Origin of the sequence: Paenibacillus sp. BSR1-1, assembly GCF_030403775.1 — a bacterium.
Taxonomy (GTDB): Bacteria; Bacillota; Bacilli; order Bacillales; family Cytobacillaceae; genus Neobacillus.
On sequence record NZ_JAQMWQ010000003.1, the window covers coordinates 173,014 to 288,356 of the forward strand.

Sequence of the window (115,343 nt, forward strand, 5' to 3'; positions counted from 1 at the left end):
AGAGAAATGAACATTTGCCTTTATAAGCATTTCCTCAAAGGTTTGAATTTGTTTCTTCGCAAGTTCCATCCCTTTTACACAATATTGTTTTACTTCTCTGTCCAGGGCACATTGGGCAAAACCAGTCATCAACTGCAATCCAACATTATTAGATTCAATTCCGTGGTGCAAGATGCCCAATTCAATATCGTTGAAGGACCGTTTTTGGCTAAATGGGTTTAATCCCTCTAAATATTCTTTGCTTTTTATAAACTCCGTTGTTTTTGGCATCGTTACTTTTGGAGGAAGGGTAAGAATCCCTTTTCTTAGCAAATAAAGAGTAGCTAGTTTATAAATTTTGAGAGTAACCACATTCAGCCCTTCAAATATTGTCATGACATCGACATGGTAAGCCATATTCATACTGATGGTGTATAAGCCCATGCTCATTTCTTTAAAAACGCGAAGGAGCATAATGTCAAACCCATTGTCGTATAATTTTGGAGCGTCTAAGTTAACATCTTGTTTTGTAAATCCAATCGGAACGGCAATTCCTTGCTGTTCGAAAAGATTTTTCATCAACTCTGTATAAAAACTGACTTCTTGCCAGCATATCCCTAAAAGGTTTCTTGCTTCCTTGTCATCTGCTTTTTCCAAGAAGTATTCCGTAATTCTTAGAATCATTGTTTTTTCCATGTATGTAAGCCAAAGCATTCCAATCTCCGATGCACTTAAAGGACTTTTATCATCTAACATGTGTATCCTCCGCTGTCTTTTTTTTATTTTTTACAATATATTGAAATCGATTCATAAATTTCAATTAAAGGTCAGTTGCTTCCTTGTTTCATTACACGATTGTCTTTTACAAAATATTGATGGTATTGCTCGGTGATGAAAGCATACGCAAGGTAAAGTAGTAATGCTAATGTACCGTTATTACCTTATTATGGGGATTCTTCAGATAAGATTTACTTCCACCAAAGAGTTTGTGAAGGTTTACACTTAAACTAAAGGGTAGCTTTAACTCAATAACGAGTTATTTAATAAGTCGAGAATATGTGAGTTTTTATTCATTACTTGTTTACTTTCGGCTTATTTGCTAGAAAGTGACATAAATTCACATAATGGATTGTAATCTTGCAAACACATTCAAAAAATGGTATTCTAAGGAAGAATTATTTTTGTTCGGTGTAAAGGATAGTATTAGTTGAACTATTCATCTAAATGATCACTGGGAGCAAGGATAGTAATATATGTGTGCAAAAGCACACAGCAGGAGGAAACACACTTGGAACAAGGTAAAGTAAAATGGTTTAACGCAGAAAAAGGTTTTGGATTTATCGAACGCGAAGCTGGAGACGATGTATTCGTTCACTTCTCAGCAATCCAAAGCGAAGGTTTCAAATCTTTAGACGAAGGTCAAGCAGTTACTTTTGAAGTAGAGCAAGGTCAACGTGGACCCCAAGCTACTAACGTTCGTAAAGCTTAATAATAAATAATAATGTTGGATATAGACAGGCTCTATTTTAGAGTCTGTTTTTTATTTACCTTAAAAACAAGGAACCCCACTCACGAATGAGTGGGGAACATGTAAACAGTAAATCAAATGGTAAATAAAGTGTATCACATAAACACGAAATCTCCTAATTATCATAGGTCATATAGATTTCTGAACTGATTTAGTTAAGAGTGACTTAAATGGTCATTCATTTTTTGTATGCAACACTAAAGATCATTATTTATTACTTTTCAGCTACTGCATCTTTAAGAGCTTTACCAGCCTTAAAAGCGGGAACTTTTCCAGCTGCTATCTGAATTTCTTCCCCAGTTTGTGGATTTCGACCTGTACGTGCAGCACGTTCATGAACCTCAAAATTACCGAAGCCAATCAATTGAACTTTATCACCATTTTTTAATGCTTCCAAAATAGTATCAAAAACTGCATCTACTGCTTTAGCTGCTTCTTTCTGTGAAAGTTCTGCGGTTTTGCTACTTGATTAATGAAATCTGTTTTATTCATTTTATAATCACTCCTTTAAAGACTTTACAATCCACAGGAGACGTACCTTAGTTGTAACATAGCGTACATTAGTTCGCAACTCTAACCTTATTTTTCTTGAGCAACCAAAGAAGCAGTTTAGTTCAATCCATTTTGGAGTGTATAAACCCTATATTTAAGTATGATTTAAATGATTAGTTAATCTGAAGTGAATTAAGATTGTGAAGAATTATACTTAAAGTAACGGGTTCGATAGTTAAAGAGGGCGACCATTATATAGATGGTCAGTTTTTATTTCTATCCATATCCGTATAAAGGGAAATTCCATAAATGACAATAAACCACCAATGATAGTTTTTAGCTTTCACTTACAATTATCATGAGGTGGTTTATGTGTTTATTTCACCAATGTTATTACAAAGAGTAGACCAGCCGTTTGATGATAATGCGTATATAACAGAGTTAAAGTTGGGTGGCATTCGGATCATACTTTCAAAGATTAATAATTAAGTACGGCTTTATACTCGTCATAATAATGAGGTTACTGCCAATTTCCCGGAACTATTAACTATAGATTTACCAGACGGAACCGTGTTGGATGGTGAAAATATTGTTTCAGGGGTTGACGGTAAACCGGATTTTGAAGCAATGATGAGCCGGTTCCAATCAAACAGGAACCTATTAGTAAGTGGAACATTAAGTTACGTTGTGTTTGACGTAATCAAATATAAAGGGAAGTGTGTTACCATGCCAAGGCTTAGAGGGTACAGTCCTAAAGCGTAAGGATTCCCGATATGAGGTCTGTAAACGCAGTCAGGCATAGCTCATGGTGATTATTACCAATAAGATGATGTGATGATTACCGGACTTAGAAAAAGTGAATTTGGGCTTCTGTTGAGCTTTCTAGACGGTAAACCAGCTGAAGCAATGGAATTTATGCCAACGGCAGAAAAGATGAAAACTATATTGGTTGCAATGAACTTAAACTAATAGCAGTGTACTGAAAGCATACTATTAAAGAAATTTTGTAATAATATGCTTTACTACATGATTATTCAAAAACGAGTAGGAAACAGATGAACCTATTCTTTGAAGTAATCTGCTTATTTCTTTATATTACAAATCATACAAAATTATTTAGGGGGTACATTTACTTGAAAAAGCGGAAAATGGGTATAGCAATATCGCTTCTACTTGCAGCTGGAACACTCTTAGGTGCTTGCGGAAAAGCCAATGACAACAAAGGGAATGAAGCAACTAAAGGTGGAGAAAAAGGAAAAGCTTTCTCTGTAGGGATGGTTACCGATATAGGAGGTGTTGATGACAAATCATTTAACCAATCTTCCTGGGAAGGTCTTCAAAAATTCGGTAAAGAAAACGGACTGAAAAAAGGAAAGGGCGGATATGATTATCTTCAATCTACTTCTGATGCTGATTATGTGACAAATTTAAATACACTATCTCGTCAAGGTTACGATTTAGTATTTGGTATTGGTTTTTTAATGCAAGGTGCAGTTGATGAGGTTGCCAAACAACAAAAGGATACTAAATTTGCCATCATTGATTCTGAAGTAAAAGAACCAAATGTTGCAAGTGTTCTTTTCAAAGAGCAAGAAGCAGGATTTCTTGCTGGGGTTGCAGCAGCACTTACCACGAAGTCTGATCATATTGGTTTTATCGGAGGTATGGAAAATGCTGTAATTGAACGTTTCCAAGCTGGTTACTTAGCTGGAGTAAAAGCTACAAAACCCTCAGTAAAAGTCGATGTTCAATATGCTGGTGCTTTTGACAAATCTGAGGCTGGTCAATCTATCGCTTCAAAAATGTACTCTACTGGTGCAGATGTAATTTTCCACGCAGCTGGAGGTACAGGCAATGGATTATTCAAAGAAGCAACTGATCGTAAAGCAAAAGAACCTAGCAAAGGAATTTGGGCAATAGGTGTTGACCGTGATCAAAGCGATATGGGTCCGGATGTAGTTCTTACTTCTGCTCTTAAGCGTGTTGATGTGGCCGTACAAGATACTGCGAAAAAAGCACAAAATGGTGATTTTCCTGGTGGACAGAATATTCTTTACGGATTAGCTGAGGATGGTGTAGGTTTATCTCCTATAAATGCTAAGGCAGCCAACAAAGATGCTATAGATAAAGCTGTTAGTGATTGGACAGATAAAATTAAGTCTGGATCTTTAAAAGTTCCTGGAACTCTTGATGAATTAAAAACATTTAGCCCTAAATAGTAATGGCTGTAAAATTGTGAGTGTAATACACAAGCTTATTCATTCATGGTAAAATCTAATTGAGTCCGATTGATTTAGATAATTATGTAATTTTTAAAAGGGGACCTTTTTGTAGTAGCCCCCTTTTTTGTTCACTAAAACGGTACGATGCTTCAATATTTCATAGGAAGAATAGTGGAACAAAATAGAAAAAACACCCGTGAACAGCTACTCTTCAAAAATAAATTAATATTTCTATGTTGAAAAATCCATATTAAAAACATACCAAATACCCCTAAGAGTTTGGTATACGTGTCCCTCCTTATATAGATGGTAAGGAGGGATTTTTCATTTTAATAAAATTTAATTTAAAACTTAAAAAAGCCTGGAATCTTACTAAGTCTTCGATTTATAAGAGTGTATGTTCTTGTATAATATATTGGGGTGATTTCATGTCTTATTAAATTATGCTGACAAGAAAAATTACTGATATGAAGGGACAGTTGCAAACCCAGGTTCAAGTAATGGATTCAAAAGCTGGACGGATCATTTATTTCACTTTAGATGAGCCTTGAAAAGGAAGAGTTGCCGGAAGAACTAAAGTTATACATTCGGGGTATATTGCCGGATATTGAGAAAGGCAGATGGCATTATACAGGTAACTTTCATAAATGACAGTAACATGGATATTGTGAAGGATTTCACTTAAACTACCATAAAAATAAACCTCTGTGAGTTAGAAAAAATGGCAATACTTGAATAGACGCAGCTCAATCACTTTTTAAAAAGGGAGAGCGCCTGATCGAGATGTTTGTGGTTATAGGGAATGGATTAGGATGCTTCAGATATTGTTACTTTATAACCTAAGTTTTCTAATCTTCGAACGGAATGGCGGACAATGGAAGCTTGCCTTTGTCTATCAAAATAATCTTCTCCTAAATCTACATACATTTCTTTTCGAGTGAGAAGGTAATATGCGATTCGTAACATCGCATGTGCAACAACGATAGCTGCTTTTTTCCTTCCTTTCCGACCAGCTGTACGTCTATACAATGCGCCTAGATAGTTCTTTGACCCTCGAACTGATTGAGCTGATTCTGTAAGTGCAGATCTTAGATACTTATTACCCTTTTTCGATCTACTAGATTTCCTTTTACCAGCGCTCTCATTGTGTCTGGGGACTAAGGCTGCCCATGAACATAAATGCGCCGCAGTAGGGAACTGATTTTTAATATCTGTACCAATCTCGGCGAGGATTTGCTCGGCCATTCTTGTGGCAATACCAGGTATGGAATCGAGGCGCTCAATATCTTCTTGATAAGAACTAACTCTTTGGCTAATATCCTGATCTAGCATATCGATTTGATCTGTTAGAAAATCAATGTGCGTTAAAATTGTCTTTAACATTAACCGTTGATGTGGGTTAACATATCCTTGAAGAGCTAATTCAAGTTCTTCTTTTTTCCGTTTCATTGTACCTCGAGCGAAGTTTGCTAGTTTTTCAGGGTCATCCTCACCACTTGCCAATGCTTTAAGCATTTCCTTTGATGATACACCCATAATATCAGTTCAAGTGGATTGCTGCTGCGGTCTTTTTTTTGTTTTGCTAACGATTTGTTCAATTAGTATCTAAGACTTTTTCATATAAAAAGTCCAAAAGGAAGTAGCCTTTTGAACTTTTGGTTCGAATTCCTATATTGCTTATTACGATGTATTATCGCTGGAAGGGTAAAAAATCTATTTAGGGACTATGGACAGCAAATACAGAAATCTTTTTGAATATCAATCGTACCGCTGATTATTCCTATTGGATCAAGTGAACCATTTACTCTGACTTCCCATCTTATAGATACACTTTCTGCATCCTCGATTTGAGCGACAACCTGTCCTATTGTAACAGGCTCAGGTCCAATAGAGAATGGGAAAATAGGGATATCTATATTGATCTCTCTATGACCATGACGTGGTTGTACAACCAGCTGTAAGACACGTTCAGAGCCAATTGGCCCTGGGGTTATTCCCGAAATCCTAACATTAATTAATGCCTTATAGTGATTATCAGTATGATCCTCAAAATAGGTAACAGGATTAGGTGAATCTGAAGACGCACTTTGTTGGGCAAAAACGATCACTGCATTATGACTTCGTACCTCACAATTATTTTCTTTTTTTCCCAAAATACTTACCCCCTTTTTTATATTAAGGTATGAAGTAGTTTAGAAAGTGCTTGTACAAGATTAATAAAAACATTAAATTTATAATTTTTGGACTGAATTTAGATGACAATTCAAACAAAATACGCATTATATGAGAGGTGTGCTTGTTCAAGTAACGTGCAGATAAGTTGAAGAAGTGAAGGTTTTTCTTTAAGGCAAAATAGGAGGACTACTTTAAAGGAGGCTGTACGTTGTTCTAGTCTGATATTGATATTAAGTAGGATTTATGCCGTTTCACCACCTTTAAAAAAATCATAGATTGGTATAAAACAATTAAGGTGGTGAAAAGTATGAATACGATATTGACGGGGCGAATTGTGCTCCCCAATGACCCAGAGTATCCAAGAGCTCGGATAAATTATAATCTAAATCTCTCTAAGTTTCCTGGTGCAATAGTTTTTTGCCAAAATGTAAGGGATATCGTTAATGCATTAAAGTGGGTTAGAGAAAAAAACGTTCCTTTTCGGTTAAGAAGTGGCAGACATAGTTACGAAAACTTCTCCCTATTAAATCGTGGGCTAGTTATAGATACAAGCGACATGGATCAAATATCTGTAAATGTCAAAGAACGAACAGCTTCGATTCAAGCAGGCTCCAATTTAGGACATGTATACTCCACGTTATGGGATTACGGAATGGCCTTGCCAGGTGGTACAGAGTTTAGTGTTGGTCTTTCTGGATTAACATTAGGCGGGGGAATTGGGATGTTATCAAGAATTTTTGGACTCACATGTGATAACCTCATTAGTCTTCGAGTTGCTATTCCCAAAGGGGAAAGTGGTGCAGAAATTGTTGAAGCTAGTAAAGAAAAAAATTCTGACTTATTTTGGGCATGTTGTGGGGGAGGCGGTGGCAACTTTGGTATTGTGACCCAATTAAAATTTCGGTTACATCCAATTACCAATGTATCCATCTTCACGGTAGAGTGGGACTGGGAGCAATTAGAAGAAGCATTCCAGGCTTGGCAAGATTGGGCGCCATTTACGGATCCAAAATTAACCTCTCAAATAGAATTACATGCAAAAAGTAAAAATTTAATTATCGCAGAAGGGCAATATATAGGGCCATCGGACAAACTTAAAAAATTAATTAGACCACTCGTGAAACATACAAAACCTAGAAAAATAGAAATCTCCAACGTGCCATTTATTAAAGCTGTTGAACATTTTAATGATCCGGCCGGCAATATTCCTTCTTTATTTAATCGATCAGGTTCATTTATTTATGAACCCCTTCCTGCAAAAGCTATTTTTATTATGAAACAATTTCTAGAGAAAGCACCAAACGAAGAAGCCTCTATTTGGCAGCAGTCATTAGGTGGTGCTGTTAAACACATTTCTCCAAAAGAAACAGCGTATTATCATAGGAATGCGATAATTGCACAAGAATATTTAACAAAGTGGACCAATGAAACAGAAGCAAGAAAAAATATTAAGTGGACTGAAGAATTGAGAGTCGCATTAAAACCATATACAAAGGGTGATTATGTCAATTGGCCAGATCTTTTTATAAAAAATTGGCCAGAGTCTTATTATGGGGAGAATTTTAATAGGCTAAGAAAAGTTAAAACAGAAGTAGATCCTCATAATGTATTTCGTTTTAAGCAAAGCATTCCCCCATTTGATATTAGTGAGGACTATTTTTTATCTTAAAGCCTAAAAGATTATACATATTAATAATTAATTTCACAGTTTCAAAGTTTAGGTAAACCCAATCGTCAGCAAGATTATTAAATAAGACTTTCTTTAAGAATCGGGCATTTTCCTATAATAAGGAAAGTGCCCTAATTAAACTAAAGCCAAATTCACGTATTTGGATTGCTTATAGAGTTAAACCACCATCCACAAGTGCAATTGAACCAGTCATATAGCTTGCTTTATCTGATGCTAAGAAAACCACCATTTCAGCAAGCTCGTTCGGATCAGCATAACGACCCATTCTCATATTTGAAAATTCTTCTGGAACATAACCGCCTTTTTCAAACTGCTCAGCAACACTAGCGGTTAACGCTGTTTGAACACCGCCAGGGCAAAGCGCATTAATACGGATTCCTTTTTTAGCATATTCTAATGCAGCACCTTTCGTTAAACCGATAACTGCATGTTTGCTGGCAGAATATACAGCAACACTATGCTCAGGACGAATTCCTGCAGTAGAAGCCGTGTTAATAATCGATCCGCTTCCTTGCTCTTCCATCACTTTTAGGACATATTTCAATCCAAGGAATACTCCTTTTACATTGACAGACAAAATCCGGTCAAATTCGGATTCTTCAACTGAGGTGAAAGGTGCGAACTTTTGGATAATACCTGCATTATTGAAAAATATATCAATGCGGCCATATGTTTCGACTGCTTTATTTACATAGTTTTGCACATCTTCACTTTTTGATACATCAGCCTGAACGAAGATTCCTTCTCCACCTTGCTCTTTCACAAGTTTTAAAGTTTCTTCCCCTGTTTCTCTATTGAAATCAACTATGACAACGGTTGCTCCATTACTAGCAAGTTTCAAACTGCTTGCTCTGCCAATGCCACTTCCTGCACCAGTGATAACGGCAATTCTATTTGCTAATTCCATGTTCATTTCCCCTTTGTTTAAGATTTCTTACATCACCTATTTTATTGCTGATTAAGAATGAATTATTGTATTATTCTACGGATAATAGTATTTTCTTATTGTAAAAAATAATAATGTAAACGATTTAAAAAACGGATGGAGTAGATGAAATAGATGGAAATATCCATGGAGGATATGCAATATATATGCCAGCTTATTTGGGAAGTTCATGGAATACCAGTTTATTATGTCAATGGATTTGGTGAGTTCGAGTACGAATTTTCAAGCAGTGACCTACGGAGTAATCCCTATTATGTTCCATTTAAAGAGCAGATAAGTGTATACACGTATGAAGAGGATCCAAGTGAGTTCCCTATCTTTTTTTCAAATTCAAATTTGAATTTTTTCTTTGTGAATCTTAAAAAATCGAACTATTTTTTAGGTACTATTATTGTAGGACCTGTCCTTGAGACCGAAATATCGGATGAAAATATTACAAAAATCATAGATGCTTTTAAAGGAAACATCAATAAAAGAAATCTTATTGAATATTATCAAGCCGTCCCCATTATGGATCATCATCAGCTACTATCGATTAGTTTAATGGTTTATTATTTGCTTTACCGTAAAGCGTTAGATAAAACGCTGGTCCTAGAAAACAATAAAGCGATAGACCTTGGTGTCATACAATCAGAGAATTTAGATGTTGAACTTTCAAAAGGGAGAAGGAATTTCATTTTTCATTCCAATCTTTCTTATGAACGGGTATTGCTTGATTATGTCAAAAACGGGCGGATCGATAAATTAAAGGATATCTTCGATTACTCTATTGTGGGTGAGGCAGAATTAGGATTATTGTCGAGACGGAGTCGCTTACGAAGTGAAAAAAATTTAATGATAACGGGCATTGCCCTTGTTTGCAGAGCTGCCATTGAAGGGGGCTTAAATGAGGAAACAGCCTTTACTTTAAGTGATTATTATATTCAACAAATTGAGGAATTAGGAAACCTAAAGGCCATATTGAGATTAACGGAAGAAGCCATAAGTGATTTTACCAATCGTGTTCACTGTTTAAATGTAGAAAAATATTCTGCACCCATAACGGCTTGTCGACATTATATTTACAACCATCTTTATGGAGACATTACACTGGAACAACTTGCAGAAATGTGTCAATTAAGTCCCAATTACTTATCATCTCTTTTTAAAAAAGAAATGGGTATTCCTATAAGTGAATATATTCAACAACAACGAGTAGACGAAGCAAAAAAGCTGTTGGCTATATCAAGTTATTCGATTTCAGACATAAGCACCTGGTTAAATTTCAATGATCAAAGTTATTTTATAAAAGTATTTAAAAAATACACAGGTTTAACCCCTAGGCAGTTTAGAAATGATCATTCTTCACACCATCAATCGACATGATGGGATGAAAATGTATTGTATAATAACGGTGCTGTTTACTTGAAGAAGGATTTTTGGGGTGAACTTTTTAAAAGAGAGTAAATAGGAAGTGAATAAGTAAAGGAGAGATATTTTTTGAAAAACTTTATTTGTGAAACTTGTGGAGTTCAGTATGAGCGTTCAATTGAAGCACCAAAAAAATGTTTGATTTGTGAGGAAGAAAGACAATTTGTTAGTTCCAAAGGTCAGGTGTGGACCACATTAGAAAAGCTGATAGAGGTGGGGACATATAGTAATATCATTAAACTCCAGGAAGAAGGATTACATAGTATAAAGACTAATCCAAGTTTTGGAATCGGACAGACAGCTTATCTTGTACAAGATAAAAATTACAACTTATTGTGGGATTGTATTACATATATTGATCAATCAACCATTTCACATATTAATAAATTAGGCGGAATTGATGCTATTGCTTTATCACATCCCCATTATTACTCTAGTTTAGTAGAATGGGCTGAAACATTCGATGCTCCAATTTACATACACGAAGATGATAAAGAATGGGTGACTAGAACAAGCGAGAAAATCATTTTTTGGTCTGGAGAATCTCTAGAATTGCAGGAAGGTCTTATCCTTCAAAGAATTGGAGGACATTATAAAGGCGGTACTGTTTTAGAGTGGAAAAATGGAAGCAGTCAAAATGGAATTTTATTAAGTGGAGATATAGTACGCGTCGCAGCTGATCGTAAGTGGGTGAGTTTTATGTATAGTTATCCTAACTTCATTCCTCTGCCCAGTGTAACAGTTGAAAGAATTGCAGATAGGATAAATGATTTTACATTTAATCGATTATATGACGCATTTAATCTAATTATTGGAGATGATGCAGATTTGGTGGTTCAAAAGTCAGCAAAAAGGTATATTGAAGCACTAAATGGAAAATTATTTAATACTTAATTTACTAATTTAGCAGGAAAGCTTGAAGAACTTATGAATGAACTTTTTTCTCAAAAGCATGCGAGATTTACAAGGTTACGATAATTTTTAAAAGTGCTTTTAGACAGGATAGTAGTGGGATAACTGGAACGATATTCTGGTACCATTTACATAGTGCGTTAGTTCAATAAGAAGTACTAAAATAAAAGCCTGTATCAATGTTTACTTGGTAAACAATGATACAGGCTTTTATCTATCGGAATTTAATTGTCCTTATTATAACTTTTTCACAAATTCAGATTTTAATTTCATAGCTCCAAAACCATCAATCTTACAATCAATATCATGATCTCCGTCAACTAAACGGATATTTTTAACCTTTGTTCCTACTTTTAAGACTGAAGAACTCCCTTTTACTTTAAGGTCTTTGATTATTGTTACAGTATCACCATCGGTTAAGACATTTCCATTTGCATCCTTGAAAATCCTATTATCGTCATTATTTTCGGTTTTTGAATCTAAAGTCCACTCATAAGCACATTCTGGGCAAACGTAAATAGTTCCATCTTCATAAGTATATGTTGAATTACATTTTGGGCAATTTGGTAAATTTGACATTATTGCATTTCCTCCGTTCATCTAATCCTTTTTATTACTATTTATTATCTTTCTATCTCCACTTATATTTGGATTGTTTTCCACGGGATCTACCGTATGCTTGTAGGTATATGCTTTGGAAGTTGTTACAACACTTAAGAATAGCACAATTAAAACAATCAAAACCCCAACAATAATAAAACCCATTATCATTTTATTCACCTGACTTCATTCATTATTAGCATAACGATTATTATAGCTAGTTATGTTGCACAGAAACACTCCACCATATAAACTATATTTATATCTGAATATTTGAATATAATATAATATGAATCTACACCTGATTTTATATTAAGTCAAAGGTTTTTTAGATAAAGTGCTTTGAAAGTTTATTCATACGATTTATAAAATATTTTATAAATACAACATCAACCCTTTTTGAACTCTTAGATAAAAAGGATATAAAATTTATTGAAAATGTGGGGTAAAAATGAGTATTGAAATGACGAAAGATGAAATAATTAATTACGGTTTAAAAATATTTGAAGAAATTGGAGCAAATGAAATTTGTAGGGTCTGTATTAATAGTGGAAATTCCTGTTGCTTTGGATGCGAATTTATAGAAGACCAAGTTGGCTGTCAAAAAAGAAATACAGCATGTACTGCTTGGCTATGTGGTGTGCAACGCTATTATTTTAATGACATAGGACTATTAGAGGAGTGGAATGGATTTTGGAAAAAAGTTCCAGGTAGAATTTATAGGGCAGACCGAACTCCCGAAGTGATTACAGTGGACAGGTTACCAAAAAGTAATCATTTTAGTAAAGATAAAGGAAAAAATGTAGCAAAAGAATTAGAAATTTTTATAGCAGGTGGAGGTAGTATTGATAAATTAGAAAGAAAGTTAAGCCTTGATTTGGAATTTGGTAACCTATATTTAAAATAAGCTGCTACCTTTGAAATACACTTTAAAGAATTTAAAAATAACTTTTAGACTAGGTACAGTTAATGAGTTATTTATGGAAAGGATTCCTGTTATATATCAAGGAAAAGATTATTTAATAATTTTTCAATACGCATCTGGTTACTGTGAGATTATCCAAGAAGGGGAACCCAATTATAAAGTTAAACTGGCGCATTTTTCCGAATTGAAATTAAAAGGAGCGTGATCGTCTAATGGCGGTCATTTTTTGTTAGTGTTCTAAAAGGGCTGTTTAGTAACAAAGTATTGAGTTTAAAGTCAGGGTAAAACCCGAAAATTATTATGTGTAGAAATAAAAATAATATGTTCAATAGCTAAAATAATTATTTTTTATTAATAGTTGTACATAATTTGAATGAATTTGTTCATGATATTAGTATCGGGTACGTAACGGTTGAGCCCAGATTTATATATGCTCTTTTAGGGTGTATAAAGGTCAGCCAAAGATTATATACAGGTCATCTAATCATGGTTTGTGTATAGTCGGAGGGAAGATTCTATATGGTGGAGAAAGGTTTTATTGTAGTCGTACCTCTAGAAGGTATTATTACAATAGGGTCCCAATTTATCATATAGGGTCGAGCGAAGATCGTATCGAGTGCCGCAGACTAAGTTGAGTACATGACTCAATAAAGTTAACGTTCATATATAGCCGAGAGGTTATATATGGGTGTACAGGTATTTTGTACGGTCGAACGAACCATTATTATGGGTGGTAAACTGTTTATTTATGGTCGAAAGATTATAAATAGGTAATCAGCTATTCATAATAGTGCAAGGTAGATCGTTACGTGCTCGTACCTTCCAATCTAAATACATATAATTTTAAAGATGATATGTAACAATTAAGTCACCTTCAAAGGTGACTTTTTATTTATGTAACATAATACACGTTTTGTTACCAAACTGATAATGGTCATTATTGAACGATTGAAGATTTAGGGCTTTTATCTTTGTATTTCTTTTTTATAAGAGCCACAAACAAAAGAAAAAGCGGAAGTATGATTTGAATACTGGGAAAATAAAAAGAACCAGCCGTAGTAAAGAATTGCCCCATCTGTTGAAAATTTGGAGCTACCCATATACTGAATATAACTTGAAGAAATCCTATTGGAAGTACAAACGATTTGTAATCAGATACATTTAGCCACTGAGCTACTCCAAGTACAAGCGCGTAATAAATAAGCGAAAACTTAACAAACATACCAGTAATCCAAACTGCTATGACAATCGATTCAACATGCTCGAAAAAATCAGCAAGGCTGATATACCTAAAAACATTCATTACTGGATATAACAATTCCGTGGTAGACCCGCCAAATACAAAAATGGTAGTCAAATTTGTAATCACCATGGTCAGTGTGATAGCCATTACTGAAATCATCCCCCATTTTCCTCCTTTTTCATCCTTCAAAAAGGGCAGCAAAAAAGACATGTAAATAAAATCACCATACCACTCAATTGGAAAAAAAGCACCTTTTAAAGAGGGTTTAATCCCATTTCCCATGACAGGAAGCATGTTACGTGGTTCCATCTCAGGAAGAACCATCAACCCCATCAGCAGAAGAGGAAACATGAACAATGGAAGAAAAACCAATGCCGAGCGGGCAATCACTTCCACTCCTCCTTTTACAGCAAATGCACTAACTAGTGTCATACCAACAATCACCAATACGATTGGGGTTTTTGGAAGGACGGAGGTGATGATGAACTCGGCATACTCCCGTATAACGAAACCGCTGTTATGAAGGAAAAAAAACAAGTAGTAAATCCCCAGTGTTTTCCCAATTAAACGCCCCAAAATATTCTCACTGTACTGAATAATATTCTTTCCGGGAAAATGCTTGTGCAATTGAAGAAAAACAAGTACTATCAGTAAGCCAATAGGACAGGCCCATATCGGGGCTATCCAAAGATCCTGCTTTGCATATGTTGCTGTAATAGAAGGAACTGTAAGAATTGCTGTAGCTAGGATGCCAGGATACATCATAACGCCCATCTGAAAAGCAGAAATTTTCCCTTTTTCAATCATTTTCTTTTCTCCTTTTTATAGTGTTCTTTATAAAAGAAATCCAGATTTCACGCTGTGCAAACTTGCCCGTAATAGCTGGAACAACAAGTAGAGCGTTATGTAGAAAATCTTTTACATCGATAATATTCTTTATACGTTATGGATTAGTAGGAACAGGCTGTCTTTTATTCCTCATCTTTTTCTTTATGATTGCAATCAGAAGGAGCAACATCGGAATGAATGTCATTATAGATGGTATATAAAAAGGGGAGATTGTCCTTAAAAACCGGCCCAATTCTTGCCCATTGGCTGCTGCCCAAATACAAACCAGACATACAAGAAAACCAATAGGAAACACAATCGGCCGGTAGTCGGACAGATTTAACCATTGGGCTGTTCCCAGAACAAGTACATAATAAAACACTGAAATTTTGATGAACGCTCCCATCACCCAAATAATGACCACGACTGCTTCAAGATGTTCAAAAAAAGTCGCAACACTAATGTATCGGAAAGCAGTAAGCACTGGAAAGGCATAACTTGTTACTGATTCACCATACAAGAGAAGGCAAACGATATTGATAATAACTAAATGTAAGATAATAACAATCACTGAGATTATTCCCCATTTTCCCCCTTTTTCACGATCCTTTAAAAAGGGAAGAAACATTGAGATAAGGGAGACTTCGCTTAACCAACCTTGCGGTATTACAGCACCCAGGATTGAGGGCATCATACCATGTTCCATGATTGGAACGATATTCTCTAGTTTTAAGTCAGGAATCAGTAAAATAAACAGTAACGGAGTAGACATAAATATTGGAACAAACACTTGAGCAGCTCTTCCCAACACTTCCAAACCACTGAGTACTGTAAAAGCACAGACCAAAATCATCCCCCCCATGACTACGAACATCGGGGTTCTCGGCAAAAAAGCTGCAATAATGAAATCCGCATATTCCCTGGTTATAATGCCACTTGAATGCAATAAAAAGAACAGATAGATAAGCCCAATGATTTTTCCTGGAATCCGTCCGATAATATCCCCACTGTACTGAATAATCGATTTTTCTGGAAAGTGCTTGTGCAATTGATACACGATAAACAAACTAAAAAATCCAACGAGTGAACCGAAAATTGGCGAAATCCACATATCACGTCCCGCGACCTTGGCGGTAACGGATGGAACCACAAGAACAGCAGTTGCTACGACTGTTGGTTCTATCATAAGTGCCATCTGAAAGGCAGAAATTTTTCCTTTCTCAATCATGCTGTTTTCTCCTTTTTAACATCCCATGATCTTACTATTACTCAATCAACTTACCAAGCGGTTTAAAAAGTTTTTCAATCATCTGTGTAGGCCCTGGCATGTCTGGAAAGAACACAAGGAGAATGGCAAGCAGCCATCCCATCGCCGTTAAGGTTACAAAGGCCGCTTTTTCCTTTTTTTGATTTTGCTTCATTTTTGGCCATTCAAATAATATGAGGAGTACCACACCTACTGTTATTGCAAACACAGTCCATATCATTTCTTTTCTACCTCATTTTCTGGAACACCCGCTGGTGTAGTAGTCAATCCTGGTCGGCGTATACGCGTTTTAATTGCTATTTTTACGTCTACCTGCGGAAGGACCTTATCCCAATGATCTTTGACTTTCTCCCATTCTTTTGGGTATTTACGGTGAAACGCATCTGCAAAACCAAACGCATCTACATTCATCCCGTTCTTTACTTGTATAAGGGGTAGGTTCAATCGTTGTTTGATGTCTTTTTCTAACTCCTTTTCTATCCTCTTTGTAATGTCAGTGCTCATTATGTCTAAATGGCTCCCATTTTGCACAATCGTTCCTTCTGATGTGATCTTTGCTAAGATTTTCCACTTTCCATTTTTGATTGTAGGGATGAGCTTTGTCTTTTCACGTATGGGATCTAACGATATCGTTTCCCCTTTTTTGGGGTTTACCGTTACCGCAGTTACTTCGACTTCATTTCGTAACCACAGCAGTCCTCTAGTTACTTTGGTATCAATTTGACCGACCATTTTATCTTTCTTGAAAATAGCAGTCCCGATTATATTAGCAATCGTTTCTTGTTTGTTTCCAGTCAATGGCGGTAATGTTTTAATCAATGGCAGGAGAGCCGTACCCGTATCACCTTTTAACATCTGTTCAAAATCTTTCACGGTAACGCTCATACCAATATGCATCTCAGAAAGCTTTCGAAGCGCTTGTCCCACATATAGCTCTAAGGGTGGCTGTAATTCAAGAATATTGGCTGCTTTGCCTACACTAACAAACAAATCGGCCCGTTCTCGAGGTTCTGGGTGGCGAAGCCAAAAGTCAATTTGCTTATGTAAGCCTCCTGCTTTAGCAAGCTTTGTCCCAATAATATACACTTTACAATGCCCCCAAAAGATTTTACGCGGAAATTCTGTCTGGAGCTTTGACGTAGCATCAGCCATATTTTCTCCAATCGCAGATCTTACCAAGACGGTGGGGCCTTCTCCGCCACCGCCCGCTCCCTGCTGCCCACCGCTCACAGCCCGAGGAATCAAAACTTGAATGGTAAGCTTGATGTTTTCCCCTTTTTCTTTGTCAATGGCAGCCCCCAATACCAGTGCCGTGTCATTCACTTCCCGTCTGTCCCAGCAACCGGTAAGCAGGAAACTAGCCGAAAACAAGAGAAGAACGAGGAATAATTTTGTCATGCTTTGAGACAAAAAGTGGTTCATCTTTACACACATCCTTCTCGTTTTTTCTTCACACTACGATTCGTCTCCTTTTCCCGGATTCGGTTTTTGCCCGGGGGCTTGTCGATATGGATTGTATTCACCAGTTAAATGGGGGCGTTTATTCATCCCCCACCATGGAGCTCGAATCAAGGAATCTTTCAATTCATTCTTCTTCATAGGAGCGATTGGTGAAAGGTATGGTTCCCCAAACGAACGCAACCCGCATAAATGGACGACGATTAATATCACCCCAAGCATTATCCCAAGCAACCCGAGCGAACCGGCAAGCAACATAATCGGAAAGCGTAGCATTCGTAAAGCAATCCCTTGTGTATAGTGCGGCACCATAAAGGACGAAACGCCTGTAATCGCAACAAAGATAACCATCGGAGCGGATACTAATCCGGCTTGAACGGCAGCTTGACCGACGATTAAAGCGCCAACAATACTAACAGCAGCCCCGACCTGTTTCGGAAGCCGAACCCCTGCTTCACGCAGCGCTTCAAATGTTATCTCCATCATTAATGCTTCCACAAGTGCCGGAAAGGGGACAGTTTCCCGTGAAGAAAACATACTGATCAGCAAGGCTGTCGGCACCATCTCCTGATGGTAGGTTAGAACCGCAACATATAGAGATGGCAAAAGAAGAGACATCAACATAAACACAAAACGCAACAAGCGGATAGCTGAGCTGATCAGGAAACGCTGATAATAGTCTTCTGGCGACTGCAGTAAGGAAAAAAAGCTAATCGGAGCAATTAAGACAAAGGGAGTACCGTCTACTAAAATCACCACACGCCCCTCCAGGAGATTAGCAGCGGCTACATCCGGTCTCTCTGTATTGATAAGCTGAGGAAAAGGTGAATAGGGATTGTCTTCAATCAGTTCCTCGATATAACCACTTTCCAATACACTGTCTATGTCGATGCGCTGTAACCGGTTTTCGACTTCCTCAATGAGGGTTTGATCTGCAAGTCCTTTCATGTAAGCAATTACAACATGAGTATCCGTATAGCGCCCAATCTTCCTCGATTTCATTTTGAGGTCAGGGCTTTTGATTTTACGTCTAAGTAGGGAGGTATTGACGTGCAATGCTTCCACAAAACCTTCCCGCGGCCCACGTACGACACTCTCTGCCTGTGGTTCTTCAATCGATCGTTTTTCCCATTTGCACAACCCCAAGGCAAGTCCGACCATTTCTTGTTCTACTAAAAGAACGGGAAACCCGACAGAGATATACTCTATGCACTCTGTAACCGTTTTGACTTCTTTCATTTTTGAAATATGAATCTTTTTCTCTAACAATTCACGTGGACGAACCTTACCTTCTGTTTCTGACGCAAGGGGGGCGAGTACATTATCATCAACTTCTTCAAGATTAGATAAGCCCTCAATAAATATAAGAACGGCTCTTGTTTGTCCACCAATCAAAAATGTCCGAAAGACTACATCCATGCAATCCTGATAAATGGAGTGAAAAACGTGCAAGTTTTCATCCAGATCAGAAGAAAGCAAACCTTTTTGCCCGGTAATCTCTTGTTGTGTATTGAGTTGTATTTGCTCATGGAACCTTTTTCGGTTTTTTCGAAACAACATGGACGCGCCTTCCTTTTGTTCAAGGTTGTATGGAAAATCGTGGTGAATTTATTTTGTGATTTAACTAGTGAATCTATCCTGTTTAATTGGAAAATTATCCAACCATTTCAATATAACGTTTATTTTATGTTTGCTTTTGTAAATGTGGAAAACAATATGTATCTATAAACCACTCAGCCTCATTTATTTTGTCTAAAGGTAGAGGTCTAGCTATTTCAGGTAGGGTTTGTGATTGTATAAAAAACATTATTTAGTAAAAAATACAAACGTGAAAATTACCTATTTTAGACTATCTAAAGGGGAAATAATATGGAAGGCGAGAGTCTCTAGTTGAACAAGAGGGATATCAAGACAATAAATAATAAGGTCGTAAGGTTATTACAATTACACTGAAGAGGAAAAATAAACATAAGACAATTGGAGAATAAAGGGGATAAATAGATAATGATCGAAAAAGGGAAAATCTCAGCTCTTCAGATGGGTATGATATTATATATTATCGTATTGGCCACATCTATTTTGTCCCTTCCAGCAGTTGCAGGAAAAGATGCAAAACAAGATCTTTGGCTATCACCGATATGGGCGTCGATTATTGGTTTTTTAGTGGTGTTTATTCTCTTGAAACTGAATACTTATTATCCTAAGCAAAACATTGTTCAGTATAGCGAACATTTAATTGGAAAGCTTGCAAGCAAGATTCTTGGTTTTATTTTTTTGTTTTTCCATCTGTTTTTGAATGGAATTGTCTTACGTGAGTATGCTGAGTTTATTGCAAACTTCCTTCCCAAGACTCCACTACTAGTGGTAATAGTTAGTCTGGTTTTAGTCTGCGCGTCTGTAGCATACGGAGGACTAGAATTGTTAGCACGTGTGACACAAACTTTTTTCCCATTATTTATTTTTCCCCTCCTGATAATGGGGATTCTTCTTTTACCCGATATGAAAGTCCAAAATATACTTCCAATTATGGGAAATGGTATTTTACCATCTTTACAAGGTGCGATTCCAATTCAATCATGGCTGGGTGACTTTATATATATTAGTTTTTTTCTTCCATTTTTGAAAAATCCAGAAAAGGGACGGAAATGGGGCTTAATTTCTGTTGTAACAGTTGTGCTAACGATGGTGTTTACAAATTTAATTACGATTTTTATAATGGATGATACTATTAAAGAACAGATATATCCAGTAATGAATGTTGCTAGGTATATCAGCCTCTTTCAATTTTTTGAGCATCTTGAATCGATTGTAATGGCTATATGGGTTACTGGAATATTTATAAAAATTTCAGCCATTTATTATGTGCTCGTACTCGGGGCAGCTCAGTGCTTAGACGTAAAAGATTATAAGCCATTTGTCTTCCCATTTGGTTTTCTACAAATAATATTTGGTTTTTGGGTAGCAACTAGTTATCAGCAACTAGTTTCTTTTTTATCTAAAAGTGGAATTTTTTACTTTTTTTCTTTTGAAGTTGTACTCCCTCTGTTTCTTTTACTTATTGCATTTATAAAAAACATAAAAATAAAAAGAACGAATCCAGCCAATATCCAATAACATTCATTATGCTAAATTAGCAACTATACGAATGGTCAATTATGCAAATCTCAAACCTTATATATAATTCATAAAAAAGGGGGGAGGGGGCAGAGTTAATGGTTCAGCTTCCTTGTAGTTAAATCTTGATTTTCCGCAATCAGTCGCTTTTCTTGAATAAGAAGGCGACTTTTTGTATTTTACTGGATTCTGGAACAACACTTATTAGGGATTGGAGTTATATTAAGGTTTAGAAGAGATTATGAAGGATTACACTTAAACTATCGGGTGCTAGAGTTTAAGAAAGGATTGCTGCAGCGATCCTTTTTTTCTTGTGGTACGAACGGGTTTAGATAGTTACAATACGCGCTAAGGAGGATTTGGAATGAACAGAACGGAATCGTTACTTCAAAACTGGGACTTTTGCTACGATAAAGAAGATTGGTATCCGCCCCTCGCTGACGCAGTCAAATCGCTTACGGCGGAGCAAGCAGATTGGCGACCGGCTGGCGAGCATGCGAACACGATTTGGGAGACTGTTGAGCATTTGATTTTTTACAAGGAACGGTTGCTCAAAAGAATTACCGGTGAGGAATCGAAGTATCCGGAAGGTTTAACGAATGACGATACGTTCGCAGTCGCTTCGAAAACGGTGAGCGATTGGGAAGTCACGCAAAATAGGCTAAAAAGCGTCCATCTTGGCATCCGTGAGCGTATTACGAATTTAAACGTTGACCAATTGCAAGCTCTTGTTACTAATCGTCCATTAGACGAGTGGTTGAACAGCCTCATTCTCCATGACGCTTATCATACGGGGCAAATTATCCTGATCCGCAAGTTGCAAGGTTCTTGGCCATCGCGCCGCTCTTTTGAATAGGGCAAAAGAGTTTTTTTAATTTCGTTGTTTTTAACTAAATTTTTGTCTTACCTATTTTAATTTTTCTAAAGGCCGAAATATACAAGGTATATTTTCGGCCTAATTTCATTCACCAGCATATATTTATTTCCTATTAAGCTGATTGCTTTTTGTTTCGTTTTGTTTGTTCTTCTTCCTTTTCATTTGATTTTGGCACTCTAAATAATAATATCAAGCCGGCATTAAACATAAGAGCCCATACAAGTGCGAATTTATTACCACTAAAATATATCCCTATAACAGGTATTAAAAGTAACGTGATGTTTTTGAAATAATAATTTATTTTAGGATTGATGACCATTAAAACTGAAATAATAACAAGCACCGAAGCTATCATGTTATTCCCCAAAAAGGATTGAGTCAGATAATTTACATAGCCGTAGTACACAAATGATCCGACTATTGCAAATAAGGAAAGATAAAACCTTATCAATGAATTTTTATAAAACAGGATCCAAACGGCAAGTAAATTAATACCTGCACACACTCCAAATACAATTAAGGTATCTTTGAAATTACTAATCGGATTGTTCATATAGTTCAGAAGGTATTTGAAGTTGAAGTAAACGGCTCCTACTACCAAAATCTTAAAGACTAGTTTTAACCAGAACATCTCCATCTTCTTTTTCTTATTTGACGACGGGAACCTGAATTTCGGAATTACTCTTGCAAAGCCACCATTAATGGCTTTTTTCTTGTTCCTCCCCGTGGACAATTCTTTATCTTCTCTTTTTTCTCGTTCCCTTTTTACATCTTGCCTTGTGGGGTAATCTCTTTCTATATATTCTTCATCATAAGTATTTTCTAATTGTTGGTCTGATTCTGAATTAAAAGCCAATGCGTATTCACCTCAAGTATTTTAATTATGTAATAATATCATATTTATTTAAATTAAGTTATTCAAAGCTTTAGCCCCCATAATGGTGATTCTTGCTCAGATTAGTACTTTTTTCATAGCATATTTAACTAAAGTACTAACATAGTTTAAACAGGGAACTATTGAGATAATATTCCAATAGGTGTAAATATTTACATAAGCTAATCTCATCGTCCCATAGCTCAATATAAATCAATCAATTTACGTGAAACGAAGGGGGAATCAGTATGCCGACTTTAACAGGGTTTCGGCCCAGCTCAGCCGGTTTTAAATTTAGTAACAGCTTTCCACGTGTGCCACTAAAAACAATTACTGTTTTGGGTCAGCAGCTTTCGATAGGGGATGCATCTAACGGCCTTTGTGGCGGGATGGTTTTTGCTGCGAGGGATTACTTTGAAGCAAAAATGCCGATCCCGCCGAATCTAACAGCACCTTCTTCTGGTCCATTCTTTGATTATATTGCGAACCGGCTGATTGATAGTTTTAATTTGCCTGGAGGTCCACTTAAGTATATGGATTTGATGAATCCCACACTACCGGATCATGAAACAGCAGCGAGTAAAATAGGTCTTGCCCCACACGGCAGGGCGTGGAGAATGATCAAAGAGGAATGGCCAAGAATAAAAAGTGATCTTGATAGCGGAAAGCTTTCACCGCTTGGTTTAGTCAAAGTTAAATCCCTAGATCCTTTTCAGCTTGGAAAAAATCATCAAGTGCTAGCCTATGGGTATAATTTGAATCAAAACGATCTGTCAATCAACATCTATGACCCAAATTGTCCAAATGATGATAATGTAACGATTTCCTTAAATATTGGGAAGCCTGAATCCACAACCACCGTTGTTCATTCCAGGTCATCTACTCCGATTTATAGTTTCTTCCGAACAGATTACTCGTTTAAAAAGCCGGTGGATTATAATTGGATTTTAAGCGGTCCGTTTGCTGCAGGGGATGATATGCAGCCTGGAGAGAAACTCCAGATGGATCAGGCCATTCACTCAAGCAGTGGTACTTATGCGTTTGTTTTCCAAGGTGATGGAAATCTCGTACTCTATAAAAACATCCCTAATAGTCCAAGAAAAGCGATTTGGGCTTCCGGCACCAACGGCAAGGGGCAGGTGGGAATCTGTATCATGCAAGGTGATGGGAATCTCGTTATCTACGATGCATATCAAAAACCGATTTGGTCATCCGATACGTGGACACACCCGGGCAGCAGGCTTGTCGTTCAAAACGATGGGAACGTGGTCATATACCGGCCTGATGGAAGGGCAGTCTGGGCAACGAATACGGTTCAAAGATAAAAGTAAATTATATTTGTCACCAGCATTTGCTGGTGTTTTTTTTACGGCAACGTGTACTAACTTTTTAGTTAGGCACGTTTTTATGTTTCATTGTTCGTTTTTTTCAGCATTTCAAGTATAATGAACCATATTCAGATTATGCATATGATATTTCTTTGAGAGAAATCCTATAAATAAGCCGGATAATACAAAAAAACGAGGTCAATACATGAGTGAAACAAGTTTTGAAGGTTATCATTTAAGCGATGAAATAAGAAGATCATTAGAGGTATTAAAATATGAAGCTCCGACAGAGGTTCAGAGTAAAGTCATACCATTAGCATTGGCAAATCAAGATCTTGTCGTAAAATCTCAAACAGGCAGCGGCAAGACTGCGTCGTTTGGAATTCCTATTTGCGAATTGATTGAATGGGAAGAAAAATTACCACAGGCCTTAATCCTTACACCAACCAGAGAGCTGGCTGTTCAAGTTCGTGAAGACATGACGAATATTGGAAGGTTTAAGCGGATTAAAGCAATGGCCGTTTACGGAAAAGAACCTTTTACGAAACAAAAAGAAGAGTTGAAACAAAAAACTCATGTCGTTGTCGGTACCCCAGGGCGTGTGATGGATCATATTGAAAGAGAAACCCTGGTCTTAGATAAAATAAAGTATCTCATTATAGATGAAGCTGATGAAATGCTTAATATGGGTTTTATCGATGAAGTAGAAGCCATTATTAATCAACTCCCTTTAAACAGAGTAACCATGGTATTTTCTGCAACATTACCTGAAGATGTTGAAAATCTCTGTCATAAGTATATGAAAAATCCTGTTAATGTAGAGATTGAGGCTGACGGGATTACAACGAATACAATCGAACATCGTCTAATCGAAGTGAAGGAAGATGAAAAAATTACGCTCCTGAAAGACGTTACTGTCGTTGAAAATCCGGACAGCTGCCTTATTTTTTGCCGAACAAAAGAACATGTTGATACTGTCTATACCGAATTGGAGGAATCCAATTATTCTTGTGAAAGACTTCATGGCGGATTAGAACAACAGGATCGGTTTGCTGTAATGGATGGTTTCAAATTGGGGAATTTCCGTTATTTAGTTGCCACCGACGTAGCTGCACGAGGAATTGATATTGATAATGTGACACTTGTTATCAACTATGATGTTCCAATGGAAAAAGAGAGTTATGTCCACCGCACAGGCCGAACCGGCCGCGCGGGAAATGAAGGAAAAGCGATAACGTTTGCAACACCTTTTGAAGGAAAATTCGTTAAAACGATTGAACGGTATATTGGCTTTGAAATTCCAAAAATGGATGCACCAAAGCCACATGAAGTTGCTAGTCAGAGGGCTGCTTTCGAAGAAAAAATCAGCGGCCGACGAGTCGTAAGAAATAATAAAACCGCACGAATTAACCAAGATATCATGAAGCTATATTTTAGCGGTGGAAAAAAGAAGAAGCTTCGAGCGGTAGATTTTGTTGGAACGATTGCGAAAATTCCTGGAGTAACGGCAGATGATATTGGGATTATTACGATCCAGGATCAAATGTCCTATGTTGATATTCTGAATGGAAAAGGCTCGCTCGTTTTGCAAGCTATGGAGAATACAACCATAAAAGGGAAGAAGCTAAAAGTTAGTAAAGCACATAAATAATGAAACCCAGCAAGGACGATTATGCCACACATAATCGTCCTTTAAACTTGTGTCTCATATGCTCGAAAATCGAAATCGTTTCCATGGAAATTAATTGTTTACCCTTGAGCAAGGTTCAGGGTATAATAAACATTATTATTTAGGATACCGAAATAACACAACAGGTAAAAATCTTCTTTAATAGAAAGGCGATGGACATTGAATAAACCTAGTGGAAAAAAACGAATACAGCTTGCCATACTCCTTGGATCACTTGGACTGTTAGGACCTTTTACAATCGATACGTATTTACCGTCCTTTCCAACGATTGTAAAGGATTTTCATACGACTGCTTCACTCGTACAAATTAGTTTAACTTCCTGTTTATTAGGATTGGGATTAGGGCAATTGTTTATTGGTCCTTTTAGTGATGTGAAAGGCCGCCGAAAACCCTTGCTCATCTTTATCACATTGTACTTACTTGCTTCTATCACATGTGCGTTGGCGCCCAATATCTATTTTCTAATCGTTGCTCGATTAGTCCAGGGCTTTGCTGCTGCCGGCGGACTTGTGATCTCTAGAGCGATTGTCCGCGATCTTTTTAGTGGAAGGGAACTGACCAAGTTTTTTACCATGATGGTGTTAGTGGGTAACCTCGGGCCGATCGTGGCACCGATTGCCGGAGGGGGCATTCTTGCTTTTTCCAATTGGCATGGGGTTTTCTTAGCTTTGGCTATTATCGGTGCGGTGTTGCTCTTTATTGTTGCTTTAAAATTAGAAGAATCGCTTCCAGAACAAAACCGTGTCCCAAGCAATTTACCGCAAATCATGAAAAACTTTGGTTCATTATTCAAAGACCGAACGTTCATGGGCTACGCACTAACGCAAGGTTTTACTACGGCAGGAATCTTTGCCTATGTATCTGGGATTCCGTTTGTCTATCAGAATATTTACCATGTCACACCGCAGCAATTTAGTTTATTATTTGGGACAAATGGAATAGCCTTAATTATTGGAAGTCAGTTGGTTGGCCGCTTGGCAGACATTATCCCGGAGCGGAAATTCTTAAAGATTGGGTTAGCCATCTCTACCATATCAGGCTTATTGTTACTGATTGCACTGTTATTAAAAGCTCCGCTTTTCGCGGTCGCAATTCCGATTTTCTTTTTTGTAGGTTCGATCAGTATTATTGGAACCACATGTTTTGCCTTAGCGATTGAAACGCAAGGACATATTGCGGGAAGTGCCTCTGCATTACTTGGTTTATTGCCATTTGTCCTTGGCTCATTATCGGCTCCACTTGTGGGAATAGCAGGGGCGTATACAGGCGTTCCAATGGGCTTGGTCATCTTTTGCTCCAGTTTTCTAGCTTTCCTATCTTATTATGTGTTGGTAAGAAAAGCTTCACTGCGCATACAAATTTCTAATGAACAGTGCTCAGTAAAGAAACCTAGTATCTAAAAATATAAATGAAAAGGAGAACACATTTTCGTTAACCCGGAAATGTGTTCTCCTTTTTTTGCTTAATAGGGAATCCCCTCCGCCTCAGGCTTGAGGGAGAGGGGCACACCCTTGGAAAGAATTTTATTCGTCAACTATGTTTAGGCTGCTACATCTCTACGTGTAAATATAAGCCAGGAAATCAGATTAAACACTAGGAAATAGACAGCGAGCACAACGATGGAAAAGGACTTGAAAAGGATGTCCGGCCAGGTACTGGGTGAGATCGGTATTGGCGAACAACAGGTACTTGCTCCAATCGAACCGATGCAGTGCACCTAAAACAATCCTGCCTCCAAACAAGGCGCCAATGGAAAACCCAATTGCCATCGCGCTGCTTCGGAAGGAGGATGAGATCATAAAGGCCATGGTTATGTACATGACCGTGGATACCCCATTAAGCATATACGTTTTCCACAGATTGAGAACCATATTCTTTTCCACGATAAGCCCATCCTCATTCATGCTGACCAACGGCAGATCCATGTAACCAAAACCGTATAAGATTCCGTTAACTAGGACGGATATGACAAACAGAGTGAGTAATAACAGCATACCGAACAACAGAAAAGAGATATACTTGGAGACGAGGATCTTAACCCGGCTAGCCGGCCTGATGAGCAGCAGCTTGATAGTACCGAACGAAAATTCACCCGCCACACTGTCTCCCACAATGATGATGGTGAAAATGGTAATTAGGATCATCATATTAGCTGAACCGTTCACGCCATCCCACATCGTACCGTCCGTCGAGCGAATATTTTGCTTCAAGTGATAATCGTTAAGGACAATCTGCTCCTGATAGAACTTTCGGTCATCATCAATTTCCATTCAGTTTTTGTAAAAACAAAAAAAGCACTCCCATTGTAAGGAAATACTCTAGGATTTATCTTATAAAGGGCTTTTTTATTTAAAGGTATCATTTAACTGAGGTATTTAGTCGGAATTTAGAGTATAATCAATAGGATGCGCCTTAGATTAATGAATCGGAGAGAACCAAATGTTTTTTCGCTTAATGTATCATATCGTCTTGCCTATTTATGTCATTTTTGTTATTTTTTCCTCGATAACGTTGAATAGATCCCAAAACCATTTTTTAGTAATCTTACTGGGGATTCTTTTTATAACAAGTATTTATTTGGAAAGTATTTATCCGCGCTATAAGAAATATATATCAGCTATTGAATTAATTTTGTTACTATTATTCCATTTTACGAGTCAGCTGAATTGGTGTTTCTCCATTTACATCATTTTACTAAGTAAGTTCTTATTTCAAATCAGAGGAGCCCTTAAGGGGATTTTTCTTGGTTTTGTTATGATTGCATTTTACTCAGTTATTCGAATTTCGTATACTCCTCTTGATTCCTATAGCATCCTGGCGATTGGGTCAGATTTCTTAACTTCCTTAGCAGTGGTACTGATCATTCAATACATCATTGAAGTGGAAAGACAAAAAAATGTGCTTAAAGAAGAGAAGAAGCGGGAAGAATTGCGTTTAAAAGAGGAAAAAATGAATCTTTTAAGTGAAATGGCTGCTGGACTCGCTCATGAAATCAGAAACCCTTTAACAATCATTCAGGGGTTTCTTCAACACTCCAAACATAATCAATATAATATACAGCCTTGGTATGATTTATTCTTGAGTGAAGTCAAAAGGATGAATAAATTAACGACCGAGTTTCTTCAATTTTCAAAGCCAAATGTTTCTTTATATCAGTCTCATTCCATCCATGAGTGTCTTACGACAGTAATCTCCTTAACTGAATCTAGAGCCAACAGTTTAGGACATCAGATCGTATACAGGGAGTACAATTCGCATCTTTCTATACAGATGGATTTCGATAAAATGGTACAAGTGTTTGTCAATTTAATAAACAATTCCATTCAATCGATGGTTGATAGCGGCACGATTACGATCCGATTGTTAGAAATTAACAACAATGCGGTTGTTGAGGTTATGGACACGGGTATAGGTATTAATAAGGCAGATTTGGAAAAAATCTTTAATCCATTTTATACAACGAAACCTGATGGAACAGGGCTGGGGCTTTCTATTTGTCAAAAAATCATTCTGGATCACGGGGGAACCATTGAGGCTGCAAGCACTCTGAATCATGGAACTTCGTTTACCATTTGTTTTCCTATTAATAGTGCCGAATGAAAGTAAAATAATAATAGAAAAACTGCCAGGCTTCTTATTCCTGGCAGTTTTTCTTTTTAATCCCTTACAATTTTGTGAAACGTGATTAGATGTGTATTATTTCTTTCAGTTGCAGCCCCCTTTGAGGGAGCCAACTTACAAGAATTCCGTATGAAGATTGGCGACAGTTAAGCATTCTTCATAATAATTATTTCAAATGTATTAGCTACTGATTTGCAGCAGTTAACTATTTCTTCTAGCCCCTCATAAATTTGTTTGTATTTAATAATGCGGATAGGGTCTTTTTCTAAAGTAAATAAATTTTTAATGGATTCACGGAAAATGTGGTCACAATAGGGTTCTTTTTCTTTAATTTTGATTGCGTGTTCTCTAATATTTAGCAATTTCTTTTTTGATAGGAGTTCAATAGCTGCATCAATTTCGGATGTACAATTTTTGATGGCATTAACAAATTTAAGAATAAAATCGTCCATTTCCATCATGGAATACATTTCAAATAGGGCAGCTGTATGGTATAAACCGTCCAAAATATCATCCATGCATATTGAAAGAGCTAAAATATCTTCACGATCTATTGGAGTAATGAAAGTATTATTAAGTTCACTAATAAGATCATGTACCATGGTATCTCCGTTAGATTCAAATTCTTTCATCTTCTCAGAAAAAATTTTAAGATCATTACCATTATTTAATTTAAAGTCAGCAAAATAGTTAGCACTTTCTTTTAAGTTTAAAGAAATACTCTTTAAATAATTAAAAAACTTGTCATTCTTTTTTGCCATTAAATTACCCCCACATTGTCCAACAAGTGTAATTGCCAAAAAAGATTCTTATAAAAACTTTATCCATACTCTTTTACATGCAATTACTATAATAAATGCAACTATCAGTCAACTCGTAACGGCTTACGTCCAACCCGCTGGTCAATTGGATTGTCTACCGGACATTTAGGCTAATATGCTCTAAATAGTTGAAAGATAAGGGATCCGTATACAGTAAACTCGATGGGGGAGTTCCTGGGCAAACGAACTGGTTAGAACCTGTCAATGATAAATGGTATAATAAGTTATTATTTTATATAAAAAAGTCGATTTTCCATTTTTGTGGGAGTCGACTTTTTTATATAACCTGGGAAGAATTGTACTAAACTAAATTGACGGAGTTATTAAAATTCCTTGTAAAGAGAGGATCGTAAAATATGGGGATTGAAATAAAAGATACGTTAGCGAAGAAAATTCTCACTGAAGCAAAGGGGTATTTGGATGTAGGATTTACTCATTCATTAAATCCTTATAGCGGATGTGGGTATTCATGCAAATATTGCTATGTAAGAGAAATGCCAATTCAGAGATTCAAAGAAATCCCGTGGGGACAATGGTTGGACATAAAAACAAATGCAGCTGATAATTACCGAAAAGAAATCATCAAACTTCGTAACAAACATAATCCCGTGAACATTTTTATGTCCTCCGCAACAGACCCTTACCAACCCATTGAGCGTAAAGCAAACATTTCAAGAAAGATATTGGAAGAAATGATTCAAAACCCGCCAGATTTTCTTCAAATTCAAACTCGAGGACCACTTATTACAAGGGATATTGATTTGTTAATACAATTGAAAGAAAAATGCGAGGTCCTTGTATCCATGACGATTGAGACTGATAGAGATGATATAAGGAAGATTTTTGCACCATATGCACCTAGTATTAAATTGCGGGTAAAAGCATTAAAGAAACTTCACGATGCAGGAATATCCACCCAAGCTTCCATTTCTCCAGTTTTGCCGTTTACTCCTGAGTTTCCAAAAATATTGCATGGAATTGTGGACCATATTTGGATTGATACTTTATCCATTGGGGATGGGGCGATGGGGAAGCGATCAGAGAGATTAGGAATGCCAAATTTATTTCATGAACATGAATTATCAAAGTGGTACCAAAAAGATCTACACATTAAGGTGGAAAAACATTTTAATAAATATTTTTTAAAGGGAATAGTGCGAGTTTCTAAACAGGAAGCATTCCCAAAATAAACCTAAAAAAGCAGGAGGGGCTATAGTCAGCTATTATGGTGTTAGCGAAATCGAAGTTTATAAGGAAGGAACAAAAGAGAAGTGCCAATCATGACACTTCTCTACCTTTTATGAAATAACAAAAACTGACATTAAAATGGGTGATTCTTACTTTATGATTGAATAGCATGCTTTTTGGACTCCGTTGGCCAGAAATAGCCGATAATTGCACCAACTACTGCTGGTAATATCCATCCAAGACCAATACTGTAAAGCGGTAAATATTCAATATACGCAGCTTTAATAGATTCGAAAAAAGAAATGGCCGCCCCCGGCATGCTTCCAACTAACGTGCTGTAACCATCAAAGAAACTTACACAAAAAGTAAGGAGCATAGACGCTGCATATACACTTTGCTTATGATTAAAAAATGATGAACAGAGCGTCAACAAAATTAGAACAATCGCCAAAGGATATAATAACATTAATACCGGAACAGCATATTGAATTATATTGTTTAAGCCAAAATTAGCAATGATAAATGACATAAGGCTTAAGATAAGCACGAACATTTTATAGCTTACTTTTGGGAAAATACTATTGAAAAATTCACTACAAGAGGTAATGAGTCCAATGCTCGTTTTTAAACATGCCAGTACAATTATAATGGCAAGAAGGATCGCACCAAATTCTCCAAAGTAATGCTGGGCGACTTTAGCAAAGATTAAACCGCCATTATCGAATGTACCGATGATAGATACGCTTGATGCCCCCATATAAGTAATGAGGCCATAGATCAACATCATTAGTGCCATAGCAAAAATGCCTGATTGCCATGTTGCTTTTGCAATGGTCCTCTTATCCGTAATCCCTTGTCCCTTAATAGCATTGATGACAACAATACCAAATGCTAATGAAGCAAGGGCATCCATCGTGTTATACCCCTCTTTAAAACCAGTTATAAATGCCAAATGGCTGTAATCACCCGTTGGCGTTCCGAAGGATCCCATAGGTTTGACAATCGCGATAATAATTAAAAAGAATAAAAATATTAAAAATGCAGGTGTTAGATATTTTCCGATATAGTCAATAATTTTCGCAGGATTTAATGAGAAATAGTAGACGATGGCGAAAAATACAAAGCTAAAGAGCCCAAGATATAAACTGGCGTGATCAGGATTAATAAATGGTTCAAAACCGACTACGAAAGGTACTGTTGCTGTACGTGGAATCGCGAAAAACGGGCCAATTGTTAAGTAAAGGGCCATGGCGAAGACGACTCCAAATTTCGGATGGACCCGTTCTCCTAATTCACGAAGTCCATTACTTGCAGATAGTCCGAATGCTAAGATCCCCATAAATGGCAAACCAATTGCTGTTACTAGGAAACCAATTAAAGCTGGCCAAAAGTGAGTACCGGCGACTTGTCCCATCTGAATAGGGAAAATCAAATTTCCAGCCCCAAAGAACATACCAAACAACATCGTACCGATGACTGCATATGTTCTGAATGATATTTTTTGATGCATACATGTAGCTCCTTCTAGATGAATTTCATTTATTTTAACACCATTTAGAATTGTTGGCTATCCTATAATGACTGCTTAATGGGAGATTGGAAGTAAGTCATGAATATTTTGGGTCGTTTAAATGTTATGCCATTGAAGTTGAAAACGCTTTAAACTCTGATCCGGCGGTTCAGTAATTGGTAGTGGCAGGTGCTTCTTATTAATAATGGGTTGAGGTCGTCCATTGCGAAGTGACTCTGAAACCAGTGATGCAAGTGAGTGAGGAAGAATTGATTCTTTTTTATAAGGGGAAGGTCGGATATCTTATATTTTTCATTAAAATCACAACAATGTTGTTAATAATTTATTAATAATTATGTGTTAGAATTCAGATCAATATGGGTATTTACTCTAATAAAGTCTTCATTGAGATTCTTGATTATTTATTTTAGAAAGGTGACCTTCCTCAGATGACGGTGTTTTTTTTCTTAAAAACAGTAGGAATTGTCCTTATATTGAAAGGAATTAGAGATTCATTTTTAATACTTAAGGAGCATTTTAAAAAGAAGATTCAATTTAAATTTCGTCTAATTTCCATTCTAAAAAGTGGCTATTACTTTTTAACAGGCTGCTTTTTATTTTATTTTCAAATCCTTGATATGCAATTACATCAACTGTATTTCATGGGAGCATTCTATTTTGGAATGTCCACCATTTTTTGGCTTATCCTTAATCAACTAGAAAGAGAGGAATAATCGAGTATTTTTTACTACAAAAACCATAACGTTGACTGTACGGTTTCGTTTGTGATATATTTAACATATTTAGAAAGGGGTGAGTAAGTTGGGAAGTTGTATCGGATTGGTGAAATAGCCAGTTTAATGAGCATTTCAAAAAGAACGATTGATTATTACACCCAAATAGGCTTACTGAACCCTGTAAGGTCGGATTCTAATTATCGGATGTACGGAGAAGAGTCTATTCAAATTTTAAAATTGGTTGAACATTATAAGACTCTTAATATGCCGCTTGACGAAATTAAATCTTCGATAAAAATGATCAATTTTGATACTGTCATTGATAAAGACAAAATGGAAAAACATTGTGAACAGATTGCTGTTCTCATGGAGCATCTTAAAGAGGAAATAAAGGTAATGGAGCCTATTCTTCAAAAATTAAACGATGATGAAAAAGAAATGCTCGTTAATAAACTTTCCTTACAGGGAGTTACATTGGCTCAAACATTGTTATTATTATTTGGTTAAAGAGGTAAATGTTTAGATGTTGTTCCATCCAATGGATGGCTGCAGCATTGATTTCTGTTCTTGAATTATTAAAATTTGTCATGATTTTCTTTCAATGAAACAATGAAGAACAGGAAGATTAATATCTTTGGATTATCTTAGACTAACTTTGTTTTACTAAAATAGGAGGTGTATTCCTTACTTAACTATTAAGTGAGGAGATTATTGATAATAATTAATTTGATTACCATAGCAATTTTAATTGCTTTTACGGCTTTTTTCGTATCATATGAATTTGCCATTGTTAAAATACGAGGTTCACGAATTGATCAACTGGTTGCAGAAGGAAATAAAAACGCCATTGCAGCTAAAAAAATTATTACTAACCTAGACGAATATTTATCAGCATGTCAGTTAGGTATTACAGTCACAGCATTAGGTTTAGGTTGGCTGGGTGAACCAACGGTAGAGCATATCCTTCACCCATTGTTGGTCAGCCTTAACCTGCCAGAATCTGTTTCAAGTATTGTATCATTTGTTATCGCCTTTGCTTCTGTAACATTTATCCACGTTGTGGTAGGAGAACTAGCTCCCAAAACGGTTGCGATTCAAAAAGCGGAAGCTGTCACTTTATTATTCGCGAGACCAATGATTCTGTTTTATAAAATTATGTATCCTTTTATCAAATTATTAAATGGATCTGCACGTTTGATTATCGGCATCTTTGGCTTAAAACCTGCTTCAGAACACGAAGTTGCTCACTCGGAAGAAGAACTTCAATTAATCATTTCCGAAAGCTATAAAAGCGGGGAAATTAATCAATCTGAGTATAAATATGTGAACAACATATTTGAATTCGATGATCGAATTGCAAAAGAAATTATGGTGCCACGTACAGAAATTGTAGCGCTGGATAAATCACAAACTTTAGCAGAATGCCTGGAAATCGTTAAAAGCGAAAACTATACAAGGTACCCAGTCATCGATGGGGAAAAAGATAACATCGTAGGTATGCTAAACATGAAGGAAGTTTTAACGGACTATATCATTAACAATAATTTAAATACTCCAATCGACCAATATGTACGTCCTGTGATCCAGGTTATTGAATCGATTGCAATCCATGATTTGTTATTAAAGATGCAAAAAGATCGCATTCATATGGCAATATTAGTGGATGAATATGGTGGTACGGCAGGTTTAGTAACGGTCGAGGATATTCTAGAGGAAATTGTCGGTGAAATTCGAGATGAATTTGATGCTGATGAAGTTCCAGAGATAAATAAAATTAATGACAATAAAACAATTGTAGACGGAAAAGTGCTTATTGAAGAAATAAATGATTTATTTGGATTAGATTTAGAAGACGAGGATATTGATACCATTGGTGGATGGATATTATCCAAAAAGATGGATGTTGTCGAAGGCGATATTATTAATCATGGTGAATTTGACATTAAAGTCCTTGAAGTTGATGGGTATCATATCAAGTCTTTAGAAATAGTAAAAAAGCAAGAATCTCTTGCTTAAATAGATGAATCCCTCTTAATTAGAGGGATTATTTTATTTCATTTCTATCCCGTATAAATAATACATGTGTTGACATTTAAATTCTTTATGAAAAAATCATTTCGAAAATGGATCGATAGAGGAAATTTAAGATTATAAAATAAAAAGTCGGCTTCTGAGATTGGAAGCCGGCTTTTTCGATTTCATTTTCCTTTAAATACCCGAATATCATGAAAAGGTTATTTGTGAATGAAAGGAAAAAGAGGTTCCTTATAAAAATCTTTAATGTTGTAGTGTTGATTCTAATTAACATAATTCAAACGATTTGAATATATAAATACACATAAGAATTTTTCCTGAAAACAACTGGACGAACGCACACACATTGGAGGAAAGTATGCATTATTTGTCTATATTGTTAATTGGTATTGCGTCGAATCTAGATAATTTAGGCATTAGTGTTTCGTATGGATTAAGGTCAACACGAATTCCATTTGTTTCAAATTTAATTATTGCAATAGTTTCCATGTTTTGTGCTTATCTTTCAATCAATGCAGGGGAATTTATCTCAAAGTTTATTTCTATCGGATTGGCCAATTTTGCAGGTGGTTTGATTATTATTTTTATCGGGGTTAAATGCATTGTAGATTCCTCCTCTGCACATTCATCTCCAATGGAAGTGAAAGTTGATTCTAATTTTTCTAATGTTATTACTCATCCAGATTCAGCAGATATAAATGATGATAAAGTGATTTCTATTAAAGAGTCGATTTTCTTAGGATTTGCGTTAGCAATCAATTGTTTAGCAATGGGATTGGGAGCAGGTATTACAGGTGTTTCGCCTGTTTTAACCACCGTATCTATTGGAGTATTTTCCTTCTTATCAATTTGGAGTGGAATAAAACTTGGCAGTAAGATTTGCGATATGAACATTGGCAGATACTCTAATATTGTTGCAGGTATCCTGTTAATTTTGATTGGTGTTTATGAAATGATTGTATAAAGAATCGATAAAAAAAGAGAGTTGGTTTTTCCCAACTCTCTTTCGTTATAATCTTAATTCAATCAATGGCCGTGTGTATTTTTGAATCAAATAATTTCCTAATAATATGCATAGCCCAAGAGAAAAAATTATGAGCATCAAGTAATGATCTGAAACTTCATCTAGTACATCATCTGAGACGATGGTTTGAATCGTTTTTATGATAAATCCGTGCAGGAGATATATATACAAGGTCCTTTGGCCAATCTCCGTCATTTTAAATTCATTAGTTGGAACAATGGCCAAAAAGCCATAAATAACGATTAAAGTTACTAAATATTGTGAAGAACGTAACAAACCACTACCTAGTCCCTTCAAGCCCATATTCGCATATGAAGTATCACCTAGCAGCCACGGTATACCATCCTTTGGAAAGAAAAATCCCACAAACAGCATCGTACATAAAAGAATAACAAATCCAATGAAAGTTGAATTTTTAACTTTTTTAACAATTTTTAAATGCTTCGGTTCCAATAAAAAACCTAGAAGAAAATAAGGAAAAAACACAAAAGTTCTTGATAATGATAGATAACTGCCAACATTATCAATATAACCAATGCCTATACCGATTGCTATTGCTATAACAAACCCAATCCATTTCAATCTTGCAAAAACATAAAGGAGTAGATTCCAACTGAATAAACTTAGTAAAAACCACAATGTCCAATGCGGCTTGAGGAGATCGAAATTAAGCGTGGATTCATGCCCATTCATATAATAAAAAATAGAATAAATCACTTGGAAAATTAAATAGGGTAATAAGATCTTCTTTACCGTTTTTAAGAAATAACCTTTCTTATTGAATCCTTTAGAAAAATATCCAGAAATAAGGATGAACGCTGGCATATGAAAAAGAAATATGACCGAGTATAAAGAAAATAGAAAATCGTCATTACCTTTTAATGGGCTAATCACATGACCGAATACCACTAAAAAAATTAAGATAAATTTTGCGTTGTCGAAGTAAAGACTTCTCCTATAAGAGGAAGCCATTTTAATGAACACCCCCTAGTTCTTATCCAAATCCATTAAATTTTGTGAAAATCCTCTAATATTATACCTCCGGTAATTCCCTTTTCAAGAGTGCATTAAACTAGTAAATATGTACTCTTCTGTTAAATAATGGGTTAATAGCTTACAATTTAAAACGGTAAGTCGAATTTGGGAGTTTTATCATTTATACAAGTGGAATGTTTTATTTTTATACATGTATTTTTACTTTTTCAACTCTTAAAAAGTTTACAAAAAATTGATCCTATCAATATTTTCCATATTTATTGGGACAATATAAAAAACAAGAGTGGGGGAGGTAAGCATATGAAAATTAGGCAGTTTATTGAGTCAGTAAAAAAAGGGAACAAATCTTCAGCATTTGCCATGACCGGTAATACGCTTATTGCTGTAACTGAATTTATAGCAGGAAGCATTAGTGGGAGCGGAGCTATGTTTGCCGCAGCTATGCACTCATTAGGAGATGCAGTTAACCAATGTTTCATTTTTATAGGAAGTGTTTTATCTCAAAAAAAACCGTCAAAACGGTTTCCAAATGGTTTCGAACATTTGAACCATATTTTTGGCATGATTGCCGCATTGATAGTCTTCGCAATGGCAGTTGAAACCATCTCTGAGGGATGTCATTTCATTTATCATCCTGTTGAACCAGGTAAAGGTCTTTTGATGAACATATTTATTTTAATTCTAAACCTGGTTATTGATGGAGCAGTTTTAATTAAGGCAATGAAAGAAATAAATCATGGTTCTGGGATAACGGTAAAAGGGCTCAGAATTGTCCTTGAATCATTTAAAAATGTCGGCAGAGCCACTCCTCCAACAAGATTTGTCTTCTATGAAGATCTTGTGTCCGTCACAAGTGCCTTATTGGCCTTATTTGCAGTAGTAGTAACCTCGATTACAAATTTACATCTTTTAGATGGAGTATTCACCGTCATCATTGGATTGTTAATGATAGGTGTTTCAATTCGTTTGGCCTACGATAATATTGTAGAACTAATTGGAGGCTCAACAATTGTGAGATTAAAGAACGAATGGGAAAAATAACATGAATAGGACGTATAAATTTATGTTAAAAAAGGCGTAAGTTGAGAGTCAAATGTTTTGCCAAACAGGAGCTTCGGTTCCTGTTAAACCGTTTGACTCAATATGTTGTTCTTTAAGTTTATAAATTGGTTATTGACAAAAAAAAATATAAGTATTATTATTATCTCAGATTCAAGATAATTTAATTCAAGATTTTTTGAGGGGGTGTAATGAATGGAGAGGAAATGCAATAATCTTCCCTTTCTGATATTAATGCAAACATCTAAAGCAATTCATGAACGAATAAAAGAAGAAATGGCCAAAAATAAGTTAAGTATTACGGAATTTTCTGTTTTAGAGGTACTTTATCAAAAAGGGAAACAAACGATTCAACAAATTGGAAATTGCATCTTGATCTCAAGTGGTTCGATGACCTATGTTATAGATAAGCTGGAGCAAAAAGGTTTATTAAGCCGAAATGCCTGTCCAGATGACCGCCGAGTGATCCATGTGACATTAACTGATGATGGAAATGAGCTAATGAATGTCATCATGCCAGAATATCATGATTCTGTTAATCAGATGTTTGAATCATTAGATGATGATGAGGCCGAGACATTGGTGCAGCTTTTGAAAAAAGTAAGGGATATCGTTTAAATATCATTTTTTTTATTAATATATCTCGAATCCGAGATAAAAAATTTTAGGAGGATTTTAAGATGATAAATATCGGTTTATTAATCATTCGTTTGGTAATTGGTTTATTATTCGTTGGACATGGAGCTCAAAAATTGTTTGGTTGGTTTGGCGGCCATGGATTGAAAGGAACTGGAGGATGGTTTGAATCCATTGGCATGAAACCGGGAGTAACCATGGCTCTTATTGCAGGGTTAGCAGAATTTGTTGGCGGAATATTGTTTGCATTAGGGCTTTTAACCCCAGTAGCAGGAATTTTGATCGCTGGAACTATGGCTATGGCAATCATAAAAGTTCATGCGCCAAACGGATTATGGATTACATCAAATGGATATGAATTTAACTTAACATTACTTGCAGTGGCAATTGGTGTTGCCTTAATCGGTCCTGGTAAATATGCTTTAGATGCTTTTTTATTCTAAATATCTCAATTTAAAGATTCTTAAATTAAGACAAATAATTGAGTTTTAAATCCTTAAAAGGAACAAAATAAAGTATCTTGTTTAGTTAAATACTGGATTTTAATTTATAATTTTAAATTATAAAGGAGTGTTGAAAAAATGAGTAAGAAAACAATGGGTATTCACCATATCACAGCAATCGTAGGGCATCCGCAAGAAAATGTGGATTTTTACGCAGGAGTTTTGGGATTACGTTTGGTTAAGCAAACGGTCAATTTTGATGATCCAGGCACCTATCACCTTTATTTCGGTAATGAAGGTGGAAAACCAGGAACCATTATTACATTCTTTCCATGGGCTGGAGCACGTCAGGGAGTCATTGGAGATGGTCAAGTAGGGGTTACTTCTTATGTAGTTCCGAAAGGTGCCATGAAATTCTGGGAAAAAAGGTTAGAAAAATTTAAGGTACCTTTCACAAGAATGGACCGCTTCGGAGAGCAATATTTGGAATTTGATGATCCACACGGTCTTCACTTGGAAATTGTGGAAAGAGAAGATGGAGAAATAAATACCTGGACTTTCGGTGAGGTTGCACCTGAAGTTGCTATCAAAGGTTTTGGCGGCGCAACTCTATTATCGACCCAGCCTAACAAAACGGCTGAATTATTAGAAAAAGTAATGGGGCTTGAATTAGTCGGTAAGGAAGGAGATTTCGCACGTTTTCGTTCCACTGCTGATATTGGAAATATTATCGACGTTAAATTAACTCCAATCGGTCGTGGGCAAATGGGTGTAGGAACGGTCCATCACATTGCATGGCGGGCTATTGATGACGAAGATCAATTAGATTGGCAAAAGTATGTGGCTGCGAATGGATATGGCGTCACTGCTGTAAAGGACAGAAACTACTTTAATGCCATTTATTTCAGAGAGCATGGAGAGATTCTATTTGAAATTGCCACTGATCCTCCAGGTTTTGCTCATGATGAATCGCAAAAGACAATGGGAGAAAAATTGATGCTTCCATCGCAGTATGAGCCTCAAAGAGAAAAAATTGAAAGAGTATTATTACCATTTGAAGTAAGAGAACTAGACTGATTTTATGAAAAGGGATGATTTCTTTGCTTTCAATCGATCCAGCCACATTGTCCGAAAGAGAAAATTATAAATTTCTAATAGGCAGCATCATACCTAGACCGATTGCTTTCGTCACCACCATTTCAAAAGACGGCGTTTTAAATGGGGCACCATTTAGTTATTTTAATATCGTGTCATCCAATCCCCCGATGATTTCTTTATCTATACAACGGTCATCGGGGAAACAAAAAGATACAGCGAGGAACATCATGGAGTCAAAAGAGTTTGTGGTTCATATTGTGGATGACCACAATGTTGAAAAAATTAATAAAACAGCCGCAAACCTTCCTCCTGACGAGAGTGAGATTGAGTTAGCTAACTTAACTCCAGTTGAAAGTGCGAAGATTTCAGTTCCTGGAGTAAAGGAAGCAAAAATTCGAATGGAATGTTCGATGGAGCATTCCATCGAACTAGGTGGCTCAGATACTCCAGGATGTGATTTAATTATAGGAAAAGTTGTTCAATTTCATATCGATAGCGATATTTATGAAAACGGAAGAATCGATCCAAGGAGATTAGGTGCTGTAAGTCGATTGGCTGGAAATAACTATGCTAAAATTGGTGAGATCTTTGAAATTGAAAGGCCTAAGTAATTGGAAAATAAGAATTAGTAGAAACCTTGCCTCCAGTGGAGGTTCGTGTTTTGGAGGGAGATAAATCATGAAACATATATTCAATAAGGGACAAGATCCAACAAAACCAACATTATTATTGCTTCATGGTACTGGTGGTAATGAATTAGACCTGCTTCCTCTTGCGGGAAGAATTGATGAAGAGGCTTCAGTCTTAAGCGTCCGAGGAAATGTATTAGAAAATGGAATGCCTAGATTCTTCCGAAGATTGGCGGAGGGAGTATTTGATATAGAAGACCTTATTTTCCGAACTAAAGAACTAAATGATTTTTTAGATGGGGCAGCTGAGAAATATGGTTTCGACCGAGATAATATTATTGCCATTGGATACTCAAATGGAGCCAATATAGCTGCAAGTTTATTATTCCACTATCAAAATGCCTTAAAGGGCGCCATTCTTCATCACCCTATGGTACCGAGAAAAGGAATTGAACTTCCCGATTTATCGGGGAAACATGTGTTTATTGCTGCTGGTTCAAATGATCCGATTTGCTCACCAATGGAATCAGCGGAATTACAATCATTATTAGAAAATGCGAATGCGAAGGTAGAACTACATTGGGAAAATAGAGGTCATCAATTAACAATGCAAGAAGTCGAGGCTGCAGCCGACTGGTATCGCAAGGTGATAATCAAATAAACGTGCCAATAATTAAAAAAAACTAATCGGGAGCACTTCCGATTAGTTTTTTTGTGGATAATAAAAACACCAAAGATGGGTGATAAACGTTTAGGAAAATTGGGAAGGACGGTTCTAATCGCACATAAAGCCATTAGAACCTTCTCCCCGGCATCCAACATTTCATTAATTGGTGTATGCCTTTTTCAATTTGGTCCAATGGAATGCTGCCGAAACCTAATAGGAAAGTTGGATATTGATAGTCAATGGGACTTAACAGATAATCGCTTACTGGATAGATGGCAATATGGTCCTTTGCCGCCATTTGTTTTAACTGATTTTCCCCTTTTGACAGGGGAACGGAAATTAAAATGTGCATTCCTGCCAGGTCTCCGGTGATCTTGACATCCGGATAATACGTTTCTAATATCCGGGTTAATTTTTCATGTTTTTTGCCATAAATTTTCCGCATCCTGTTTAAGTGTTTGGAAAAATAACCATCTCTCATAAAGTCAGCTAAAATATGCTGATCGAATCTCGGTACGGTTGATGAGTAAAAACTGAATGTCTCCTTATATTTTTGCAGTAAGGTTGAAGGTAAGACACAATATGCAACACGTAAGGAAGGCATTAATGATTTGGTAAACGTGCTCAAATAAATAACTTTTTCGTTTTGGTCTAATCCTTGTAAAGCGGGAATAGGTTTTCCAATATAACGAAACTCACTATCGTAATCGTCTTCAATGATGTAGCGATTTTCATCTTTTGCTGCCCAGTTTAATAGCTGCGTTCTTCTGGTTGCTGATAGAACCGCACCCGTAGGGAATTGGTGTGAAGGTGTAATGTAAACAACATTGGCAATTGTTTTTTCAAGTTCATCCACTATTAAACCATCTTCATCAACCGAAATGGGGATGGCCCTATTTTGCAAGTGTATTTTTGGGATGGCTGAATATCCGGGATTTTCAAGGGCGAATTTTAAATCATTTCCAAGTAACCTTAGAATCATTGGAAGCAGCTGTTCCGTTCCCGAACCAATGACAATTTGTTCAGGCTTACAAACTATCCCCCTTGATTGATAAAGATATTTAGAAATTTCAGCTCTTAATGCGTATTCTCCTTGAGGGTCTCCAATTTGTAACAACTCTTTTGAACTATGATCATATAAATTTTTTGCATATTTTCGCCAAAGTGAAAAAGGGAAGGAGTCTGAATCAATTTTTCCTGGATGAAAGTCGAATTGATATATTTTTTTTTCGACCTTTTCTACAGGCATGTTTAATAGCTCTTTTTCAATATACGGTAATTCATCAATCTCTTCTACAAAAAAACCAACGCGGGGTTTAGATCCCACATAGCCTTCTGCGATAAGTTGGGCATAGGCAATTTCAATGGTTGTTTGACTGATATTTAAAAATTCAGCTAATTTTTTTTTGGATGGTAATTTGGTGCCAACTTCAATTTGTTTTTGGATAATGGCGTCTTTGATACCGATATAAAGCTGTTCATATAAAGGTTTTGCTGTACTTTTATCCAATTTAAACATGAGCATATCCATCTGCAATCTCCCCAACTGACCATATTAATTTTTAAAAAATTGAACCTTTTCTTAAAGTCAATTTCTATTATACTAGTAATCATCAAATATATGGAGGTTTTTTTATGAAACAAGTTGGAACTGAAAGAGTAAAACGTGGTATGGCAGAAATGCAAAAAGGCGGCGTGATTATGGATGTCATTAATGCCGAGCAAGCAAAAATTGCAGAGGCTGCAGGTGCAGTTGCTGTTATGGCTTTAGAGCGGGTACCATCCGATATTCGAAAAGCTGGCGGCGTAGCTCGTATGGCCGATCCTCGAATTGTAGAAGAAGTATTGAACGCTGTTACGATTCCAGTCATGGCAAAAGCACGTATTGGTCATATTGTCGAAGCACGTGTATTAGAATCAATGGGCGTTGATTACATAGATGAAAGTGAAGTATTAACACCTGCTGATGAGGAATTCCATTTATTAAAAAGCGACTACACCGTACCTTTTGTATGTGGATGCCGCGATTTAGGGGAAGCTGCTCGTCGTATTGGAGAAGGGGCTTCCATGTTACGTACGAAGGGTGAACCGGGAACAGGAAATATTGTCGAAGCTGTTCGTCATATTCGTAAAGTTAATTCACAGGTAAGACGCGTTGTTAGTATGAGCACAGATGAATTAATGACAGAAGCAAAAATTTTAGGTGCACCATTTGAATTATTATTAGAAATTAAAAAATTAGGGCGCTTACCAGTTGTAAATTTTGCTGCTGGCGGGGTGGCAACACCTGCCGATGCCGCTTTAATGATGGAACTTGGAGCAGATGGTGTATTTGTTGGATCAGGTATTTTCAAGTCTGATAACCCAGAAAAATTCGCACGTGCCATTGTAGAAGCAACGACGCACTATCAGGACTATAAACTAATTGCTGCAATTTCAAAAGAGTTAGGGACACCGATGAAAGGTATTGATATTGCAACGCTAAATGCAAGTGAACGTATGCAGGAACGTGGTTGGTAATATGTTGAAAATTGGGATACTTGCCTTACAAGGTGCAGTCAGAGAGCATATAAGACAAATTGAAGAGCTTGGCTGCAGGGCCATTTCAGTTAAATCGGCTGAAGATCTAAAAGAATTGAATGGTCTTGTACTGCCTGGCGGAGAAAGTACAACAATGCGGAAACTGTTGGACCGATACGAGTTGCTTGAACCCATTCGTGCTTTAGCCGCCGCGGGAGTTCCGATGTTTGGAACCTGTGCAGGCCTGATTTTATTGGCAAAAGAAATCGTTGGCTTTGATACGCCTCATCTAGGGGTGATGGACGTCGTCGTCGAACGGAATTCATTTGGTCGCCAAGTGGATAGTTTTGAAGTCGAGATGTCCATAAGAGGAGTGGGGAAGGATATTCCTGCTGTTTTTATCCGGGCGCCGCATATCGTTGCAGCAGGCGAAAACGTTGAAATTCTCGCAAAACATGAAGAGCGCATTGTTTTAGCACGAGAAGGCCAATTCTTAGGATGTTCCTTTCATCCGGAATTAACAGAGGATCTTAGAGTTATGAAGTATTTTATTGAAATGGTACGAGAGAACACAAATGTTTTAGCTCATTAGGAGCCACTGTATAACGACATAAAAGTCCTAAATTAAAAATCCCTTTAAATCAACATTTTGGGGTTTTATTTAGGACTTCTTGTCGTTAATGAGGGAAATGAAAGTCCTAAAATCAAAAGGTTAAAATGTAGACGAATGTATAAATTGCAGGATGAGAAACTTATTAAACTTGTTAGCGATTTAAAACTTTATCCTAAGGGTATTGACAAAAAGATTTATAAGTATTATTATTATCTCATATTCAAGATATTTTAATTCGAGATTTTTTAAGGGGGTGTACTAAATGAAGAGGAAATGCTCAAATTTGCCCTTTTTGATATTAATGCAAACAGCTAAAACTATTTATGATCCAATAAAGGAAGTTAAGGAATAAGGAATAAAGAATAAAGTATAAACTTTCATTTTTTTTAATACATTATCTCGAATTCGAGATAAATAACATTTAGGAGGATTATAAGATGATAAATATTGGCTTATTAATTATTCGTTTGGTAATTGGTTTACTATTTGTGGGTCACGGTGCTCAAAAATTATTTGGCTGGTTCGGTGGCTATGGATTAAAAGGAACCGGTGGATGGTTCGAATCCATCGGCATGAAACCAGGAGTAACCATGGCTCTTTTCGCAGGGTTAGCAGAACTTATTGGGGGACTATTGTTTGCATTAGGACTATTAACACCACTTGCCGGTATTTTGATTGCAGGGACTATGGTAATGGCGATTGTGAAGGTTCATGCACCTAACGGATTATGGGCAACAGCTAATGGATATGAATACAACTTAACTTTGCTTTCAGTTGCGATTGGTATAGCTTTGGTCGGTCCTGGTCAATATGCCTTAGATGCATTTTTATTCTAATAAAAATGTTCTTTTACGAGACCTTTTCCCCTAAAAGGGGAAATTTAATTTCAAACATAAATTTGTAGAGGTAAAGTTAAGACCCTTAATTTTAATATAAATCCAGGAGGGATATATAATGAACCATCTAAAAGGAATACACCATGTAACAGCAATTACTAGCAGTGCAGAAAAGAACTATGAATTTTTCACCTATGTTTTAGGTATGCGTCTAGTTAAAAAAACGGTCAATCAAGATGACATTCAAACCTATCATCTATTCTTTGCAGACGATAAAGGCAGCGCAGGCACAGACATGACTTTCTTCGATTTCCCTGGCATTCCGAAAGGGGTACATGGTACTAACGAGATTTCAAAGACATCTTTCCGTGTACCGAGTGATGAAGCATTAAACTACTGGGTAAAGCGTTTTGATCGTTTAGAAGTCAAACATACTGGAATCAAAGTACAATTTGGTAAGAAAACTCTCTCTTTCGTTGATTTTGATGATCAGCAATATCAATTGATTTCAGATGAATTCAATAAAGGAGTGGAATCTGGCACACCTTGGCAAAAAGGACCAATTCCACTGGAATATGCAATTACTGGTTTAGGACCTGTTTTTATCCGTATTGCCAACTTTGATTACTTTAAAGAAATGATGGAAAAAGTCCTATTATTTAAAGAGACGGACAAAGAAGGGTCATTCCATTTATTTGAAGTGGGGGAAGGCGGGAATGGTGCCTCGGTCATTGTAGAATATAATGCCATTCTTCCTGAAGCCCGGCAAGGTTTTGGTACGGTTCACCATGCAGCATTCCGTGTTGAGGATCGCTCTGTTTTAGAAGAATGGATTGAACGAATGAGTAGTTTTGGATTCCATACTTCAGGTTATGTAAATCGTCACTTTTTTGAGTCGTTATATGCAAGAGTGGCACCGCAAATTTTATTCGAGTTTGCTACAGATGGTCCTGGTTTTATGGGGGATGAACCTTATGAAACTCTTGGGGAAAAATTATCTTTACCACCATTTTTAGAGCCTAAACGTGAAGAAATAGAAAAATTAGTCCGCCCAATTGATACAATGAGAAGTACAAAGGAATTTATCAAAGAATAAAAAAATTAAACGTCATATAAATTATTCAAATAGAACCTTGCGTAGGTTCTATTTTTTTGTTCATACAAAGTAAATTTTGATTTCAATTTTTCTTGTCGTTCCGAAAGAAATAGGAACAGTTTCTTGAATTCAAGAGACGCTGGGATAACAGAGAGTTTAATGAACAATTGACGTTAGATTAATTTTAATACTTTAATCTAAAAAATATAAACTGCGTAAAATATAAATTTGACGCAGTTTATATCATGAAGTAAAATATTTAAGGAGGTGTTATTATGGTTAATCAGGCAAAACAAGAAAAATTCAAAAAACTTCAAGCCTTGCTCCGAGAATTGCCGTGGTATGTTGAAGAATACATAAATCATAAATTAAGAAATCTTTCGACCGCATCCCTGTATAATTACTGCCATGATTACAAAATCTTTTTTAATTGGATGCTTAGTGAAGGTCTATTTGAAGGTAGAATTGAAGATATTCCGTTAGATCGCCTAGAACGATTGACTGTGATAGAGATTGACGGATTTCTTAACTTTTTAAACTTCCAATTAAATAATAAAGAACTGACCGTAAATCGTAAATTATCCGCATTAAAATCCTTGTTCAACTACCTTCAAAATATTGCTGAGACATCGGAGTTAAAACCTTATATTAATCGGAATATCATGGCGAAAATTGATTTTAATGAAGTTAAAGAAAGCATGGAAACGAAAGCTACGAAAATGGAAGGAAAGATTCTACTTGGTGATGAATACGAGAAATTCCGCTTATTTATTGCCAATGATTATGGTGAATTGACCAAAGAAAACAAGAGATTATCCTACTTTTATCAATTAAATAAAGAACGTGATACTGCAATTGTATCGTTAATACTAGGATCTGGACTTCGCCTTTCAGAGCTGGTCGGAATTGATTTAGACGATATTGATTATAACAAGTATTGTGTACGAGTTATCCGAAAAGGAAATAAAGAACAATTCGTTTATTTTAGTCAAGTAGCTATGGCTGACCTCCAAGAATATTTAGCAGTCAGAACTGCCAAATACAATGTTGATAAAAATGAAAAAGCATTATTTGTTAGTGGACCAACTGGTCCTAAAGTAAAATCACGAAGATTAAAAGTTAGAGCCGTTGAAAATCTTATTGAAAAATATGCTGCTGCATTTGGCAAGCCGTCATTATCCGTACATAAGCTGCGTCATTCATTTGCAACTAGATATCATGCTGAAATAAATGATGTGCCAAAGCTAAGACGCCAGTTAGGTCATTCATCGATTCAAACGACGATGATCTATACGCATATTAAGAATGATGATTTAAAAATTGCGGTTGATAAAATGGATATGCCGAAGGAACAAATAGAATAAAAGCTGCCATTGCTGTGGCAGTTTTTTTGAATTAATAAGTTTACATAATATAATTATAATAAACAAAATTTAAAACATCTCAAAATCCAAGTATACTTAAGAAAGTGAGACAGAATAAAAAATTTCACTTTTTACCTACTTCATTTCTACAAATTTTAAGTCGATTTCTACAAATAATACGCTTATTTCTACAAATTTTAAGCGGATTTCTACAAAATCAAGCACCATTTCTACAAAAAACAAATCGATTTCTACAATTCAAGCGATAAATTGGAATTACACCCCCTATTCCCCGCCTAAAAGACACAAAAAAAGCGTTCAGGAAGTCTATAGACTCCCTGAACGCCCCTTCTCTATCCTACATTCTTCATCGATTTTCCGCCAGTAAACTGACTATTATACAAATCCGCATAGAACCCGCCTTTTTCCAGCAGTTCTACATGAGTTCCTTTTTCTATCACACTTCCATTATTCATCACCAAGATTAAATCAGCATCACGAATCGTTGAAAGCCTGTGAGCAATAATAAAACTTGTGCGTCCCTGCATTAAGTGATTCATTGCTCGTTGTATTTGGATCTCAGTCCTAGTGTCAACGCTGCTTGTTGCTTCATCAAGGATTAAGATGGCTGGATTAGCGAGGATCGCTCTGGCAATCGTTAATAATTGCTTTTGACCTTGAGAAATGTTGGAGGCTTCTTCATTCAAAATGGTGTCATACCCTTCTGGCAAGGTTCGGATGAAATGATCGGCATTGGCTGCTTTTGCTGCCGCTACAATCTCCTCCTCCGTCGCACCTTCTCTTCCATAGGCAATATTGTCGCGGATCGTGCTGTTAAACAGCCATGTATCTTGCAGCACCATCCCAAATAAACTTCTCAGATGCTCCCGTTTTAAGTCCCGAGTATCGATACCGTCTATTAAAATTGAACCGGAATTAATTTCATAAAAGCGCATCAACAAGTTAATCAGCGTCGTTTTTCCAGCACCGGTTGGACCAACAATCGCCACCCTCTGCCCAGGCTTCACATCGATATTCATGTCACCGATTAATGGTTCATTTTCTTTATAGCCGAATGAAACATGGTCGAATTTTACTTCACCTTTTGGCTCCAAAATCTCTTTCGCCGCAATGGCTTCAGGTACTTCTTCGGCTTCATCCAATATTTCAAAAACACGCTCAGCACTGGCTATTGTCGATTGGATGACATTCGCAATCATCGCCGTTTGAGTGATTGGCTGGGCGAATTGGCGGGCATATTGGATAAACGCTTGAATATCACCAATTTCAATTGCCCTTTTTGTAACTAAAATACCACCTGCCACAGATACTAATACGTAGCCAATATTATTAATAAACGACATTAATGGCATGATCATCCCGGATACAAATTGTGCCTTCCAGCCTGATTGGTAAAGCTGCTCGTTGATTTCCTCAAATTTTTCAATCGACTTTTTCTCATGGCCAAATACTTTGACCACTTTATGTCCGGTGTACATTTCTTCAACGTGCCCGTTTAGCTGGCCAAGCGATTTTTGCTGTCCTTTAAAAAAGGTTTGTGATTTTTTTGCAATACTAGCGGTGGCCACAAAGCTGAGCGGCAGCGTAACTACCACAATTAGTGTCATTAAAGGACTGATGGTAAGCATCATCACAATAACTCCAACTAATGTAACAACCGAAGTGATAAGCTGAGTCAAACTTTGCTGCAGAGTCGTACTGATGTTATCAACATCATTGACCGCACGGCTAAGTATTTCACCATGGGTCCGCGAATCATAATACTTTAATGGCAAACGATTAAGCTTATCTACCACTTCTTTACGGAGGTTATAAACGGTCTTTTGCGCTACTCCTGCCATTATATATTGCTGAATATAGGAAAATATCGCACTTAAAATATACAATCCAATTAACAGCAGGATGATTTGACCGATGTAGTCAAAGTCTATTTTTGCACCAGGGACACCGCTTATCTTTTTCATTAAGCCTTCAAATAGTTTCGTGGTGGCTTTCCCCATAATCTTCGGACTGACAATGGCAAAGATGGTGCTTATGATTGCTGTAACCAATACAGCAAGAAGCTGAAATTTATGGGGTTTTAGGTAGCCAATTAATCGTTTTAGCGTTCCTTTAAAATCCTTTGCTTTTTGGACAGGCATTCCCATGCCGCCAGGTCCAAATCCGCGTCCTCCAGGCCCGAAACCCGGTCCCCGCCTTTGATTATTCGTCTCATTGCTCATGCGATTTCTTCCTCCGAAAGCTGTGACATCACAATCTCACGATATACAGAACTTGTTTCTAAAAGGTCTTTATGCTTCCCGATTCCAACAATTTCACCATTATCGAGGACAATGATTTGATCTGCATCCATAATCGTACTCACACGTTGAGCCACGATCAAAACGGTGGAATCGATGGTTTCTTCTTTCAATGCGGCACGCAGTTTGGCATCGGTTTTAAAATCCAATGCGGAGAAGCTATCATCAAAGATATAAATTTCTGGCTTACGAACCAGTGCCCTGGCAATAGATAAACGCTGTTTTTGACCACCCGAAACATTCGTTCCCCCTTGGGCGATAACGGCATCGTATGCACCCTCCATTGTGAAGATAAAATCAGAAGCTTGGGCGATTTTTGCCGCATGTTGGACTTCTTCTTCCGAAGCATGTTCTTTTCCATATCGAATGTTTTCAGCGATGGTACCTGTAAAAAGAATAGCTTGCTGGGGGACAAAACCAATTTTTGATCTAAGATTTTCTTGCGTCATTTCACGCACATCAATCCCGTCTACCAGGATTTTTCCACTATCCACATCATAAAAACGAGGAATTAAATTAATAAGTGTCGATTTACCTGAACCGGTTCCGCCAATAATGGCTGTCACTTCTCCTGGGTTCATCGAAAAAGAGATATTCGTGATGGCAGGCATCTCTGCACCTGGGTAGCTAAAGGTAACATTTTGAAACTCTACCTGACCTTTTTTGCTTTCACTTGATAACGGCTTCGATGGATCCGTAATATCAGCGGTAGTCTCAAGTACCTCGTTTATTCTAACAGCAGATACTGACGCTCTTGGGATCATGACGAACATCATGGACAACATGATGAACGAGAACATGATTTGCATCGCATACTGGATAAATGCCATCATATCCCCGACCTGCATATGACCATTGCTGATCCGTATGCCGCCAAACCAAATGATCGCGACGGAAGTAAGATTTAAGACAACCATCATAATTGGCATCATTGACGCCATAATTTTATTAACCTTAATAGCTGTTTGTGTTAAATCCCAGTTGGCCTCATTAAAGCGGTTTTTCTCATGCTGGATACGGTTAAAGGAACGAATGACACGAATCCCCGTTAGATTTTCTCTCAATACCCGATTTAGATTATCAAGTTTTATCTGCATCGCTTTAAAAAGAGGAATACCCGTTTTTGCAATAATCACGATAGCCAAAACGAGGACTGGCAGCGATACTGCAAGAACTAATGTTAATTTGGCATCTTTTGAATAAGCCATAATGATGCCGCCGATACACATCATTGGTGCCATTGCCATCATCCTGAGCATCATCACTAAAACCTGCTGCACTTGTGTTATATCATTGGTAGTTCTTGTGATCAAAGAGGCAGTTCCAAGTTTATCAAACTCATGCAAGGAAAAACCGCCTACATGAGAAAAGACTTTTGTACGAAGTAATTTTCCGAAGCCTGATGCAGCTTTTGCAGAAAAGAAGCTTGCGGTAATGGAACAAACCATCCCTCCTAACGCAACCAACAGCATATAACCGCCAATTTTCCAGATGTAGTCTGTATCTCCTTTGATAACACCTTTATCAACGATATCAGACATTAAGGTGGGTAAATAAAGCTCTGATATCGACTGTAGAAGGACTAGACTTAAAACTAAAATAATCGATAATTGAAATGGCTTAAGGAATTTGCTCAATTTCAACAAGGTTCTTCCACTCCCTCTATTTAACGTTTCAGTTCATAAAAATATCTATGGACTTTGTTTAATAATTCCGCTAGCTTTTCACTGTCCTCTTCACCTAGGTAATCAACTAGTCCCAGATATTTTTCAAAAAATGCCTTTCTAGCGTTCTCGGTGAGTTCTTTTCCCTTTGGAGTAAGTTTAATTCTTACGGCACGCCGATCTTGAGGATCTATCATTCGTTCGACTAAACCTCCTTTGTCGAGGTTATTAATGATTTGGGTTACCGTCGGAGGGGTTACCTCTAATATTTGACTAATTTCAGAAACCTTCATTTCTGTTTCTTTCTTATTCGCCCCCTCATAAATAACAGCCAGTACCTTGTACTCGCTCGGATTATATCCGTTTATTTTTTTATCATGCCATCCCGTCTTTCTGAATTGAATAAAGGATCTAAGTAGTTTTTGCACAGTGGGATTTTCACGGTCTGCCATAATCACACCTCTAATTTAATTTATATACCTAATAATTAGGTAGCCTAATTATATTCTCGCAAAGCGGTATCGTCAATTTTAATTATGAATTTTTAGATTAAAATTTGATTAGAATTCATGCGCCTTTCAATTAAACATTGTTGTTGATTTGCGCTCCAGGTGCGAGCGGTTCGCGGGCGTGCCGTGGAGCCTCCTCGGCGCTTTGGCGCCTGCGGGGTCTCCCCTGCCCCGTACTCCCGCAGGAGTCTTCGCACCTTCCGCTACAATCAACAGTGTTAAATATAAACAATACCCATTAACAGAGCCTTCAAATAAAAAGACTCCCTTTTTTAAAAGAGAGTCTTATTAAACAATTATTCACTTGGAGTATCTGGTTTTTCTTCTTTCCAAACGGTTGTCACTTTTCCATTTTCACCTTCATCAAGGATAAAGGAACCGTTCGAGTAACGATCACTAAATTTAAGATCCGCTGTTTTTAACGTTTCCGTATATCCTTTATCCGTCTGAATATAAATTTCATCCTGTTCATTAGCTGTGACAAATCCCATAATCCGATGTGGATTGGATTTAAGCTCTCGCAGGATTACCACTCCGCGTTTTGCGCGTGTAGCTTTTTCGAATTCTTTCAATTTCATTCGTTTCACAGAACCGCGTTGTGTCGCAACGACAACAGTTTCACTACTGTCTGGGGAAATGATTTTTCCGCCAACGACAAAGTCGCCATCCTTAAGGTTAATGCCCTTCACTCCTGCTGCACGCTGACCAACAATACTGATTTCTTCTTCATCAAACCAAAGAGCATAACCATTATGGGTAATGATGAAAATTTCCTTGGCCCCGTCCGTTAAATGCACATCAACCACTTGGTCATTATCCTTCAAATTCACGCCAACAAGCGGTTTAGAGTAACGCTGAGCCTTATAGGCTTTAAGCTCGGTTTTCTTAACCATTCCATTCTTGGTCACAAAGACTAAGAATGCATCTGCTTCAAAATCCTTTACCGGAATCGCCTGAATGATTTCTTCATCCCGATCAATCGGAATAATATTGGCAACATGCTGGCCAAGGTCTTTCCAACGGATATCAGGAAGCTCATGAACTGGGCAGAATAAATAATTTCCTTTGTTGGTGAAGAGGAGCAGGACATCCTTTGTATTCATATCCAGCTGTGCCAGCTGACGGTCGGTTTCTTTCATTGCAAAGTCCTGTCCGCCTGATGCTGCATAGGAGCGCTGGCTTGTCCGTTTTACATAACCATCTTTCGTAACCGTCACAATGACATCTTCACTGGCAACCGTCACTTCAAGATTGATTTTAAGCTCTTCAATTTCTGCTTCAATTTTTGAACGGCGTTCATCAGCAAAGCGCTTTTTCACATCTTTTAATTCTTTTTTGATAACAGAATGCAGTTTTGTCTCACTCGCTAGAATGCTTGTAAGCTCTTCAATTTTCTTCGCTAATTCCTCGGCTTCATTTCTTAAAGCGGTAATGTCCGTGTTGGTTAAGCGATAAAGCTGTAAAGAAACGATTGCCTCAGCCTGCAGCTCGGTAAAGCCGTACTTGGCGATTAAATTGTCTTTTGCATCACGTTTATCCTTCGATGCACGGATGGTCGCAATTACTTCATCAAGAATCGATAATGCTTTCATTAAGCCTTCGACAATATGCTGACGTTCCTTGGCTTTATTAAGGTCGAATTGTGTTCTTCTTGTCACAACTTCCTTTTGATGTTCAATATAAGCATCTAATAATTCTCGAAGACCCATCAATTTTGGACGCTTATTGTGAATAGCTACCATATTAAAATTATATGTTACTTGAAGATCACTATTTTTATATAAATAGTTCAAGACGCCTTCTGCATCTACATCTTTTTTTAACTCAATAACAATTCTAAGGCCAGTTCGGTCTGTTTCATCGCGGACCTCTGATATTCCTTCTACTTTACGGTCCAGACGAAATTCATCCATTTTTTTGACGAGATTGGCTTTATTTACTTCATACGGAATTTCAGTAATCACGATTTGCTGTTTCCCGCCCCGTACCTCTTCAATTTCTGCTTTGCTGCGGACGATGATTTTGCCTTTACCAGTTTCATAGGCTTTTTTAATTCCATTTATTCCTTGGATAATACCGCCTGTAGGGAAATCAGGACCCTTGACGATCGTCATTAGTTCATCAACAGAAGCATCGGGTTTATCCATTCTAAAGATTACTCCATCGATGACTTCTCCTAAATGGTGTGGAGGGATATCGGTCGCATAACCTGCAGAAATTCCGGTCGATCCGTTAACAAGGAGGTTCGGAAACATTGCTGGTAAAACAGTTGGTTCCGAAGATGTATCATCAAAGTTTGGGATAAAATCTACTGTTTGCTTATCAATATCACGCAATAACTCAGCAGCTATCGCGGAAAGACGGGCTTCAGTGTAACGCATGGCAGCAGGCGGGTCACCGTCAACGCTTCCGTTGTTTCCGTGCATTTGCACAAGAACATTTCTGACCTTCCAATCCTGACTCATCCGTACCATCGCATCATATACGGAGGTATCACCGTGAGGGTGGTAATTACCGATAACGTTACCAACGGTTTTGGCTGATTTACGGAAGCCTTTTTCATGGGTGTTTCCTTCGACATGCATCGCGAATAAAATTCTTCGCTGTACTGGCTTTAAACCGTCTCTAGCATCCGGGAGGGCACGTTCCTGAATAATATACTTACTATACCTTCCGAATCGATCGCCTAGTACATCCTCAAGAGGTAAGTCGCGGAATTTTTCGTTTGCACTCATCCTTCAGCACCCTCCTCAACAACTGTAATATTTTCATTTTCTAAAATAGATTCATCTTCTTCCAATCCAAAAGCCACATTACTTTCAATCCATTTACGGCGTGGTTCTACTTTATCACCCATAAGAGTGGTAACACGGCGTTCTGCTCTTGCAGCATCATCAATTTTAACGCGAATAAGGGTACGTGTTTCTGGATCCATCGTCGTTTCCCATAGCTGATCTGCATTCATCTCACCAAGACCCTTATAGCGCTGAATCATATAACCTCTGCCAACCTTTTTCATGGCACCCTGTAATTCATCTTCATTCCATGCATATTCAATAATTTCTTTTTTACCGGTCCCTTTACTCACCTTATATAGAGGCGGCAGGGCAATAAACACTTTTCCTGCTTCGACGAGCGCTCTCATATAGCGGTAGAAGAATGTTAACAATAAGACTTGAATATGAGCACCGTCTGTATCGGCATCGGTCATAATGATAATTTTATCGTAATTGATATCTTCCACATTGAAATCAGACCCTACACCACCGCCAATTGCATGAATGATGGTATTGATTTCTTCGTTTTTAAATATATCCGCCAGCTTCGCTTTTTCGGTATTAATAACTTTACCTCTTAAAGGAAGGACCGCTTGAAAACGGCGGTCACGGCCTTGTTTGGCAGAACCGCCTGCTGAGTCACCCTCAACAAGATAAAGCTCATTTTTTTGTGGATTCCGCGACTGGGCTGGTGTCAATTTACCTGATAATACGGCTTCCGAACGCTTCCGCTTCTTGCCGCTTCTTGCGTCCTCGCGGGCCTTTCTCGCTGCTTCCCGTGCTTGGTAAGCTTTAATAGCTTTTTTGACAAGGAGAGAGCTAATATCAGGATTTTCCTCTAACAGGTAGGAAAGCTGCTCCGAAACAACGGCATCTACAGCAGACCGTGCTTCACTCGTACCTAGTTTTCCCTTTGTCTGCCCCTCAAATTGGAGCAGTTCTTCCGGAATCCTAACAGAGACAATAGCTGATAAGCCTTCGCGAATATCGGAACCGTCCAGGTTTTTATCTTTTTCTTTCAACAAGCCAACCTTACGGGCATAATCGTTGAACACCCTTGTCATCGCGGTTTTAGCACCTGCTTCATGTGTCCCGCCATCCTTCGTGCGGACATTATTGACGAAAGATAACACATTCTCCGAGTAGCCGTCGTTAAATTGGAAGGCAAATTCAACTTCAATTCCATTTTGTGTACCATCAAAGCTAGCAACAGGATGAAGAACATCTTTTTCTTCATTTAAATACTCAACAAAGGCTTCGATTCCGTTTACGTAATGAAAAACTTCATGAAGGTTATTACGTTCATCATTGATTTCAATTTTGAGCCCTTTCAACAGGAACGCTGATTCTCGTAACCTCTCACATAAGGTTTCAAAATTATAGGTTGTGGTCGAAAAAATCGTGGGATCCGGCTTAAAATGAATCGTAGTTCCCGTTTGATTGGTTTTGCCGATTTTTTCGAGTGTAGTGATTGGCTTCCCGCCATGTTCAAATTGTTGTTCATAGACAAAACCGTCTCGCTTTATTGTTACAGTTAGCCGCTCCGATAATGCGTTGACGACTGATGCACCAACACCATGCAAACCACCGCTAGTTTTATAACCGCCCTGGCCAAATTTTCCCCCTGCATGGAGAACAGTTAAGATGACCTCTGGAGTCGGTTTCCCCATTTTATGCATCCCAGTAGGCATACCGCGGCCTTTATCGATTACGCTTATTGAATTGTCTTTGTGTATTTTGACAATGATGTGATCACCAAATCCGCCAAGCGCTTCATCGACTGAATTGTCCACTATCTCATAGACGAGATGGTGGAGTCCCCGTGAATCGGTGCTGCCAATGTACATTCCTGGACGCTTTCTAACGGCTTCTAAACCTTCCAGAACCTGTATGGCGTCATCATTATAATCAAAAGCTTGCTGATTCCTTGCCACTAAAATACCCCTTTCATACCCGAAAAAACGTAAAAACATTTTACGTCGTTAACATGCTATAATAAAAAAAGTGAATTCATTCTATGTGAAAAATAATAATTAGAACGAGTGTTTGCTACATAATTTTACCACAAGTTCTTGCGGCGTCTATGCTTTATTTTAGCGATTTATTTCGATTTGGCAAATAAGTATTTTCTAACTACATATTTTTGTCATCTGATTTTGGTGCCTTTTTGGGCGAAAAAAAGTAAAAAGCCGCATATTTTATAAGCAGCTTTTTGGTAAAAATTTAGTATTTTGTTAACGCGTGCTCAACCTTAATACACCGGTCCATAATAACAGTGTATCCTTTAGACTTTAGGAATTCATAGGCTTCTTCATTGACAAGGCCTTGCTGGGCCCAAAAAACCGGTGCACCGATTCCATCGAATTCCTTCGCAACATCAAACAACTGTTCGGAGCGGCGGAACACATTTACAATGTCAACTGGACCTTCTACATCCTTCAATGATGCCACCGCTTTAACACCCAGAGCCTCATCAATGGTAGGGTTGACGGGAATGATTTCATAGCCTGCATTCTGCATAGCCGCTGAAACTTGATAAGAAGTACGGTCCGGATTATTACTTAATCCTACGACAGCAATTCTTTTTGCCTTTTTTAAAATACCTTTGATTTCATCACGGCTAGGATTTTCAATCGCCATTGGGATCCACTCCTAATTATATTTTCCTTTTAGTTTACCTTTTTCTAGCAAAAAAACATAATAAACTGTTCTAACAGGAAAAACTTATTTGGATGGATTGTTAGTAAAAACAAGATACCTTTGGCAGTAATATACTGAATCGGGCACCATGGCTGGTATTATCTACACTCATAGAGCCATTCATTTTCTCAATAATCAGTTTGGACATATGAAGTCCGAGGCCGGTGCCTTGCGTGCGCGTTGTAAAATATGGCTCAAATACTTGATGGATATGTGCAGAGTCAATCCCGCCGGCATTATCGATGAAGTCAGCTTTAATGATGTTATCGGTTTCCGTTAATTTTATGATGATTTTTCGATTAGGAATTTCCTTATGTATAAAGGCATCTCGTGCGTTTGTTAAGATATTAAGCACGACCTGGCTGTATTCATTTGGTACTCCATAAGCCATTTGCTGACCCCTGTATTCAAATTGGACCACAATCCCATGGTTCTGAAGGCTTAAAGAAAAAATAGACAAAGCCTCTTCAATGGCATCACCAACAGAAAAGGTGGTTTTTTCTTTGTTAAATTTGTAAAATTTCCGAAAATCATTTATTGTCTCTGACATCTGTGTGATTTGACTCATGCTGTCCCTTGTGAATCGATCTAAGTATTTGTCGTTAATTTCCCCATATTCCATGGCATCCTTTAAATCATGGATTAGGAGGGTTAAACTGTTTAAAGGCAGCCGCCATTGGTGGCCAATACTCGCTAACATTTCCCCGATTGCAGCAAGGCGCGATTGCTGAATTAACAGGTTCTCCTTTTGCTTGTTTTCTGCGGCAATCTCCTCAATCCGTTTCTCCAAATAACGATTTAATTGAATGGTTTCTTCATATTTTTCTAACAATGCCTGGTAACTTAAATCATTTTCCGTTTGCATGTTCATCACCCTCACTCCCTTAGAAATATTCTTGGAATATAAAGATAAACCGACCATTTTTTTGTTCGATCTGGCCGGTTATTCTTCATTATGTATGGTTGTATATTTTAATTATATTGGGCGTTTCCATGGCTTTCAACGGATTAACAAATCGTTAGAAAATTCTCCATATTTTTGTAATAAAATTGACTCTAATTGTTCTTACTTTAGAAAAAAACCGGCAACAGCCGGTTTTTATTAAGCCTTTATTTTTGAGTAATCGCTTTGCTCGAATCCAAATTTAATGCAGTCCATGCCGTTTGATCGCCAAAATACCTTGACCAGGTACCAATGCCGGCAAGCTTATATTTAATTGCTAAATCTGCTCGCTTTTGTAAGGACTGTACATCTTCAATCCAAATTTTATAGGTGGCTTTTTCAGCTTCTGAATAATATTCTGCATAATTTTGACCGCTTTCTTCATCGTACGAGGGCTGTAATCCCTTTTCAGTGATCCATGTTTTTACCTTATCCATTGCTAGTGCCTCAGCAGTTAGTTCCATCGTTCCATCTAGCTTCGTTTGTTCCTTCCAAAGTCTCGCATATAAAGGAACACCAAGGACTAACTTTGTATTTGGAACCTCTGTCAGCAGTTTCTCTAGATTGCTTTCGACCCATGGAAGGCTTGCTACACTACCAGCATCAGTGGAAGCACTTGTGTGTTCATCATAGGCCATCACGATTAAATAATCAGCAATTTGAGCGAGTTTCGTTCTTTCATAGAAGGATGACCAGTTGTTATTTTCACCGGCCGAAAAGGTAATATCCATAGAAACGATCAATCCAGCTTCATGCAAGTATGGTGCTGCTTCCCTGATAAACTGGGTCACGAGCGGACCATCCTCTGGATTTACATTTTCAATATCAAAATTAAGCCCTTGTAATTGATACATCTGGCTATATTGCAGCAATTGGCGAATGATCTTTTGCCTTGTTTCATAGTCTTTAAATGCTTCGCCTGTGAGCTTTGGATCAAAGGCATTAGAAAACACTCCCCAAACTTGATAGCCTTTCCCATGCGCCCATTTGCTATAGTCAAGAGAAGCAAGATTTTTTAACGTTCCATCACTTCCGGCTAGTGAGAACCAAGTTGGTGATACCACATTAACGCCAGTCAATTCAGGGATTTTTGCAGTATCAGGATTTTTCTTATAAACTGCTTCCCACGTTAATTGTATCGGTCCTTTCAATTTCGGCAGCTGAAAGGTCTTACTTTCTTGGTCTATCGTGATTCTCACTGCTTTCCCCTTCTGGACGTATTCTTTTTTGATATATCCACTAATGCCATTGGTTTTCCTAACAAGATAGAAATCTTCCTTTTCACCTTCAATAATCACGGCTTCCTGTTTTTTCATATCAGCCGTGTAGGGTGATCGCCATGTAGGCTTACTACGAAGTCTTAGCTTTTCTTCCTTAACGTCCTTATCTATTATTCTTGCAGTCTCGTATTTTTCACCATCACGCTGAACCCAAATGGCTTCACTTCCCGGTAATTGCTTGTATTTTATGGGGAAGAATGAAAGGATTGAATCAATAGCAACGAAAATTTTTCCGTCCTTCGATAGAATTGGTGACAACTGTAAGGTAACCCCTTTTTGATTGACAAAATAGGATAATGAATCTGTCGGCATTTGAACAACTTTGTCCTTTGTAGTAATAATCACAGATTTTGATTTTTGATCATAAAGGATGGACGGATCTATTTGTTCTTGTAAAAATGTAAGCGGGACAAACACAGTATTCCCTTCAACAATGCCATTTCCCTGCTGGTTCCCATTATACAGTATCGGATTTTCCCCTTTAAAATAAGTTATTTTCTCTGTCGAGGCAAAAGGATAGAAAAATAGAAAAATCGATGAAATGATAAGCAAACCTGCCCCTATCAATCCACCGAGAATTAATTTTGGTGAAATTGTTTTTGACTTTTGATATTCAATGCGTGCCATGAGATAGTTCCTCCTTGATTCTATCGTAAGGTATCATTTGGGTATTGAGAAGATATTTTTCTTTATTAGGTGTTTTTTCATGTTTATATCCAAGCTGCATAGTGTTTTTTCAGAAATACATGGTAAAATAGAAGAACTGGATCTTTTATAGAAGGAGAAATTATCAATGGTTCAAATTATTTTAGTCTTGATCCTGGCTTATTTGCTCGGCTCTATCCCCTCAGGTTTAATTATTGGAAAAGTGTTTTATAAGACCGATATCCGTCAGCATGGCAGCGGGAATTTAGGCGGTACCAATACCTTTCGAACCCTTGGGGTAAAAGCAGGTTTAGTTGTTACCCTGGCTGATATATTGAAAGGAACGTTAGCAGCAGCATTGCCACATTTATTTCATCTTGACATAAATCCTCTATTAGCTGGAGGTTTCGCTCTTATCGGACACACGTATCCCATCTTTGCCGGGTTTCGCGGTGGGAAAGCAGTTGCCACTTCTGCCGGTGTAATTCTGTATTGCGCACCATGGATGTTTGTTGCGGTCCTAATTGCTTTCTTTATTAGCCTATACATAACGAAATATGTTTCACTATCTTCGATGATTGCAGGAATTATTGCGATTCTTTTTACATTAATATCAGGGTTTACTCGAGAATGGGACATCCCCTTACTAATTGCTGTAATATTAATAGTAACCTTTGTCATTTACCGGCACCGGGCAAACATTAAAAGAATAATCAATAAAACTGAACCCAAAATTAAATGGCTCTAAAGGAACTGAACGGTCCTTTAGGGCCTTTTTTCATAGAATTTTCATAATTATTCCATGCAGCCCGTATGATTTAAGGTAAAATAAAGTTATATAACAGTACCTTTTGGGGGTGTTTTGGATGCAAAAAGTAAAGATCGACTATCATTTTTCAACGGTAGTATCAGACAGTAATGATGTGAATGAATTTATTGTTGAATTTTCTCCTTCTCAACCCGCCGATACCACTCAACCAAAGGTCACAAAAGATTTTGATGAATTAATTGAGTTCCTTCTGGAAATAGACCAAAATGAATAATTAATTGGCTGTGTTAAAGATTATTATTGATGTTTTACCCCTGTTGATTGGAGTGGAAGGCGCGAGACTCCTCGAAAATGCTAACGCATTTCCTTCGTGCGTGGGCGGATTCGAGGATGCAATTCAATGTCCTGCGGGAGTACGGGACAGGGGAGACCCCACAGGCGCTTTGCGCCGAGGAGGCTCCCCGAACCGCCCGTGAACCGCTCGCGCCTGGAACGGAAATCAACACGCAAGTTTAACACTGCCAATTCATTAAAAAAGCGGAGCCGCCATTAGCTGGACCTCCGCTTTTCTTTATTTCTGCAGCATTATTTTAATATTTACCTGAAATATTATATAGTAATAATAAGAAACCTACCATTAATAGGAGTACATATGAAAAAAAGAGTCATTGTACAGTCTTTTATTATTATATCTATTTGTATTATCGGAACCGTTTACATCCTTCTTCAGCAAAAAAATACGGACAAAAAAGAAAATAATCACTCTTTCCAGAAACATAAACAGCGGCCTTCCTTGATCGAAAATCGAGAATTGCAGGAAAAGGTGACACTTGGTGCCATCGGGGATATTCTGATCCACAATCACGTTTATCAGGATGCCTTCAATGGAGCTTCCTATGATTTCGTTCCAATGTTTGAAAATGTAAAGACATTATTGGAAAATCCAGATGTCCTTACGGCAAATCAAGAAAGTATGTTAGGAGGAACAGAGTTCGGGCTATCAGGCTATCCAATGTTTAACAGTCCCCATGAGGTTGCCGATGCCCTTGTTGCAACGGGAGTCGATATTGTTTCAACGGCTAATAATCATACACTCGATAAAGGCGAAAAAGGAATTCAGTCCGAAACTGCTTATTTGAATTCGATCGGTTTACCTCATGTTGGAAGCTTCCTTGATGAAAAAGATCACCAAAAATTAAGGATAGTCCATAAAAATGGCATTAAGCTTGCCTTCCTAGCCTATACATATGGAACGAACGGCATCCCTGTTCCAAAAGGAAAGGATTTTCTCGTTAACCTTATCAATCGAGAAGTGATGAAGGAAGAAATTCACCGTGCTAGAAAAGAAGCGGATGTAGTGGTGATGAGCATCCATTGGGGAAATGAGTATCAGCGAATCCCGACGAAAGAACAAAAGGATTTAGCACAATTTCTAGCGAATGAAGGTGTTGATATCATCTTTGGAACGCATCCCCATGTCCTTCAGCCGATGGATTGGATTGAAACGAGCGATGGCAGAAAAACATTCATTGTATATTCCTTAGGCAACTTTATTTCAGCCCAGCACGGTGATTACAAAGATATTGGCGGGTTAGCAACCATTGATATATTCAAACACATTTCCGACAAAGGAAATTCGATAGAGCTTTCAAATCCTGTTTTTTATCCAACCTATGTGACGAGTCAGAAAAATCATCATTTTCGTGTCGTACCGTTAGAAAAAGCAGGCGGCTTTGGACTGCAAAATGCGGAAGCAAAATACAAGGAAATCCAATCCCACATGGTTCAGTGGCTCAAATAGCGGTGATTTTTAATAAATCTTATCGTTATGCCTAAATAGAGTTATCATTTATAATAACAATGAGGAAAAAGGAAAGGAGACCGCATGAAAATACACATTTCAAAAGAAGCAGCAGCGTGGTATATCGAAGAACTCAATATTAATAATGGTGACTTTGTCCGCTTTTTTGTAAGGTATGGCGGATGCAGCACCGTTCAAAGTGGATTTTCACTCGGTGTTTCGACCGAGGAGCCAGTCGATATCGGTGCGGCCGCAAATCTAGATGGGATTACTTTTTATATTGAAGAAAAAGACTTGTGGTACTTTGATAATCATGATTTAGTCATTAATTTTCATTCTGATTATGAGGAACCTGTCTTTGAATATAAAAAAATGGATTAAAAGAATAAGCACAGTTGAAAAGTCCTTATTTCTCAACTGTGCCGTTCATCCATATATGCCTCGTTAAACCTTCCTGCTTAAGAATCTCTTGCTGGCGAGGGCCAATTAAATCAAAATGAGAATAGCCGTCGATTCGGTGATGAATCCACTCTTTTTTCAAACCGTATTTAATCCCCCATTCTGCCAATTTTTCAAGATCCGAACAGCCCACCTTGGTTACAGTCTTACAGCCAGGGAAACGGTCATCCAGCCAGTAATGGGTTAAAAATGCAATTTCCCCGTTATCGATTTTCCTTTTCCATTCGATTAACTCTCGCCTTTTTATGCCAAAAGCCAATTAATTCACCCCAATGCTTCAATCCTTTTTCTTAATTTCCTCATACTTTAAATACCATTCCGGAAATGTCTTTTTAAAAGAAGTTGGTCTGAAATTATCTTTTCTAACAATAATATGGGTGGATTTACCCTCGGCACATACTTCTTCATCCCCGTTGAAAATGGTATAACCATAGATGGTCTTAATTCCATCATTTAGTTCAACCCATGTTTTGACGAAAGCTTTATCACCATATCTTAACGGCTTTTTGTAGGTGATTTGAATATCATAGACGGGAGCATAATAGCCTGCTTCTTCCATTGAAAGATAACTATAACCAATATCTTCAATAAAGCCTGTTCGGCCTAACTCAAAAAATTTTAAATAATTAGCATGATAAATGACACCCATCATATCGGTATCTGCGTAGTAAAGCTGGATTTCTCTATGAGAAACAAAATAATTATCCACAAAAATGTTCCTTTCTTTTTTCGTTTATTTACATTTCATCAATGCGTTTATAACATCGGCCAAATCCAGAAATAATGACATTTCTAGGAGATTTGTTTCCTGCCCTGTCATTAATCGAGCAGCCTGTGCTTGAATGATTTCATCGACTAAATTGGTTGCAAAGCGGCCATTCCCTTTGAAATTTTCAGCTTCCAACGTTTCACGCAGCAACGTACTTGCTTCTTTTGTCAATTGATATTGGAATCGGCCTGCATAGACTTCCATAATGGACAGCATTTCTTCCGTAGAATAATCAGGGAAGAAAAAGAACTTTTTAAACCTTGAACGGAGACCGGGATTACTTTCTAGTAATTCGTCCATTTCGTTTGGATATCCTGCCAGCACGACAACCAAATTTTCATTATGCTTTGTCATTTCATCGACAAGGGTATCAATGACCTCTTTCCCGAAATCACCGGTTGTGTGGCCAAGCAGTGAATAGGCTTCGTCGATAAACAGAACTCCCCCAAGGGCTTGCCTGATCATTTTCTTTGTTTTCCCTGCAGTCTGCCCCACATAGCCTGCTACAAAATCGGCGCGGCTGGCGACAATCAGATGCCCCCTCTTTAAAATGCCACACTCTCTCAGCATTTCAGCATATAGTTTGGCAACCGTTGTTTTCCCCGTTCCTGGATTTCCTGTGAAAACAGCATGAAGCTGAATCGGTACTGTCGGCAGTCCTTGATTCCGTCTAAACTGCTGCATTTTTACAAAAGAAATCAGTGCATGCATTTCATTTTTGATGGAATTTAAACCAATTAACCTGTTTAATTGATCCTTTGGTGAATCTACTGTGTTCGATTTCTCAATCAGGAAATCTTCCTTATTTAACATCATATAATCCATGAATTCATCGTTGTTAACCTGTTTTTCTGAGCCCTTTTTAAAAATAGCATCCATAACAATGTTCTTAACGGTTCTAGCATTTCCGAAAGTGTCATCCACCCGCTCCATATCCAATCGGTTAACCATTTCGATTTTCGCTTCTTCCGTCATAAAATAGTCATTCTCTGAAGCAATTTGTTCAGCAATCCTCACTAATTCTTCGTTGGAGTAATTAGGGAGATGAATGAAATTAGATTGTGGAAAGCGGCTTCGTAAACCAGGATTTGCATCTAAAAAAGATCGCATTTCTTCCGGATATCCGGCTAATATGACAGCGAACTTTCCTCCGTATTCCGAACTCGTCATCATCGAAACAAGTGTATCTACAGCCGCCTGTCCATAGTCATTTCCTGATTGGCCTTCCCGTTTAAGGCTGTAGGCTTCATCAATGAACAGCACTCCACCAATAGAGCGTTCAACGACTGCTTTAATGTTTTCTTCAGTCTGACCGACAAAGGCCCCGACCAATTGTGCCCGATTCGTCTCGACCACTTCTTCATGTGGAAGCACACCTAATTCGTGATAAATTTTAGCCAATAGGCGGGCAAGTGTGGTTTTCCCGGTTCCCGGATTCCCAGTCAAGATCATATTAAGGCTTAAATCATCTTTAATTTGGAAACCGATTTCCTTGCGGGTCTTTTGATACTTGATAAATCGATAAAAATCGTTGACCCGTTTTTTTACCTGATCCATTCCGATCATTGTGTTCAGCTGGTCCAAGGCAGTGTCAAAAGTTTCTTTGATGTCTTCTTTTTCTTGAAAATGACTTTGCCACTGCAGTTTAAGATCTTCCACAGCTGCCAAATGTGCTTTTAAATCATCATAAAAGGTGGAGGTATGAAACACTCCGGTGATGGACTGGTCATATTCTTCTGCTGCCTTTAACAAACTGACGGTTTCGGCTATCGCAGCAGAAAGCAACTCAAAAAGCATTTGATACTTTGCGGTAATATTATTGTCTGTCAGCCCAGTGGCAAGGTTCCTTTCCTTTTTCAACTCAATTAAGGAATCGTCCGCCACTGATAAAAATCGTTGGCAAATTTGTATGTATTCTTCAGCGGTTTTCTTTTTAGCGGTGCGGTTATCTGTTTCCCTAATCGATGGAAAAGAAAGCTGTGTCAATATATCCTTCCATTTATTCCAATCAGACTGAAGCAAATATTTCTTGGCTTTTTGATTATGTGGATTTAACTCCAATGCTTTGTCAAACCAAAAATCGGCCAATGAATCCTTTTTATTCCGCGCTTTTCGTGAAATCGCTGCAAAGGTTAAAAGCTTTGATCGTGTTAGTGGATTTTTTTCCTTCCCTAACAAACTCATCAATAGGTTTTCATCAGATATAAAACCCTTTTGGTCCAATTCTGTTTTCCAACGGATGATGTGCTGCTCTGTTATTACTTGATTGTTAATTTGTTGATTCAATATCATCACTTCTTTATAAAAAATTCCCTTTTATCTTACCATAATACAAGTCCTGAACCTAAAAAAAGGATCCGTCCTGTTCGACTAGATCCTTTACCCGTTTAAGTCTAAATTTTCTCAGGTCTCATCCTGGATTTCTGCTCGGAATGATTCAACACTCTCACGTCTGCGCTCATTTTTTTCTTCGATTTGCTGGCGTTGTGTTTCACTATCCGTAAAAGAAAGGGATTGCTCTGCTTTTTGAATATTGTCCTCAGTATTTTGAATCATGGCTTGCAGCTTTTCAGCATTATCGCTGCGATCATCCGGTTTTGGCTGGTTATTGTATTGTTCCATTTGTAAATCCTCCTTCAATATAAATGGTACAGATATAGTTTGTCATGGGGGGTAAAAAATATGTGAAGAATTTCAACTAAGGCTATTTTCGCAAAGATTGTTGTTTTTCGTATAAGTTCATCAACCCGTTAACTAGATTCTTCGTGGCATCTTTTCGTAAGAACATTTGCGAAAATTGCCTAGAAACTTTGTAAAGGCCTCTTAACAAGTGCTGGTAGCAACAAAGTTTACGAAAAGAGCCTTAACAAAAAAGACCCGCGGGCTTAAGCCTGAGGGTCTTATATCCAATAAAAATTATTCACCTTTTGTTTGAATTACCTGTGCATGCTTGCCAGATGTATCATTCATTTTGTTTCCTTTATTTCCACTAATTCCTTTAGGTTGTGTCCCAAGATGATCTGGACGAAAACGTTTTGTTTGATAGCCTTTACCCATAGTCATAATCCCTCCTTGGTTATATTTTGTCCATGAGGATTACAAACCATGATTGGCAAACTTTGTGATTACTCCGCTTTTCCGAGGCGTTTTTCTTCTAAGCGCTGTTCGATTTTTTCCATTGCAGCATGGTCTTTCAAAAGTTGAGATTTATTTTCTGATACTAGTTCTGCGAATGAGCGTTTTCTAGGTTTTCTCATTACTATCACCTTCCTTATTTCCTATTCTAACAGTTATTATGCCCGGAAACGGTTGTAATTATTACAACTTTTTGAAAATTTATATAAGATAAAAAAAAACGCTGGTATTATACCAACGTTTTCCATTACTTTAATTTACTTGCATTATCTTTCATTATATCAAGAGTCATGGCTCCGGTAAATTTATTCTGAATGATGCCTTTACTATCTATAAAATAAGTAGTAGGGATCGATAAAATTTGGTAAGCTTCATTGACTTTATCCTCAGCATCAAGAAGGATTGGGAAGGTGATTTTGTTTTCATTCACAAATTTCTGGACTTCCAATTGCGGGTCAATGTTGACTGCCAAAATGACAAGATCTTTATCCTTTTCTTTGTAAAACTGCTCCATTTCAGGCATTTCAGCTTTACAAGGCGGGCACCATGTTGCCCAAAAGTTCAGCATAACTTTTTTTCCTTTTAAGTTCGATAGCTTGACTGTTTCACCAGTCAATGTTTTTAATTCAAAATCAGGCGCCTTAGCCCCGATGGCTAAGCCTTCCTTATTCACTGAAGCAGTACTTGCGGTATCGGGTTGTTCTGTCTTTTTCTCCATAGCCTGTACAATTGCTACAGTTAGTAATGAGATTAAAACCACAGCAGCAATGACTTTTTTCATCATACCCGACTCCCTCCTTTATCCAATCATATTTGCTACCATTGATTTTACACTATAATTCCTATTGAAACAAAGGTTGGTTATGCCGATTCTGTGACAACGTAAACGTTATTTTATAACCTAACCTTGCTGATATCATAGTTGCTTCTGTTCTCTACTTTTTAAAAAGTTTTGGAAGCTCTTCTTGGTAATTCCCTTTTAGTATTCCCTTTTCCGTAATGATTGCTGACACCAATTCATGTGGAGTGACATCGAACGCCGGATTAAAAACCTTCACACCTTCTGGGGCTGTTCTTTTCCCGAACCCTTCCGTAATTTCCGAAGCCTCCCTTTCTTCAATAGGGATATCTGCACCTGTTTTCGTTTCTAAGTCGATCGTTGAGGTTGGAGCAGCAACAAAGAATGGAATATCATGGGCTTTGGCCAGTAATGCCACACCATAGGTTCCAATTTTATTGGCTACGTCTCCATTGGCAGCCACGCGGTCACATCCTACAATAACAGCCTGCACCCAGCCTTTTTGCATCACCATGGCGGCCATACTGTCGGTAATCAAGGTGACATCGATTCCTGCTTGCATCAGCTCCCATGCTGTCAGCCGGGCTCCTTGCAATAATGGTCTTGTTTCATCCGCATACACTTTGATATCCCAGCCATTTTCTTGCGCCAAATATAGCGGTGCAAGAGCTGTTCCGTACCTGGCTGTAGCAATACCGCCAGCATTACAATGTGTTAGAATACCCATCCCATCATGAAGAAGTGTTAAAGCATGCTCGCCAATAGATCGGCAAACCTCTTCATCTTCTGTACGGATTAAATGGGCTTCATTTTCAAGTGCTTCTTTAATTCGGGCAACGGGTAGGTCTTTTTCATTATTGGCACAATCATCCATTCTTTTTAAAGCCCAAAATAAATTGACTGCTGTTGGCCGGGAAGTCGCTAAATAGTCAGCTTGTTTTTTAAATACAGAATAAAATTCGTCAAAGGAGTTCTCTGGTGCATCTTTTATGCCAAGCAATAATCCATAGGCCGCAGCAATCCCGATGGCTGGTGCGCCGCGAACCTTCAATTGTTTTATTGCCTCCCAGGCATCTTCAATTTTCGTGATTTCTAGAAACTCCGTGATCTCTGGAATTTTGGTTTGATCTAATATATTTAATATTCCGTTTTCGTAATAAACCGATTGTAAAAATGAGCTTTCCACTTAAAAATCATCTCCACTTCTATATGTATAAGTCTGCATCTAAAGCTGAATTTTCTTACATACCATAGATATTGTAACAATATCTTGAGGAGATGCAATATTTTTAATTTTTATTATGGCCGTATCATTTTTGTTTCTATTATTTTCTGAAAATTGGTAAAATGAATTTACGTTGAGGAGGGATTTTTTATGAAAATTCTCGTATTAGGCGGCAGCCGTTTCTTAGGAAGAACGTTTGTTGAGGAGGCTTTAGCGGAAAACCATGAAGTGACCGTTTTTAACCGCGGAAATCAAAATAAGGGTTTAAAGGATGTTGAATTTATTACGGGCGATCGGTTTGGTGATTTGAAGGAATTGGAGAATCGCTATTGGGATGCTGTTTTGGATACCAGCGGTTTTATACCGTTTACAGTACAAAATTCAACTCAAGTTTTAAAGGACCGGGTGAATCAATATACCTTCATCTCCAGTATTTCTGTCTATAAAGATTGGATTCCTGTAAATTTGGATGAAACTTATCCTGTTTTAGAAATGACCCTGGAGAAAGCGAATGAACTCACAAAAGATGTAAATGGCCCTGTTTATGAATATTATGGGCATTTCAAAGCATTATGTGAACGGATAGCTTCGCAAAATTTACCTGGTCGAACGTTAAATATTCGCGCTGGACAGTTAATTGGACCAAATGACTATACTGACCGCATTCCCTATTGGGTACATAGAATTTCTAAGGGTGGGAAGGTTTTGGCACCTGGTAATCCGGAACGCAGAGTACAACTGATTGATAACCAAGACCTTTCGAACTGGATCTTATCGATGATGAAAAATCAAGCGGCTGGGACTTATAATGCAACAGGGCCTGATTATTCATTAACCATGAAGCAGTTTCTGGATGCCTGTATTAAAATAACGGGCTCAAATGCTGAACTGGTTTGGGCAGATGAGAAATTTTTGGCTGATCAAGGAGTGGCGCCTTGGACAGAAATGCCTCTTTATGTTCCTGAGAATTATCCGATTTCACCTGATGTAGAGCAGCCTTGGAAAGGAACCTTTTCCATAAATATTGATAAGGCTGTTTCAAGCGGACTTACCTTTAGACCTCTTGAGGAAAGTATTGCTGATATTTATGCTTGGGAAAAGACACGTACGTTGTCGGCAGATGACTGGAAATCCGGGATGCAGGAAGAAAAAGAGAGAGCTTTACTTGAATTAATACAAAATAAATGAGGAAATTTCGATTCGCCGATATTTTATATCTAAGACTGAAAAGAGCAGGTCCGCCCTGCTCTTTTCAACATATTAACCAATTATTTTTCTTTTTTGTTTTAAAAGGTCGTTAAATTCTTGATCCAAAAGCAGATATTTCGGGTCTTTTTGATCAAGAATCGATAATTCTCCTAAAATGGAGGCAATCCTATTTTCTATAATTAACAAAGTCTCATGATGATCATTCTTTTTGTTATCTTTATTTAAATATTCCTCAGGGTTCATTTCAACTCGTTTAATCGTTTGTTCCTCAAACACAAGCAATCGGTCACAAAGTTTATTTAAAAAATAATAATCATGGGAAACGGTAATAATGGTCCCGGTAAATTCGCTCAAAGTTTTTTCAAGCTGCTCGCGGCTTGGCAAGTCCAAATGGTTGGTGGGTTCATCAAGGATGAGGACATCGTAATCCCGTACTAACATATCAACCAATTTGACTCTTGTTCTTTCACCAAGACTTAACGTGTTAATGGGCTTTGTGATATGCTGCTCTTTCAACCCTAGATTCGCTAACAAGGTACGGGCTTGAAGTAGGCTTTCTCTATCCGTATATCCTAATGCTTCAAGCGCCGATTTATCAGACGGCAAATCATCCACATCTTGGCTTAAATAAGCGATTTTAAGGGAGTCACTTGTCCATAGATTGCCTCCCGATGAAGCAATATGGCCTAGAATCATTTTAATTAAGGTTGATTTCCCGCAGCCATTTTCACCTAAAAGACCAATTCTTTCACCGTGAATAATATAAAAATGAGCATCATGAAAAAGATCCCGCTCCTCGAATGTCATGGAAAGTTTCTTCGCTTCAATAATTCGCTTTCCTCTTTTTCCGTCGGTTTCAAACTGAAATCTTACGTTTGCATCTTCCATTGGTTTCTCAATTTTATTGTTATCTAATTCATTTTGCAGCCGTTTCATTTTTGATTTTACTTGCGCATCCCGTTTTTTCGCTTTAACGCGATGATATTCCTTCGTGCCATAATCTCTGCCTTGTTTCGTAGAAGTACTATGAGCTTTATCAGACCATGATTTAAGCTGCTCCATTTGCAGTTCGATGTCTTCTACTTTTCTTTGCTGTACTTCATATTGGTGCATATGGTCTTTAAACTTCTTTTGTTTTTGCTTTTGATACTCGCTATAATTCCCATTGAAAAAATGAATTTTCTTATTTTCTAATTCAAATATCCTGGTAACGGTCTTATCCAAAAAATGACGATCGTGCGAGATGATAAGTACAGCCCCTGAAAATTTGTCTAATTCAGATATCAACCATTCAATTCCCTTATAATCCAGATGATTTGTAGGTTCATCCAATATTAAAAACCCTGGCTTTGAAGCCCAGATCATAGACAAGGCGAGCTTCAGCTTTTCACCACCGCTTAAATGGGTTAAACGACTCTCTTCCCATTCATATGCTTTCTTAAGACCAAGTTCACTTGCATGCTTAAAAAATTCAGTTTCCTTGTTCATGGCAAGAGACTGTTGAAAATCACTAACTTCGTAATCAATCGACTGCGATAGGTACCCAATCTTAAAATCTTTGGAAGCCTCAATTTGGCCGCTATCAGGGGGAAGTTTTCCTGAAAGAATATTAGCCAGCGTTGTTTTGCCAGTGCCATTATACCCCACCAGTCCAATCCTTTCCCCATTTTTTATGTCAAATTGAATATTTTCGAGTATTTTCACAAAGTTAAAACTTTTATTTAATCCAGATACTTTTATTATTTGGTTCATAAAAAAACTCCCTTCATAAGAACCTGAAGAGAGTTTTATGTATGATCGGTCGACAAATAAGCCTAAAAAAGGCTATATATACATCGTTATACGATCAGGACATAAAAAAGGACAGACTTATCCTATTCTTCAGGTTCAACATTTTTCGTTATTCGAATCATGTACTGAAAAATAAGATTATAACTTCATCGGCCCAAATTCATTCCTTTTCGTTTGATAGTTCCATTTTATTGAAAATCAGATAAATTTGTCAATCAATTCTTCAAAATTAACAGTTGAATACGGAATTTTATCCTCTATCCTCTGTTTTAGATCTTTTAATGTAAAGGTTTGCCAATCCTCAAGATGCTGCAAATCCCACTTTTCCAAAAATAAAACATATAAAAAAATCTCTCTTATTTTCAGGAAAATAGGAATTTGTTCAAGCAGGTGTCTGCTAATAGGGTGTTCTGTTTGATAACCATTTAGAAATTGAACCCAAAAAGTCTCACTAAAATCAGTCCTCTCAGGGACAAAAGATGTAGACTGCCAGTAGGCATGATAAAAGGAAACGGCTAAATCATAGGCAAACCAATGATAGGCACAATCATCAAAATCAAAAACGGTAATCCTGCCGTCATTCACCATGAAATTTCCCTGATGAAAATCGTTATGCATAAGACCGAACAAATTAGGGTCTTCATTATAACGTTTTAGGAATTCAAGTAGTTCTAGATATCGGTCAGCAATCATAGTTGAAGATATTTTCGGAATAAGCCTAAGAAGATCAGGTTGGTTTCTTGTCCATTTGGGTCTGTCCAACTTGGCATCCAATTTACTAGATACCTTATGCATCTTACCTGTCAACTTACCCCAATTGTAAAATAAAGTAACATTCCAGATTTTTTTGTTTGTTACATCGACTGGAACTCCTTCAGCTTTTTCAAAAGCAACAACATAAAACTTTTGTTTTTGATATTCCACTTCTTCAATCATACGTTCATATTTAGAAAGTATTGGTTTCGATACTGAAATACCATATTCTTCAAAAGTTGATACGAATTTTAATTCATTTTCGAGCCCAGATAAACTTCTTCTTGTTCCATTTGAGATTCTAAAAACTAAATTGTTACCGGTATGATCATGGGAATAGACTGAATTATGAAATCCGGTACTAATCGGCATTAGTTCAGAGGCTAAGATATTATATCTTTCTGCTATGATATTTTGAATCATTTTCTTTTTCCCCTATGACAAAATTAATAAAGAGCTTTTTGTGACCGTTAATTTAAGTAAATGGGGGCATTATGTATCGCTACTAATTACCGTCGCCCTTGATTTTTGAAACTGTTTGGCATTAAGAGCCTCTCCTAATTACCGTGACCGTTCATTTTTGGTGTGCATGAGCATTAGCAGCCTCTCCTAATTACCGAGCGCGTTCATTTTTGGCGTGCATGGGCATTTTGAGCCTCTCCTAATTACCGTGCACGTTCATTTTTGGCCTGCATGGGCATTTTGAGCCTCTCCTAATTACCGTGCGCGTTCATTTTTGGTGTGCATGAACATTAGCAGCCTCTCCTAATTACCGAGCGCGTTCATTTTTGGTGTGCATGAGCATTAGCAGCCTCTCCTAATTACCGAGCGCGTTCATTTTTGGCGTGAATGAGAATTAGGAGCCTCTCCTAATTACCGTGACCATTCATTTTTGGCGTGAATGAGAATTAGGAGCCTCTCCTAATTACCGTGACCGTTCATTTTTTGAGTGCATAAGCATTAGGAGCCTCTCCTAATTACCGTCTCCCCTCATTTCGGAAAGTCATGGGCATAAGGAGCATCCTATATTTACCGTAAAATACTATTTTTATTCTATTTGGGCATTAGACGTCACGCTTACACCGTCATTTTCGATCAAGACAGTTTTTAAGAAAAAAACACCATGCAAGGACGCATGGTGTTTTTTACATAGAGATTATGCTTGTAATTTCTCACGAAGAACCATTTGTAGTATGCCGCCGTGACGGTAGTAATCAATTTCCACTTCAGAGTCGAAACGAACAAGAACTTCGAATTCTTTCTTGTTGCCAGCTTCGTCAGTAGCGGTTACTTTTAGAAGATCACGTGGTTTTACGTTTTCGTCAACCTGAACTTCAAATGTTTCTTTACCAGTTAAACCAAGTGTTTCAGCACTGTCTCCATCTTTGAATTGAAGTGGAAGTACGCCCATTAACACAAGGTTTGAACGGTGGATACGTTCGAAGCTTTCAGCTAGAACTGTTTTGATGCCTAAAAGGTTTGTACCTTTCGCAGCCCAGTCACGTGAAGAGCCCATTCCGTAATCTTTACCGGCAAGAACCATTAGGCCTGTGCCGTCTTCTTTGTACTTCATACAAGCATCGTAAATAGATGTAACTTCGCCAGTTGGCCAGTAAGTAGTGAAGCCGCCTTCTGTGCCTGGTGCGATTTGGTTACGGATACGGATATTTGCGAAAGTACCGCGCATCATGACTTCGTGATTACCACGGCGAGAACCGTATGAGTTGAAGTCACGAGGTTGAACGCCTTTTTCTAACAAATATTTACCAGCTGGAGTATTCTTGCCGATCGCTCCTGCAGGTGAAATATGGTCAGTTGTTACAGAATCACCGAATTTACCTACAACACGAAGTCCAGTTAATGGCTCAACAGTGCCTGGTTCTGGTGATAAGCCTTCAAAGAATGGAGGGTTTGCAATGTAAGTAGAATCCTCATCCCATGTATATAATGGCTCATTGCTAGTCTTAATTTCGTTCCAACGCTCGTTGTCGCCGAAGACGTTCTCATATTCTCTACGGAATAATTCAGGAGTAACCGTCTTCTTAACAACATCATTCACTTCAGCAGTAGTTGGCCAGACATCTTTGAAGAAGACATCGTTACCGTCTTTATCTTTACCAATTGGTTCAGATGCGAAGTCGATGTTCACTGTACCAGCAAGCGCATAAGTAACAACTAGCGGTGGTGAAGCCAAGTAGTTAGCTTTAACAAGCGGGTGAATACGGCCTTCAAAGTTACGGTTACCTGAAAGAACAGATGTAACTAATAGATCGTTTTCCGCAATTGTATTTTCAATTTCTTCTTTTAATGGACCGGAGTTACCGATACATGTAGTACAGCCGTAACCAACAAGGTTGAAGCCGATTTGCTCAAGGTAAGGAAGCAATCCGGAATCACGAAGGTATCCAGTTACAACCTTTGAACCTGGCGCTAAAGAAGTTTTAACAAACTTAGGAACTTCCATTCCAAGTTCAACTGCTTTTTTCGCAACAAGTCCAGCACCCACTAAAACATATGGGTTAGACGTGTTTGTACAGCTAGTGATCGAAGCAATCGCTACTGCACCAGTTTTAATTTCAGTCTGATCGCCGTTGTTGAAATTAACAGTCGCTGTTTTTTCAAGTTCATCAGCTTGTAAGCCAAAGCCTTGGTTGCCTTGTGGAGCAGAAACAGCTTTAACGAATTCTTCCTTCATTTTTGAAAGTGGAATCAAATCCTGTGGACGCTTAGGACCAGAAAGGTTTGCTTCGATTTCAGAAAGGTCGATTTCAATTACATTTGTATAAACTGGCTCTTCAGATGGATCGAAGAATAAGCCGTTTGCTTTGCAGTATTGTTCTACAACATTAATACCTTCTTCGTCACGGCCTGTTAAGCGCATGTATTCTAAAGATTCACCATCAATTGGGAAGAATCCGCAAGTTGCACCATATTCAGGAGCCATGTTAGCGATTGTTGCACGGTCTGCTAATGGAAGCACAGACACACCAGGGCCGAAGAATTCTACGAATTTACCTACAACACCGTGGCTGCGAAGTACTTGGGTTACTTTAAGTGCAAGGTCTGTTGCAGTTGCACCGTTTGGAAGTTCACCTGTTAATTTAACACCAACAACCTCAGGTACTGGGAAGTATGAAGGCTGACCAAGCATTCCTGCTTCTGCTTCGATACCGCCAACGCCCCATCCAAGAACACCGATACCGTTGATCATGGTAGTATGGGAGTCAGTTCCTACTAATGTATCAGGATATGCTTCTAATTCTCCGTCGACTTCTGCAACGTGTACTACATCAGCCAAGAACTCAAGGTTTACTTGGTGAACGATACCAGTTGCAGGCGGAACCGCACGGTAGTTGTTGAAGGACTTTTGTGCCCAGCTTAAGAACTGATAACGTTCTGCATTACGTTCGAATTCAAAATCCATATTGATTTTTAAAGAATCAGCTGATCCATAAGCATCAACCTGTACAGAGTGGTCAATAACAAGGTCTACTGTCTTTTCTGGATTAATCTTATCTGGGTCGCCGCCTAGGTCAGCCATTGCTTTTCTTAAGGAAGCAAGGTCAACTACTGCAGGAACTCCAGTAAAGTCTTGCAGAATAACACGAGCTGGCTTGAATGGAACGTCCACTTCCTGAAGCTCATTTGTTCCCCATTTTGCTAAGTTTTCAACATGCTCTTTAGCAATTACACGTCCATCGTATTGACGAAGGACAGATTCAAGTAATACTTTTACGGAATAAGGCAATTTGGATACTTTCCCAATGCCTGCTTCTTCCAATGCATTTAAACGGTAGTAGTGATACGTTTTGCCGTTTGCTTCAAAGGAAGAACGTGCGTTAAATACATCATTTTTCGCCATGTGTAAAAAACCCCCTCGTTCGTCATAAATAAACAAATTTCACGAAAAGTTGAAAAGATTGAATTTTCCCATCCTGCTTCACTTTTCTCACAATTCATATCTTAATACAACCAATTACATAAGTAAATAACAAGAAAGTTATTGCGGTTGATAAGTTTTTCTTATGCTTTTTTATGTAAGTTGTTCTGAATATTTTGAAAATGTTGTCAAAGCACAATAGATTTTTGCAATGGGAAAATACCTACTTTCCTTATTATTATCTCAAAAAACTTTTTAATTGTCATTTTTTAAAACTAGAAAGGAAATAGTAAGATTATTAGGAGGTGATTATGTGGTTAAACGAAAGTCTAATCATGTCATTCCAGGGATGAATGCAGCCAAGGGACAAGGAAAAGGTGCCGGTTTCAATGAGGAATTGGCAAGTGAACCGGAATTAACTGCTAAGGAAAGAATGAATAATAAAAAGCGCAAGAAAAATCAATAAAAGCAGGCGGACATTCCGCCTGCTTTTTCCTATTCTGTTTGATTAACTTCCGTTACCATGGACTGCAAATCTTGCTGAAAACGCTCTAATTGAGCTCGTTGATGTTCAGATGCTACTTCAAGTGCATTTTCAATTTGCTGATAGGCTTCGTTTACTTCGTCTTTTAAGTGCTTAAGCTGATGCCCATAACTGGCACTATCGCTGACAATCGTCTCAAATAGACCTTGTGCATTTTCATATCCTTGCTGTGCAGCTTGAAACGCCTGCTGTTTATCTTTATGATAAGGGAACTTGTCTGTCATTTCATGATTCACTCCTTAAAATTGTATACCGTTAAAATGCTCAGAACGACAAAAAATATTCAGCATAAAAAGAGTTAAGCTCTGCATCCTAACTATTAGGAGGGATGAAAATGACTAACAAAAACACAAGTAAAGATATGCGTAAAAACGCCCCAAAACAATCCGGCCAGCCAGAACCCATGAGCGGCTCTCATAAAGTAAAGAATCGGAATCATACCCGAGCCAAGCATAATTCACATCATGACATGTAAACGAATAACCCCCTCAACCATCATGAGGGGGTTATTTAGTTAAATTTTCCCTAAAGCTTCGATTATTATGGCTTCTTCTTCAGCTGTAACGGTCCTAAGATCAATTAGAAATTCGTCTTTTTGTATTCTTCCTATAATGGCAGGCCTTGTTTCGGTGCGTAGTTTCCGACCAAGCTGCTCGGCAGACATGATATTATGTTTTAAAGCAATGACCATTGTCGGCAATGTTACATCCGGCATGGTTCCTCCGCCTACCTGACTTGTATCTTGAAAAATTTTTGTTTCATATTCATTAGTTCTTTGTAATAAGTTTGTAACAAAACCATGACACCTTCCGTCTAATTCGTTAAGAGGAACTAATAAATCGCGAATTACAGGGATATTGTGCATTGCTTTTTCGCCTCGGGCATAATCGATTAACGTCCCTTCTAAAGCGGCAAGTGTCATCTTGTCAACCCGAAGGACTCTTGCTAACTGATGTTTTTTCAATCGGTCAATAATTTCTTTTTTCCCAGCAATAATCCCAGCCTGAGGGCCGCCCAGAAGTTTGTCACCACTAAAAGTCACAACGTCCGCTCCCATTTCTATAACCTCTTTTACCACCGGTTCGTCGCCAATTCCATGTTTTCTAAAGTCGAAAAGTGCACCACTGCCCAGATCTTCATAAAAAATCACATGATCCAGCTTTTTGGTAAAATCCACTAATTCCTTGGTCTCGACTGACTTTGTAAAGCCGACAACCTTGAAATTACTTGTATGTACCTTCATAACAATAGCGGTTTCTGGGGTTATGGCTTTTTCATAGTCGTAAAGATGAGTTTTATTGGTTGTTCCTACTTCTATAAGATTTGCGCCGCTTTCCTCCATAATGGAAGAAATACGGAATGAACCGCCAATTTCAACTAACTGTCCGCGTGATACAATAACTTCTTTTTTCTCAGCAAAGGCCCTTAACACAAGATAAACTGCAGCGGCATTATTGTTAACTACCATGGCCGCTTCTGCACCTGTAATATCTTGGATTAATGCTTCAACATGACTGTGACGTGAACCTCGTTCCCCTTCCACTAGTTTATATTCAAGATTCGAGTAATTGCGAGCGGTTTCCACCACATGTTGAATGGCACTTTCGCTTAACCTTGCTCTGCCAAGGTTTGTATGTAAAATCGTCCCTGTTGCATTAATAACATTTTCAAGTGTAAGAGAAAAATGAGATTTTAATCTTTTTTCAAGCAAGTCAAAAACTTCATTAATAAATTCCATTGTACCGGGGTTTGCTTTTTGCCAATGCTCGTTTAATATAGAAGACCTAATATCATCTAATACTTCTTTCATCTGTTTTGAAAGTTGAACAAAATCCAACCGACTTACCTCTAAGAGTGACAAAAACCGATTATGGTTCTGAAACTCATGTACAGGTGGAATCGAACGAAGCCATTCCTTCATGACCAAAACTCCTTCGCGCTGGTTACTAGATAGGTGAAATATTTATTTTATTATAACATTTTCACGTTTTTATGGCTGATGAATAATATGAAACGAGCAAGGAGGATATGTAAATGAAAAAAAGGAACACTGCTCAAAATCGATCCATCGATTATGAACTAGTGGAAAAATGGATGAAAAATTACTTTTTGGATCCTCTAACATCCTTATGTGATTTTACCCAATTTCGCATTGACTTATATGAAACAGATGACGATTGGATTGTTGAAGCGGTACTGGATGAATATGACAGTTCAGAAATAACTGTGAAAATGGTAGATCGAAGACTTGATATAACAGCGCAAAAACAAACCTCTTCTTTATCCGCAGCATCCTCAGAAAGAGTACGTACCATCGATTTCCCCTTCTCCATTATTGATCATAAAGTAAGCGCTGCCTTTAAAAACGGGGTGTTAGAGATATTTATTTCAAAAACGGAAAAAGGACTTGGAAAAAATCGTTATATTACACTGCCTTAAAATCTTTTTTTGCAGTAGTTTACATAATAGTATTACTGCAAAATTAAAAAACCCTCATATGGTATGAGGGTTTTATTTATTTTGCTGCTATAATTTCAATGATTTCTTCTGTATCCGGAAAAACGCCAGTATCAAGTTTAGAATAGATTTTCTCCCCGTTAACCGTTACTTCGAAAGCGCCACCGGAACTTGGGATGAGCTCCATCTTTTTTATGTCACGAAAAAAATGGTTAAATAATTCTTCCGCGAAACTCGCGGCTTTTGGTGCATAGTTTCATTGCATGCAAAATTCAACGATCACATGATAATCTTTCATATATGTACCCCCTTTAAAGCTCTCTAAAATCTCTATAGTAGAAACATTTTATCTTACAGCTTATTCTACCGCAAATGTTTTGCCTCTATAAGCGAAATTGTTATACTATTTAAGTGGAGGTGGACATGTGATGAGTGAACAAGAAAAAATTCGCCTGACTTCTTTATCAACTAAAGCTGGTTGAGGCTGTAAAATTGGTCCTGAGGACCTGGCGCAAGTTTTGCGTCAATTACCAAAACAAGACCCTGTCCCTGAATTGTTAGTGGGACATGAAACAAGCGATGATGCCGGTGTATACCGATTAACAGACACTATTGCCTTAATTCAAACGGTCGATTTCTTTACTCCAATTGTGGATGATCCTTATATGTTTGGACAAATTGCGGCAGCCAATTCATTAAGTGATGTCTATGCAATGGGAGGCGAGCCGAAAACGGTTCTAAATATTGTCGGATACCCGATTAAAAAACTTGGTGCCGATATGTTGGCAGAAATTCTTCGCGGTGCTGCTGACAAAGTAAAGGAAGCTGGCGCTATTACCGTTGGCGGCCATTCTATCGATGACCAGGAACCAAAATTCGGGCTGTCAGTGACGGGGATCGTCCATCCAGATAAGGTTTGGAAAAATGTTGGGGCAAGACCTGGAGATGTACTTGTTTTAACAAAACCGATTGGGGTTGGCATCCTTACCACTGGAATTAAAAGAAGCGCCGTAACAATAGAGCAGGAACAAGCTGTCACAGAAACGATGGCCATGCTCAATAAAATTGCTGCCCAAGTTTTAACAGACTACACCCCTCATGCTGTAACGGATGTTACCGGATTTGGATTACTAGGACATGGCAGTGAAATGGCTCGCGGCAGCAATGTGAGCTTCGAAATATCAAGTTCACAAGTGCCTGTACTAGAAGGTGCTATCGACCTGGCGAAGAATGGTGTTGTACCTGGGGGTTCAAAATCGAATCATAAATGGTTAAATGATGATGTTGCTTATGAAGAGATTCTTCCTGAAGAGCAGCTAGTCCTTTGTGATGCCATTACTTCTGGGGGCCTCCTGGTTTCCTTGAGTGAATCAGATGCACAGCAATATATAGAAGGACTCCATTCGAATGGATTAGTACAAGCATCAATTATTGGAAGAGTAACCGAGAAAAAAGATAAGCTTATTTATGTAAAAAGATAAACAGCGAAGGCGTCCTTCGCTGTTTTCTTATAGATAAGAAAGCGTACAATTCGACTTTGAGAATTGTCAGCTCCAGCGCCCAGCGACTAGTGTCCTTCGCACTCCGCCCTACGATAAGTCAACATCGAATCGACTTGAGCTCCGTGTTTCCTTTATCTCAGTTGGAGCGCTCCACAAGGAACGCTTCGGCAGCATAAGCATCGCACGAAGAAAAAGCGTGAGCTTTTTCGAGGAGGCCATACGTCGCTAGACGGGCGCTTCCGCTTTTCTTATTAACTGGATATTTTCATGTGTAATTTTCGCTGCAGCTTGTCAAGCATATCTTTCGTCATTTTGTCTAAGTCGTAGTCGAATTTAAAGCCCCATTCCTCTTTTGCTGCCGTGGAATCAATAGAGTTTGGCCAGCTGTCAGCAATCTTTTGACGGGCAGGATCCACTTTATAGGCAATTTTAAATCCAGGGATGTACTTCCGAATACTTGCAGCAATTTCTTCAGGATCAAAGCTCATCGAACTAACATTAAATGAATTTCTATGCATTAATTTGGATCCGTCTGCTTCCATTAATTCGATAATCGCATTCAATGCATCTGGCATATACATCATATCCATATAGGTGCCTTTATCAATATAAGATGTGTATTTACCATTTTTGACTGCTTCATAGTAAATTTCAACAGCATAATCTGTTGTTCCTCCGCCTGGTAAGGCAACGTATGAAATTAAGCCTGGAAAACGCAATCCACGTGTGTCTACTCCAAATTTATGGAAGTAGTAATCAGATAATAACTCGCCAGCTACTTTATTTACCCCATACATGGTGGTAGGGCGCATAATGGTATCCTGAGGTGTATCATCCTTTGGGGTTGTTGGACCAAAGGCTCCGATTGAGCTTGGTGTGAAAAATTGTGCGTTTACCTCCCTTGCTGTTTCAAGGGCATTCATTAGACCGCCCATATTTAAATTCCAAGCAAATACTGGTTTCGCTTCAGCAGTAGCAGATAGCAGTGCGGCTAAATGCATGACCGTATCCACTTTATATTTTTTGGCAATCTCAACCATGGATTTTAAATCGGTTACGTCTACGATCTCAAATGGACCGCTTTGAGCCGCTTCACTGTCATTCTTTTTAATATCTGTAGCGATTACATGGTCTGTTCCATAAATATCTCTTAACTTCATCGTTAATTCAGAGCCAATTTGCCCTAATGCACCTGTAATTAATATTCGCTTCATGATGCTCCTCCACCTCAATCAATTTAGTCTTAAATAATACCCATTTCCTTGCCGACTTTTTCATATATTGAAATGGCTTTATCCAGCATTTCTTTTGTATGTGCCGCAGTTGGCATATTGCGGACCCGTCCTGTACCTTGAGGAACGGTCGGGAAGACAATCGCTTTTGCATAAACGCCTTCTTCATTTAACCGCTTGCTAAATTGTTGAGTAAGTGATTCTTCTCCAATGATACACGGTGTAATTGGCGTTTCGCTGTTACCGATATTAAACCCTAATTCCTTTAATCCTTTTTTCAGATAGTTGCCGTTTTCCCAAAGCTTTTGATTAAGCTCAGTGCTTTCCATTAAGATCTCAATGGACTTTTTACTTGCAGCCACATCTGCCGGGGTTAATGAGGTTGAAAATAGGAAAGGACGACTGCGAACCTTTAACCAGTCAATCAGGTTTTTCTTCCCGGCAACATAACCGCCGACAACACCTATAGCTTTTGAAAGTGTTCCAATTTGGAAATCAATCTTGTCGGACAAACCAAAATGCTTGACCGTCCCTGCTCCTTCCCCAAGAACACCAGAACCATGGGCATCATCGACATATGTAATTAAATCAAATTCTTCGGCAATTTTTACGATTTCAGGTAATAAGGCAACATCGCCATCCATGGAAAATACACCATCTGTAATGACCATGATTTTATTGTATTGGCCAGATTCTTTCGCTTCCTTCGCTTTTGCACGTAAATGTTCCATATCAGAGTGGTTGAAGCGGATAATTTTTGCTTTTGAAAGTCTGCATCCGTCAATGATGGAGGCATGGTTCAATTCATCAGATAATATCGCATCATTTTTATCCATAACGGCTGAAATAGCGGCCATATTACAATTAAATCCGGATTGGTACGCAATTGCTGCTTCTGTATGTTTAAATTCAGCCAGCTTTTCCTCTAATTCAACATGAAGCTTCAGGGTTCCATTAATGGTTCGAACGGCTCCTGCACCGACACCATACTGAACAATCGCCTCAGAGGCTGCTTTTTTTAATCGCTCGTCTGTTGCCAATCCTAAATAATTATTAGAAGAAAGATTGACAAGCTCTTTACCGTTAATGGTAATCATTGGTCCGTTTGGACTTTCTAGCGGGTCTATGACATTGTAAAGACCTTTTCCTTTTAAATCTTCAAGATTTTCGTTTAAAAATTGCTCCAAAATGTTACTGGACATTTTCAATACCCCCTATATTATCTAAGCATCCTTTTGTCGTTTTAATACATACATTTGTCCACCCCAAAAAGACACCGATATCTTCGCTAAACGCCTTTATTAAAGGATTCCTGTAATATACTTTATCACACTTTTTATAAAATGTTCATATGTGGAGGACAAAAAATAAAAATAATTTTATGATTTTAGATTGCCCAACTCGCGAGAAGGATATTTTAATCAGTTCGCTGCAAAGAAAAAGAACCAATCCATTGGAAAGGTTCTCCCTTTATTAACTTGCCTGTTGATTTCCGCTACTTGCGCTTCGCTTTCCGCGGGGAGGTCCTGAAGCCTCCTCGGCGCTTTGGCGCCTGCGGGGTCTCCAGTGACCTCTATATCCCGCAGGAGTCTCGCGCCATCCGCTCCAATCAACAATGTTAAAATATTAACATTGTCCTTTAAAATTGTTATATTCCGGTTGGCCATGTTGCTAAAAGCCGTTCGCTTTTTTCTCTTTTTGATGTTAATAAATATTCAAGCGATTGGCAGAGGAATTTCCTTGTTTCATTTGGCTGTATGATATCATCGATTAAATGTTTGGCGGCCGCTTTGTATGGCGAACTGTCAAAGGACCAAAGCTCTAATAGTTTTTTACGATCTTCACTTGGATTTTCTGACCTTGCCAACTCCCGGCCGAATACGACGTTTACTCCAACCTCTGGACCGGTAAAATTGATTTCCGCAGTTGGCCAGGCTACCACCAAATCCCCGCCCATGCCAGGCCCGCACATATTTCCATATGCCGCACCGATACTTTTACGAATAACGACGGATATTTTCGGTACGGTTGATAAGGCGAGCGCTTGATTCCAAACCATAATTTTTGTCGGCATCTTTGCTTTCTCCGCTTCGCTGCTGATCCGGAAACCCGGGGTATCATGAAGAAAAATGAGCGGAATATGGTAGGAGTCGCACAGACAAATAAATTCAGTGGCCTTTTGGCATTCCTGTGGTCCTGGAGCCCCTGCATAATGACTTGGCTGGTTCGCAACGATTCCGACAACATGGCCGTTCAAATGGGCAAAAGCAGTGATCAATCCTTTGCCAAACTTCCTCTGAAACTCAAAGGTAATACCATCATCTACAATTAGATCAATGATTTTCTTCATATTATAAACACGGTTGCTTTGCTGTGGTAAGATGGTCAATACTTCATCGACCAGGCGATAAGGATCATCTGCAGTTGCCCTCATTCGAGGCTTTTCTCCTGCATTTTGCGGCATGTACGAGAAATAGGTTTTTAATTGCTGCATGCACTCTTCTTCGGTTGCACCATCTTCATCAATTTGTCCTGTATAACGGTGATGCACATCGACTCCGCCCAATTCTTCCGGTGACAATTTTTGACCATTAGCTAGCTCCAGCATACGTGGTCCCGCTATCGCCATGCATGTTCCTTGAAGCTGGGTAACAAAATCGGATGATACTGCTGCCCAGGTCGGCCCCCCAAAGCTGTCGCCTAATATAGCCGTCATCGTTGGAACTTGGCGATGAAGCGTTAGCATTTCTCTCGGGAATAACTTATCACTAATTCCATCTGAGCCCATCCCATCCGGCATCCTAAGGCCGCCGCCTTCATGAAGTGAAAAAATCGGCAGCCCATTTTTTATGGCAAATTCATGGATACTTTTCGATTTTCGGATATGGACATTCCCTTCTGTGCCGGCAAAAACAGTCTTGTCTCCCGCTTGGATAACAGCAGGTCTTCCATTCACTTTCCCCACACCGGCAATCAGTCCGTCACCATAGCTTTTATCCTCTGCACCTTTCACATCTGAGGTATTTAACATACCTAGCTCCATGAATGTACCGTGGTCAGCTAACATTTCAATTCTCTCTCGTGCAGTTTGCAAACCCCTTCCATGCTGGGCCGCAATTTTATCCTTGCCTCCGCCTAAAAGGGCTGTTTCTTTTTTTGCTTGAAGTTCTCCAGTTAATTGCTGTAAATGATCCATGAGTTCCCTCTCCTAATTCTCTTTTAACAATTTTCTTAGTACTTTTCCAGACGGTGTAGCTGGCAGCTGTTCAATTATTTCCACATATCTAGGATATTTATAGGCAGCCATATTCTCCTTCGACCACTTGATAATATCAGCAGACGCTACTTTTTCTTTTTCCGTGTCCTTCAACACTACAAAGGCTTTAACTACTTCCCCTTTTACCGGGTCAGGAACCCCGATGACTGCGGATTGACGAATAGCAGGATGTAAGTTAAGCAGCGCTTCTACATCTTCAGGAAAAATACTATATCCCGAGCATTTGATCATTTCCTTTACTCGGCCCTGGAAAAATAAATAACCATCTTCATCAAGGCAGCCAATATCTCCGGTATGAACCCATCCATTCTTTAATGTATCGGCAGTGGCATCAGGGCGGTTTAAATATCCTTTAAACACCCCCGGATTTTTTACGATTATTTCCCCTTGTTTACCTGGAGGCTGATCCTCACCTGTTTGAAGATTAAGTATGCGAATTTCCGTATCATAAACAGGAATGCCGCAGGACCCAAATTTAATTTTTTCCTTGGGCATATAAGTATCGCAGGTGTGGGTCTCACTTAGACCATAAGCGGCTTCATAAAGAACACAGCCGTTAGTGACCTCTTTCCATTGTTCAGCGAGTTCTTTTGTTACTTGAACACCAAAACTCGTTGCTAAATTTGTTTTTAAACTCGATAAATCTTTCTCTGCAATTCCAGGAATTTGTAGGATAGCCCAGTTCATTGGTGCAATGCTGTACCAATAACTGACTTTGCATTTTTCAATGGCTTCAACGGTTGCGAATGGGTCGAATTTTATAAACAAGACACAGGGTCTTCCAGAATAAACCGGTGTATTTAACCCCATAACCATTCCTGCGATATGACATAATGGCGCACTGGCCATAAGTATTTCATCCTGGCTCATTCCATTTGCCTGTGCCGAGGCTGCCGTTTTAAATAAGGCATTCCCGTAGGTGAGCATCGCACCTTTTGGACGGCCGGTAGTCCCTGAAGTGAATACCATTAAACCGACATCATTCCATAAATCCACTTCTTCTTTCCCATCATGGGGAATTTCAGTTTGGAGAATGGTAGCGAATTGATCGGTCTCAGAAAAAGATAGCTTTGGAAATATAAATTCTTCAGGAAAGTTCCAATCTGTTTGGTCTGGGAGGAAATCATCATAGTTTGTCATAACAATAAAATTCAGAGGACGTACTTTTTCGATTGCTTTTTTAATAAGGGGAATACCTTCGGAACCGGCAATTATTCCTTCTATCGGCGCTTCTTCTAAGTAATAAACCAACTCATTTTCTTTAAACATAGGGTTTAGCGGGATGACGATACCGCCCAATTTTTGAATGGCAAAATGAGCGATGATATATTGCGGACAGTTTTGCAGGTAGAGCGCAACACAGCTTCCCTTCTTAACCCCTTTATGGTGCAAGTAATGTGAGAACTTGTTTACATAATCTAAAAGCTCTCCCCAGCTAATCTCTGTGCCATAAAAAATATAAGCTAGATCCTTCGGCCTTTGTTTTCCGTGTTGTTCTAAGTAATCAACTAGCGGCTTTTCGCCCTGTAAATATTCCAGTTGGACCGGTAGCTGGTCTGGCCAATAAGGACGTATTCTTTCAACCATTTTCATTCCTCCTCACAATCTTACTGACTAGTCAGTATTTCCTGGTAAATTAATTTTGAATTTTCTGACTACATAAATTAATAGTACAGGAAAGTGAATAGTTATTCAATGCTTGTCTTTACCTGTGGTTCCCATCCATGAAAACTCTTTCAAAAACCGAACGAAAGTTATTAATTAACTTTAATTATTCGTTTTTTTGTAAAAAATGATTGATTTACCTTTTCAGCATGCTATAATGTGAATAAATTCATAAAAGTTTCACTCATATAATCGCGGGGATATGGCCCGCAAGTTTCTACCGGATTGCCGTTAACAATCTGACTATGAGTGGGTAATGAGAAAGCCGTGAATTCGGACTCTTTCTTTTTCCTTTCGGTTAAAGCCCAAAGGTCATTGCCCCACTCAAATGTTGAGGTGGGTAATGGCTTTTGGGCTTTTTATTTTTCTTAGGGGGTACAACATGGAATTATTAAAAGACAGAATTAAAAAGGATGGAAAGGTTCTTTCCGAGCATGTGTTAAAGGTAGATTCCTTTTTAAATCATCAAATCGATCCAGAATTAATGCTAGCAATAGGAAAAGAATTTGCTGAAAGATTTGCAGATGAGAAAATCACAAAAATTGTTACGATTGAATCCTCTGGCATTGCACCTGCAGTGATGGCTGGTTTATATATGAAGGTTCCTGTTATTTTTGCTCGAAAAAGGAAATCGTTAACCCTAAACGATGATTTATTGACAGCCACCGTCCATTCTTTTACTAAAAAGGAAACAAACGAGATCTCACTTTCAAAAAAATATTTATCAAACGATGATCGAGTGCTGGTTATTGACGATTTTCTCGCCAATGGACAGGCTGCCCTTGGTTTAGTGGAAATTGTCGGACAGGCAGGCGCTCAGATTGCCGGGATTGGCATCGTCATTGAAAAGTCCTTTCAGGAAGGAGCTCAACTTTTAAAAGAGGCTGGCTTTCGGGTCGAATCCTTAGCAAGAGTTGCTTCTCTCTCAAACGGTGAGGTTAGCTTTGTAAACGAAAATGTAGAGGAGTTAGTATAATGAAACAACATACATTCAAAATCGCTTCTTTAGGAATTCAACATGTGCTGGCAATGTATGCAGGAGCGGTCATTGTCCCCCTTATCGTAGGCGGCGCTCTTAAATTTAATGGCGAACAACTAACTTATTTAGTTTCAATTGATATTTTAATGTGCGGGATTGCAACTATTTTACAAGTTTGGCAGAATCGCTTTTTTGGAATCGGCCTGCCCATCGTCCTTGGATGTACGTTTACTGCTGTAGGTCCAATTATCGCAATTGGAAGTCAATACGGTATTTCAGCTATTTACGGCTCCATTCTTCTATCAGGTCTTATTGTGATTCTTATTTCTGGCTTTTTCGGAAAATTAATTAAATTTTTCCCTCCAGTTGTTACAGGATCTGTAGTTACCATTATTGGGATCACTTTAATTCCGGTTGCAATGAATAACATTGCCGGTGGTCAAGGCAGCCCTGATTTTGGTTCCCTTTCGAATATTAGTTTAGCTTTCGGAACTTTACTATTTATTATCTTGCTTTACCGATTTACGAAAGGTTTTATCCGTTCCATTTCCATTTTACTAGGCTTAGCTGCCGGCACTGTTGCAGCGGCTATTATGGGAAAAGTAAATTTTTCAGCCGTGGGCGATGCTTCATGGTTTCATATGGTAAAACCATTTTACTTTGGCACCCCTACTTTTGAATTGACACCGATTATTACCATGACATTAGTTGCCATTGTTAGTTTGGTAGAGTCGACAGGTGTTTATTTTGCACTTAGCGACATTACGGGTAAAAAATTATCGGAAAAAGATTTAACCAAAGGTTACCGTGCTGAGGGTCTTGCAAGTATTATCGGTGCATTGTTTAATGCCTTTCCATATACCACCTACTCACAGAACGTCGGCCTTGTCCAGCTTTCTGGAGTAAAAGGTAAAAATGTCATCTATACGATGGGCGGAATGCTTATTTTCCTAGGATTTGTACCGAAAATTGCGGCATTGACTACAGTAATACCTACCCCTGTTCTAGGTGGCGCAATGGTAGCTATGTTCGGAATGGTTATCGCTTATGGAATTAAAATGTTAAGTAAAGTAGAATTCGCATCTCAAGAAAATCTGTTGATTATCGCTTGTTCTGTTGGCATGGGACTTGGTGTAACCGCTGTTCCTACCCTTTTTGACCATTTGCCAGAGAGCATCAAGATTCTCACCAACAATGGGATTGTTGCTGGCAGCTTGACCGCCATTTTCTTAAACATAGTGTTTAATGTCTCTAAGCGGAGCAAAGAGCAAACAAATGTTCATGAGTTAAAAGCGTCCTAATATAAAAGACGGAGCTATTTCAGGCTCCGTCTTACTATTTCTATTAAATCTGATAGATTATTTTGGATGGGTGCATTTTGTGCCAAATTTCTCGTGCTGCTCCCTCCAATGTTATCACTTCCTGAACCTGAGACCGTTTTTGTAACCGATATTGGAGAAATAAAAACCGCCCCGCCAAAATTTACTATCCCGCCAGAAATGGTCCCAATTGATATTCCGTCTTTATTAAAATCCAAGCCTTCCCCTTCTTCCAATCCTTTTAAATAGGATATGTACAAGCTAGAGGGCTTGCTTAAACTTCTTCATTAGGAAAAGTAAATTTTCATCAAGATGCAGCTTTTTTTTCTAACTTACAGATCCACTTATATAATCCAAGTAAAGAATGAAAGTAACTGGATCTTATTCGATGAGCCAACGAACCATCTTGATAACGATGCGAAAGCTGAATTATAACGAGCATTAAAAGCCTATAAAGGTACCGTTGTTTTAGTTTGCCACGAACCAGACTTTTATGAAGATTGGATTACAAAAGTTTGGAATGTTGCAGAATGGTCACAATTAACAGTTTAAGAAAATCCATCACCCCCCTGTCCTTTAGCAGGGGATTTTCTTATTAACACTGGGTTTTCATCTAATTACCACTATTTTACTATTCAAATAATCGATGGATATTGATAGGATAAATAGATTTATTGAATTTATTCGATAAAATCCTTTACTTATAATGAAATAGGCTAAGACATTTCTACTATTTACAAAATTAAACGAGGTGTATTTTATAATGAAAAAATGGCTTTCAGTCATCATTCTTGCAATGTTAGTATTCTCACTAGCAGCTTGCGGTCAAAAGAATGATAAAGCAAGTGACCAGAAAAAAGAAACCAAAAAAACCACGGAAGTATTTAAAATTGGTGCCATTCCTGACCAAAATGCTGCAGACCTAGAAAAAGGCATGACGGCAGTTGCGAAATATTTAAGTGAAAAAACGGGGATGAAGGTTGAATTCGTTCCTTCTGTTGACTATGCAGCCCTTGTTACGGGATTTCAACGCGGTGAAATCAACATGGCCTGGTTTGGCGGTTTGACAAGTGTGCAAGCAAGAAACCTTGTGCCAGATGCAGATTCGTTCGCTCAAAGACCTAGAGATGCAGAATTCCATTCGGTCTTTATTACTCAAACTGGATCAGGAATTAATACCCTTAAAGATTTAAAAGGAAAATCGTTTACGTTTGGAAGTGAAAGTTCAACTTCCGGGCATTTAATGCCACGTTATTTTCTTTCAGAAGCTGGTATTAATCCAAATACGGACTTTGACGGAAAACCAAATTTTTCAGGATCACATGATACTACTTATAAATTAGTTGAATCAGGTGCGTTTAAAGCTGGTGCTTTAAATGAAGCGGTTTGGCAAGTTGCTGTAAAAGAGGGAAAGGTTGATACTAATAAAGTCAAAGTATTTTATACTACTCCTGCCTTCTTTGACTATAACTGGACCATGAATAGCAATGTCGATGATGTATTCGGAAAAGGTGCAACGAAAAAAGTAGAAGACGCGATTCTTTCCATTACAACTGATCAAAAAGATATCACGGACTTTTTCCAAACAGATAAATTTGTAGAAACTAAAAATGATAATTATCAAAAGATTGAAAAGGTAGCGAAAGAGCTAAAGATCATTAAGTAGTAGGTGTTAACATGTCTTCAAATAAAATGATTGAAGCAAAGAGCATATCAAAACATTATGAGCGGAAGATAGCCCTATCTTCCCTTTCTTTTTCTATTAACAGAGGAGAAACCGTAGCCTTAATTGGACCAAGCGGTGCGGGAAAAACAACGCTGTTGAACTCGATTGCAGGGTTGCTCACACTTGAGCATGGCGATTTACTGATTGATAACATGTCCATAACCTCTTATAGAAAAGGTACAGTTTTTGCGAAAAAGGTTGGCGTAATTCGCCAGCAATTCGATCTAATTGGACCACTCGCCGTGATTCATAATGTGCTTGCCGGTAAATTGGCTGATTGGGGGTTTATGAAATCATTATTCTCTTTACTCATTCCTCAAGAAAAAGCTGCGGCCATCCAAGCACTTGAGCGAGTTGGCTTACCTGACAAGGCATACGAAATCACTTCGACTTTATCAGGCGGCGAACAACAGCGTGTTGCAATGGCGAGATTAATGGTTCAAAATCCGGAAATAATCTTAGCGGATGAACCGGTAGCATCGCTTGACCCTGCCCGGGCAGATGATATATTGGCCATGCTCACGAATATCGTTTTAGAACGAAAACAAACGATGATTGCCAGCTTGCATTCGGTGGAATATGCGCGCAAATATTTTTCTAGGATCATTGCCCTTAAAAATGGAGAATTATTTTTTGATTTGCCAACAGAAAATGTAACGGACGAGTTGTTAGCGGACCTTTATCAACTAAAGGAGCGCGGGTAAAATGAGCAGACTCGTATCCTCTTTTCGATTGCATAATCGTTTTATGCTGACTTTATTGTTGGCGGCCATTTTTATTTGGAGCCTCTTCTCCATTAAATGGAATGCTGATTTATTTCATGCAGGTGGTATTCCAACGATGCTGCAGATTTTTGAAGGTCTGTTTCATCCAGATTTTTCACCAGATATTTTAATGAAGGGCTTAGAGGCCGCCTGGATAACCCTGGCTTACGCAGTCGCCGGTATGTCACTTGCTATCCTATATGCGTTTGTCGTTGGTATCCTTGCTTCCGGAACGTTAACTTCGAGCAGGGTTGCTCGTCTTTCATCTAAGATATTTTTTAGGGGTGTTTTAGGATTTACCCGATCCATCCATGAGCTCATTTGGGCCTGGATTTTTGTCGCTGCGGTCGGGTTGTCTCCTTATGCGGCCATTTTTGCACTTGCCATTCCATATGGAGGGATACTTGGACGGATTTTTGCTGATATGTTAAATGATGTCCCTATCGAGCCAATTAAGGCTTTAAAATCCACTGGTGCCTCCAAGCTTCAAACCCTTATTTATGGGTATCTTCCCCTCGTTTGGGCGGATTTGATCAGCTATACCATGTATCGGTTCGAGTGTTCGATCCGTTCCTCCGCGATTATGAGTTTTGTAGGTCTTGGAGGGCTGGGTTATCAAATTCAGCTATCGCTTGCTGATTTGAAATATGATCAAGTTTGGACTTATGTATTTTTTCTAATTGTGCTTGTTTTATTAGTGGATGTTTGGAGTAATTCGGTGCGAAAAGTACTAACTGAACGAAAGCGCCGCCGAGGATTAAGCCCTGGCTGGGGTTCATCTCTTTTCGCAATTTTACTAATTATCGGTTCTTGGGTTTTTATTACTAGCGGTGATAAGGCAAATTTATTGGAATTGCTATCGGATAAAAATCTTGAATATGCGAAAAAGTTCTTTGGAGGCCTAGTTGGGGTGAATGAAAAACACCCTGCATTCTTGGTGACAAGCGAATGGTCATCTGCTTTAAAACTAACGCTGGAAACGCTCGAGATGAGTATTATGGCAATTGGTTTTGCAACGATCGCTGCCTTTATTACGGTAATCCCGGCTGCTAGAAATATGGCCAATGGAAGTTTGACGTCAGTAAAAAAATGGTATAACTGGCCCCTCTTCGGAATCGTTCGGATTATTTATATTTTTTCAAGGGCGGTCCCTGAGCTAGTTTGGGCGATGATGATTATTTTTATTTTTAAACCAGGGCTTTTGCCTGGAGCGATTGCACTTGCGCTTCACAATTTTGGGATTCTTGGGAAGCTGTGGGCGGAGGTCATTGAGGATATGGATCCGAGACCCATACGTAATCTAGCTTCTGCTGGTGCGTCTAAGATTCAAATACTGTTTTACGGTATCCTGCCGACCGTGTTACCAAGATTTCTTACTTATATTCTTTATCGTTGGGAAGTCATCATGAGGACAACGATTGTTGTAGGTTTTGTCGGTGCAGGTGGTTTAGGAATAGAATTTAAATTAGCGATGAGCTATTTTCAATATACCGAGATTACCTTATTATTGTTATGCTATATGATTCTCGTCATCATTGCCGATTTTGCGTCGGAGAGTACAAGAAAAGCCGTCAAATAAGAAAGAACACACTTCAATGATGTGTTCTTTTTTTATTTAGCATCATGTTATCATTTGATATCAACATTCTATATATTTGCTAGCAAAGTGATGCATTTGCACTATCCCCTTATTAGCTCATCTTTTTACTCTCCTTTATTCCTATTAATCTAATAAATTTTCCAATTTTAAGCAGCGATTAGTATAATAGATTATATACACTAAAATTGGTTGTGATAGAAATGTACAAAATAATGATTATTGAAGATGACCCAAAAATAAGCTCGATTATTTCTGAACATCTTTTGAAATGGAAATTCGAACCATACGCAATAGTAGATTTTGAAAATCTAGATTTACAACTAACTGAAATAAAACCCCATTTAGTTTTGCTGGATATTAACCTCCCAGCTTTTGACGGGTTTTATTGGTGCAGCAAATTTCGTCAACTCTCAAATGTTCCGATTATCTTTATTTCTTCCCGGACACAAAACATGGATATCGTTATGGCCATGAATATGGGCGGCGACGATTTTATTCAAAAGCCGTTTTCTCTAGAGGTGCTTATGGCAAAAATCAACGCTATATTAAGAAGAACCTACACCTATCAACAGCAGGAAAAAGATTATATTGAACATCAGGGTTTAATGCTCAATATAGAAAAAAGCAGTATCTCCTACCTGGATAAGGAAATGAATTTGACGAAGAATGAATTCCATATTCTTTATTTACTCATGAAAAAGAAGGAAAATATCGTATCTCGTGAGGAATTGATGCAAGCCCTATGGGAAAGTGAGAATTTTATTGATGATAATACTCTGACGGTAAATATTGCACGGCTGCGAAGAAAATTAGAAGAAGTTGGCCTGGCTGATTTTATTGAAACGAAAAAAAGACAAGGGTACCTAATAAAATGAGCTTAATGCAATATGTTTCAGATCAAAAATGGCTTTTAATAACTTTTTATTTCATCATGCTCATTATCTCAATATTAATTTCTGTTGACCCAGCCTTAAAGGTCTCTTTCGGAAGCCTGCTATACTTAGACTTCATTTCAATTATCATGTTTAATGTATATTTTATAGGTTCTTATTTTAATAAGAAAAATCAATTGGATAAATGGCAGCAAGTCTCTTTAAATGGTCTAGGTTCATTAGTCGAATCAGCAACACATGAACAACAGATTTATTTGGAAGCGTTAAAGCAATTAGATGCCTTGTTTGTAAAACAAATACATAAACGGAATGAAAATACAAAAGAACAGCTTGAATTTATGACACATTGGTTTCATGAAATCAAAACACCAATAGCTGTCAGCCGATTATTATTAGAAACAAAAATGGATTCCGGTAGCTTATGTGAGGAAATTGATAAAATCGAGGGATATGTAGAACAGGCATTATACTTTTCCAGACTGAATGAATTTAATAAAGATTACCTTATTCAAGAATTTGACCTTGAAAAACTGATAAAAGAAATAATCAAAGCAGAGTCTAAAACGTTTATTTCCAAAAAGATTAAAGTAGATTTACATGTCCCAACTTTGACTGTTTTAAGTGATAAAAAAGCATTAACTTATATAATCCGGCAGCTGGTGCACAATGCTTTAAAGTACACGATGAAAAATGGTGAGATCCATTTTGTAATAAATCCTGAAAAAAGGAACCTAACCATCCGGGATAATGGGATTGGCATTCCTTCAGAAGACCTCCCTCGTGTTTTTGAAAAAGGCTTTACAGGTAATAACGGAAGAACCCATCAACGCTCAACAGGAATGGGGCTTTACCTAGCCAAAAAAACGGCAGAAAAATTAGGTCATGGGCTTTCAATATTTTCTACTTTACACGAGGGCACTGAAGTGGTTGTTTATTTTCCAGATCGGTCAGATACTCTATATAAACTATAAAAAAACAAGCTCATTAGCATATGAGCTTGTTTTTTGTATTACTTAATAATTCTTAAATAGTTAGAAGTTGTAAAGCCATAATAGACAAGATAAATGATCAAATACACTAACAGGCAAGTAATAAATGGCAGAAACATATTGATTTGTAAAAAGTCGGCTAGCACATATGTGACGACGGCACTATTTGTAATAGCCAATAGTAACGGCAAGAAAAAAACAAAACCTACTTGTTTAGCAACAGACTTCTTGACCTCCTTCTCAGGCGCCCCGATTTTTCTGAGAATCCGATAGCGGTCTTTATCAGAAGTTGCCTCGATTAGCTGTTTAAAATAGATCAGGCTTCCTGTCGCGAGTAAAAAGACGAGACCAAGAAAACTTCCGATAAAAATGAGGAGTCCATAAGTTTCTAATCCATAATGATAATTCTCATAAAAGCTGGAATAGATCGGCAAACTTTCCGCATAACGATTAGGGTTAACAAATTGACCGAGATCGTGATTCAATTTCTTGGCAGTTTTTTCATTAGTCAATTTATAAAGATATAATTTTTGCGGTGCAGTTTTCTCTTTTAATTCATTAAATAGGGTGTCACTGATAACTACAGGAAAAAGCTTTTCACCCTGATTCAATAGAGAATGATGTTTATAAGAAGATATCGTAATCTGCTCATGATTAGGTAGAGATAATGTCTTTCCTGTATACGGATCGGACTTTACATCAAGATTGCCATCATAAAAGGTGAATGCATCATGTTTTGAAAGATGGATTTGCTCGTTAATCCCTCTGTTTTTCATAAGAGACTGATACGTGTTTTTAGATATTAATAGAACCTGAAAAGAATCATTCATTCTGCCCAAGGCCGATGTATCAGCTTTAATCGGCAGATATTCAGCAATATTTTGATATTCCAGCGTTTTTGAGGCCGATTTTTCAACAAGCTCCTGCATTTGTTCATTTAGCTCTTCATCCTTCATATTGAACATATAACTATATGGGTTATCCTTTTTTGAAAAAGTGTTGATATGATAATAGAAACTATAGGTTGAAACACAGGCAAGGATGGTCACACTGCTTAATAATGAGATGACCGTTAGAATAATGACATTGCTTTTAATACGAAATAAAAGGTGTGTAAGACTAAGTAAATTTTCCCCTTTGAAATAGATGGATGTTATTTTTTGTAGAACTATTAAAATGTAGGTAATTAGTGAATTCATAAACAAAAAGGAACCTATTATTAAAAAAATAGCTGACAATAATAGACGAATCCCACTATTGGTGATCGGAACAATTTCTTGTGGATTCACAAAAAATAGATAGGAGATTCCTAGCAGAAAAACAGCTAATAAGCTCAAAACGGCCGACCCTCCTCCCCCCCGCTCCCCTTTTCGTTCAGCTTTAAAAAGCTCGGATAGAGAAAAGCGATAGATTAGGAAATAATTATAAACAGAAGCCAGGATGATGATGAAAAGAAAAACCAATAGGGTTTGGAGCAAGGCCTGTGGACGAAATGAAAAACTAACAACCAAAGAAAAGCCCATCAGCTTAAAAATAATCATCATGAACAGTTTGGAAAACATTATTCCCGCCAAAACCCCAATTACTAACGCCACACCCCCGATAAGCAAATTCTCTAAGAAGAGTAATAGACCAATCTTTTTCCTGCTCATTCCAAAAAGTAAATACAAGCCAATTTCCTTTTTTCTCTTTCGCGTAAAGAATGAATTGGAGTACCAGATAAAGATCGCTGCAAAAATCATGAGAATAATAGACGCCGCTTGAAAAGCCGGTTGTATTTTTCCGAGTGTGACACTGGTTCCCAACAGTTGTTTATTAAATTGTAATGAAACAAAAGTGAAATATATCGAAATACTAAAAATCATGGAATTTAAATAAATGAAATACCGGCGGATATTTTTCTTTATATTTTTCTTAGCAATGCTAGACAATGTCATATTGGCCGCCTCCAAGTGTCGACAAGATATCTAAAATCTGTTGAAACATTTTCTTTCGACTATGCTCTCCCTTTCGAATTTCGGTATAAAGACTGCCATCTTTGATAAATAAAACGCGCGAACAAAAACTGGCAGCATAAGGGTCATGGGTAACCATTAGAATCGTGGCAAGCTGTTTTTGATTCAAATCGGTAAGTGTTTGCAATAAATGATAGGCTGATTTTGAATCTAGGGCACCGGTAGGTTCATCGGCAAAAATAATCCTTGGTGTGCTGACAATTGCACGACAAACAGCCGTTCTCTGCTGCTGTCCTCCAGAGATTGCATATGGATATTTTTCTTAAATGGAGTGAATACCGAACATTTCGGCCAGTTCATTCACTTTGTGATTGATTTCTCCTGCTGAAGTACCCGTAAAGGCAAGCGGCAAAAGAATATTCTCTTTAACGGTTAAGGTATCAAGCAGGTTATAATCTTGGAAAATAAACCCCATTTTGCTACGGCGAAATTCGGTTAATTGTTTTTCTTTTAAACGAGTAAGGCTTGTTCCATCAATGCAGATTTCTCCAGATGTGGCCGCTTCAATGGTTGATAAAACATTGAGTAAGGTCGATTTTCCTGCACCAGATGGTCCCATTACTCCAACGAATTCTCCTTCTGTCACCCTTATATCAATATCATGAAGCGCATGGAAGGAGTTCCTTCTTGTGCCAAAAACTTTGTTAATTCCCTTAGCATCTAAAATGGTTTCCATAATTATCACTCTTTCCTATCAGTTCCTTAAGTTAACTATAGGAAAAATACACCTTCATTTCCATAATTTTTCCTTACGCTTACACTGTTTAATCTTACATTTTCGTAAGGGCGGGGATACGATGAAAATAATTACCCAAAAGCTTGTATTCATCCAACGATTTCCATTATCCTAATGAATAGAACAACAAGTTTTGGGAGTGAAAATACATTTGCAAACAAAAGCAGCTTTGCCAATATTATTTGTAGTGATGTTTTTAGTAATGGTGGGGTTTGGAATCATTATTCCTGTTTTACCCTTTTATGCCGAAGAAATTGGGGCTAGTCCCACAGAATTAGGGCTGCTAATGGCGGTCTATTCGTTCATGCAGCTCATCTTTGCCCCAATGTGGGGACGTTTATCCGATCGGATTGGCCGAAAGCCGGTTATGATGATTGGAATTACTGGACTTGCGCTATCCTTTTATATTCAAGCAATCTCCACAGAGCTTTGGATGTTATTTGCCGCACGGATCATTGGCGGCACCCTCTCATCAGCCAATATGCCGACGGCGATGGCGTACGTTGCTGATATTACAACAGAAGAAAACCGTGGGAAAGGCATGGGCATCGTAGGAGCAGCCGTAGGGTTAGGATTTGTATTTGGTCCGGCAATTGGCGGAATTTTCTCAAAAATTAGTTTGAATATGCCGTTTTATCTTGCCAGCGGTTCTTCTTTGATTACGTTGATCCTTGTTTTTCTTTTATTAAAAGAATCAAAACTCAATAAAAATGACTCTAAAGAAAAAAGGCGCTCCATTTGGGGGGCATTTAATCGAAACGTCGCTGTTTTGTTTTTTGTGCAATTATTAATCTCTTTATCCCTTTCTGGCCTTGAAGCAACCTTTGCCTATTTTGCGGCTAAAAAAGCAGGCTTAAATTCTACAGAGCTCGGTTATATATTTATGATCATGGGGTTTGTGGGAGCGATGGTCCAGGGCGGCTTAGTCGGAAGGATGACGAAAAAATACGGTGAACCTTCTGTTATTCAGGTCGGAATCATTGTTTCAGCCCTTGGGTTTGGTTTGATATTACTGGTTAATAGCTTTACTACTGCTGCTATCTTTTTATCGATTTTTGGGATCGGAAATGGTGTAATACGTCCGAGCGTCTCTTCCCTGCTCACCAAAACATCAACAGCAGGACATGGCAGTGCCACTGGACTGCTTTCTTCCTTTGATTCATTAGGAAGGATCATTGGCCCGCCATTAGGGGGCTGGCTGTTTTCAATAGCGATCGGCCTCCCTTATATTTCAGGTGTGATTATCTCCATGGCAGCTCTGGTTCTCTTTTTTCTTTTCCGCCCTCAGGTAAGTACGGTAAAGACGACAAACATGCAAAATTAATCGGTAGGCATATGTGGTTAGGACATGCATAAAATGGTTGCAAGAATATTTTTGATAAAAGGAGTCCGGCGCATGAAAAACAAAACCGTCATTAGTGTATTTTTCCTTTTAGTCATATTAGGTTTTGCAGCCTATTTAGATTCACCTTATTCATTTATTAACAAGAATTACGCCTATTCCGACGACCAGCCTGTTATGGCACAGCCTGTTGAGGTTGAAAAACCCGAGAATGTTCCTGAATTGGTAGATAAACTGGAAAAAACGAAAAAGGAAGATGGGTATATTATCGAAACTTACGAGGAATACGAGGTCTATAAAGATCAGAACGGGAAAGTAATCAAAAGTGAACCTACAGGTAAAACAGAAACGCTAAAATACTGGGATTATAAAGATTAAGACCGCTCAATTGAGCGGCCTTTTTTTATCATGTACCGCAGTAGGTACGGTATGGCCGGTTGGATGGTGCAGGCAGTGAGCAGTATTCCTCGTGTTTAGGCGAAACTGTGTATGGGTTTGAAAGAACCTGAAGCAGACTTTCCATCACACTGTAATCTCCCTGATTGACGGCGGCATCCAGCGCCTCCTCAACGCGGTGATTACGCGGGATTACTACAGGATTTGAGTTTCGCATCAATTGCTGTGATGCTTCTTTCGACTCCTCCTGCCTTTCTAGCCTTTCCTCCCACTGCTTATGCCATTGAATAAATTCTGGTGTTCCAAACATTGCCGTTTCTTCTAGCTTATCCATAGTTAGGGCTCTGAAGGTATTTGTATAGTCGGCACGATACTTTTGCATTAAGCCAAGGAGATCATCAAATAAGGAATTGTCCTCTGCTTCTTCGTTAAATATTCCTAGTTTTGCCCTCATTCCCTCAAGCCAATGACGCCGATACAATTCCATGTATTCTGAAATCGCCTCTTGGGCTATTTTGACCGCCTCATTCTCATCTTGATGCAGCAGCGGCAGAAGACTTTCTGCAAATCGTGCGAGATTCCATCCGCCAATATATGGCTGATTGCCGTATGCATAGCGGCCTTGCTGGTCAATCGAGCTGAAAACTGTATCCAGGTCGTACGTATCCATGAAGGCGCACGGGCCATAATCGATGGTTTCACCGCTAATGGTCATATTATCGGTGTTCATCACCCCATGAATAAAACCAACCAGCTGCCACTTTGCAATCAGTTTTGCCTGGCGCTTAATTACTTCCTTAAGGAGTGACAGATATTGCCCCTCGCCTGATTGAACTTCTGGATAATGGCGGTCAAGTGCATAATCAGCTAGTAGCCTTTGATCTTCTACAGTTCCCCAATTTGCTGCATACTGAAAAGTACCAACCCGCAAATGACTGGCAGCCACACGGGTAAGAATAGCTCCCGGCAGGTAGGTTTCACGGATAATCGGTTCACCGGTTTCCACTACTGCGAGGCTGCGCGTGGTCGGGATGCCAAGTGCATGCATGGCTTCGCTGATTATGTATTCGCGCAGCATCGGCCCAAGTGCCGCCCTGCCATCACCCCCGCGAGAGTATGGTGTTCTTCCAGCCCCCTTCAGTTGAATATCAAAGCGTTCCCTTTTAGGGGTGATCTGTTCGCCAAGCAGCAAAGCACGGCCGTCCCCTAACTTGGTAAACCCGCCAAACTGATGTCCCGCATATGCTTGAGCAAGTGGCGAAGCTCCATCAGGTATACGATTGCCAGCAAAGACAGCAACGCCTTCTTCGTTTTGTAACGAGTCGGCCTCCAATCCTAGATCTTTTGCCAATGAGCCATTTAGTATAATCAACTTCGGTGAACGGACAGGAGTTGGGTTTTGGCTTGTGAAAAATATTTGAGGCAGACGAGCATAACTATTATCAAAATTCCATCCCGTTTCTATTCTTTCATTTGTCATTGAATCTCCTCTTCTCCTTTTTTTTAATACCATAAATTCTTCCGCTTGGATTTAGATATATTTTGTCATTTCTAAAATTAATTTATTTATTTCTTTTTTATCACAAAAGCTAGTAAAAAATAAATGAAAAAGGTAAATGCGCTTTGCATTTACCTTTTGAAACCTTCATTATTTATTTGTTTGATTTCCTTTTGCGTCGCGTTGAACTTCCATTTTTGTTACAGGAAGATATCCTTGTTCTTTTAAAAGAGTGTTTTGAACATCATCTGACATCATATAGTCAAGGAACGCTTTTGCAAGGTCAGTTGCTTCACCCTTTGTATAAGAGTGTTCGTATGCCCATACTGGGAATTTACCAGATTGTACGTTTTCAGCAGTTGGTTCTACACCATCAATGGCAAGTGGTGTTACAGTGTCATCAGTGAAGTATGAGAATGCAAGGTAACCAATTGCACCGTCTGTTTCATTGATAATCTTTTTAACAGTGTTTGAAGAGTCTTCTGTTACTCCTTCAGCTGGTGTTGCACCATCAAGAGCGAACTTGTTAAATACTGCACGTGTTCCAGAAGAATCAGGACGGTTTACAAGAACGATTTTTTGGTCTTTACCGCCAAGTTCTTTCCAGTTTGTGATTTTACCAGTGAAAACTTTGATTAGGTCTTCTTTTTTAATATCTTTAATGCCGACTTTAGGGTTAACAGCAGCAGTCATACCAACAACCGCTACTTTGTGGTCTACAAGCTGATCAGCTGGGATGCCTTCTTTTTCTTCAGCGAATACGTCTGAGTTACCAATTTGCACAGATCCTTCAGCTACTTGTGATAGGCCAGTACCAGATCCACCCGCATTTACTTGGATATCAACATTAGGATTTTTCGCCATAAACTCTTCAGCCGCTGCTGCCACTAATGGCTGCATTGCAGATGAACCTGAAACGACTAATGAGCCGGAAAGTTCTTTCTTTTCCTCCGTTTTTGGAGTTTCCTTCTTGGCGCTTCCTTCTGTTTTCTCAGTAGAAGCTCCGCCTCCACATGCTGCCATGATTACCATTAATGCTGCGAATACTGTAAGTAGGCTGAATTTTTTAAAGCTTTTCATTTGCTTTATTTCCCCCTAAGAGTAATGAATTTTTGTTTCGCTTTACATTTACTAGTATAGGAGAAGAGTATTAATCCAGTTTTAATAGAATGTAAAGCTTTTGTAAAAGTGTCCTCAGTTAGTGGAACCACACTTTATCCGAATAATGCTAATATCCTTGTTGCACTTCAAATTTATAGCCAAGACCACGAACAGTTTTAATATAAGCCGGCCGCTTGGTATCCTCTTCAATTTTTTCTCTTAAATGGGCGATATGCACGTCCACAATTCTTGTATCTCCTGCAAATTCATAATTCCATACAGAACTAAGCAGGTGATCGCGAGTTAGGACTCTGCCCTTATTTTGCGCCATGAAATGAAGCAGTTCAAATTCCTTTAATGTTAATTCCAGAAGATTTCCTTTAAGGTAGGCTTCGTATTTTTCAGAATAGATTGTTAATTTGCCCATTTTTATTTTTGGTCCATTTATCTGCTCGAGTGCATCTTCCGCTTGAGCCTGGGTTCTTCTTAAGATCGCTTTTACTCTGGCAATTACTTCTCTTGGACTAAAGGGCTTTACCATATAGTCATCAGCGCCGAGCTCAAGACCTATTATTCTATCAAATTCATCATCCTTTGCCGTTAGCATTAAAATAGGAGTCATAACCTTATCCTGACGAAGCAATTTACATACCTCCATTCCATCCAGCTTAGGAAGCATTAAATCTAATACAATTATGTCAGGAGCTTCAATTGTTGCTAAACGTTTACCAGTTTCACCATCCATCGCAGTAATGACTTCATAACCAGCCTGCTCCAAATTATATTGAAGGAGCGTTACAATGGACTGTTCATCATCAACAACAAGTACTTTATTTTTCATCAAATCACCCGCTTAATAGTAAGATATAGACTTTTCCTAAGAAACTAGCTCATACCTCCATTTTGTAAATATAGTTCTATTAAACGAAAGGAATATTAATGCCGCGTTTTGCTTTTGTTAAGGGAATGCAAATTTTTTGTAAAATAAGTAAAAATAATACTTTTTTCCTATTAAACTCACAAAATTCAATGGACCATTTTCCTAATGAACAGTAATAATTAAAAGGGGGTGACATTTAAGTAGATTCCACTTATGTTTAGCCACCAGGATCAAACCTTCGCTGAAATGAGAGCAATTTCTAATCTATAAGCAAAAAAGGGACTTGCCCTGCTCGAATGATATTAGAACTAACATATAACCCTTTAATCTAATTAGCATCGAAGAAAATTCATCAATGCTTAACCGTGTATAAAGACTGCCAATTCTACTAATTGCCCTTATTTATATAGCTCAATAATAAATTCACTACCTTCACCAATATCACTCTTTACACTGATTTTACCTTGGTGGGCTTCAATCAAATGTTTAACGATTGCTAGTCCAAGTCCAGTTCCGCCAGAGTTTCGGCTTCTCGCACGATCAACTCGGTAAAATCGCTCAAAAATACGAGGGATTTCTTCTTTTTTCATTCCAATACCAGTGTCTTTTACATGTATCCGTACTTTGTTACCATTATCAAACAGGAGCACCTTTACATTTCCGTTTGTCGGTGTATAAGTAATGGCATTGTTAATTAAATTGATAAATACTTGCTTTAAGCGGTTCACATCCCCTTTTATCTGAACTTGCTCCTCCTTACAGATTAAATCAAGGTGGATGTCTTTTACTTCTGCTTTCCCATTTAAGAGGGTTATAACCTCTTCAAGTAATTTGTATAAATCCATTTCTTGGATGTCCAATTTAAAGCCTTGCTGTTCAATTTTTGAAAGCTCCAATAAATCCTGAATGAGGGATTGAAGCCGTCCACTTTCTTTTAAAATAATCGAAAGGAAATATTTTAATGTATCTTTATTGTTCATCGCCCCATCCAACAGTGTTTCAGTAAATCCTTTAATCGAAGTAACAGGTGTTTTTAATTCATGTGAAACATTTGCAACAAAATCTTTCCGAACCTGCTCTAGTTTTTTTAGTTCTGAAATGTCGTGAAAAACGAGTAAAACCCCTTTCCAAACATTATTTGTTCCAATGATCGGCACACCGTATACAGCAAAATATCTTCTTTCTATAAATAATGGGATTGGTAATTGTTTACTGACATGTTTTTCAGTCCGAAATACTTCAGTGACTATATTACAAACTTCCTCCTGATTAATGACTTCAGAATAAAGATTTTCTAAATAATCAGTCGGACTGCCTTTAAAAATTTCAATAAAGCCTTTATTGATTAAGCTAATATACCCTCGTTTATCAATTAAGACTAAACCAGATCCCATATTTTCAATCAAAACACTGAGATGTTCCTGCTGTATTTCTTGTGATTTAACGAGTTCTTGAAGGTTTTGAGCCAGCCTATTTATAGATGTTCCCAACATTCCCGTTTTATCAGAACCATTGACTTTTGTCCTGGCATGATAATTTCCTTCTGTCAATTCAATCGCGACATTTGTAGCCTCGATGATGGGTTTTGTATATCTTGAAAAAATTCTCTTTCCAAGATAAATAATGAGTACTAAGAAAATGACAACAAAAATGAAAATGGTACGCATGATTTCATTTTTATGAAGATCACTTAGTGTTTCTTGAAAATTGCTATTAAATAACTGACCGAGCAATACTCCTAATCCAAGGAATAAGGAAAATATTAGTATGATGAATATAATTAATAGCGTATTTCGAAATTTTGTCATTCGCTTAAATGCTCCTCAAGCTTGTGGCTAAGACCACGAACCGTTTTAATATTAACAGGCCTCTGTTCCTTTAAGTTAGGCTTCACATTTTTCAGGATAGATTGTTAAGTTGCCAATTAATTTTTGGCCTTTTATATGAGAAACTAGCTTAAATCTCCAGTTTGTAAAACTTGCTCCATGTTATTAATCTTTTGTTCTAGATCTGTAATGGATTTCTCCAGAATTTCTGGATTCACTGTACTATTTAGTTGTTGATTAACGGTTGCTGCTGCGTTATCGAGTGAATTCCATTCTTCATAATGCTCATCAGAAACCAAATTGTAAAACTCATGCAATCCATTACTTATAGCCTTCATTTCTTTTTTCATTAACTCGTAATTCTTTTCGAATTGGTATTGTTTTAGCAATGCAAAATGGTGTTTTACATCACTGATGGGATTTTTACTGCCGTGGGTCATTTTGTCATGATAATTATCGTAAACCATCATCATATGCATCCCGTGAGTCGCATGCGGACCCATATGGCAATGAATAGGCCAAATTCCAGGGTTGTCAGCCGTTAATAATAAATCATATTTTTCTCCAGGGCCGATGGTAATCGTATCCTTAGTCATCGGATTTTTAATGTCACGGCCATCAGAAGCGACAACCTTGAAATGGTGGCCATGGGTATGAAATGAATGTACCTCCGAACCGGCATTAATCAACCTTATTAAATAGGTCCCTCCCTCTTTCACATGGAGAGGCGGTATTTCAGGATCAATTTTTCCATTGATCGTATAATATCTTGCTTTTCGATTGGTTGTGTCATATTCACCATCCAAGTGAAGGTGTTCCGCAGCCGTTCCAACATACTGGTGGGCCTCCTGGCCTTCAGCAAGGCTTAATAGCGGGTCTCTTTCCGAAAGAAGCAGTGTAAATTCACCATTGGTCTTGTATTTTGGCTTTTTCGGCTCTACGATAATTGCTCCGTATAACCCCATTTCTGGATGTCTGTCCGGTTCAACATGACAATGATAGAAATAGGTCCCTGCTTTAGAAGCATCAAATTCGTAGGTAAACGAATCGTGATTCATGGTTGGATGCTGGCTCATCTCAGGGGTTCCGTCGCCTGCAAAACTATTATCAATCCCATGGAAATGTATCGTGTGCAATTCTTTTTGCTGATTGTGGAATACCACTTTGACGTGATCTCCCTCGGTTATACGTATTTCCGGCCCAGGAACGCTAGGCTTGGTTGCAGGTGCATTTTTTTGGGGATCCCACAATCCAAAACCCCATGAATACAGGGTAGTACCCTGGGCCATTTCCTGTTCCATATCCGCGGCATATAGATGAAACACCTTTGTCTGCCCTTTTTCTGTTTTAGCTGACGCTTCTTCTTTCGTTGCATAAATGAAGACAGCAGAAAAGACTAAGAGGCAGCCCATGATTGTAAAAAGTATAAATGAAGGAAAACGTTTCATGTAAGCACTCCTACGTTGTTTAATTTATTTGAAAGGATAATCCTTTTGTGTCCATTATTCAGATAACAAGGAAAAAACCCCGGAAATCTTAAGATTACCGGAGTATGATTTTAAAACAAACGAATCTATTTAACTCTTAATCCATATAGCGATTAATCTTGATCGTTATCTTGCAAGTCGCCAAGTTTAGGCATTCCAGAAATATATCCTACTCCACCGGTACGATCAATACCAATTTCTTTCTCCATTGCTGCTTGTAAATCAGCTTTATCTACTGCTGTTATATTCTTGCCTTCAAGTTCATCCCCCGGATGCTGGAAGTTGCTCATAATATAAGAATGTCCTCTGCGGTTATCCACTGCAGCTAAACCAGTTGCTTCTGCACCGGCAGGAACGGATAAAATTCTTGTTAATTCTTTTGTATCGACATTATAAGCCCAAACGAAGTTATTGGTATGCATGCCGCTATCCTCACCGATGAATAGTGTTCTTAATGATTCAGAGAAGCTTAAATTATCGGTATTGGCTACTGAATTCACATCTGCTGTATTTCCATATGAATCAGAAATAGCCTTTCCATTCGTATCTAGTAAATCTTTACCTGCGATTAATCCGGACATTTTCGAAGCAACATATTCACTTTTAATTGATTGTCCATTGCTGTCCTTTTGACCAGCTGTTAAATCCAATTGATACGTCACACCGGATTTAATTTTTGGCAGTTTCATATCATCAACTGGATCTGACGAATTTGCGGTCATACCGTTGCTTTGATCCGAAATCGCAATGTAAACTTTCTTATCCTTTTCGTTTAGAGTTACACCTTCCATTTTGTTAAATTCAGATGTAGCTCCAAGTAGTGCAGCATAACGGCGTGACTCTAAGAACGCTGCCGCTTTTTCCATTCCTGGTTTTACTTTCAAGTATTCAGTTTTTCCATACGAGTATTGCTTAATTGCTTTGAAGCCGGCTTTTGGAACATCAGAAGTTTCGAAAATATCACTGAATTTAACCTTGCTGTCGATAATATCTTTAATTTCTTTATCAGAGGCATGGCCAAGTTTAATCCATTCTAAGTTTCCAGCACCACCATTTTCCGTTCCTGTTTGGTGGAATTTTGCCGCATATAATGTACCAGCAGATAGATCCTTCGCTTTATCCGCTACATACATAAACATCGTCGTATAGGAGCCGTCGTCACCAAAGAAGGCTGTACGATTATCCGGCATCATTTTCATCAATTCGTGAGAAAAACGGCCAATACTGTAATGCTTTTCAACCGATGCGTTCCCATCTTTGTTTACCGAAATTTCAGGAATAAACCCATAGAAGTATGGATTTGCTTTTTCTGCTTTACCAAAGTAAAGCTTAGCAAAGCTTTCTACTTGTGCTCGTACTGAAGAAGTTGAATTAGATTCAAAAGTACGGGCATCCGGTTCATACTCCTCTGACCCTAAGTGGGTATTCCACGGTGAAAGAGATCCGTTACATGGGATCCAAAGACCATTTACACTTGAAAAATCAATTTTTTTAACCGCTTTAGGTGTTAACTCTCCCGTTTTCTTATCCTGGTCAAGAGTTGTTAGAGACATGGATGCAGGAACGATACCATATGCGGATTTGCCAGCGGCATCTATAGTCTGGTATTCATAATGAGTTACCATGTATAGTTGTCCGTTAATTGGCTTCATTAAACTATTAGAATCGGGAGCATCAGAAACATAATATGTCGGTTTCCCTTCCAAACTTGTATCCATAATCGGATCACCATTTACATCAATCGGAGTACCGGCTGGAATCAGCTTGCCTTTGTTAATGGCTACTTTATCTTCAGACTTGAAAAGTCTCTTATAAGTAAGTGGGAAATTCTTCACTTCACCATTGCTGTACTTTACTTCCATTGATGCGTTTGTGTAAGTTTTAACCATTTCATCAATCTTTTTAGGAGCTTCCATTCCAATAAATCGAACCGAGTCGATTTTCGCATCCCCGCTGCTTGCGAACGTAGGTGTTACGGCTGGAATCGTAAGTGCCAATGCGAGTGCAGCGGCTGCCCCTTTTTTGCCAAAACGGATTTTTTTCATATTTATCCTCCTCAATTGCATGCTTTTTTCTCTACGTATCCATTAAACAAAAAGAATATTAATGGCACGTTTCTCTTTTGTTAAGGGAATGCAAAGATTTTGTAAAGTGAAGAAAAATCATCCTTTTAGACTATCAACTTTATTAGGATTATTGAGGCTTTTTACCTGAATTGATAAAGAAAAAAAGGGTCAGCTGCGGTTAGCGGCTGCCCCTTTGATTATTGAAATTGGAAATCAAATCTATGCTGAAATTTTGGACTGTTGCGAGGTCTTTGTTTTTCTCCCTCTTCCACTCATCCACTCATACATGATTGGAATGACTAAAAGGCAAATAAGCGTCGAACTGATCATGCCCCCTACAACAACTACACCTAATGTTTGTGACACGATGGTGTCTGCTTTACCTGACACAGCTAGAGGAAGCAAAGTTAAAACAGTTGTACATGCCGTCATTAAAACGGGTCTGACACGTGTAGAGGTCCCGCTCATGATAGCTAATTTTGGTTCAAATCCGTCTCTTAGATTTCTTTCAATTTTATCAACAAGGACAATCCCGTTGGTCACGACGATCCCCGTCAACATCAATAATCCCACTAATGCTGCGAGATTCCATTCAAGTTTAAAAATAAACATTCCGATTACTGAGCCAATAAAGGCTAATGGGATACAAATTAATACGGTCATGGGAGCTCTCCATCCCCGAAAGACAGAACTTATGATGATTAGTACAAGCAAAATGGAAAAGAATAAAGCAAGCGCCATTTCGTAAATCATTTCATATACCTGCTGAGGAGCACCCACGAATGAATACTCAATACCCTCCGGCAGCGGAATTTTTCCAAGTGCCGTTTTGACTTGTGTTGACACTTTTCCAATATCACTGGAAATGATGTTTGTGGTAATCACAGCATACGGATGTCCATCCTTATCCTGTATCACCGATGAACCTGTTGGCTCTAATGTTGCAAGCTGATCCAATCTCACGCTTTTTCCATCCTTATCTTGGAAGGTCTCACCGCCCATTAACGTAAAGATATCCTTTGAAGTGCCATTTTGTTTATCGGTATGAATAACAATTGGAAATTGATTTTGATTAATTGAGATGAACCCTTTTGTTCCTTCCGCGGTATATTGCTGAATTCGATTGATAACGTCCTCCAGCTTAATACCAAAATGTTCGATTGCCTTGCGGTTTAGAGTAATCTGATACTGGGTCATATGATCATCAGCTTCCGCGGCCCCTTGTACGGATAGACCTGGAATGAGTTTAAGCTCGTTTCGTATGGTCTGAGCCATTGTTTCTAGTGTTTGACTATCTGAACCTGTAAGATTAATTTTTAATTGGGAATCATCGCCTGCAATATTTTGATTTGAAACAGCGTAAACAGCTTTGCTTGACAACGAGTTTAATTGATTTTGTAAACTCTTAATAAAGTCATTTACATCCGTACCGTTTTTAACCTTTATGGATAAATTGGCAATATTCGGTTTCTGAAGCCATCCGCCTCCTGCATCGAATACATCATCCGATTGAGGAGTAAACGAAGATCCAAGTCCTGAAGAAAAGGACTCAACTTTAACATTCGTTCCCAATAAGGCTTCCAATCTTTTTACTTCTGCATCGACATCGGCTAAAGAAGTATTTTGAGGCATTTCTATTTGGACAGCGATTTGACCAGTTTTGGCCGTTGGCAAAAAATTCACTGGCAGGAAGGCAGCTCCCAACGATGTTAATAGAAATAATGAAACAAAGGTTAAAACTACTTTTTTCTTGCGGTCAAATACCCAAGTAAGAATTTTATGGGCAAACGATTCTAATTTATCCACGCCAGACACCGGTTTCCCCTTCCAAAACAGGTTGTAAAGTGCAGGAACAACCAAAATGGAAACGAATAGGGAAATAATTAAGGCAATGACCACAGACCAAGCAAATCCGGAAAAAGCTGAACTCACCATACCCCCAATAAGCGCGATTGGAACATAGACGGCAACCGTTGTCGAAGTTGATGATACAATCGCAGGAATCATTTCTCTTACAGCCTGTGTCAGCGTGTGAACGCTTGTTTTCACGTTTGCCTCATGTACTTTACGGTTCATATTATCAAGGATCACGATCGAGTCATCGACTACCCGGCCCATGGCCACAATAAGTCCTGAAACAGTAAGAATATTGAGACTAATACCCATGGTTTTTAATAAGCCAGTTGTCGCCAAAAGACAAATTGGCAGTGAAAGGACAATTAATAAAGTAGAACGGACTTTTCGGAAAAACAGAAAAACACAAATCATTGAAAACAAGCAGCCTAATAAACCTTCTTTTATTAGACCTTTTAGAGAGTCATTAACCTGCGCTCCTTGATCAAATAAAATAGAAGCCTGAATATCTTTATTCTTCAATGCAGGAATATCTTTGATTTTGCTCTTTATCCGATCAGATACATCTGTAATATTGGATGTTGAAGTCTTTAAAACATCTAATAGGACGCTTGGTTTCCCATCGGTTCTTGAGATCGTCTCCAGGTTGACAATGGAATTTGAAATGCCTGCAACATCTGATAGAGGAACCGTTTTGCCTTCTCCGTTATGAATAGGCAGCTTCAATAGATCTTGTTGAGTTAAGCCCCACCCAGAAACTTGGACAGGAATAGATACCTGGTTGTTTGACACCTTTCCCTCTAATCCAGTCCTATAGTTTTTTTCAAGTGATTGTTTTACGTCATTAACGGTTAAACCGGCTTTCGTTAAATCTTCCAGTCGAAGGCTAACCGCATATCCGGCTGTTCCGCCTCCTGATACTCGGACATCTTTTACTCCTGGTACAGTTTTCAATCGATTGACGAAATCCTCTTGAATAGAGGATCGGAGCATATTTTCTGAGATATTTTCAGATGAGCTCATCAGACTCATTCTTATAATGGGCATGGAATGAGTACTAAGCCGTGTTACCAGCGGTTTATCAATCCCAGCCGGCAATTTGACATCAGCCAATACTTTTGTAACCTGTTCCTCTGCTTGTTCCATATTAAAATTCATAGGAAAGTTTAGACTGATCAACGACCCGCCATTAAAGTAGTTTGTTTCTACATCTTGAAGACCATCCACGACCCTTACTGCCTGTTGGATAGGTTCTGTAATTATTGCTTTTACTTGATCTGCTTGGTAATTATCTGCACGGACTGTTACCGAAAGGGTTGAATTGTTGATTTCTGGCAGGTAGTCCCTTTGTATCTGCCATGCAGACATTCCACCCCACACGAGTATAAGAACTATTAAAGTTAAAATAAGAATTCCGCGCTCCATCATTTCATTAATCAATGGTTTCATGTCATTTTATTCGGGCAATGAAGCCCGAAACCGCTCCCCCTCTTTTTTCAGTAATTGGATGGTGCCAATGGCGGTCAGCTTTATCTATAAATTTTCACGTCCGCCACGACTGGCATGGTATAAATCTTTCACAACAATAGCTACCCTTTAGGATAGCTATTGTTGTGTTTCAAATTAATTTTCGATTCAATCCCTTATAAGAATAGAAGAAATTGGCTATTACTCATTGTCAGTAGTAGTCGGAGCAAAGCTTTCAGGCTGTTTTTCGACCTCTTCTGGTGCAAGAGCTTTTTTCTCACCTGGGTATGGTTTATCAAAGCCTTCTGTCGCATACCAAACGGCATGATTTTGCATATTTGCGTTGATTTCATCCGGTACCGCATTTTTGCCGGTTAACTTATCTTTGTTCTTGTTGGACCACTGTGTCCATTTTTTCGAAAGTTCCTTTGCCTCCGGTGTTACGTTGGTTGTGTTGGCAAGAACTGCCGTATTGGCTTCCGGTGTTCCGTTTAAGGTGTCAAGCGGGATTTGGTTTGGCACAAATTCGTATGGTGTAAAGTCCGGCTTGTTCGTAAATAGTTCACTCATTGGCTCTGCAGCTGCATCGTTTTGGTTCATTGTCGGAATTCCAAGAATCTGCTCAATACTGCGAACCATATTGATGACAGTCCAATAGTGGCTGTTTGTAATCCCTTTCTTCACCCAAGGACTGATGACAAATGCAGGCTGACGATGTCCGTCAACGTGATCTAGACCGTTTTGGGCGTCATCTTCTGTAACGATAATGACAGAGTCTTTCCAGTAAGGACTGTGTGAAATCAAGTCAACAATTTTACCGACAGCCAAGTCATTATCCGCAACCATCGCTTGAGGTGTAGGGAATCCTGAAGCGAGTCCGTTGGTATGGTCATTCGTTACCCACATTGTCGTAAGTGCAGGTAAATCATTGTTCTTCACATGTTGTTCAAATTGTTTTTTGAAAATTTCAAATCGATATTGGTCTGGTATGCCCATGTCAAACGTTGGGAATGTTTTATGTGTAATTGGTTCTAGTGACGGAATATCCGTTTTTGCTTCATAGTTTCCAATCGGAATATGAAGATCGCCTTGCTTTTGGCCAGAAAGAATTAAATAATCATTATACCAATCAGTCCAAGAGCCTTGCGGCAACGTTCCGGTAAAAGCAGTTGTATCTTCTCCGAAGTTTTCTACAGTCTTGCCATGTTTAAGGGCTTGATCCCATAAATGGCCGGTAGGTGCATATGCCATCGCATCTCCAGCACCACCAGGATAGCTTCGAACGTTTGCAGCATCTGTTTCTTTATCCTCATAGTCATTGTTGGTTCCTTGCATTACCCATTGGTGTCCGCTTGCTGATTGGATACCGCCAACATAAGTATTGTCCAAAAGCGGGAACGTAGTAGCCAGTTTATGCAAGTTAGGAGTTACTTTTTGCGGGAACTGCGTTAAAGCTACTTCTCCGTTTCCTTTTCCAACATCACCCAATACTTGGTCATATGTCCGGTTTTCTTTGATAATATAGAATACATGTTTAATCGTTGAAGGCTCACCGATACGTTCAGGCATCGCAACAGGCTTTCTATTGTCACGCGGTTTCGCGTTAAGATCCTTTAAGCCGTACCAGTTATTGTTTTTGTACACTTGGTCTGTTCCCTTTGCTAAGGCCTGTGCAGTCGGGAATGGAATCAAGGAAAGTGACCCTTGCTGCGCATAGGAAGAGTGACCGTTTACGGTTATTCCTTGGATGTTCAAATTACGTGTCGGCCCGCGTGATCCAATACCATCAGCATTGGCAACGACCAGATTTTTATTGGCTGAATCGACTGCGATATCGACCGGGAACCA

The 115,343-nt window shown here is 38.2% G+C and carries 100 protein-coding genes, 3 pseudogenes and 1 riboswitch (2 of these 104 only partly in view); of the genes and pseudogenes, 47 read left to right on the top strand and 56 right to left on the bottom strand.

Annotated features, from left to right (window positions below; all coding sequences use genetic code 11):
• Positions 1–735, bottom strand: partial view of a DUF3231 family protein gene (locus PH210_RS06615; RefSeq protein WP_289984077.1) — the 5' portion only. The gene continues 279 nt to the left of window position 1, outside the view; the window shows 735 of its 1,014 coding nt (coding positions 1–735); its start codon is at positions 733–735; its stop codon lies beyond the left edge, outside the window.
• 532 nt (positions 736–1,267) lie between these two features.
• On the opposite strand from PH210_RS06615, the gene PH210_RS06620 reads away from it, so the two are divergent.
• The gene (locus tag PH210_RS06620; protein ID WP_007083691.1) at positions 1,268–1,468 is read left to right on the top strand and encodes a cold-shock protein; all 201 of its coding nucleotides are present in this window, start codon (positions 1,268–1,270) and stop codon (positions 1,466–1,468) included.
• Positions 1,469–1,721: 253 nt separating this feature from the next.
• Here the strand turns inward: PH210_RS06620 and hbs are convergent.
• Positions 1,722–1,999, bottom strand: a pseudogene (hbs, locus tag PH210_RS06625) (non-specific DNA-binding protein Hbs).
• A gap of 573 nt (positions 2,000–2,572) precedes the next feature.
• Between hbs and PH210_RS06630 the strand changes: the two are divergent.
• Both PH210_RS06630 and PH210_RS06635 read left to right on the top strand, forming a co-directional pair.
• Positions 2,573–2,761, top strand: coding sequence for a hypothetical protein (locus tag PH210_RS06630; protein ID WP_289984091.1), 189 nt, complete (start codon positions 2,573–2,575; stop codon positions 2,759–2,761).
• Positions 2,762–3,132: 371 nt separating this feature from the next.
• Entirely contained in the window at positions 3,133–4,218 is a 1,086-nt protein-coding gene (locus tag PH210_RS06635) for a BMP family lipoprotein (RefSeq protein WP_289984092.1), read from the top strand.
• Between the two features lie 810 nt (positions 4,219–5,028).
• On the opposite strand, the gene PH210_RS06640 is transcribed toward PH210_RS06635, so the two are convergent.
• Both PH210_RS06640 and PH210_RS06645 read right to left on the bottom strand, forming a co-directional pair.
• Positions 5,029–5,736: a transposase gene (locus tag PH210_RS06640; RefSeq protein WP_289984094.1), complete on the bottom strand. Its 708-nt coding sequence runs from the start codon at positions 5,734–5,736 to the stop codon at positions 5,029–5,031.
• Between the two features lie 209 nt (positions 5,737–5,945).
• The gene (locus tag PH210_RS06645) at positions 5,946–6,374 is read right to left on the bottom strand and encodes a hypothetical protein (protein ID WP_289984095.1); all 429 of its coding nucleotides are present in this window, start codon (positions 6,372–6,374) and stop codon (positions 5,946–5,948) included.
• 329 nt (positions 6,375–6,703) lie between these two features.
• Between PH210_RS06645 and PH210_RS06650 the strand changes: the two genes are divergently transcribed.
• The gene (locus tag PH210_RS06650; RefSeq protein ID WP_289984430.1) at positions 6,704–8,065 is read left to right on the top strand and encodes an FAD-binding oxidoreductase; all 1,362 of its coding nucleotides are present in this window, start codon (positions 6,704–6,706) and stop codon (positions 8,063–8,065) included.
• Between the two features lie 169 nt (positions 8,066–8,234).
• On the opposite strand, the gene PH210_RS06655 is transcribed toward PH210_RS06650, so the two are convergent.
• Positions 8,235–8,993, bottom strand: coding sequence for an SDR family NAD(P)-dependent oxidoreductase (locus PH210_RS06655; RefSeq protein WP_289984096.1), 759 nt, complete (start codon positions 8,991–8,993; stop codon positions 8,235–8,237).
• Between the two features lie 153 nt (positions 8,994–9,146).
• Here PH210_RS06655 and PH210_RS06660 point away from each other — a divergent pair, with 153 nt between their 5' ends.
• Together PH210_RS06660 and PH210_RS06665 are read left to right on the top strand one after the other, a co-directional pair.
• On the top strand, positions 9,147–10,397 hold the full coding sequence (locus tag PH210_RS06660; RefSeq protein WP_289984097.1) for an AraC family transcriptional regulator: 1,251 nt from the start codon (positions 9,147–9,149) through the stop codon (positions 10,395–10,397).
• Positions 10,398–10,511: 114 nt separating this feature from the next.
• Entirely contained in the window at positions 10,512–11,336 is an 825-nt protein-coding gene (locus tag PH210_RS06665; RefSeq protein WP_289984099.1) for an MBL fold metallo-hydrolase, read from the top strand.
• Positions 11,337–11,591: 255 nt separating this feature from the next.
• On the opposite strand, the gene PH210_RS06670 is transcribed toward PH210_RS06665, so the two are convergent.
• Both PH210_RS06670 and ytzI read right to left on the bottom strand, forming a co-directional pair.
• Positions 11,592–11,933 carry a zinc ribbon domain-containing protein YjdM gene (locus PH210_RS06670; protein ID WP_289984101.1) on the bottom strand — a complete coding sequence of 114 codons (342 nt, stop codon included), beginning with the start codon at positions 11,931–11,933 and terminating at the stop codon, positions 11,592–11,594.
• Positions 11,934–11,954: 21 nt separating this feature from the next.
• A complete protein-coding gene (ytzI, locus tag PH210_RS06675; protein ID WP_483312088.1) occupies positions 11,955–12,119 on the bottom strand; it encodes a YtzI protein in 165 nt (54 codons plus the stop codon).
• 286 nt (positions 12,120–12,405) lie between these two features.
• On the opposite strand from ytzI, the gene PH210_RS06680 reads away from it, so the two are divergent.
• The gene (locus PH210_RS06680; RefSeq protein ID WP_289984102.1) at positions 12,406–12,861 is read left to right on the top strand and encodes a DNA mismatch repair protein; all 456 of its coding nucleotides are present in this window, start codon (positions 12,406–12,408) and stop codon (positions 12,859–12,861) included.
• 955 nt (positions 12,862–13,816) lie between these two features.
• On the opposite strand, the gene PH210_RS06685 is transcribed toward PH210_RS06680, so the two are convergent.
• The 5 genes from PH210_RS06685 to PH210_RS06705 all read right to left on the bottom strand — a co-directional run bounded on the left by PH210_RS06685 (position 13,817) and on the right by PH210_RS06705 (position 19,235).
• Positions 13,817–14,929 (bottom strand): GerAB/ArcD/ProY family transporter, encoded by a 1,113-nt coding sequence (locus PH210_RS06685; RefSeq protein ID WP_289984104.1) that lies wholly within the window; start codon positions 14,927–14,929, stop codon positions 13,817–13,819.
• Between the two features lie 136 nt (positions 14,930–15,065).
• Positions 15,066–16,178, bottom strand: a complete 1,113-nt coding sequence (locus PH210_RS06690) for a GerAB/ArcD/ProY family transporter (RefSeq protein ID WP_289984106.1) — start codon at positions 16,176–16,178, stop codon at positions 15,066–15,068.
• A 37-nt stretch (positions 16,179–16,215) separates the two neighbouring features.
• Positions 16,216–16,437, bottom strand: coding sequence for a hypothetical protein (locus PH210_RS06695; protein WP_289984108.1), 222 nt, complete (start codon positions 16,435–16,437; stop codon positions 16,216–16,218).
• Positions 16,434–17,639 carry a Ger(x)C family spore germination protein gene (locus PH210_RS06700; RefSeq protein ID WP_289984109.1) on the bottom strand — a complete coding sequence of 402 codons (1,206 nt, stop codon included), beginning with the start codon at positions 17,637–17,639 and terminating at the stop codon, positions 16,434–16,436. The genes PH210_RS06695 and PH210_RS06700 overlap by 4 nt, the downstream gene beginning before the upstream one ends.
• A gap of 33 nt (positions 17,640–17,672) precedes the next feature.
• Positions 17,673–19,235 carry a spore germination protein gene (locus tag PH210_RS06705; protein ID WP_289984112.1) on the bottom strand — a complete coding sequence of 521 codons (1,563 nt, stop codon included), beginning with the start codon at positions 19,233–19,235 and terminating at the stop codon, positions 17,673–17,675.
• 444 nt (positions 19,236–19,679) lie between these two features.
• Here PH210_RS06705 and PH210_RS06710 point away from each other — a divergent pair, with 444 nt between their 5' ends.
• Together PH210_RS06710 and PH210_RS06715 are read left to right on the top strand one after the other, a co-directional pair.
• Positions 19,680–20,789 (top strand): GerAB/ArcD/ProY family transporter, encoded by a 1,110-nt coding sequence (locus tag PH210_RS06710; RefSeq protein WP_289984113.1) that lies wholly within the window; start codon positions 19,680–19,682, stop codon positions 20,787–20,789.
• A gap of 364 nt (positions 20,790–21,153) precedes the next feature.
• The gene (locus PH210_RS06715; protein WP_289984115.1) at positions 21,154–21,645 is read left to right on the top strand and encodes a DinB family protein; all 492 of its coding nucleotides are present in this window, start codon (positions 21,154–21,156) and stop codon (positions 21,643–21,645) included.
• Positions 21,646–21,778: 133 nt separating this feature from the next.
• Here PH210_RS06715 and PH210_RS06720 read toward each other — a convergent pair whose 3' ends face one another.
• Positions 21,779–22,522 (bottom strand): hypothetical protein, encoded by a 744-nt coding sequence (locus PH210_RS06720; RefSeq protein ID WP_289984116.1) that lies wholly within the window; start codon positions 22,520–22,522, stop codon positions 21,779–21,781.
• Between the two features lie 266 nt (positions 22,523–22,788).
• Here PH210_RS06720 and PH210_RS06725 point away from each other — a divergent pair, with 266 nt between their 5' ends.
• The 3 genes from PH210_RS06725 (at position 22,789) to PH210_RS06735 (ending at position 26,959) form a co-directional block, all read left to right on the top strand.
• Positions 22,789–23,865: a hypothetical protein gene (locus PH210_RS06725; RefSeq protein ID WP_289984118.1), complete on the top strand. Its 1,077-nt coding sequence runs from the start codon at positions 22,789–22,791 to the stop codon at positions 23,863–23,865.
• Between the two features lie 208 nt (positions 23,866–24,073).
• Complete coding sequence (locus PH210_RS06730; RefSeq protein ID WP_289984120.1) at positions 24,074–25,519, top strand: DEAD/DEAH box helicase; 1,446 nt, start codon at positions 24,074–24,076, stop codon at positions 25,517–25,519.
• 198 nt (positions 25,520–25,717) lie between these two features.
• Complete coding sequence (locus PH210_RS06735; protein ID WP_289984121.1) at positions 25,718–26,959, top strand: Bcr/CflA family multidrug efflux MFS transporter; 1,242 nt, start codon at positions 25,718–25,720, stop codon at positions 26,957–26,959.
• Between the two features lie 140 nt (positions 26,960–27,099).
• Here PH210_RS06735 and PH210_RS29960 read toward each other — a convergent pair whose 3' ends face one another.
• Both PH210_RS29960 and PH210_RS06740 read right to left on the bottom strand, forming a co-directional pair.
• Complete coding sequence (locus PH210_RS29960) at positions 27,100–27,174, bottom strand: hypothetical protein (protein WP_502306725.1); 75 nt, start codon at positions 27,172–27,174, stop codon at positions 27,100–27,102.
• A complete protein-coding gene (locus PH210_RS06740) occupies positions 27,146–27,829 on the bottom strand; it encodes an ABC transporter permease (protein WP_289984122.1) in 684 nt (227 codons plus the stop codon). The genes PH210_RS29960 and PH210_RS06740 overlap by 29 nt, the downstream gene beginning before the upstream one ends.
• A 169-nt stretch (positions 27,830–27,998) precedes the next feature.
• Between PH210_RS06740 and PH210_RS06745 the strand changes: the two genes are divergently transcribed.
• Entirely contained in the window at positions 27,999–29,159 is a 1,161-nt protein-coding gene (locus tag PH210_RS06745) for a two-component system sensor histidine kinase NtrB (protein WP_289984124.1), read from the top strand.
• Positions 29,160–29,326: 167 nt separating this feature from the next.
• Here the strand turns inward: PH210_RS06745 and PH210_RS06750 are convergent, their stop codons facing one another.
• Positions 29,327–29,941 carry a DUF47 domain-containing protein gene (locus PH210_RS06750; RefSeq protein ID WP_289984126.1) on the bottom strand — a complete coding sequence of 205 codons (615 nt, stop codon included), beginning with the start codon at positions 29,939–29,941 and terminating at the stop codon, positions 29,327–29,329.
• A 416-nt stretch (positions 29,942–30,357) separates the two neighbouring features.
• Between PH210_RS06750 and PH210_RS06755 the strand changes: the two genes are divergently transcribed.
• Positions 30,358–31,191 carry an SPL family radical SAM protein gene (locus PH210_RS06755; RefSeq protein ID WP_289984128.1) on the top strand — a complete coding sequence of 278 codons (834 nt, stop codon included), beginning with the start codon at positions 30,358–30,360 and terminating at the stop codon, positions 31,189–31,191.
• Between the two features lie 152 nt (positions 31,192–31,343).
• Here PH210_RS06755 and brnQ read toward each other — a convergent pair whose 3' ends face one another.
• Positions 31,344–32,699 carry a branched-chain amino acid transport system II carrier protein gene (gene brnQ / locus PH210_RS06760; RefSeq protein ID WP_289984129.1) on the bottom strand — a complete coding sequence of 452 codons (1,356 nt, stop codon included), beginning with the start codon at positions 32,697–32,699 and terminating at the stop codon, positions 31,344–31,346.
• Positions 32,700–33,529: 830 nt separating this feature from the next.
• Between brnQ and PH210_RS06765 the strand changes: the two genes are divergently transcribed.
• The 3 genes from PH210_RS06765 to ytaF all read left to right on the top strand — a co-directional run bounded on the left by PH210_RS06765 (position 33,530) and on the right by ytaF (position 36,434).
• Positions 33,530–33,943 (top strand): MerR family transcriptional regulator, encoded by a 414-nt coding sequence (locus tag PH210_RS06765; RefSeq protein WP_289984130.1) that lies wholly within the window; start codon positions 33,530–33,532, stop codon positions 33,941–33,943.
• Positions 33,944–34,147: 204 nt separating this feature from the next.
• Positions 34,148–35,452, top strand: coding sequence for a hemolysin family protein (locus tag PH210_RS06770; protein ID WP_289984131.1), 1,305 nt, complete (start codon positions 34,148–34,150; stop codon positions 35,450–35,452).
• Between the two features lie 376 nt (positions 35,453–35,828).
• Positions 35,829–36,434: a sporulation membrane protein YtaF gene (gene ytaF / locus PH210_RS06775; protein WP_289984132.1), complete on the top strand. Its 606-nt coding sequence runs from the start codon at positions 35,829–35,831 to the stop codon at positions 36,432–36,434.
• 45 nt (positions 36,435–36,479) lie between these two features.
• Here the strand turns inward: ytaF and PH210_RS06780 are convergent, their stop codons facing one another.
• Complete coding sequence (locus tag PH210_RS06780; protein WP_289984133.1) at positions 36,480–37,466, bottom strand: acyltransferase family protein; 987 nt, start codon at positions 37,464–37,466, stop codon at positions 36,480–36,482.
• Positions 37,467–37,790: 324 nt separating this feature from the next.
• Here PH210_RS06780 and PH210_RS06785 point away from each other — a divergent pair, with 324 nt between their 5' ends.
• The 6 genes from PH210_RS06785 to PH210_RS06810 all read left to right on the top strand — a co-directional run bounded on the left by PH210_RS06785 (position 37,791) and on the right by PH210_RS06810 (position 42,016).
• Positions 37,791–38,531 carry a cation diffusion facilitator family transporter gene (locus PH210_RS06785; RefSeq protein WP_289984134.1) on the top strand — a complete coding sequence of 247 codons (741 nt, stop codon included), beginning with the start codon at positions 37,791–37,793 and terminating at the stop codon, positions 38,529–38,531.
• Between the two features lie 213 nt (positions 38,532–38,744).
• Positions 38,745–39,167, top strand: coding sequence for a MarR family winged helix-turn-helix transcriptional regulator (locus tag PH210_RS06790; protein ID WP_289984136.1), 423 nt, complete (start codon positions 38,745–38,747; stop codon positions 39,165–39,167).
• Positions 39,168–39,229: 62 nt separating this feature from the next.
• Positions 39,230–39,628, top strand: coding sequence for a DoxX family protein (locus PH210_RS06795; RefSeq protein WP_289984137.1), 399 nt, complete (start codon positions 39,230–39,232; stop codon positions 39,626–39,628).
• Between the two features lie 138 nt (positions 39,629–39,766).
• A complete protein-coding gene (locus PH210_RS06800) occupies positions 39,767–40,705 on the top strand; it encodes a ring-cleaving dioxygenase (RefSeq protein ID WP_289984139.1) in 939 nt (312 codons plus the stop codon).
• A gap of 23 nt (positions 40,706–40,728) precedes the next feature.
• Positions 40,729–41,337, top strand: coding sequence for a flavin reductase family protein (locus PH210_RS06805; RefSeq protein ID WP_289984140.1), 609 nt, complete (start codon positions 40,729–40,731; stop codon positions 41,335–41,337).
• A gap of 67 nt (positions 41,338–41,404) precedes the next feature.
• Positions 41,405–42,016: an alpha/beta hydrolase gene (locus PH210_RS06810; RefSeq protein WP_289984141.1), complete on the top strand. Its 612-nt coding sequence runs from the start codon at positions 41,405–41,407 to the stop codon at positions 42,014–42,016.
• 133 nt (positions 42,017–42,149) lie between these two features.
• Here PH210_RS06810 and pdxR read toward each other — a convergent pair whose 3' ends face one another.
• Positions 42,150–43,553: a MocR-like pyridoxine biosynthesis transcription factor PdxR gene (gene pdxR / locus PH210_RS06815; protein WP_289984142.1), complete on the bottom strand. Its 1,404-nt coding sequence runs from the start codon at positions 43,551–43,553 to the stop codon at positions 42,150–42,152.
• Positions 43,554–43,657: 104 nt separating this feature from the next.
• Between pdxR and pdxS the strand changes: the two genes are divergently transcribed.
• From pdxS to xerS, 5 genes are all read left to right on the top strand, one after another.
• Positions 43,658–44,542: a pyridoxal 5'-phosphate synthase lyase subunit PdxS gene (pdxS, locus tag PH210_RS06820; RefSeq protein ID WP_289984144.1), complete on the top strand. Its 885-nt coding sequence runs from the start codon at positions 43,658–43,660 to the stop codon at positions 44,540–44,542.
• Position 44,543: 1 nt separating this feature from the next.
• Positions 44,544–45,134: a pyridoxal 5'-phosphate synthase glutaminase subunit PdxT gene (pdxT, locus tag PH210_RS06825; RefSeq protein WP_289984145.1), complete on the top strand. Its 591-nt coding sequence runs from the start codon at positions 44,544–44,546 to the stop codon at positions 45,132–45,134.
• 458 nt (positions 45,135–45,592) lie between these two features.
• Entirely contained in the window at positions 45,593–45,991 is a 399-nt protein-coding gene (locus tag PH210_RS06830; RefSeq protein WP_289984147.1) for a DoxX family protein, read from the top strand.
• A 118-nt stretch (positions 45,992–46,109) separates the two neighbouring features.
• Positions 46,110–47,087, top strand: coding sequence for a ring-cleaving dioxygenase (locus tag PH210_RS06835; RefSeq protein WP_289984148.1), 978 nt, complete (start codon positions 46,110–46,112; stop codon positions 47,085–47,087).
• Between the two features lie 275 nt (positions 47,088–47,362).
• The gene (gene xerS, locus PH210_RS06840; protein ID WP_289984149.1) at positions 47,363–48,451 is read left to right on the top strand and encodes a tyrosine recombinase XerS; all 1,089 of its coding nucleotides are present in this window, start codon (positions 47,363–47,365) and stop codon (positions 48,449–48,451) included.
• 353 nt (positions 48,452–48,804) lie between these two features.
• Here the strand turns inward: xerS and PH210_RS06845 are convergent, their stop codons facing one another.
• The 8 genes from PH210_RS06845 to PH210_RS06880 all read right to left on the bottom strand — a co-directional run bounded on the left by PH210_RS06845 (position 48,805) and on the right by PH210_RS06880 (position 61,272).
• Positions 48,805–50,694, bottom strand: a complete 1,890-nt coding sequence (locus PH210_RS06845) for an ABC transporter ATP-binding protein (RefSeq protein WP_289984151.1) — start codon at positions 50,692–50,694, stop codon at positions 48,805–48,807.
• Positions 50,691–52,418, bottom strand: a complete 1,728-nt coding sequence (locus tag PH210_RS06850) for an ABC transporter ATP-binding protein (RefSeq protein ID WP_289984152.1) — start codon at positions 52,416–52,418, stop codon at positions 50,691–50,693. The genes PH210_RS06845 and PH210_RS06850 overlap by 4 nt, the downstream gene beginning before the upstream one ends.
• Before the next feature lie 20 nt (positions 52,419–52,438).
• A complete protein-coding gene (locus PH210_RS06855; protein WP_289984153.1) occupies positions 52,439–52,888 on the bottom strand; it encodes a MarR family winged helix-turn-helix transcriptional regulator in 450 nt (149 codons plus the stop codon).
• A gap of 353 nt (positions 52,889–53,241) precedes the next feature.
• Positions 53,242–55,680, bottom strand: a complete 2,439-nt coding sequence (gene parC, locus PH210_RS06860; protein ID WP_289984154.1) for a DNA topoisomerase IV subunit A — start codon at positions 55,678–55,680, stop codon at positions 53,242–53,244.
• Positions 55,677–57,656 carry a DNA topoisomerase IV subunit B gene (gene parE, locus PH210_RS06865; RefSeq protein WP_289984155.1) on the bottom strand — a complete coding sequence of 660 codons (1,980 nt, stop codon included), beginning with the start codon at positions 57,654–57,656 and terminating at the stop codon, positions 55,677–55,679. Before parE ends, parC begins: the two co-directional genes overlap by 4 nt.
• Positions 57,657–57,945: 289 nt before the next feature.
• Entirely contained in the window at positions 57,946–58,362 is a 417-nt protein-coding gene (locus PH210_RS06870) for a CoA-binding protein (RefSeq protein WP_289984156.1), read from the bottom strand.
• Positions 58,363–58,462: 100 nt separating this feature from the next.
• A complete protein-coding gene (locus tag PH210_RS06875; RefSeq protein ID WP_289984158.1) occupies positions 58,463–59,293 on the bottom strand; it encodes a sensor histidine kinase in 831 nt (276 codons plus the stop codon).
• 239 nt (positions 59,294–59,532) lie between these two features.
• Positions 59,533–61,272 (bottom strand): glycosyl hydrolase family 18 protein, encoded by a 1,740-nt coding sequence (locus PH210_RS06880; RefSeq protein WP_289984161.1) that lies wholly within the window; start codon positions 61,270–61,272, stop codon positions 59,533–59,535.
• A 166-nt stretch (positions 61,273–61,438) separates the two neighbouring features.
• On the opposite strand from PH210_RS06880, the gene plsY reads away from it, so the two are divergent.
• The 4 genes from plsY (at position 61,439) to PH210_RS06900 (ending at position 64,241) form a co-directional block, all read left to right on the top strand.
• Positions 61,439–62,038, top strand: coding sequence for a glycerol-3-phosphate 1-O-acyltransferase PlsY (gene plsY, locus PH210_RS06885; RefSeq protein ID WP_223589962.1), 600 nt, complete (start codon positions 61,439–61,441; stop codon positions 62,036–62,038).
• Positions 62,039–62,156: 118 nt separating this feature from the next.
• The gene (locus PH210_RS06890; RefSeq protein ID WP_289984164.1) at positions 62,157–62,333 is read left to right on the top strand and encodes a hypothetical protein; all 177 of its coding nucleotides are present in this window, start codon (positions 62,157–62,159) and stop codon (positions 62,331–62,333) included.
• Positions 62,334–62,711: 378 nt separating this feature from the next.
• Entirely contained in the window at positions 62,712–63,860 is a 1,149-nt protein-coding gene (locus tag PH210_RS06895; RefSeq protein WP_289984165.1) for a CapA family protein, read from the top strand.
• Positions 63,861–63,944: 84 nt separating this feature from the next.
• The gene (locus PH210_RS06900) at positions 63,945–64,241 is read left to right on the top strand and encodes a HesB/YadR/YfhF family protein (RefSeq protein ID WP_289984166.1); all 297 of its coding nucleotides are present in this window, start codon (positions 63,945–63,947) and stop codon (positions 64,239–64,241) included.
• A gap of 25 nt (positions 64,242–64,266) precedes the next feature.
• Here the strand turns inward: PH210_RS06900 and PH210_RS06905 are convergent, their stop codons facing one another.
• From PH210_RS06905 to mtnA, 8 genes are all read right to left on the bottom strand, one after another.
• Positions 64,267–64,578 (bottom strand): hypothetical protein, encoded by a 312-nt coding sequence (locus tag PH210_RS06905; protein ID WP_289984168.1) that lies wholly within the window; start codon positions 64,576–64,578, stop codon positions 64,267–64,269.
• 18 nt (positions 64,579–64,596) lie between these two features.
• Positions 64,597–65,028: an acyl-CoA thioesterase gene (locus PH210_RS06910; protein ID WP_223589970.1), complete on the bottom strand. Its 432-nt coding sequence runs from the start codon at positions 65,026–65,028 to the stop codon at positions 64,597–64,599.
• Between the two features lie 24 nt (positions 65,029–65,052).
• Entirely contained in the window at positions 65,053–67,380 is a 2,328-nt protein-coding gene (locus PH210_RS06915) for an AAA family ATPase (protein WP_289984432.1), read from the bottom strand.
• A 111-nt stretch (positions 67,381–67,491) separates the two neighbouring features.
• Positions 67,492–67,710: a small acid-soluble spore protein Tlp gene (tlp, locus tag PH210_RS06920; protein ID WP_289984169.1), complete on the bottom strand. Its 219-nt coding sequence runs from the start codon at positions 67,708–67,710 to the stop codon at positions 67,492–67,494.
• A 294-nt stretch (positions 67,711–68,004) separates the two neighbouring features.
• Positions 68,005–68,145: an acid-soluble spore protein N gene (locus tag PH210_RS06925; protein ID WP_430140249.1), complete on the bottom strand. Its 141-nt coding sequence runs from the start codon at positions 68,143–68,145 to the stop codon at positions 68,005–68,007.
• 68 nt (positions 68,146–68,213) lie between these two features.
• Positions 68,214–68,345 (bottom strand): FbpB family small basic protein, encoded by a 132-nt coding sequence (locus PH210_RS06930; RefSeq protein ID WP_223589976.1) that lies wholly within the window; start codon positions 68,343–68,345, stop codon positions 68,214–68,216.
• 125 nt (positions 68,346–68,470) lie between these two features.
• A complete protein-coding gene (locus PH210_RS06935) occupies positions 68,471–69,007 on the bottom strand; it encodes a peroxiredoxin family protein (protein WP_289984172.1) in 537 nt (178 codons plus the stop codon).
• A gap of 151 nt (positions 69,008–69,158) precedes the next feature.
• The gene (mtnA, locus tag PH210_RS06940) at positions 69,159–70,208 is read right to left on the bottom strand and encodes an S-methyl-5-thioribose-1-phosphate isomerase (protein ID WP_289984173.1); all 1,050 of its coding nucleotides are present in this window, start codon (positions 70,206–70,208) and stop codon (positions 69,159–69,161) included.
• Positions 70,209–70,397: 189 nt separating this feature from the next.
• Here mtnA and PH210_RS06945 point away from each other — a divergent pair, with 189 nt between their 5' ends.
• Entirely contained in the window at positions 70,398–71,435 is a 1,038-nt protein-coding gene (locus PH210_RS06945) for an NAD-dependent epimerase/dehydratase family protein (protein WP_289984176.1), read from the top strand.
• A gap of 72 nt (positions 71,436–71,507) precedes the next feature.
• Here PH210_RS06945 and abc-f read toward each other — a convergent pair whose 3' ends face one another.
• The 3 genes from abc-f to acnA all read right to left on the bottom strand — a co-directional run bounded on the left by abc-f (position 71,508) and on the right by acnA (position 77,862).
• The gene (abc-f, locus tag PH210_RS06950; protein WP_289984177.1) at positions 71,508–73,208 is read right to left on the bottom strand and encodes a ribosomal protection-like ABC-F family protein; all 1,701 of its coding nucleotides are present in this window, start codon (positions 73,206–73,208) and stop codon (positions 71,508–71,510) included.
• Positions 73,209–73,445: 237 nt separating this feature from the next.
• The gene (locus PH210_RS06955; protein WP_289984178.1) at positions 73,446–74,423 is read right to left on the bottom strand and encodes a phosphotransferase enzyme family protein; all 978 of its coding nucleotides are present in this window, start codon (positions 74,421–74,423) and stop codon (positions 73,446–73,448) included.
• A 733-nt stretch (positions 74,424–75,156) separates the two neighbouring features.
• On the bottom strand, positions 75,157–77,862 hold the full coding sequence (acnA, locus tag PH210_RS06960; protein ID WP_289984179.1) for an aconitate hydratase AcnA: 2,706 nt from the start codon (positions 77,860–77,862) through the stop codon (positions 75,157–75,159).
• A 331-nt stretch (positions 77,863–78,193) separates the two neighbouring features.
• On the opposite strand from acnA, the gene sspO reads away from it, so the two are divergent.
• Complete coding sequence (gene sspO, locus PH210_RS06965) at positions 78,194–78,346, top strand: small acid-soluble spore protein SspO (protein ID WP_066087231.1); 153 nt, start codon at positions 78,194–78,196, stop codon at positions 78,344–78,346.
• 29 nt (positions 78,347–78,375) lie between these two features.
• Here sspO and PH210_RS06970 read toward each other — a convergent pair whose 3' ends face one another.
• The gene (locus PH210_RS06970) at positions 78,376–78,648 is read right to left on the bottom strand and encodes a hypothetical protein (protein ID WP_223589987.1); all 273 of its coding nucleotides are present in this window, start codon (positions 78,646–78,648) and stop codon (positions 78,376–78,378) included.
• Between the two features lie 110 nt (positions 78,649–78,758).
• Here PH210_RS06970 and PH210_RS06975 point away from each other — a divergent pair, with 110 nt between their 5' ends.
• Positions 78,759–78,899 carry a small acid-soluble spore protein P gene (locus tag PH210_RS06975; protein ID WP_223589989.1) on the top strand — a complete coding sequence of 47 codons (141 nt, stop codon included), beginning with the start codon at positions 78,759–78,761 and terminating at the stop codon, positions 78,897–78,899.
• Between the two features lie 39 nt (positions 78,900–78,938).
• On the opposite strand, the gene selA is transcribed toward PH210_RS06975, so the two are convergent.
• On the bottom strand, positions 78,939–80,345 hold the full coding sequence (gene selA, locus PH210_RS06980) for an L-seryl-tRNA(Sec) selenium transferase (protein WP_289984183.1): 1,407 nt from the start codon (positions 80,343–80,345) through the stop codon (positions 78,939–78,941).
• Positions 80,346–80,458: 113 nt separating this feature from the next.
• Between selA and PH210_RS06985 the strand changes: the two genes are divergently transcribed.
• The gene (locus tag PH210_RS06985) at positions 80,459–80,863 is read left to right on the top strand and encodes an Hsp20/alpha crystallin family protein (protein WP_289984185.1); all 405 of its coding nucleotides are present in this window, start codon (positions 80,459–80,461) and stop codon (positions 80,861–80,863) included.
• 76 nt (positions 80,864–80,939) lie between these two features.
• On the opposite strand, the gene PH210_RS06990 is transcribed toward PH210_RS06985, so the two are convergent.
• Complete coding sequence (locus tag PH210_RS06990; protein ID WP_354669965.1) at positions 80,940–81,179, bottom strand: Rdx family protein; 240 nt, start codon at positions 81,177–81,179, stop codon at positions 80,940–80,942.
• A 130-nt stretch (positions 81,180–81,309) separates the two neighbouring features.
• Here PH210_RS06990 and selD point away from each other — a divergent pair, with 130 nt between their 5' ends.
• Entirely contained in the window at positions 81,310–82,362 is a 1,053-nt protein-coding gene (selD, locus tag PH210_RS06995) for a selenide, water dikinase SelD (RefSeq protein ID WP_289984186.1), read from the top strand.
• 272 nt (positions 82,363–82,634) lie between these two features.
• Here the strand turns inward: selD and PH210_RS07000 are convergent, their stop codons facing one another.
• From PH210_RS07000 to PH210_RS07015, 4 genes are all read right to left on the bottom strand, one after another.
• Entirely contained in the window at positions 82,635–83,597 is a 963-nt protein-coding gene (locus tag PH210_RS07000) for an L-threonine 3-dehydrogenase (RefSeq protein ID WP_289984187.1), read from the bottom strand.
• A 29-nt stretch (positions 83,598–83,626) separates the two neighbouring features.
• Positions 83,627–84,817, bottom strand: coding sequence for a glycine C-acetyltransferase (locus tag PH210_RS07005; RefSeq protein ID WP_289984188.1), 1,191 nt, complete (start codon positions 84,815–84,817; stop codon positions 83,627–83,629).
• Positions 84,818–85,263: 446 nt separating this feature from the next.
• Positions 85,264–86,811, bottom strand: coding sequence for an acyl-CoA carboxylase subunit beta (locus PH210_RS07010; protein ID WP_289984189.1), 1,548 nt, complete (start codon positions 86,809–86,811; stop codon positions 85,264–85,266).
• 12 nt (positions 86,812–86,823) lie between these two features.
• A complete protein-coding gene (locus PH210_RS07015; RefSeq protein ID WP_289984191.1) occupies positions 86,824–88,479 on the bottom strand; it encodes a class I adenylate-forming enzyme family protein in 1,656 nt (551 codons plus the stop codon).
• A gap of 242 nt (positions 88,480–88,721) precedes the next feature.
• Positions 88,722–88,823, top strand: a riboswitch (purine riboswitch).
• Between the two features lie 116 nt (positions 88,824–88,939).
• On the opposite strand from PH210_RS07015, the gene PH210_RS07020 reads away from it, so the two are divergent.
• Positions 88,940–89,533 (top strand): xanthine phosphoribosyltransferase, encoded by a 594-nt coding sequence (locus PH210_RS07020; RefSeq protein ID WP_289984192.1) that lies wholly within the window; start codon positions 88,940–88,942, stop codon positions 89,531–89,533.
• Positions 89,533–90,837, top strand: a complete 1,305-nt coding sequence (locus PH210_RS07025; RefSeq protein WP_289984193.1) for a nucleobase:cation symporter-2 family protein — start codon at positions 89,533–89,535, stop codon at positions 90,835–90,837. Before PH210_RS07020 ends, PH210_RS07025 begins: the two co-directional genes overlap by 1 nt.
• 14 nt (positions 90,838–90,851) lie before the next feature.
• On the opposite strand, the gene PH210_RS07030 is transcribed toward PH210_RS07025, so the two are convergent.
• Positions 90,852–91,073, bottom strand: a complete 222-nt coding sequence (locus PH210_RS07030) for a spore germination protein (RefSeq protein WP_289984195.1) — start codon at positions 91,071–91,073, stop codon at positions 90,852–90,854.
• A gap of 148 nt (positions 91,074–91,221) precedes the next feature.
• Here PH210_RS07030 and PH210_RS07035 point away from each other — a divergent pair.
• The 6 genes and pseudogenes from PH210_RS07035 to PH210_RS07060 form a co-directional block, all read left to right on the top strand.
• Positions 91,222–91,407 (top strand): annotated as a pseudogene (locus tag PH210_RS07035) (P-loop NTPase family protein); the annotation flags it as partial.
• 211 nt (positions 91,408–91,618) lie between these two features.
• Positions 91,619–92,521 carry a putative selenate ABC transporter substrate-binding protein gene (locus tag PH210_RS07040; protein WP_289984196.1) on the top strand — a complete coding sequence of 301 codons (903 nt, stop codon included), beginning with the start codon at positions 91,619–91,621 and terminating at the stop codon, positions 92,519–92,521.
• Positions 92,522–92,532: 11 nt separating this feature from the next.
• Positions 92,533–93,285: a phosphonate ABC transporter ATP-binding protein gene (locus tag PH210_RS07045; RefSeq protein ID WP_289984197.1), complete on the top strand. Its 753-nt coding sequence runs from the start codon at positions 92,533–92,535 to the stop codon at positions 93,283–93,285.
• Position 93,286: 1 nt separating this feature from the next.
• A complete protein-coding gene (locus PH210_RS07050; protein ID WP_289984198.1) occupies positions 93,287–94,924 on the top strand; it encodes a PhnE/PtxC family ABC transporter permease in 1,638 nt (545 codons plus the stop codon).
• Positions 94,925–95,145: 221 nt separating this feature from the next.
• Entirely contained in the window at positions 95,146–95,820 is a 675-nt protein-coding gene (locus PH210_RS07055; RefSeq protein ID WP_289984200.1) for a response regulator transcription factor, read from the top strand.
• On the top strand, positions 95,817–96,809 hold the full coding sequence (locus PH210_RS07060; protein WP_289984202.1) for a sensor histidine kinase: 993 nt from the start codon (positions 95,817–95,819) through the stop codon (positions 96,807–96,809). The genes PH210_RS07055 and PH210_RS07060 overlap by 4 nt, the downstream gene beginning before the upstream one ends.
• A 38-nt stretch (positions 96,810–96,847) precedes the next feature.
• Here PH210_RS07060 and PH210_RS07065 read toward each other — a convergent pair whose 3' ends face one another.
• Both PH210_RS07065 and PH210_RS07070 read right to left on the bottom strand, forming a co-directional pair.
• The gene (locus PH210_RS07065; RefSeq protein WP_289984203.1) at positions 96,848–98,764 is read right to left on the bottom strand and encodes an FtsX-like permease family protein; all 1,917 of its coding nucleotides are present in this window, start codon (positions 98,762–98,764) and stop codon (positions 96,848–96,850) included.
• Positions 98,751–99,518, bottom strand: a pseudogene (locus PH210_RS07070) (ABC transporter ATP-binding protein). Before PH210_RS07070 ends, PH210_RS07065 begins: the two are co-directional and overlap by 14 nt.
• Before the next feature lie 211 nt (positions 99,519–99,729).
• Between PH210_RS07070 and PH210_RS07075 the strand changes: the two are divergent.
• Positions 99,730–100,902 carry an MFS transporter gene (locus tag PH210_RS07075; RefSeq protein ID WP_289984204.1) on the top strand — a complete coding sequence of 391 codons (1,173 nt, stop codon included), beginning with the start codon at positions 99,730–99,732 and terminating at the stop codon, positions 100,900–100,902.
• 72 nt (positions 100,903–100,974) lie between these two features.
• A complete protein-coding gene (locus tag PH210_RS07080) occupies positions 100,975–101,298 on the top strand; it encodes a hypothetical protein (protein ID WP_289984206.1) in 324 nt (107 codons plus the stop codon).
• 28 nt (positions 101,299–101,326) lie between these two features.
• On the opposite strand, the gene PH210_RS07085 is transcribed toward PH210_RS07080, so the two are convergent.
• From PH210_RS07085 to PH210_RS07120, 8 genes are all read right to left on the bottom strand, one after another.
• Entirely contained in the window at positions 101,327–102,796 is a 1,470-nt protein-coding gene (locus PH210_RS07085; protein WP_289984208.1) for a protein adenylyltransferase SelO, read from the bottom strand.
• A 168-nt stretch (positions 102,797–102,964) separates the two neighbouring features.
• Complete coding sequence (locus PH210_RS07090) at positions 102,965–103,894, bottom strand: phosphate ABC transporter substrate-binding protein (RefSeq protein ID WP_289984210.1); 930 nt, start codon at positions 103,892–103,894, stop codon at positions 102,965–102,967.
• A 148-nt stretch (positions 103,895–104,042) separates the two neighbouring features.
• Entirely contained in the window at positions 104,043–104,756 is a 714-nt protein-coding gene (locus PH210_RS07095; protein WP_289984212.1) for a response regulator transcription factor, read from the bottom strand.
• A 437-nt stretch (positions 104,757–105,193) separates the two neighbouring features.
• Entirely contained in the window at positions 105,194–106,603 is a 1,410-nt protein-coding gene (gene pnpS, locus PH210_RS07100) for a two-component system histidine kinase PnpS (RefSeq protein ID WP_289984213.1), read from the bottom strand.
• Positions 106,604–106,746: 143 nt separating this feature from the next.
• Positions 106,747–108,069, bottom strand: a complete 1,323-nt coding sequence (locus PH210_RS07105; RefSeq protein ID WP_289984214.1) for a multicopper oxidase family protein — start codon at positions 108,067–108,069, stop codon at positions 106,747–106,749.
• A 152-nt stretch (positions 108,070–108,221) separates the two neighbouring features.
• Positions 108,222–110,153, bottom strand: coding sequence for a PhoX family protein (locus PH210_RS07110; RefSeq protein WP_289984215.1), 1,932 nt, complete (start codon positions 110,151–110,153; stop codon positions 108,222–108,224).
• Positions 110,154–110,393: 240 nt separating this feature from the next.
• Complete coding sequence (locus tag PH210_RS07115; RefSeq protein ID WP_289984216.1) at positions 110,394–113,477, bottom strand: efflux RND transporter permease subunit; 3,084 nt, start codon at positions 113,475–113,477, stop codon at positions 110,394–110,396.
• A 219-nt stretch (positions 113,478–113,696) separates the two neighbouring features.
• On the bottom strand, positions 113,697–115,343 hold the 3' portion of the coding sequence (locus PH210_RS07120; protein ID WP_289984217.1) for a bifunctional YncE family protein/alkaline phosphatase family protein. The gene runs 1,101 nt beyond the window's last position; 1,647 of the gene's 2,748 nt are visible here — the last part of the coding sequence; its start codon lies off the right edge, out of view — the gene reads right to left on this strand; it ends in the stop codon at positions 113,697–113,699.

Excerpts from the sequence above, each read along its gene's own strand:
- PH210_RS06640 (WP_289984094.1), bottom strand. The coding sequence starts at position 5,736 with ATGCTTAAAGCATTGGCAAGTGGTGAGGATGACCCTGAAAAACTAGCA.
- PH210_RS06650 (WP_289984430.1), top strand. The coding sequence starts at position 6,704 with ATGAATACGATATTGACGGGGCGAATTGTGCTCCCCAATGACCCAGAG.
- PH210_RS06655 (WP_289984096.1), bottom strand. The coding sequence starts at position 8,993 with ATGGAATTAGCAAATAGAATTGCCGTTATCACTGGTGCAGGAAGTGGC.
- PH210_RS06660 (WP_289984097.1), top strand. The coding sequence starts at position 9,147 with ATGGAAATATCCATGGAGGATATGCAATATATATGCCAGCTTATTTGG.
- PH210_RS06670 (WP_289984101.1), bottom strand. The coding sequence starts at position 11,933 with ATGTCAAATTTACCAAATTGCCCAAAATGTAATTCAACATATACTTAT.
- ytzI (WP_483312088.1), bottom strand. The coding sequence starts at position 12,119 with ATGGGTTTTATTATTGTTGGGGTTTTGATTGTTTTAATTGTGCTATTC.
- PH210_RS06680 (WP_289984102.1), top strand. The coding sequence starts at position 12,406 with ATGAGTATTGAAATGACGAAAGATGAAATAATTAATTACGGTTTAAAA.
- PH210_RS06685 (WP_289984104.1), bottom strand. The coding sequence starts at position 14,929 with ATGATTGAAAAAGGGAAAATTTCTGCTTTTCAGATGGGCGTTATGATG.
- PH210_RS06690 (WP_289984106.1), bottom strand. The coding sequence starts at position 16,178 with ATGATTGAGAAAGGAAAAATTTCTGCCTTTCAGATGGCACTTATGATA.
- PH210_RS06695 (WP_289984108.1), bottom strand. The coding sequence starts at position 16,437 with ATGATATGGACTGTGTTTGCAATAACAGTAGGTGTGGTACTCCTCATA.
- PH210_RS06700 (WP_289984109.1), bottom strand. The coding sequence starts at position 17,639 with ATGAACCACTTTTTGTCTCAAAGCATGACAAAATTATTCCTCGTTCTT.
- PH210_RS06705 (WP_289984112.1), bottom strand. The coding sequence starts at position 19,235 with ATGTTGTTTCGAAAAAACCGAAAAAGGTTCCATGAGCAAATACAACTC.
- PH210_RS06710 (WP_289984113.1), top strand. The coding sequence starts at position 19,680 with ATGATCGAAAAAGGGAAAATCTCAGCTCTTCAGATGGGTATGATATTA.
- PH210_RS06715 (WP_289984115.1), top strand. The coding sequence starts at position 21,154 with ATGAACAGAACGGAATCGTTACTTCAAAACTGGGACTTTTGCTACGAT.
- PH210_RS06725 (WP_289984118.1), top strand. The coding sequence starts at position 22,789 with ATGCCGACTTTAACAGGGTTTCGGCCCAGCTCAGCCGGTTTTAAATTT.
- PH210_RS06730 (WP_289984120.1), top strand. The coding sequence starts at position 24,074 with ATGAGTGAAACAAGTTTTGAAGGTTATCATTTAAGCGATGAAATAAGA.
- PH210_RS06740 (WP_289984122.1), bottom strand. The coding sequence starts at position 27,829 with ATGGAAATTGATGATGACCGAAAGTTCTATCAGGAGCAGATTGTCCTT.
- PH210_RS06745 (WP_289984124.1), top strand. The coding sequence starts at position 27,999 with ATGTTTTTTCGCTTAATGTATCATATCGTCTTGCCTATTTATGTCATT.
- PH210_RS06750 (WP_289984126.1), bottom strand. The coding sequence starts at position 29,941 with ATGGCAAAAAAGAATGACAAGTTTTTTAATTATTTAAAGAGTATTTCT.
- PH210_RS06755 (WP_289984128.1), top strand. The coding sequence starts at position 30,358 with ATGGGGATTGAAATAAAAGATACGTTAGCGAAGAAAATTCTCACTGAA.
- brnQ (WP_289984129.1), bottom strand. The coding sequence starts at position 32,699 with ATGCATCAAAAAATATCATTCAGAACATATGCAGTCATCGGTACGATG.
- ytaF (WP_289984132.1), top strand. The coding sequence starts at position 35,829 with ATGCATTATTTGTCTATATTGTTAATTGGTATTGCGTCGAATCTAGAT.
- PH210_RS06780 (WP_289984133.1), bottom strand. The coding sequence starts at position 37,466 with ATGGCTTCCTCTTATAGGAGAAGTCTTTACTTCGACAACGCAAAATTT.
- PH210_RS06785 (WP_289984134.1), top strand. The coding sequence starts at position 37,791 with ATGAAAATTAGGCAGTTTATTGAGTCAGTAAAAAAAGGGAACAAATCT.
- PH210_RS06790 (WP_289984136.1), top strand. The coding sequence starts at position 38,745 with ATGGAGAGGAAATGCAATAATCTTCCCTTTCTGATATTAATGCAAACA.
- PH210_RS06795 (WP_289984137.1), top strand. The coding sequence starts at position 39,230 with ATGATAAATATCGGTTTATTAATCATTCGTTTGGTAATTGGTTTATTA.
- PH210_RS06800 (WP_289984139.1), top strand. The coding sequence starts at position 39,767 with ATGAGTAAGAAAACAATGGGTATTCACCATATCACAGCAATCGTAGGG.
- PH210_RS06810 (WP_289984141.1), top strand. The coding sequence starts at position 41,405 with ATGAAACATATATTCAATAAGGGACAAGATCCAACAAAACCAACATTA.
- pdxR (WP_289984142.1), bottom strand. The coding sequence starts at position 43,553 with ATGGATATGCTCATGTTTAAATTGGATAAAAGTACAGCAAAACCTTTA.
- pdxS (WP_289984144.1), top strand. The coding sequence starts at position 43,658 with ATGAAACAAGTTGGAACTGAAAGAGTAAAACGTGGTATGGCAGAAATG.
- pdxT (WP_289984145.1), top strand. The coding sequence starts at position 44,544 with ATGTTGAAAATTGGGATACTTGCCTTACAAGGTGCAGTCAGAGAGCAT.
- PH210_RS06830 (WP_289984147.1), top strand. The coding sequence starts at position 45,593 with ATGATAAATATTGGCTTATTAATTATTCGTTTGGTAATTGGTTTACTA.
- PH210_RS06835 (WP_289984148.1), top strand. The coding sequence starts at position 46,110 with ATGAACCATCTAAAAGGAATACACCATGTAACAGCAATTACTAGCAGT.
- xerS (WP_289984149.1), top strand. The coding sequence starts at position 47,363 with ATGGTTAATCAGGCAAAACAAGAAAAATTCAAAAAACTTCAAGCCTTG.
- PH210_RS06845 (WP_289984151.1), bottom strand. The coding sequence starts at position 50,694 with ATGAGCAATGAGACGAATAATCAAAGGCGGGGACCGGGTTTCGGGCCT.
- PH210_RS06855 (WP_289984153.1), bottom strand. The coding sequence starts at position 52,888 with ATGGCAGACCGTGAAAATCCCACTGTGCAAAAACTACTTAGATCCTTT.
- parC (WP_289984154.1), bottom strand. The coding sequence starts at position 55,680 with ATGAGTGCAAACGAAAAATTCCGCGACTTACCTCTTGAGGATGTACTA.
- PH210_RS06870 (WP_289984156.1), bottom strand. The coding sequence starts at position 58,362 with ATGGCGATTGAAAATCCTAGCCGTGATGAAATCAAAGGTATTTTAAAA.
- PH210_RS06875 (WP_289984158.1), bottom strand. The coding sequence starts at position 59,293 with ATGAACATGCAAACGGAAAATGATTTAAGTTACCAGGCATTGTTAGAA.
- PH210_RS06880 (WP_289984161.1), bottom strand. The coding sequence starts at position 61,272 with ATGGCACGCATTGAATATCAAAAGTCAAAAACAATTTCACCAAAATTA.
- plsY (WP_223589962.1), top strand. The coding sequence starts at position 61,439 with ATGGTTCAAATTATTTTAGTCTTGATCCTGGCTTATTTGCTCGGCTCT.
- PH210_RS06890 (WP_289984164.1), top strand. The coding sequence starts at position 62,157 with ATGCAAAAAGTAAAGATCGACTATCATTTTTCAACGGTAGTATCAGAC.
- PH210_RS06895 (WP_289984165.1), top strand. The coding sequence starts at position 62,712 with ATGAAAAAAAGAGTCATTGTACAGTCTTTTATTATTATATCTATTTGT.
- PH210_RS06900 (WP_289984166.1), top strand. The coding sequence starts at position 63,945 with ATGAAAATACACATTTCAAAAGAAGCAGCAGCGTGGTATATCGAAGAA.
- PH210_RS06915 (WP_289984432.1), bottom strand. The coding sequence starts at position 67,380 with ATGATATTGAATCAACAAATTAACAATCAAGTAATAACAGAGCAGCAC.
- tlp (WP_289984169.1), bottom strand. The coding sequence starts at position 67,710 with ATGGAACAATACAATAACCAGCCAAAACCGGATGATCGCAGCGATAAT.
- PH210_RS06925 (WP_430140249.1), bottom strand. The coding sequence starts at position 68,145 with ATGGGTAAAGGCTATCAAACAAAACGTTTTCGTCCAGATCATCTTGGG.
- PH210_RS06930 (WP_223589976.1), bottom strand. The coding sequence starts at position 68,345 with ATGAGAAAACCTAGAAAACGCTCATTCGCAGAACTAGTATCAGAAAAT.
- PH210_RS06935 (WP_289984172.1), bottom strand. The coding sequence starts at position 69,007 with ATGATGAAAAAAGTCATTGCTGCTGTGGTTTTAATCTCATTACTAACT.
- PH210_RS06945 (WP_289984176.1), top strand. The coding sequence starts at position 70,398 with ATGAAAATTCTCGTATTAGGCGGCAGCCGTTTCTTAGGAAGAACGTTT.
- abc-f (WP_289984177.1), bottom strand. The coding sequence starts at position 73,208 with ATGAACCAAATAATAAAAGTATCTGGATTAAATAAAAGTTTTAACTTT.
- PH210_RS06955 (WP_289984178.1), bottom strand. The coding sequence starts at position 74,423 with ATGATTCAAAATATCATAGCAGAAAGATATAATATCTTAGCCTCTGAA.
- acnA (WP_289984179.1), bottom strand. The coding sequence starts at position 77,862 with ATGGCGAAAAATGATGTATTTAACGCACGTTCTTCCTTTGAAGCAAAC.
- PH210_RS06970 (WP_223589987.1), bottom strand. The coding sequence starts at position 78,648 with ATGACAGACAAGTTCCCTTATCATAAAGATAAACAGCAGGCGTTTCAA.
- PH210_RS06975 (WP_223589989.1), top strand. The coding sequence starts at position 78,759 with ATGACTAACAAAAACACAAGTAAAGATATGCGTAAAAACGCCCCAAAA.
- selA (WP_289984183.1), bottom strand. The coding sequence starts at position 80,345 with ATGAAGGAATGGCTTCGTTCGATTCCACCTGTACATGAGTTTCAGAAC.
- PH210_RS06985 (WP_289984185.1), top strand. The coding sequence starts at position 80,459 with ATGAAAAAAAGGAACACTGCTCAAAATCGATCCATCGATTATGAACTA.
- PH210_RS07000 (WP_289984187.1), bottom strand. The coding sequence starts at position 83,597 with ATGAAGCGAATATTAATTACAGGTGCATTAGGGCAAATTGGCTCTGAA.
- PH210_RS07005 (WP_289984188.1), bottom strand. The coding sequence starts at position 84,817 with ATGTCCAGTAACATTTTGGAGCAATTTTTAAACGAAAATCTTGAAGAT.
- PH210_RS07010 (WP_289984189.1), bottom strand. The coding sequence starts at position 86,811 with ATGGATCATTTACAGCAATTAACTGGAGAACTTCAAGCAAAAAAAGAA.
- PH210_RS07015 (WP_289984191.1), bottom strand. The coding sequence starts at position 88,479 with ATGGTTGAAAGAATACGTCCTTATTGGCCAGACCAGCTACCGGTCCAA.
- PH210_RS07020 (WP_289984192.1), top strand. The coding sequence starts at position 88,940 with ATGGAATTATTAAAAGACAGAATTAAAAAGGATGGAAAGGTTCTTTCC.
- PH210_RS07025 (WP_289984193.1), top strand. The coding sequence starts at position 89,533 with ATGAAACAACATACATTCAAAATCGCTTCTTTAGGAATTCAACATGTG.
- PH210_RS07040 (WP_289984196.1), top strand. The coding sequence starts at position 91,619 with ATGAAAAAATGGCTTTCAGTCATCATTCTTGCAATGTTAGTATTCTCA.
- PH210_RS07045 (WP_289984197.1), top strand. The coding sequence starts at position 92,533 with ATGTCTTCAAATAAAATGATTGAAGCAAAGAGCATATCAAAACATTAT.
- PH210_RS07050 (WP_289984198.1), top strand. The coding sequence starts at position 93,287 with ATGAGCAGACTCGTATCCTCTTTTCGATTGCATAATCGTTTTATGCTG.
- PH210_RS07055 (WP_289984200.1), top strand. The coding sequence starts at position 95,146 with ATGTACAAAATAATGATTATTGAAGATGACCCAAAAATAAGCTCGATT.
- PH210_RS07060 (WP_289984202.1), top strand. The coding sequence starts at position 95,817 with ATGAGCTTAATGCAATATGTTTCAGATCAAAAATGGCTTTTAATAACT.
- PH210_RS07065 (WP_289984203.1), bottom strand. The coding sequence starts at position 98,764 with ATGACATTGTCTAGCATTGCTAAGAAAAATATAAAGAAAAATATCCGC.
- PH210_RS07080 (WP_289984206.1), top strand. The coding sequence starts at position 100,975 with ATGAAAAACAAAACCGTCATTAGTGTATTTTTCCTTTTAGTCATATTA.
- PH210_RS07085 (WP_289984208.1), bottom strand. The coding sequence starts at position 102,796 with ATGACAAATGAAAGAATAGAAACGGGATGGAATTTTGATAATAGTTAT.
- PH210_RS07090 (WP_289984210.1), bottom strand. The coding sequence starts at position 103,894 with ATGAAAAGCTTTAAAAAATTCAGCCTACTTACAGTATTCGCAGCATTA.
- PH210_RS07095 (WP_289984212.1), bottom strand. The coding sequence starts at position 104,756 with ATGAAAAATAAAGTACTTGTTGTTGATGATGAACAGTCCATTGTAACG.
- pnpS (WP_289984213.1), bottom strand. The coding sequence starts at position 106,603 with ATGACAAAATTTCGAAATACGCTATTAATTATATTCATCATACTAATA.
- PH210_RS07105 (WP_289984214.1), bottom strand. The coding sequence starts at position 108,069 with ATGAAACGTTTTCCTTCATTTATACTTTTTACAATCATGGGCTGCCTC.
- PH210_RS07110 (WP_289984215.1), bottom strand. The coding sequence starts at position 110,153 with ATGAAAAAAATCCGTTTTGGCAAAAAAGGGGCAGCCGCTGCACTCGCA.
- PH210_RS07115 (WP_289984216.1), bottom strand. The coding sequence starts at position 113,477 with ATGAAACCATTGATTAATGAAATGATGGAGCGCGGAATTCTTATTTTA.